This is a genomic window from Vibrio alfacsensis, from assembly GCF_019670485.1.
Lineage (GTDB): Bacteria > Pseudomonadota > Gammaproteobacteria > Enterobacterales > Vibrionaceae > Vibrio > Vibrio alfacsensis.
Genome location: NZ_AP024166.1, coordinates 288,358 through 403,700, shown reverse-complemented (window position 1 = coordinate 403,700; position 115,343 = coordinate 288,358). Strand labels below are relative to the sequence as shown.

At 43.8% G+C, this 115,343-nt stretch carries 88 protein-coding genes (2 of these 88 only partly in view); 37 read left to right on the top strand and 51 right to left on the bottom strand.

The genetic code is table 11. The features are described 5' to 3' along the window. From VA249_RS16430 to VA249_RS16415, 4 genes are all read right to left on the bottom strand, one after another. Nucleotides 1-346: the 5' portion of an NAD(P)H-hydrate dehydratase gene (locus VA249_RS16430; RefSeq protein WP_221071693.1), read on the bottom strand. It extends 1,178 nt beyond the left edge of the window; the window shows 346 of its 1,524 coding nt (coding positions 1-346); the start codon lies at nt 344-346; its stop codon lies off the left edge, out of view. A gap of 257 nt (nt 347-603) precedes the next feature. Then, entirely contained in the window at nt 604-1,047 is a 444-nt protein-coding gene (locus VA249_RS16425) for a PAS domain-containing protein (RefSeq protein ID WP_221071692.1), read from the bottom strand. After that, a complete protein-coding gene (locus VA249_RS16420; RefSeq protein WP_221071691.1) occupies nt 1,047-2,051 on the bottom strand; it encodes a response regulator in 1,005 nt (334 codons plus the stop codon). The genes VA249_RS16425 and VA249_RS16420 overlap by 1 nt, the downstream gene beginning before the upstream one ends. A gap of 278 nt (nt 2,052-2,329) precedes the next feature. Further along, nucleotides 2,330-3,238 (bottom strand): aldo/keto reductase, encoded by a 909-nt coding sequence (locus VA249_RS16415; RefSeq protein ID WP_221071684.1) that lies wholly within the window; start codon nt 3,236-3,238, stop codon nt 2,330-2,332. 95 nt (nt 3,239-3,333) lie between these two features. Between VA249_RS16415 and VA249_RS16410 the strand changes: the two genes are divergently transcribed. Then, complete coding sequence (locus tag VA249_RS16410; RefSeq protein ID WP_221071682.1) at nt 3,334-3,741, top strand: helix-turn-helix domain-containing protein; 408 nt, start codon at nt 3,334-3,336, stop codon at nt 3,739-3,741. On the opposite strand, the gene VA249_RS16405 is transcribed toward VA249_RS16410, so the two are convergent. Next, nucleotides 3,728-4,348 carry a hypothetical protein gene (locus VA249_RS16405; RefSeq protein WP_225927144.1) on the bottom strand — a complete coding sequence of 207 codons (621 nt, stop codon included), beginning with the start codon at nt 4,346-4,348 and terminating at the stop codon, nt 3,728-3,730. The two genes, VA249_RS16410 and VA249_RS16405, sit on opposite strands and share 14 nt — an antisense overlap. Before the next feature lie 589 nt (nt 4,349-4,937). On the opposite strand from VA249_RS16405, the gene clcA reads away from it, so the two are divergent. Both clcA and VA249_RS16395 read left to right on the top strand, forming a co-directional pair. After that, entirely contained in the window at nt 4,938-6,347 is a 1,410-nt protein-coding gene (clcA, locus tag VA249_RS16400; RefSeq protein ID WP_221071680.1) for a H(+)/Cl(-) exchange transporter ClcA, read from the top strand. A 219-nt stretch (nt 6,348-6,566) separates the two neighbouring features. After that, nucleotides 6,567-7,532: a TDT family transporter gene (locus tag VA249_RS16395; RefSeq protein ID WP_221071679.1), complete on the top strand. Its 966-nt coding sequence runs from the start codon at nt 6,567-6,569 to the stop codon at nt 7,530-7,532. A gap of 204 nt (nt 7,533-7,736) precedes the next feature. Here the strand turns inward: VA249_RS16395 and VA249_RS16390 are convergent, their stop codons facing one another. Beyond that, entirely contained in the window at nt 7,737-8,978 is a 1,242-nt protein-coding gene (locus tag VA249_RS16390; protein ID WP_221071676.1) for an NRAMP family divalent metal transporter, read from the bottom strand. Nucleotides 8,979-9,251: 273 nt separating this feature from the next. Then, entirely contained in the window at nt 9,252-9,905 is a 654-nt protein-coding gene (folE, locus tag VA249_RS16385; RefSeq protein ID WP_221071674.1) for a GTP cyclohydrolase I FolE, read from the bottom strand. Nucleotides 9,906-10,194: 289 nt separating this feature from the next. On the opposite strand from folE, the gene moeA reads away from it, so the two are divergent. The 6 genes from moeA to VA249_RS16355 all read left to right on the top strand — a co-directional run bounded on the left by moeA (nt 10,195) and on the right by VA249_RS16355 (nt 16,480). After that, nucleotides 10,195-11,430 carry a molybdopterin molybdotransferase MoeA gene (moeA, locus tag VA249_RS16380; RefSeq protein WP_221071672.1) on the top strand — a complete coding sequence of 412 codons (1,236 nt, stop codon included), beginning with the start codon at nt 10,195-10,197 and terminating at the stop codon, nt 11,428-11,430. A 9-nt stretch (nt 11,431-11,439) separates the two neighbouring features. Further along, a complete protein-coding gene (gene moeB / locus VA249_RS16375) occupies nt 11,440-12,192 on the top strand; it encodes a molybdopterin-synthase adenylyltransferase MoeB (protein ID WP_221071670.1) in 753 nt (250 codons plus the stop codon). A gap of 279 nt (nt 12,193-12,471) precedes the next feature. Beyond that, nucleotides 12,472-14,577, top strand: coding sequence for an LruC domain-containing protein (locus VA249_RS16370; RefSeq protein ID WP_221071666.1), 2,106 nt, complete (start codon nt 12,472-12,474; stop codon nt 14,575-14,577). Nucleotides 14,578-14,589: 12 nt separating this feature from the next. Next, complete coding sequence (locus VA249_RS16365) at nt 14,590-15,027, top strand: hypothetical protein (RefSeq protein ID WP_221071665.1); 438 nt, start codon at nt 14,590-14,592, stop codon at nt 15,025-15,027. 106 nt (nt 15,028-15,133) lie between these two features. Then, nucleotides 15,134-15,445 (top strand): hypothetical protein, encoded by a 312-nt coding sequence (locus tag VA249_RS16360; protein ID WP_221071664.1) that lies wholly within the window; start codon nt 15,134-15,136, stop codon nt 15,443-15,445. Nucleotides 15,446-15,649: 204 nt separating this feature from the next. Next, nucleotides 15,650-16,480, top strand: coding sequence for a sulfurtransferase (locus tag VA249_RS16355; RefSeq protein WP_221071662.1), 831 nt, complete (start codon nt 15,650-15,652; stop codon nt 16,478-16,480). 86 nt (nt 16,481-16,566) lie between these two features. Here VA249_RS16355 and VA249_RS16350 read toward each other — a convergent pair whose 3' ends face one another. Both VA249_RS16350 and VA249_RS16345 read right to left on the bottom strand, forming a co-directional pair. Further along, nucleotides 16,567-17,862, bottom strand: coding sequence for a glycoside hydrolase family 18 protein (locus tag VA249_RS16350; protein ID WP_221071660.1), 1,296 nt, complete (start codon nt 17,860-17,862; stop codon nt 16,567-16,569). Between the two features lie 129 nt (nt 17,863-17,991). Continuing rightward, the gene (locus VA249_RS16345) at nt 17,992-18,993 is read right to left on the bottom strand and encodes a sugar-binding transcriptional regulator (protein WP_221071657.1); all 1,002 of its coding nucleotides are present in this window, start codon (nt 18,991-18,993) and stop codon (nt 17,992-17,994) included. Between the two features lie 465 nt (nt 18,994-19,458). Between VA249_RS16345 and tal the strand changes: the two genes are divergently transcribed. Together tal and tkt are read left to right on the top strand one after the other, a co-directional pair. After that, complete coding sequence (tal, locus tag VA249_RS16340) at nt 19,459-20,409, top strand: transaldolase (protein WP_221071655.1); 951 nt, start codon at nt 19,459-19,461, stop codon at nt 20,407-20,409. A gap of 80 nt (nt 20,410-20,489) precedes the next feature. Beyond that, complete coding sequence (gene tkt / locus VA249_RS16335; RefSeq protein WP_221071653.1) at nt 20,490-22,481, top strand: transketolase; 1,992 nt, start codon at nt 20,490-20,492, stop codon at nt 22,479-22,481. A 118-nt stretch (nt 22,482-22,599) separates the two neighbouring features. Here tkt and VA249_RS16330 read toward each other — a convergent pair whose 3' ends face one another. Both VA249_RS16330 and aroG read right to left on the bottom strand, forming a co-directional pair. Continuing rightward, nucleotides 22,600-24,162 carry a methyl-accepting chemotaxis protein gene (locus VA249_RS16330; protein WP_221071652.1) on the bottom strand — a complete coding sequence of 521 codons (1,563 nt, stop codon included), beginning with the start codon at nt 24,160-24,162 and terminating at the stop codon, nt 22,600-22,602. A gap of 414 nt (nt 24,163-24,576) precedes the next feature. Then, nucleotides 24,577-25,629 carry a 3-deoxy-7-phosphoheptulonate synthase AroG gene (gene aroG / locus VA249_RS16325; RefSeq protein ID WP_221071649.1) on the bottom strand — a complete coding sequence of 351 codons (1,053 nt, stop codon included), beginning with the start codon at nt 25,627-25,629 and terminating at the stop codon, nt 24,577-24,579. Nucleotides 25,630-26,091: 462 nt separating this feature from the next. On the opposite strand from aroG, the gene VA249_RS16320 reads away from it, so the two are divergent. Next, nucleotides 26,092-27,069, top strand: a complete 978-nt coding sequence (locus VA249_RS16320; protein ID WP_221071648.1) for an OmpA family protein — start codon at nt 26,092-26,094, stop codon at nt 27,067-27,069. 474 nt (nt 27,070-27,543) lie between these two features. Here the strand turns inward: VA249_RS16320 and cyoE are convergent, their stop codons facing one another. From cyoE to VA249_RS16300, 4 genes are read right to left on the bottom strand one after another with little or no spacing between them, the layout of a single operon-like run. Further along, nucleotides 27,544-28,455, bottom strand: coding sequence for a heme o synthase (cyoE, locus tag VA249_RS16315; protein WP_221071646.1), 912 nt, complete (start codon nt 28,453-28,455; stop codon nt 27,544-27,546). After that, nucleotides 28,448-29,467, bottom strand: a complete 1,020-nt coding sequence (locus VA249_RS16310; protein ID WP_221071644.1) for a COX15/CtaA family protein — start codon at nt 29,465-29,467, stop codon at nt 28,448-28,450. The genes cyoE and VA249_RS16310 overlap by 8 nt, the downstream gene beginning before the upstream one ends. An 8-nt stretch (nt 29,468-29,475) precedes the next feature. Further along, a complete protein-coding gene (locus VA249_RS16305) occupies nt 29,476-30,012 on the bottom strand; it encodes a cytochrome oxidase biogenesis cluster protein (protein ID WP_221071641.1) in 537 nt (178 codons plus the stop codon). Then, nucleotides 30,009-30,776 carry an SURF1 family protein gene (locus VA249_RS16300; RefSeq protein WP_221072198.1) on the bottom strand — a complete coding sequence of 256 codons (768 nt, stop codon included), beginning with the start codon at nt 30,774-30,776 and terminating at the stop codon, nt 30,009-30,011. Before VA249_RS16300 ends, VA249_RS16305 begins: the two co-directional genes overlap by 4 nt. Between VA249_RS16300 and VA249_RS16295 the strand changes: the two genes are divergently transcribed. Continuing rightward, entirely contained in the window at nt 30,775-31,011 is a 237-nt protein-coding gene (locus VA249_RS16295) for a DUF2909 family protein (protein ID WP_221071640.1), read from the top strand. The two genes, VA249_RS16300 and VA249_RS16295, sit on opposite strands and share 2 nt — an antisense overlap. A 12-nt stretch (nt 31,012-31,023) precedes the next feature. Here the strand turns inward: VA249_RS16295 and VA249_RS16290 are convergent, their stop codons facing one another. Genes VA249_RS16290 through coxB form a run of 4 tightly spaced genes read right to left on the bottom strand, consistent with a single transcriptional unit; the run spans nt 31,024 to nt 35,362 of the window. Next, complete coding sequence (locus VA249_RS16290) at nt 31,024-31,908, bottom strand: cytochrome c oxidase subunit 3 (RefSeq protein ID WP_221071637.1); 885 nt, start codon at nt 31,906-31,908, stop codon at nt 31,024-31,026. Between the two features lie 11 nt (nt 31,909-31,919). Beyond that, on the bottom strand, nt 31,920-32,540 hold the full coding sequence (locus VA249_RS16285) for a cytochrome c oxidase assembly protein (protein ID WP_221071635.1): 621 nt from the start codon (nt 32,538-32,540) through the stop codon (nt 31,920-31,922). A gap of 21 nt (nt 32,541-32,561) precedes the next feature. Further along, nucleotides 32,562-34,202 (bottom strand): cytochrome c oxidase subunit I, encoded by a 1,641-nt coding sequence (gene ctaD, locus VA249_RS16280; protein WP_221071633.1) that lies wholly within the window; start codon nt 34,200-34,202, stop codon nt 32,562-32,564. Further along, the gene (coxB, locus tag VA249_RS16275; protein ID WP_221071631.1) at nt 34,199-35,362 is read right to left on the bottom strand and encodes a cytochrome c oxidase subunit II; all 1,164 of its coding nucleotides are present in this window, start codon (nt 35,360-35,362) and stop codon (nt 34,199-34,201) included. Before coxB ends, ctaD begins: the two co-directional genes overlap by 4 nt. Nucleotides 35,363-35,689: 327 nt before the next feature. On the opposite strand from coxB, the gene VA249_RS16270 reads away from it, so the two are divergent. After that, entirely contained in the window at nt 35,690-37,384 is a 1,695-nt protein-coding gene (locus VA249_RS16270; RefSeq protein ID WP_221071629.1) for a phospho-sugar mutase, read from the top strand. A gap of 79 nt (nt 37,385-37,463) precedes the next feature. Here the strand turns inward: VA249_RS16270 and VA249_RS16265 are convergent, their stop codons facing one another. Further along, entirely contained in the window at nt 37,464-38,096 is a 633-nt protein-coding gene (locus VA249_RS16265; protein WP_221071627.1) for a LysE family translocator, read from the bottom strand. Nucleotides 38,097-38,348: 252 nt separating this feature from the next. Here VA249_RS16265 and VA249_RS16260 point away from each other — a divergent pair, with 252 nt between their 5' ends. From VA249_RS16260 to VA249_RS16250, 3 genes are read left to right on the top strand one after another with little or no spacing between them, the layout of a single operon-like run. Next, nucleotides 38,349-38,870, top strand: coding sequence for a macro domain-containing protein (locus VA249_RS16260; RefSeq protein ID WP_221071625.1), 522 nt, complete (start codon nt 38,349-38,351; stop codon nt 38,868-38,870). Next, nucleotides 38,870-39,601, top strand: coding sequence for an AzlC family ABC transporter permease (locus VA249_RS16255; RefSeq protein WP_221071624.1), 732 nt, complete (start codon nt 38,870-38,872; stop codon nt 39,599-39,601). The genes VA249_RS16260 and VA249_RS16255 overlap by 1 nt, the downstream gene beginning before the upstream one ends. After that, nucleotides 39,598-39,909 carry an AzlD domain-containing protein gene (locus tag VA249_RS16250; protein ID WP_221071623.1) on the top strand — a complete coding sequence of 104 codons (312 nt, stop codon included), beginning with the start codon at nt 39,598-39,600 and terminating at the stop codon, nt 39,907-39,909. Before VA249_RS16255 ends, VA249_RS16250 begins: the two co-directional genes overlap by 4 nt. 20 nt (nt 39,910-39,929) lie before the next feature. Here VA249_RS16250 and VA249_RS16245 read toward each other — a convergent pair whose 3' ends face one another. Both VA249_RS16245 and VA249_RS16240 read right to left on the bottom strand, forming a co-directional pair. Continuing rightward, on the bottom strand, nt 39,930-40,544 hold the full coding sequence (locus VA249_RS16245) for a fumarylacetoacetate hydrolase family protein (protein WP_221071622.1): 615 nt from the start codon (nt 40,542-40,544) through the stop codon (nt 39,930-39,932). Between the two features lie 196 nt (nt 40,545-40,740). After that, complete coding sequence (locus VA249_RS16240) at nt 40,741-41,835, bottom strand: porin (protein ID WP_221071621.1); 1,095 nt, start codon at nt 41,833-41,835, stop codon at nt 40,741-40,743. 560 nt (nt 41,836-42,395) lie between these two features. Here VA249_RS16240 and VA249_RS16235 point away from each other — a divergent pair. The 3 genes from VA249_RS16235 to VA249_RS16225 all read left to right on the top strand — a co-directional run bounded on the left by VA249_RS16235 (nt 42,396) and on the right by VA249_RS16225 (nt 45,290). After that, entirely contained in the window at nt 42,396-43,361 is a 966-nt protein-coding gene (locus VA249_RS16235; RefSeq protein ID WP_221071620.1) for a porin, read from the top strand. Between the two features lie 412 nt (nt 43,362-43,773). Beyond that, complete coding sequence (locus VA249_RS16230) at nt 43,774-44,613, top strand: DMT family transporter (RefSeq protein ID WP_221072197.1); 840 nt, start codon at nt 43,774-43,776, stop codon at nt 44,611-44,613. Nucleotides 44,614-44,675: 62 nt separating this feature from the next. Further along, the gene (locus VA249_RS16225) at nt 44,676-45,290 is read left to right on the top strand and encodes a glutaredoxin domain-containing protein (protein ID WP_128812705.1); all 615 of its coding nucleotides are present in this window, start codon (nt 44,676-44,678) and stop codon (nt 45,288-45,290) included. An 80-nt stretch (nt 45,291-45,370) separates the two neighbouring features. On the opposite strand, the gene VA249_RS24225 is transcribed toward VA249_RS16225, so the two are convergent. The 4 genes from VA249_RS24225 to VA249_RS16210 form a co-directional block, all read right to left on the bottom strand. Beyond that, nucleotides 45,371-45,505 (bottom strand): hypothetical protein, encoded by a 135-nt coding sequence (locus VA249_RS24225; protein WP_256997338.1) that lies wholly within the window; start codon nt 45,503-45,505, stop codon nt 45,371-45,373. Nucleotides 45,506-45,639: 134 nt separating this feature from the next. Then, nucleotides 45,640-45,987 carry a hypothetical protein gene (locus VA249_RS16220; RefSeq protein WP_128812704.1) on the bottom strand — a complete coding sequence of 116 codons (348 nt, stop codon included), beginning with the start codon at nt 45,985-45,987 and terminating at the stop codon, nt 45,640-45,642. Between the two features lie 272 nt (nt 45,988-46,259). Beyond that, on the bottom strand, nt 46,260-47,516 hold the full coding sequence (locus tag VA249_RS16215) for a peptidoglycan DD-metalloendopeptidase family protein (protein WP_476756276.1): 1,257 nt from the start codon (nt 47,514-47,516) through the stop codon (nt 46,260-46,262). A 154-nt stretch (nt 47,517-47,670) separates the two neighbouring features. Further along, nucleotides 47,671-48,300 carry a hypothetical protein gene (locus VA249_RS16210; protein ID WP_221071611.1) on the bottom strand — a complete coding sequence of 210 codons (630 nt, stop codon included), beginning with the start codon at nt 48,298-48,300 and terminating at the stop codon, nt 47,671-47,673. A gap of 170 nt (nt 48,301-48,470) precedes the next feature. On the opposite strand from VA249_RS16210, the gene VA249_RS16205 reads away from it, so the two are divergent. From VA249_RS16205 to VA249_RS16190, 4 genes are all read left to right on the top strand, one after another. Beyond that, complete coding sequence (locus VA249_RS16205) at nt 48,471-48,872, top strand: GFA family protein (protein ID WP_221071609.1); 402 nt, start codon at nt 48,471-48,473, stop codon at nt 48,870-48,872. A 189-nt stretch (nt 48,873-49,061) separates the two neighbouring features. Beyond that, entirely contained in the window at nt 49,062-49,733 is a 672-nt protein-coding gene (locus VA249_RS16200) for a YoaK family protein (protein ID WP_221071607.1), read from the top strand. Between the two features lie 381 nt (nt 49,734-50,114). Then, nucleotides 50,115-51,479, top strand: coding sequence for a YjiH family protein (locus tag VA249_RS16195; protein WP_221071605.1), 1,365 nt, complete (start codon nt 50,115-50,117; stop codon nt 51,477-51,479). Nucleotides 51,480-51,882: 403 nt separating this feature from the next. Then, on the top strand, nt 51,883-53,754 hold the full coding sequence (locus VA249_RS16190) for a methyl-accepting chemotaxis protein (protein ID WP_221071603.1): 1,872 nt from the start codon (nt 51,883-51,885) through the stop codon (nt 53,752-53,754). A gap of 335 nt (nt 53,755-54,089) precedes the next feature. Here VA249_RS16190 and VA249_RS16185 read toward each other — a convergent pair whose 3' ends face one another. Beyond that, nucleotides 54,090-55,247 carry an amino acid permease gene (locus tag VA249_RS16185; RefSeq protein WP_221071600.1) on the bottom strand — a complete coding sequence of 386 codons (1,158 nt, stop codon included), beginning with the start codon at nt 55,245-55,247 and terminating at the stop codon, nt 54,090-54,092. Nucleotides 55,248-55,971: 724 nt separating this feature from the next. Continuing rightward, a complete protein-coding gene (locus tag VA249_RS16180; RefSeq protein ID WP_338062347.1) occupies nt 55,972-56,250 on the bottom strand; it encodes a hypothetical protein in 279 nt (92 codons plus the stop codon). A gap of 193 nt (nt 56,251-56,443) precedes the next feature. Between VA249_RS16180 and VA249_RS16175 the strand changes: the two genes are divergently transcribed. Next, nucleotides 56,444-56,761, top strand: coding sequence for a helix-turn-helix transcriptional regulator (locus tag VA249_RS16175; RefSeq protein WP_221071596.1), 318 nt, complete (start codon nt 56,444-56,446; stop codon nt 56,759-56,761). A gap of 47 nt (nt 56,762-56,808) precedes the next feature. On the opposite strand, the gene VA249_RS16170 is transcribed toward VA249_RS16175, so the two are convergent. After that, nucleotides 56,809-58,587, bottom strand: coding sequence for an SgrR family transcriptional regulator (locus tag VA249_RS16170; protein ID WP_221071594.1), 1,779 nt, complete (start codon nt 58,585-58,587; stop codon nt 56,809-56,811). Between the two features lie 559 nt (nt 58,588-59,146). Here VA249_RS16170 and VA249_RS16165 point away from each other — a divergent pair. The 3 genes from VA249_RS16165 (at nt 59,147) to arsB (ending at nt 61,733) form a co-directional block, all read left to right on the top strand. After that, on the top strand, nt 59,147-60,064 hold the full coding sequence (locus tag VA249_RS16165; RefSeq protein WP_221071591.1) for a cation efflux transmembrane domain-containing protein: 918 nt from the start codon (nt 59,147-59,149) through the stop codon (nt 60,062-60,064). Between the two features lie 186 nt (nt 60,065-60,250). Next, nucleotides 60,251-60,592, top strand: coding sequence for an ArsR/SmtB family transcription factor (locus tag VA249_RS16160; RefSeq protein ID WP_221071589.1), 342 nt, complete (start codon nt 60,251-60,253; stop codon nt 60,590-60,592). An 85-nt stretch (nt 60,593-60,677) separates the two neighbouring features. Beyond that, a complete protein-coding gene (arsB, locus tag VA249_RS16155) occupies nt 60,678-61,733 on the top strand; it encodes an ACR3 family arsenite efflux transporter (protein WP_221071587.1) in 1,056 nt (351 codons plus the stop codon). A gap of 70 nt (nt 61,734-61,803) precedes the next feature. Here arsB and VA249_RS16150 read toward each other — a convergent pair whose 3' ends face one another. The 3 genes from VA249_RS16150 to VA249_RS16140 all read right to left on the bottom strand — a co-directional run bounded on the left by VA249_RS16150 (nt 61,804) and on the right by VA249_RS16140 (nt 64,365). Next, nucleotides 61,804-62,586, bottom strand: a complete 783-nt coding sequence (locus VA249_RS16150; RefSeq protein ID WP_221072195.1) for a helix-turn-helix transcriptional regulator — start codon at nt 62,584-62,586, stop codon at nt 61,804-61,806. A gap of 26 nt (nt 62,587-62,612) precedes the next feature. Then, nucleotides 62,613-63,146, bottom strand: a complete 534-nt coding sequence (locus VA249_RS16145; protein ID WP_221071585.1) for a YbhB/YbcL family Raf kinase inhibitor-like protein — start codon at nt 63,144-63,146, stop codon at nt 62,613-62,615. Nucleotides 63,147-63,282: 136 nt separating this feature from the next. Further along, entirely contained in the window at nt 63,283-64,365 is a 1,083-nt protein-coding gene (locus VA249_RS16140; protein WP_221071583.1) for a lactonase family protein, read from the bottom strand. 293 nt (nt 64,366-64,658) lie between these two features. Here VA249_RS16140 and VA249_RS16135 point away from each other — a divergent pair, with 293 nt between their 5' ends. Then, a complete protein-coding gene (locus VA249_RS16135) occupies nt 64,659-65,306 on the top strand; it encodes an HAD family hydrolase (protein WP_221071581.1) in 648 nt (215 codons plus the stop codon). Between the two features lie 93 nt (nt 65,307-65,399). Here the strand turns inward: VA249_RS16135 and VA249_RS16130 are convergent, their stop codons facing one another. The 3 genes from VA249_RS16130 to VA249_RS16120 all read right to left on the bottom strand — a co-directional run bounded on the left by VA249_RS16130 (nt 65,400) and on the right by VA249_RS16120 (nt 71,935). Further along, nucleotides 65,400-66,707: a dicarboxylate/amino acid:cation symporter gene (locus tag VA249_RS16130; protein ID WP_221071579.1), complete on the bottom strand. Its 1,308-nt coding sequence runs from the start codon at nt 66,705-66,707 to the stop codon at nt 65,400-65,402. Nucleotides 66,708-66,799: 92 nt separating this feature from the next. Continuing rightward, entirely contained in the window at nt 66,800-68,029 is a 1,230-nt protein-coding gene (locus VA249_RS16125; protein ID WP_221071577.1) for an NAD(P)/FAD-dependent oxidoreductase, read from the bottom strand. 276 nt (nt 68,030-68,305) lie between these two features. Beyond that, complete coding sequence (locus VA249_RS16120; RefSeq protein ID WP_221071575.1) at nt 68,306-71,935, bottom strand: Ig-like domain-containing protein; 3,630 nt, start codon at nt 71,933-71,935, stop codon at nt 68,306-68,308. 617 nt (nt 71,936-72,552) lie between these two features. On the opposite strand from VA249_RS16120, the gene azu reads away from it, so the two are divergent. After that, nucleotides 72,553-73,005 carry an azurin gene (gene azu, locus VA249_RS16115; RefSeq protein ID WP_221071573.1) on the top strand — a complete coding sequence of 151 codons (453 nt, stop codon included), beginning with the start codon at nt 72,553-72,555 and terminating at the stop codon, nt 73,003-73,005. Nucleotides 73,006-73,156: 151 nt separating this feature from the next. Here azu and VA249_RS16110 read toward each other — a convergent pair whose 3' ends face one another. The 6 genes from VA249_RS16110 to VA249_RS16085 form a co-directional block, all read right to left on the bottom strand. Then, nucleotides 73,157-75,211 (bottom strand): EAL domain-containing protein, encoded by a 2,055-nt coding sequence (locus VA249_RS16110; protein WP_221071572.1) that lies wholly within the window; start codon nt 75,209-75,211, stop codon nt 73,157-73,159. A gap of 522 nt (nt 75,212-75,733) precedes the next feature. Continuing rightward, nucleotides 75,734-77,782 carry an EAL domain-containing protein gene (locus tag VA249_RS16105; RefSeq protein WP_221071570.1) on the bottom strand — a complete coding sequence of 683 codons (2,049 nt, stop codon included), beginning with the start codon at nt 77,780-77,782 and terminating at the stop codon, nt 75,734-75,736. 361 nt (nt 77,783-78,143) lie between these two features. Further along, nucleotides 78,144-78,992: a mechanosensitive ion channel family protein gene (locus VA249_RS16100; protein WP_221071568.1), complete on the bottom strand. Its 849-nt coding sequence runs from the start codon at nt 78,990-78,992 to the stop codon at nt 78,144-78,146. Between the two features lie 78 nt (nt 78,993-79,070). Next, the gene (locus VA249_RS16095) at nt 79,071-79,976 is read right to left on the bottom strand and encodes an OmpA family protein (protein ID WP_221071566.1); all 906 of its coding nucleotides are present in this window, start codon (nt 79,974-79,976) and stop codon (nt 79,071-79,073) included. 9 nt (nt 79,977-79,985) lie between these two features. Beyond that, on the bottom strand, nt 79,986-83,501 hold the full coding sequence (locus VA249_RS16090; RefSeq protein WP_221071564.1) for a hypothetical protein: 3,516 nt from the start codon (nt 83,499-83,501) through the stop codon (nt 79,986-79,988). A gap of 67 nt (nt 83,502-83,568) precedes the next feature. After that, the gene (locus tag VA249_RS16085) at nt 83,569-94,821 is read right to left on the bottom strand and encodes a DUF11 domain-containing protein (RefSeq protein WP_221072193.1); all 11,253 of its coding nucleotides are present in this window, start codon (nt 94,819-94,821) and stop codon (nt 83,569-83,571) included. A gap of 855 nt (nt 94,822-95,676) precedes the next feature. Here VA249_RS16085 and VA249_RS16080 point away from each other — a divergent pair. Beyond that, complete coding sequence (locus VA249_RS16080; protein WP_221071563.1) at nt 95,677-97,806, top strand: sensor domain-containing diguanylate cyclase; 2,130 nt, start codon at nt 95,677-95,679, stop codon at nt 97,804-97,806. Here the strand turns inward: VA249_RS16080 and VA249_RS16075 are convergent. The 5 genes from VA249_RS16075 to VA249_RS16055 form a co-directional block, all read right to left on the bottom strand. Continuing rightward, a complete protein-coding gene (locus tag VA249_RS16075; RefSeq protein ID WP_221071552.1) occupies nt 97,803-98,519 on the bottom strand; it encodes an SDR family NAD(P)-dependent oxidoreductase in 717 nt (238 codons plus the stop codon). The two genes, VA249_RS16080 and VA249_RS16075, sit on opposite strands and share 4 nt — an antisense overlap. 184 nt (nt 98,520-98,703) lie before the next feature. After that, nucleotides 98,704-99,261 carry a sugar O-acetyltransferase gene (locus tag VA249_RS16070; protein WP_128812682.1) on the bottom strand — a complete coding sequence of 186 codons (558 nt, stop codon included), beginning with the start codon at nt 99,259-99,261 and terminating at the stop codon, nt 98,704-98,706. 114 nt (nt 99,262-99,375) lie between these two features. Further along, nucleotides 99,376-100,047: a LuxR C-terminal-related transcriptional regulator gene (locus VA249_RS16065; RefSeq protein WP_221071550.1), complete on the bottom strand. Its 672-nt coding sequence runs from the start codon at nt 100,045-100,047 to the stop codon at nt 99,376-99,378. Between the two features lie 205 nt (nt 100,048-100,252). Then, nucleotides 100,253-100,453: a restriction endonuclease subunit S gene (locus VA249_RS16060; protein WP_128812681.1), complete on the bottom strand. Its 201-nt coding sequence runs from the start codon at nt 100,451-100,453 to the stop codon at nt 100,253-100,255. A gap of 57 nt (nt 100,454-100,510) precedes the next feature. Then, on the bottom strand, nt 100,511-102,427 hold the full coding sequence (locus VA249_RS16055) for a methyl-accepting chemotaxis protein (RefSeq protein ID WP_221071548.1): 1,917 nt from the start codon (nt 102,425-102,427) through the stop codon (nt 100,511-100,513). Between the two features lie 331 nt (nt 102,428-102,758). Between VA249_RS16055 and VA249_RS16050 the strand changes: the two genes are divergently transcribed. The 6 genes from VA249_RS16050 to VA249_RS16025 are packed head-to-tail and all read left to right on the top strand — an operon-like array spanning nt 102,759 to nt 109,714. Then, entirely contained in the window at nt 102,759-103,715 is a 957-nt protein-coding gene (locus VA249_RS16050) for an AAA family ATPase (RefSeq protein WP_221071546.1), read from the top strand. Between the two features lie 15 nt (nt 103,716-103,730). Then, complete coding sequence (locus VA249_RS16045; RefSeq protein WP_221071544.1) at nt 103,731-104,657, top strand: DUF58 domain-containing protein; 927 nt, start codon at nt 103,731-103,733, stop codon at nt 104,655-104,657. Between the two features lie 42 nt (nt 104,658-104,699). Beyond that, nucleotides 104,700-105,176, top strand: coding sequence for a DUF4381 domain-containing protein (locus VA249_RS16040; protein ID WP_221071542.1), 477 nt, complete (start codon nt 104,700-104,702; stop codon nt 105,174-105,176). Beyond that, on the top strand, nt 105,169-106,173 hold the full coding sequence (locus VA249_RS16035) for a vWA domain-containing protein (RefSeq protein WP_221071540.1): 1,005 nt from the start codon (nt 105,169-105,171) through the stop codon (nt 106,171-106,173). Before VA249_RS16040 ends, VA249_RS16035 begins: the two co-directional genes overlap by 8 nt. Beyond that, nucleotides 106,166-108,061: a vWA domain-containing protein gene (locus tag VA249_RS16030; protein ID WP_221071538.1), complete on the top strand. Its 1,896-nt coding sequence runs from the start codon at nt 106,166-106,168 to the stop codon at nt 108,059-108,061. The genes VA249_RS16035 and VA249_RS16030 overlap by 8 nt, the downstream gene beginning before the upstream one ends. A 3-nt stretch (nt 108,062-108,064) precedes the next feature. Continuing rightward, complete coding sequence (locus VA249_RS16025) at nt 108,065-109,714, top strand: BatD family protein (protein WP_221071536.1); 1,650 nt, start codon at nt 108,065-108,067, stop codon at nt 109,712-109,714. A 192-nt stretch (nt 109,715-109,906) separates the two neighbouring features. On the opposite strand, the gene VA249_RS16020 is transcribed toward VA249_RS16025, so the two are convergent. From VA249_RS16020 to VA249_RS16000, 5 genes are all read right to left on the bottom strand, one after another. Then, on the bottom strand, nt 109,907-112,030 hold the full coding sequence (locus VA249_RS16020; protein ID WP_221071530.1) for a sensor domain-containing diguanylate cyclase: 2,124 nt from the start codon (nt 112,028-112,030) through the stop codon (nt 109,907-109,909). Between the two features lie 252 nt (nt 112,031-112,282). Continuing rightward, nucleotides 112,283-113,032, bottom strand: coding sequence for a phosphate ABC transporter ATP-binding protein PstB (pstB, locus tag VA249_RS16015; protein ID WP_128812673.1), 750 nt, complete (start codon nt 113,030-113,032; stop codon nt 112,283-112,285). 60 nt (nt 113,033-113,092) lie between these two features. Continuing rightward, entirely contained in the window at nt 113,093-113,956 is an 864-nt protein-coding gene (gene pstA, locus VA249_RS16010; protein ID WP_221071528.1) for a phosphate ABC transporter permease PstA, read from the bottom strand. A 22-nt stretch (nt 113,957-113,978) separates the two neighbouring features. Next, a complete protein-coding gene (gene pstC, locus VA249_RS16005) occupies nt 113,979-114,911 on the bottom strand; it encodes a phosphate ABC transporter permease subunit PstC (protein WP_221071526.1) in 933 nt (310 codons plus the stop codon). Between the two features lie 98 nt (nt 114,912-115,009). Continuing rightward, nucleotides 115,010-115,343, bottom strand: partial view of a phosphate ABC transporter substrate-binding protein gene (locus tag VA249_RS16000; RefSeq protein ID WP_221071525.1) — the end only. 488 nt of this gene lie beyond the right edge of the window; the window shows 334 of its 822 coding nt (coding positions 489-822); its start codon lies off the right edge, out of view; the stop codon is at nt 115,010-115,012.

The window sequence follows — 115,343 nt, the reverse complement described above, 5'->3', positions numbered from 1 at the left end:
CATCCCAACTGCTGATTTGCCCATCAACTGTCTGCCAATCTTTGTATGCCGTTAAAGCATCACCAGTGAGCTTTGCTGCATCTCCCAATTGGAACAGTTTTACGTTCAACTGAGCTTGCTTCGCCAACGTGGCAAATACGTAACCATCACCGCCATTGTTGCCGGTACCACACACAACCAGAATGCTGCGAGCACGAGGATACAAGTTGAGAAAACGCTCATAAACGGCCATGCCCGCACGCTGCATTAGGCTGTACATAGAGACGCCCGCCATTTTTGCAGCAGCAGATTCCCCGTTTTTGACTTGTTCTGCAGTGTAAAGTTTGAGAGCGAGATTAAAATCCATTGAGGTGTTCTACATTTGAAAGACATAGAACAAGTATAGAAAATAGCCAAGGCGATGCTTGACTATTGTTTAAGAAAGGGATGATTCTCCCAAGCATTTCAAGTCACTTGGGAGGATTGATGCGATTGGTTTTGTCAAAATTAGCGCTTAAAACACCATCACCTAAACTAGGGCATAAGTCTAAGCTATGTCATTAACCTAAACTGTGGCATTAAACTAAGTTATGGTATTAACCCAAGCTGTGGTATTAACCTGAGCTAAAGCATGTTGGCTTGCGACATCAACGCTTCAGACGTTGCATCTTGAATAGACAAAAACAGTGAATTAATTTTTCCTGTCGGTGTTCGCATTGGGTTTAGCGTAATGTTTTGGTACATAAACTCGGCTTGTTGGGTCACCGGACGCACATTTCGGCAACGGAACAAATACGGTCTCTGACGCCAGGTGATGAAGCTGCGACACCCCAGATCGTAAACAGGCTTGGTTTTTAATTTAAACCACTCTTGCGGGATCTCTGGAAATATATCAAAGAGCGATCGGCCAATCGCTTCATGAGATTGCAGACCACTGTGGTGCGTCATAAAACCATTCCACACTTGGACGTTGTAATCTTTATCAATCACCACCAGCCCCATGTCAACATTTTGCACCATGTCGACCATCCAGTGAAATTGTTCAAATTCTGCTGGCAGATTCAACATTAGAAATCCTCCATAAGGTATGACAATTTGTTATCGAGTAACGGTAAAGACTCATCCACAAACATAAACAGCAAATCACAGCGAATGGACGTACCGTCAATGTTGTAACTCACTTCAAATGTCATAGTTCGGCTGAATGCACCGGTGGTAGAATCAATAATGGAATCTATCGAGATATGCTGACCAAGTAAGACGGGGGGACTCTGGAAGAAACGCACTTCAGCTTGTTCCCCTAACCCATTTAAGAATGAACCCACCAAGATATTCGAGATGTCCATCAACAGCTCTAATTCTTCTAACTGCTCACTGTCAGCGGGCACTTTCATCAGTTTTTTCAAGTCAGACACGCTAGAGTCACTCAAGATCACCAACGCTTCACCTGCTATGCCCTCACCACAGAAGCCTTGGCAAACACCCGATACGTTGTCATTCGATGCTAGGTCACGTAATGCCATATGAAGCTCACTCACTTCAAAAATATTGACGTTGGGTAGTGGCAAATGGACAAATACATCGAAGTGTCTAGCGAGTGCGTCAGCCGCTCGGCCAATGGCAATGTTTGCCACCTCCATATAAATATCGCGTCGACGTAATATCGGTAATTCAATGGTGGTTGGCGTGACCATTTGCGGCCGTTGCCCTGGCTCAATGAGCTCTCTTAACGCAGACTTAAGCTCATCTTGCGCGATAGGTTTTTGAATAAATGCTTTTGCTCCAAGCGCAAATACTCGTTCTTTGGCTTTTGGCTGAATATCCCCTGAAACAACCACAACTGGCGTTTTTAGCCCCATGCGTTGCATGTTTTCTAACGTCTCAAAACCATCCATTTCTGGCATAGTGAGATCAAGAAACATCAGCTTAAACTCTTTTTCCACTAACTGTTCAAGCGCATTTTTACCATGAACAGCAAATGTAACGTCAGCATTCAGCGTTGCGGGTAGTGATCTCGCCATCTGCTTACGAGCTAAGGCTGAATCATCACAAATAAGAACAGGAAAAGACATCCAACCACCTTTGTCTAACCATAAGAATTAGTGGCAGTTTAACAGAGTGTTACCGTATATAGCACCAATAAACTGCAGTATTTATTTTTGTTAGGTGCAGCATACGAGATTTAAATAAGTGAGTGAATGAGTTCAGAAGATGGGGGGCTCTATTTAGTCCGATTTAGTGACTCAGAACCATTGTGATTAAAAAGGCATCAAAAAACGAAGCGCCCGCGTTATTATATAGTAACTCAAAGGGCGCCTCAGTGATTTCGGTTATGCGTGTTCCCTGCTATCTATGGCACACCATGACCTTTTGATGCGACCCAAACGCGATACCATTGCTCGCGTGTCAGTTCAAAATCCAGTGCTCTAACAGCGGCGTGAACACGCTCTATTTTACCCGAACCAATAATTGGGATAGGCTTCGATGGCAAACGACGTACCCAAGCGTAAATGACTTGGTCAATGCTATCGGCACCAATTTCTTCACGAATCGCTTCTAACTCATTGCGAACACGAACCGCTTGTTCTGTCGCACCTGAGAAAATGGAGCCACCACCTAAACAAGACCATGCCATTGGGCGAGTTCGCAACATCTGCATTTGATCAAGCGTACCGTCATGGGCCACATCGAAGTTCAGCGGGTTGATTTCCACTTGATTGGTCACCAATGGTTTGCCCAATCGCGATTGCAACAACTCAAATTGACGCGGTGTAAAGTTGGATACACCAAAGTGCTTCACTTTACCGACTTTATGCAGCTCAGAAAATGCTTCAGCAACTTCATCAGCCTCCATCAACACGTCTGGACGGTGAATCAGAAGTACATCAATTTCGCTGACATTTAAACGTTCAAGCGAGTTGTTCACTGATTGGTAAATATGCGCAGCACTCGTATCGTAGTGGTTGATCTTACGCTCTGATGTCTTATCACCACACAAGTTAATGTCACACTTGGTGACAATCTGAATTTGCTCACGAACGCTTTTGTCTAATGCTAAAGCTTCGCCAAACAACGTTTCGCATTCATAGTTTCCGTAGATATCCGCGTGATCAACCGTCGTTATGCCTAACTCAATATGTTGCTTGAGGAACGACAAACGCTCTTGCGCGGTCATGCCCCAGTCAACTGCACGCCAATATCCTTGAACCAGCTCAGAAAATTCTGGGCCATTCGGTGCAGTTACGATTTTTGCAACCATGGGTCTTCTCCTTTTCTTAATCTGCTTTCATCCTAGTCTTGTTTTGAGGCGCTCTCAACGGGTAAACTTTCGCAATTCGAACTGGAGTACGAAATATGTCGTTTGCGGAACGTTTAGTCACGTTAATTGGACAAGAAAGCATCAGCGGATTTGCGCGTCGAGTCGACGTCTCTGAAGCGTTGATCCGAAAATACTTAAAAGGCAGTGAACCAAGCTTAACCAAAGCCAACCAAATCGCGATGCGTGCGAATTGCTCATTAGAATGGTTAGCCACAGGTTGTGGGTATCTGTATCGTCAAGCAGAAGTCGTGGATATGGAAGCGTATAAACTCGCTTTTCAACATGTAATGAATAGCTCGATTTCACGAGAAGAAGAGGTCAAACACCGTAAGCTTATTGCTGGTTACCAATACCTAAGAACTCACAAGAAACCAGATGGATTCTTAGATGAGTCCGCTATGGCTACGTTTCTTTCGTTTCACAACGCAACTAAAAACGAATAACGTCCAAATGTATCAGCTCGCCATCACTCCGAAGTACGACGTTAAGCCTAGGTTTGACTGAATCGAATTCGCTCGCGAGCACCCAGTTAATGGTTCGAGGCTCGTTTTGAGAATACCGATTGATGAACATGATCAGTGCTTTATCAACCATTTCTGGCGTTTTTTCTTTCAGCGATGAGATGACATCAAATCGTTCATCGGCGATCTTTACATGGCTGATCACAAATCCATCTTTTCTTAAATTAAGAATGGCATCACTTAAGTTTTGAGCTTGATACGCCATCATAAAAGAGAGTTGTACCTCGTGTTCGCGCATACTCATCTCTCCATACCATGTTTGGTGATAATAACTAAACGCATCTAAACAATAGGTATCACCATCTAGCTCCGCATCGCATTCATACCACGCACCATCCTGTTCGAACGTTTGTTTAACCTGTTCAATCGACGAATCAGATAGAACAGAAAGCCACCAGTTACCTTGGGAAGCCACTGTACTTTCGGAAACCACTGTACCTTGGGAAAAGATCGTACCTTGGGCAAAAATCTTATGGGGGAAAAACGACAGCAGAAAGCAAAGAATAAAAGAAAGGTGACGAAAACGCATGATGCAGTTGTTCTTATTGAATGAGATAACATCCTCCATTTACCAAAAGCAACACTCAAACAGAAGAGGAACTCAGGCAAATACAAAGGAGGTTATGATCTGGTTAATGGCGCTATTATCTTTATGGCTGGTCAAGAGAGAATCAAGTTTCCTAATCCAATTTGTGATAACGGACCATTTTTGCGAAGCATTAAAAAGGCGCACATTGCCGTGCGCCTCTGCCTCGTAACTCAATCGTGAGTATGCGAATTGGGGTGTCTATAGATGCATCCCAAACAAATAACGAGGAATTTCTGTAGGGTTTGAATCCATCCAAATTGTGTGTAAAACCTCACATCCCTCCTTTGAGCAGTCATGTTGCTTTACACTTAAAGCATGGTTCATTTTGCTCAGAAAACAAGTTCAACTAATAAATAAATTGGCAATATATGAGATCAATAGCACAATATTTATCAATAATTCGCAAGCCAAGGCCTGAACCGTTCAATAGTGGAAAGCTAAATTGCATCTTTATTGATTAGGTCTAGACTCTTCCAAGCGTATACTTTCTTTCGTCCCTTTCATTTTTTATTTACAGGAGAATCTGTTAATGACCAAACGCGAGAGAATTGTGAAATCTGTGTTAGCGCACGTCCCAAAAGATGCGATTAACCAGTTTGTCTCTCGAGGGTCGACGCCAACGTCATTTTCCGTCCTGATTATGGCGGCGATTGTTGGTACATTAGCAGGTCTCGTTGGTACCTATTTTGAGATTGCCGTCCATTTTGTCTCCGAAACTCGTACAGAGTGGCTTAAAAGTGAAATCGGTAACGTACTTCCGCTCTGGCTTGCCGCCATTCTCATCAGTGCTCTGTTAGCCTTTATTGGCTACTACTTAGTACACCGCTTTGCTCCAGAAGCCTCTGGTTCTGGTATCCCAGAAATTGAAGGGGCAATGGATAACATTCGTCCAGTTCGTTGGTGGCGCGTCATCCCTGTTAAATTCTTCGGCGGCATGGGGGCCCTAGGCTCAGGTATGGTGCTAGGTCGTGAAGGTCCCACCGTGCAGATGGGCGGTGCCGTCGGCCGTATGGTGACAGATATCTTCCGTATCAAAGATGATGACACTCGTCACTCACTTTTGGCATCAGGGGCGGCCGGTGGTTTGGCTGCGGCATTTAATGCTCCGTTAGCAGGAATTATGTTTGTGGTTGAGGAAATGCGCCCTCAATTTCGCTATTCATTGATCTCTATCCGTGCCGTTATCATCTCTGCGATCATGGCAAACATTGTCTTTCGGGCCATCAATGGTCAAGATGCGGTGATTACCATGCCGCAATACCAATCGCCTGAACTTCAATCTCTATGGTTGTTTTTATTGTTGGGTGCGCTTTTTGGCGTGTTTGGCGTGGTATTCAATAAGCTGATTACGGTGGCACAAGATAGCTTTGTTGCCCTGCACAAAAATGATCGAAAACGCTACTTGATGACAGGGGCAACTCTCGGTGGTGTGTTTGGTTTGCTATTGCTTTACGTTCCACAACTCACTGGCGGGGGTATCACTCTCATCCCTGATATCACAAACGGCAATTACTCTGTTTCTATTTTGGTACTGCTGTTTGTGGGCCGAGTGATTACTACCCTACTCTGTTTTGGTTCTGGTGCGCCTGGTGGTATTTTTGCCCCAATGCTCGCTTTGGGTACGCTTTTCGGATATGCCTTTGGCATCAGCGCGGATACATTATTGCCATCACTGTCTATCGAACCGGGTGTCTTTGCTATTGCTGGTATGGGCGCACTTTTCGCGGCTACGGTTCGTGCTCCTATTACGGGTATCTTGCTTGTCATTGAGATGACCAATAATTACTACTTAATCCTACCGCTAATCGTGACCAGCCTAGGTGCAGTAATCGTAGCCCAAATGCTCGGTGGACAGCCAATTTACAGTCAACTGCTGCACCGCACGCTTAAAAACGACAAACTACGCCAACAAGACCTGCCTGAGAATCAGGCTTCTTAACCGATTTATTGCAGTATGGATTCCAAATTGTCCGTCGCTAAGGGGGGCAATTTTGAGTTCGTACTGCTGCTTTGTTACATCTATCGACAAAAACACTTTACCAAAATCACAAAATTCCCATCCTCCGATATTTAGTTGTAATAATGAAAGGCCTCAAATAGCTAAACTTGCTAGTATTCGCGCCCTAAATTAGAGTATTTCGTCCAATCTGGAGTTGTTTTGAACTGGAGAAGATTAGTTCAGTTTCACAGTATCCCGCCCTCGCAAGCTGCATTGGCACTTGGCATTATAGGGCTTGGTCAAGCATGGGCTTTATATGTGCCAGCGATTGGCGAGCCAGTAAGGCCATTCCTTGCCGCATTTGGCGCACTGCTACTTGCTCCTGTACTGATCAAATACGCCACCAATCCACGCCTATTCATGGCCGATATTAAGCATCCTCTAAGCGGGAGTTTGATGGCGCCTATGAGCATGGCGTTACTCGTACTGTGTGATTACCTCGCAGCCGTGACGCCACTTATTGCGTACCCACTGTGGTTTATGGCGGTACTGCTTCACTTTTCCATGATGGTACTGTTTTTTGGCTTCCAGCTAATGAACTTCAAGATGTCAAACATAGTACCGAGTTGGTTCTTATATCCCGTTGGGCTTATCAGTTCCTCTCTGGCAGGCTCACAGTTTGGTCACAATGTATTCTCTGAAACCTTAGCGATGATGTGTATAGGGATTTACTTTTTCATGCTGCCGTTGGTGCTGTATCGATTAGTGTTCTTTGGGTCATTACCACGCCGAGCAAGACCGACGTTAGCCATTATGGCCGCACCAGTGAATCTTTCTCTTGCCGCTTACTTAGTTAACTTTAGCGAGCCAGATCCTATTCTAACCGGTGCGCTTGCGGGAATCGCGATCACGATGACCTTGCTTATCTACCTGTGCTATTTCCGCTTGATGCGATTGAAGTTTCAACCATCCATTGCAGCGGTGACGTTTCCATCCGTCATCAGTGCTATTGCCATGCATCGGCTGACTGCATTCTTCGCTGAGTCACACCAAAATTGGCATTGGTTACATGATTTTGGTTTTCTCGAATTGAGCATCGCAACCGTTTTGGTGATTTGGGTATCGATTGGTTACTTCAGAATGTACTGGCCTGAAGTAATAAGAGCCCCTTCAAAACAGAGTTAGTCAAATAAGCAAAACGATTAACACAAAACAAAAGAAAACGGCCTTGAACTGTTCACAATTCAAGGCCGTTGTTTCTATTTTCACTATATCTAGGTGGTTGCTAGATAAACCAAGCACCTTGAGATAGCGAGAGTGTCAGTTATTCGTTCTAAGTCTCAAGTCTCAAGTCTCAAGTCTCAGCCTCAAGCCTCAAGCCTCAAAATATTAACCAATAAACTTCGCCATAAAGTTACTGATGTTCGTCATGCTTGATGCTGCCATTACAATCACGATTGCTGCACCCGTTAGCGTGAGATACATTGGGTGTTTGTAATCACCAACAATGTCTTTTCGACGGGTCGCCACCAGCACCATACCTAATACGATTGGCAAGATAATACTGTTAACAAGGCCAGCGAGCATCAGAAGCAGAATCGGCATGTTCATGGTTACGGTACCAAGTGAGGTGATGATGATAAAACCCACACACCATGCTTTTTCGTTGCGCGCGACAACAGGGAACAAAGTTTTAATCAGAGAAATGGCCATATATGAGTTACCGACTACAGAAGTAATCGATGCCACGAACAGCACTAAGCCAAAGATAAAGTAACCTACATCACCTGCACCTTGACGGAATGCATCCGCAGCAGGGTTAGAAGAATCGAGCGTTGCGCCTGTTGCAATAACACCAAATACCGCCAAGAAAAGTAAGATTCGAATCACGACCGCGATTGAGATCCCAGCCCACGCTGCAGTTTTAATTGCTGGTACGTTTTCTTTACCTTGCAGGCCAATATCAACTAAGCGCTGTGCACCTGTGTAGTAACCCCCTACCGCACCACCGACAATGGTCAATGTTGGTAGCAACAAGCTGTCAATGTTTGTTGGCATCACGGCCGCGCTCATGGTTTCACCCATAGGAGGCAAACTCGTCATTGCAACATAAGCAATCAAGATGATCATGAACAAACCAAGGTAACGTGCCATTTGGTCCATGCGTTTAGACGCGTTATGCACCACAAACAACAAACAACCGATGACACCTGTGAACAATGCACCCCACGTAGTATCCACACCGGTTAGAACGTTAAGGCCTAATGCTGATCCACTGACGTTACCAAAGTTAAACGCCACCGCGCCAAGCGCAAGCAACGTGCCCACCACATAACCAAGCCCTGGTGCAACTTTGTTTGCGATATCTTGAATACGCATTCCTGATACACCAACAATGCGCCATAAATTCATCACAATACCGAAAGTGATGAACATGGAAGCAAATACTGGGAATGCCATGTCAATTTTATAGATGTTGGTAAAAACCGCAGTTTGGGTTAAAAAGCCCGGACCAACAGAGGTGGTCGCCATCAAGAATGCAACGCTAAGGATAGCTTTCTTTTGCCAGCTGGTTTCTGCTGCTTGGTTAGAAGCGGGAATAGACGTGTTGATGGTAGTTTGTGTGGTCATGCCAAGTCTCAATTTTGTTGTCTTTCTATTAATATAAAAAAGAAAGACAACTGACCGAGATCAGCTGAACTTGAGGAGTTACATTGTGCAAACAGAAAGGTTTAACACCTCGCAACCGTTTGCTGGGCGCGGATATTAAAGAGATATACTGTAACTGTCAACACAGAGTTCGATAAATTATTTTTGTCGTTTCAAATCCATCTTACCCATAACTTTCAGGTAGATACAAAAAAGGATGGCATTTGCCATCCTCTTAGAAACTTGCTCGATTACTTAGCGTAAACCGTGAAGAAACTCAGCGCGTGTTGCCGGGTTGGTTTTAAAAATGCCACCAAGTGCTGTAGTGGTAGTTTCGCTCGTCGCGTCCATCACGCCGCGAGATTTAACACAGTAGTGAGTAGCATCTATAGTGACTGCCACATCATCCGACTCAAGCAAGGCTTGCAGAGCAACTAGGATTTGCTGCGTCATGCGCTCTTGCACTTGTGGGCGCTGTGCAAAGAAACGAACAATACGATTAATCTTCGAAAGGCCAATAATTTTACCGCGTGGAATATAAGCGACCGCCGCTTTACCATCGATGGTAACAAGGTGATGCTCACACGTACTGGTCACCGTGATGTCTTTCACGCGAACCATTTCGCTCACATTCATCTTGTTCTCGATAACGGTGATTTTAGGGAAGTTCGCGTAATCAAGACCAGAGAAGATTTCATCAACGTACATTTTTGCAATACGATGGGGCGTTTCTTCTAAGCTATCGTCGGTCAGGTCCAGTTGAAGAAGTCCCAAAATTTCACGCATGTGGTATTCGATCTTTTCTTTCTTCTCTTCTCTGCTGACGTTATTTGGGCACATTGGTGTTTCCAAACCACGTTGCTCTAGCGCTTCTTTTACTAACTTTGCTGACTCGCTAAGATCCGACATTCCACTTCCTCTTTTATTACTTCTACTAAACGCTCTTAAATTCACTTCAAATTTCATTCTGCGATTAGCTTTACGCTGCTCAGTTTCGTGTCTAACAATTAAGGTGCATAACAGGAGGCTACTGAGCTGATTTTGTTGAGTTCCGCAGGTGATTTACCCCTTTCGGATGGCTGACAAGGATACTCGGATTCTTGAACAATTACACCCATATTTTATTGGTGGGAATTCTTACTCCCCCCCCTTTTTATGGTAAAGTTGCCACAAAACAAAAGAACACAGGATTTTCTCAATGGGCTGCTGCGACGCACCTGGCTTAATGCCAATTGAAGATGCGATGGACAAAATGCTATCGCGAATCAAACCTATCCAGACTACGCTGTCTCTTCCACTTGCTGATGCACTCGGGTTTGTACTGGCGGAAGACGTTCTGTCTCCAATTCATGTACCGCCATTCGACAACTCGGCAATGGATGGCTACGCCGTTCGCATTCAAGATCTTGAGTCGTCTTCTGTCCTACCTTTAGCGGGTAAATCTTTTGCGGGCCAACCGTTTGATGGTGACTGGCCACAAGGCACATGTGTTCGCATCATGACTGGCGCAAAAATCCCTGAGGGTTGTGATGCCGTCATCATGCAAGAAAACACGGAAGTGACCGATGCAGGCATTCAGTTCAATGAAACTAACGTAAAACCACAGAACAACATTCGCCCAACCGGTGATGACATCAAACAGGGTGACATTGTTCTCGCACAAGGCGCACGTTTAACCCCTCGTGATATTCCAATGATTGCCTCATTGGGTGTAAGTCACGTCATTGTAGTTCGCAAACCAAAAGTGGCGTTCTTCTCGACTGGCGATGAACTGAAACCGTTAGGTGACACATTAGAAGATGGCCAAATCTACGACAGCAACCGTTACGGCATTAAGCCACTGATTGAAAACTTCGGTTGTGAAGCCGTCGATCTAGGTATCATCCCAGATTGCCCAGAAACACTAAAAGCAACATTTGAAAAAGCACAAACACTGGCAGATGTTGTCGTGACGTCTGGTGGCGTTAGCGTAGGTGAAGCAGACTATACCAAAGACATTCTTGAAGAACTTGGTGAAATTGGCTTCTGGAAATTGGCGATCAAACCAGGTAAACCTTTTGCTTTCGGTAAACTGAGTACCGCTTGGTTCTGTGGTCTACCAGGTAACCCTGTTTCAGCCGTACTCACCATGTACGTACTGGTTCAGCCGATGCTGGCGAAACTTGCGGGTCATACCGAGTGGAAAGCGCCTGAATCCATTCCCGCGACGACGAAAACTGCGTTTAAAAAAGCGCCTGGTCGTACCGACTATCAACGCGGTATCTACACACTTGAAGACGGTAAGTTTGTTGTTGAGACAACAGGCAATCAGAGCTCCGGCGCATTCCGTTCAATGAGCTTGGCAAACTGCTTTGTTGTATTAGAACGTGAACGTGGCCGAGTTGAAGTTGGCGAAACCGTTCAAATTCAGCTGTTCAACTCTACCCTTTATTAGGAATTCATCGTGGATATTCTTTCCGATCAGGAAATGCTGCGTTACAACCGCCAAATTATCCTGCGTCAATTCGATTTTGAGGGACAAGAAGCCCTTAAGCAGGCTTCAGTGCTCATGTTAGGAGCAGGCGGTTTGGGTTGCGCCTCTAGTCAATATTTGGCAACCGCTGGTATTGGCACGATGACGCTGATTGACGATGATGTGGTGGAGCTATCTAACTTACAGCGCCAAGTACTGCATCACGATGCGGATATTGGCCGTAAGAAAGTCGAGTCTGCTGCCGAGGCGTTGCGCGAGCTTAACCCGCACATCACGGTAGAAACCGTTGCAAAACGTCTGGATGACACCGAGCTGCAAGACTTGATCGAGCAGCATACAATTGTGGTCGATGCCTCTGATAATGTCGACACTCGCAATCAGCTTAACCGTTTGTGCTTTGCGACGAAAACGCCGTTAATCTCCGGCGCAGCCATTCGTATGGAGGGCCAAGTGAGTGTGTTCACGTATGATGACCCAACCCAACCGTGTTACCAATGCTTGAGTGCCCTATTTGGCGACGGTGCACTAAGTTGTGTGGAAGCGGGCGTCATGGCTCCCGTCGTCGGTATTGTCGGAGCGGTACAAGCGATGGAAACCATCAAGGTAATTGCCAATTACGGTCAACCAAAGACAGGCAAAATTCTGATTTTGGATGCCTTGAGTATGTCTTGGCGAGAAATGAATCTGATGAAATTACCAAATTGTCCGGTGTGCAGTCAGTGATTTTTAGCACCGTACATTACATCGTCACGTAACATCGACGTTACTACGATTGGTTTAAAAAATCCCAACCAGCGGCATGAAGTGCCCCCCAATAATTGGCGTCCAACTATTGGGGGTCAGTTCGATGCAGGGATTTTTCAATCACCGAGCCTTTTCTCAATTTGACTTTCAAATTCAAAAAAACACTTTGACAATAAATTAACCGCTTAAAAATCAACAAATAAATAACTGGCACATTCCTTTCATTGCATATTGTTCAAACCAATAAGAGGGCGAACAATGAAAAGGACATCACTCACCTTTGGGCTTATGATCGCGAGCATGAATGTTAATGCAGCGCCATTCGATACATGTCCAAGCAAGGCATACCTATTTCAATCAACCCCAGTGCAAATTTATGGCGTCAACTTGGTAACGGGTTCAACGACCCTATTAGAAGACGATACTGGTTTGGCTTCGGGCATCAATGGCGTAGGTTTTGATTTTGAAGACCGCTATATCTACGGCTATGACACATCAAATAAGAAAATCGTGCGATTAGGGAAAGATTTTCAGGCAGAAACATTGAATGTGTCTGGCTTGCCAAGTGATCACACGTTCTATGTCGGTGACGTATACAATCACGTGTATTACCTTTATCGCAAAGGCAAAGGCCTGTTTTCTATTGACCTTTCTCCGCTAGACGCCAACCCAACTGCCGCACTGTCGATGACAAAAATCAGCAGCAGCGCAAATGTTAATCTGACCGATTTTGCTTTTCATCCCGGAGACGGGTCGCTCTATGGCATCGACAACAATTCCGGTGTTCTATATAGGTTCGACCCAGCAACCGGGAATGCCACCGCGATTGGAGATACAGGGGAAACAGGTACTTTTGGCGCAGGTTACTTTGATGTAAATGGTAACTACTACGTATCCCGTAACCAAGACGGTAAGATCTATCGAATAGATCTATCGGAGAACAACGCGGTGAATATTGCCGAGGGTATTGTTCCTGCGGTGGAGTTTGTTTCTAACGGTCCAAGTTCGAGCCAAAATGATGGTGCGCGTTGTGCAAATGCGCCTGTCATCGACGAAGATGATCCCATTGACTTTGGCGATGCGCCTGACAGCTACAGCACAACACTGAGTTCAAACGGCCCACGTCATGAGGTCGATGGTATCACGTGGCTAGGAACGGTCGCTCCCGATGGTGATTCTGACGGACAAGCAAATGACAACGCTATCGGGACCGCCGATGAAGATGGTATCGGTTTTGTCTCCGCACTGGACCCTGGCTTAAGCTCGATAATTAACGTCACGGCTTCAACCTCTGGCTATTTGTCAGCATGGTTCGACTGGAACCGAGATGGCGACTTTGATGATGACGGTGAGCAAGTGTTTACCGATGAGCCTCTTAATTCTGGAAGCAACCCACTCCCGTTTATTGTTTCTAGCGCCGCAACACAAGGGCCGAGCTGGAGTCGTTTTCGTTTTAGCCAACAAACTGGCTTGAATTATGACGGAGGGTCAACATCTGGTGAGGTAGAGGATCATCCAATAACGATCACAGGTAACGGTTATTCGGTCCAATACTTCCCGAGCGCTGAAGATTACGCCACCGTGGCTTACGAAGATAATTGGCCATACACCGCAGACTACGACATGAATGACGTAGTAGTAAAATTCCAGATCACAGAAACCCAACTCTCAGGCCATACCGAGAATATTCGAATCACCGGAGATCTCGCAGCTTATGGCGCAAGCTACAAAAACGGTTTTGCCATTCGCCTACCGGGAGTAGCCAGAAGCGCCATTGAGAACGGCCTGACCACCTTGTCTTTTAATGGAATTGAACAAGATTCCAACGGATTAGAAAGCATATCAGACGAAGCCATTTTTATTATCAGTGAAGACTTAAGTGCTCATGCGTCGAGCAGCTGCAGTTACTTTAGAACGGAGTCAGGCTGTGATGATAATGTCGCGTTGTCTTTTACATTGAATGTCTACTTCACAGAAGACTCTGATCGCTCCGCTATTCAGGCGATGCCCTACGACCCTTTCATCTTCGCAACACCCGGTACCTACCATGGCGATGGCATCACTTTTCAGCCGGGCCGAAAATGGGAGGTTCATCTCGCAGATCAAGCGCCTACCGAGCAATTTGATGGCCAGAATTTATACGGCGTTGGCGTCGATGCGAGTAATCCTGCTCAGGGCATCTATTTTAAAACAGCAACCAACCTCCCTTGGGCACTTCTCATCGTCGAAGCGTGGGATTGGCCTCTAGAGCGAGTCGACCTCATTGATGCCTACCCCGATTTCCGAATTTGGGCAGAATCAGCAGGTCAGCAAGGCACTGGTTGGCACACAAATCCGACCCCGAATAAATGCTACATTCCTTAAGGAGCTATCATTATGAAAAGACTATTCACAATCATCATGGGATTAGCGCTAACCGCTTGCGGAGGTGGGGACAGTGGTGGAGGTAGTAGCTCTGCGCCAACACCAACCGTTCAAAGTCCGGAACCAGAAAGAATGCAAGACTTAGTTGTGCCTGATGGTTTTAGCTACGACCCTATCGTACAAGGGACCTTAAACGTGAATATCAGCAGTTTCTCTTCACAACGAGCTCATTTGAGTGTGTATAAGGAATATAAGCAAAATAGCTCTGGTGGTTTTAACGCAAATTACACCAGTAGAATCGCTTCTGCCGCACTTAAAGATGGCAAAACTTACATCAATTACACACTCTCAGACAGTCAAGGCGACCTGCTTGTTGAAGTGTGGTTTTATGACGGGACAGAGCCATTGCAAGCCATCATTTCTCCTGAAGAAAAAGAGTGGATATTGTAGAGAGAAGCGGCTTCATCAAAGAAATGATCAAAAATCGCATCGTTTTTTTGAACATGCGATTTTTTACGTTACAACAAACATATTTGTGATTGATAGGAACGTTGAGATGGATAAACCAAAGATCTTTCTTTCTGTCTTTATTGCCGCCATTTTGGTGCTGTTTGTCTGTCTTTTACTCATACCAAAGAGTCATAATGATCATCAGATATCAGCACGCGTCATCAACAACACCCTAACCCAGTCTCTCGATGGTCAAAGACGTTACTTGACGGTCGATATACAAGAAGTAGGGATCATTCGTGTATTAGTCCCCACTTCGATAAACTGTCCTAAAGGCGCTAACGCAATTTTTACCCAACCCTCCCAAACATTAGTGGAACACCCTCTTACATTCGTGAGTTGCAATGAGCCCAAGTAGCATTTTTATAGTAAGTAGCCATTTTATAGATAGCTATATGTTTCCAAACAACCAGATGTTTCCAAAAACTCTATATGTTTACAAACGCTATCTTTCTAAATAGCTATCTTCCAAAATAACCATATACTCGCAAATAACTGTCTATATCTCAGTGGCCTTTGGTGTATATCTAAGTGACTCACGCTCTAATAAGGAAACGTCAGAATGCCTGCATTAATCGATGTAAATGAACTCAAAGAACTTATGGGACAACCTAACCTTAAGATCCTCGATGCGAGTATTACTTTTCAGATCCCATCTGAAAGTGAAAAAATAAAAGATAAATGGATCCCGGGCGCACTGCGATTTGATTATGACAACGATTTTTGTCTACACGACTCACCTCTCCCACACATGATGCCAAAAGAGACCTGTTTCAATGAGAGCGCTAAACAACTCGGGCTCAATAACGACGACCTCATTGTGGTGTACGACAACTCAGGAACATTGGCCGCACCCCGTGCTTGGTGGATGTTTAAAGCCATGGGCCATGAGAATGTAAGGATACTTAACGGTGGATTACCTGCATGGATAGACGCAGGTTTTGATGTGTGTGAACAAATCAGCACTCCGCGTACGTTAGGTGACTTCTCTGGTGTATTGTCTAAATCAGCATTTCTTAACGCGGCATCTGTACTGGACCACGTAAACAACCGAAGTGCGAACATTATTGATGCTCGTTCCAAAGCTCGTTTTCTTGGCCAAGTACCGGAACCGAGACAGGGGCTACGGAGTGGACATATTCCAACGTCACTTTGTTTGCCTTTTCAAGATCTGATTGAAAACAACCAAATCAAATCACCAGAAGCGTTAACGTCTATTGTCGCGTCACTTTCTCTTGATACTGAAAAGACCACCATTTTCAGTTGTGGTTCCGGTGTCACTGCTTGCATTGTATTACTGGCAGCTTATGAAAGTGGTTATCAAAACCTAAGCGTGTATGACGGCTCTTGGACCGAATGGGGTGCTGATACGTCTTTGCCAATTGAGTGTTAGTAATAAAAAATATAGCCGTCGCGCTTGACGACGGCTTTACTTGATACCCAAGTCACCTCAAAATGCTTGGGTATAAGAGTTGTATTCTACTTCTGCATCTCTTTATACATCACTTCCACTAGCTCCCCTTTCGGATCACCAGACAGCTCCCAAGTGAAAATCCCACCTAGGTTTGCTTGTTTTGCCCAATCCGCTTTCGCTTTGATAGAGCGTTGATCTTCAAACGAGATAAACACTTTCTTTTCAGGGTTCCACAAATACGGAGCTTGTGATTGCTCATCATAATTGTATTCATAGCCTTGCTTCGCACTGTAGTTCTTCATCAGATCCCAGAACATAAAGTAGCCGTTTTCACCCGTTCCGAATTGTGCGCCTTGCTCAGAAACCAAATCTTGTGTGGGTAAACCGCCAGCAAAGTCTTTAGTACCTTGCCACCCTCGACCATAAAACGCCGCACCGATCACTAACTTCTCACTTGGAATACCAAGTTCAATCATCTGATTAATGAAAACGTCCGCGCCCATTCCCCACCAACTGCGTTCTGTCGCGTGCAAATTCGTCGTGTGTCCTGTTTGCTGTCCCCACCCCCCCAAGAAGTCATACGTCATGGCAAACATATTCGTTAAGTAAGGTTGCGCGGCTTTCCAATCAATACCCGCCGCTTTTGGACCAACACCCACGGCTGTTGAGAGCTCATACTCACGTTTGGTCTTTTTCGCTAGCGCATCTAAATCACCGCGCATGGTTTTTACTAGATAAGTAAACGCATCACGCTCTAAGGCTTTTTGCTCGTCAGTTAGTTTTGTATCAGGGTTCCAAGGCGAAGTGGTTAAACCTCCACCACCTGGATACTCCCAATCTAAATCAATACCATCAAAGAAGTCGTACTTTGCAATCAACTCTACTGCTGTCTTTGAAAACTGCTCCATCGCTTGCTGATTCTTAGCCATTGCGTGGAAAGGTTCAGACATGGTCCAACCACCAAAAGAGGGTAAGATTTTTAAATCAGGATGCTGCTTTTTAAGTTCGGCAAGTTGAGCAAAGTGCCCTTTATATGGAACATCAACAGAAACAGCGCCAAAGTCTTTTTCAAGTGCCGCTTCCGTATCAACCAAAATCGCTGAATACGGTTCTTTGTCTTTACATTGTTCTGCAACCAACTTTTGTATGGTTTCAGATGCGCCAGTATGAGGCCCGCACATACTTAAAAATGCGTAAATGATATGCGTTAGATTATCCGCAGGGATATCTTTCACGGTGTATGGGTTATCAGCATTTGCGTATTGCCAATCAGCAAAATAGCCTGCTACCACTTTTTGCTCGGCTTGAGCAAAACCAGTTAGTCCCGTAAATAATGCAGTTGCCAGAAGTGCCTTTTTCATGATTCCCTCCAGAGTAGGTTATGAATTAAACCTACTCCTAGGGAATATTTTTAACTTGAAAACGAAATCAAGCTGCGAGTCATTTATAAAATATCATCGCCATGTTGCATTGGTTGCATATTATTTGTGCTAAACCTCTGATGTGCTATTACCATGCATTTGTTCATCTAGGTTGAGGACAGTCAACGCATTGCTGACACTGGTAGCGATTACATCGATGGCCCCCGTTCGTAATGCGCCTAGCAATGCCAATGGCTTGCTATTTTCTGCTGCAATGGCGATAACCTCGGCAATTGGACGAAATTCCTCAATACCTAAACCAATCACTCGATCGCTCATTACTGTGTTTGCCACGTTGCCGTGGATATCAAAGAAATCATAACCAGCAAAGTCTCCAACGACGCCCTGCATCAATCGAGACTGCACGACTTCATCAGGCGTAAACCATCCTAAATCCACCATATAGCTATTTTCACTCATATCACCAATACCAACGAGCGCAACGTCCGCTTTACGTGCCAAATCGAGCGTTTGTTTGACCGTGGCGTTTTGCATAAAAGCAACTTTTTGTTCACGGTTTTCTGCATAGGCCGGCGCATACAAGGTTTCGGACGTGCCGCCATATTTCTTAGCAAACTGTCGGCAAATGTGGTCCGCATTAAACATACCACCACGAGGGTGGATCCCCCCGATACCGCATACAAACTTACAATCACGAGGCGTAATAACGCCGATATGGTGAGCAACAGAGGAGACATTACGTCCTTGCCCAACGGTTACGACCATGCCGTTTTTTAGCGTACTGGTTAGATAATTAGAAACCAACCCAGAAACTTGAAGGCGTTGAGCTTCTTCATTGGGTTGATCTAGCGCCACCAGCGCACGTTTGACACCAAACCGCTCAATAAGGCGCTGTTCAATTTTTGCGCTAAAAACGGGATGGTATTTTACGGTAATTTCAACGATGCCCTCATCCCGAGCTTGCTTAAGCATTCGGCCAACTTTGGCCCGTGAAATTGAGAATTTTTTCGATATCTCTTCCTGTGTCGCTCCGTCTTGATAGTAAGCGACCGAAATCTCGGTCAATAAATCGGTGCTTTCAATGGAAATATCTTGATTAGAACTGCTCATGTGTTTTCTCGCCCTTTCAGAGGATTGGCATTATAAGCTTCGATGCACATCCGCTCATTGACTTAGCATATGTTACACATCAATTTAACCATTACATTTGTTCGATGCAATGACATTTTCTCATTCAGTATTTTACCTAGCTGGCGCTATGGTTAAGCCTTGAGCAATAAGGGCAAACGTTTATTTCGGTCAGTCATTAAACGGACAATAAAAAAACGTTGATGAAGTTCACTATAAGTAACTTTCAGCGATTGACTTTCAAGGTGGATAGGATAAATATGAACTCATCATTTACTCAGCTACCGATCAAATGTTCATAACAAATGTTCGGAGCCAGAATTTTCCGTAGTTGGCTGAGCAGATGTCTTGTTTATTGAAACGAGACGAATGGCCGACGCGCTTGCAAATGCACAAGTTGTGGTATTGAAAGCCACACTTAAGCCCATTTATATAGGATGATCGATTATGAGCAACAAGTTAGAGCAACTTCGTAAACTAACAACGGTAGTAGCAGACACTGGTGAAATTGACGCAATCAAAAAGTACCAACCTGAAGATGCGACAACGAACCCATCTCTTATCCTAAAAGCGGCTCAAATTGAAGAGTATGCACCTCTGATCGACGCTTCTATCGAATACGCAAAAGCGCAAAGCAACGACAAAGCACAACAAGTACAAGACACTTGTGACATGCTTGCAGTAAACATCGGTAAAGAAATCCTAAAAACTATCCCAGGTCGTATCTCTACAGAAGTAGACGCTCGTCTATCTTACGACATGGAAGGCAGCGTAGCGAAAGCACGTCAACTAGTGAAAATGTACAACGATGCAGGCATCACTAACGATCGCATCCTAATCAAACTGGCTTCAACTTGGGAAGGTATTCGCGCTGCTGAAATCCTTGAGAAAGAAGGCATCAACTGTAACCTAACGCTTCTATTCTCATTCGCTCAAGCTCGTGCTTGTGCTGAAGCTGGCGTATTCCTAATTTCTCCATTCGTCGGTCGCATCATGGACTGGTACAAAGCGAAAGAAGGTCGCGACTTCGAAGCTCAAGAAGATCCAGGTGTTATCTCTGTAACTGACATCTACAACTACTACAAAGAGCATGGCTACAACACAGTGGTTATGGGCGCGAGCTTCCGTAACATCGGCGAGATCCTAGAACTTGCTGGCTGTGACCGTCTAACTATCGCTCCAGCTCTTCTTGCTGAGCTAGAAGCAGCAGAAGGCGAAGTTGTAGAGAAGTTGGTTGATTCTAAAGGCTCTAAAGAGCGCCCTGCTCCAATGACTCACGCAGAGTTCCTATGGGAGCACAACCTGGACGCAATGGCTGTTGAGAAAGTTGCTGAAGGTATCCGTAACTTTGCTGTTGACCAAGGCAAACTAGAAGCAATGATCGAAGCTAAGCTTTAATTGCTCAGAATTAAAAAAGGGGGAACGTTTGCGTTCCCCTTTCAATTTCCAATTCCAATATTTAAAGACTGGTAGTTATTATGGACCGCAAAAATCTAGCTAATGCTATTCGTGCACTAAGCATGGACGGTGTACAACAAGCAAACTCTGGCCACCCAGGCGCACCTATGGGTATGGCTGATATCGCTGAAGTACTTTGGCGCTCTCACCTAAACCACAACCCAGCAAACCCTGAGTGGGCTGACCGCGACCGTTTCGTACTGTCTAACGGCCACGGCTCTATGCTGATCTACTCTTTACTACACCTGAGTGGTTACGAGCTGTCGATTGACGATCTTAAGAACTTCCGTCAGCTTCACTCTAAGACTCCTGGTCACCCAGAGTACGGTTACGCACCTGGTATCGAGACAACAACGGGTCCTCTGGGCCAAGGCATCACTAACGCCGTTGGTATGGCGATGGCTGAAAAAGCGCTAGCGGCTCAGTTCAACAAAGAAGGCCACGACATCGTTGACCACTTCACTTACGTGTTCATGGGTGACGGCTGTCTGATGGAAGGCATCTCGCATGAGGCATGTTCTCTTGCGGGTACGCTAGGCCTAGGCAAACTGATCGCATTCTGGGATGACAACGGCATCTCTATCGACGGTCACGTTGAAGGTTGGTTCTCTGACGACACGCCTAAGCGTTTTGAAGCATACGGCTGGCATGTAATTCCAGCGGTAGACGGTCACGATTCTGAAGCGATCAACGCAGCAATCATCGCTGCAAAAGCAGACCCTCGTCCTACGCTTATCTGTACTAAAACTATCATCGGTTTTGGTTCTCCAAATAAATCAGGCTCACACGACTGTCACGGTGCGCCACTAGGTGCTGAAGAAATTGCAGCGACACGTAAACAACTAGGTTGGGAGCACGGTCCTTTTGAAATTCCGCAGGAAATCTACGCAGAATGGTCAGCGATCGAGACAGGCGCAGCTAAGGAAGCTACGTGGGACGAGAAATTTGCAGCTTATGAAGCAGCGTACCCTGAGCTGGCAGCTGAATTCAAACGCCGCGTAAACGGTGACCTACCAGCGGAATGGGAAGCGAAAGCAAACCAAATCATTGCTGATCTTCAAGCAAACCCAGCGAACATCGCATCACGTAAAGCATCTCAAAACGCACTAGAAGCGTTTGGTCAAATGCTTCCAGAATTCATGGGCGGCTCTGCTGACCTAGCGCCTTCTAACCTAACTATGTGGTCTGGTTCTAAGTCTCTAGAAACAAGCGACTTCTCTGGTAACTACATCCACTACGGTGTACGTGAATTCGGTATGACAGCGATCATGAACGGTATCGCACTACACGGCGGTTTTGTTCCTTACGGCGCAACATTCCTAATGTTCATGGAATACGCACGTAACGCGATGCGTATGGCTGCTCTGATGAAAATTCAGAACATCCAAGTTTACACGCACGACTCTATCGGTCTTGGCGAAGATGGTCCAACTCACCAACCCGTTGAGCAAATCGCTTCTCTACGTTTGACTCCAAACATGAGCACATGGCGCCCATGTGACCAAGTTGAGTCTGCAGTTTCATGGAAGCTTGCGATTGAACGTAAAGATGGCCCATCGGCACTTATCTTCTCTCGTCAAAACCTAGCACAACAAGAGCGTACTGCAGCGCAAGTTGCAGACATCGCAAAAGGTGGCTACATCTTAAAAGACAGCGACGGCAAGCCTGAGCTAATTCTAATCGCAACGGGTTCTGAAGTTGAGCTAGCAGTGAAAGCGGCTGAGCAACTAACCGCTGAAGGTAAGAAAGTACGCGTTGTTTCAATGCCATCAACAGATGCATTTGACAAGCAAGACGCCGCTTACCGTGAATCAGTACTGCCATCAGACGTAACAGCACGTATCGCGGTAGAAGCTGGCATTGCAGACTTCTGGTACAAGTACGTTGGTTTCGACGGTCGTATCATCGGTATGACAACATTCGGTGAATCTGCACCAGCTGAGCAACTGTTCGAAATGTTTGGTTTCACTTTAGAAAACGTAGTGAACACAGCCAAAGAGCTGCTCGCTTAATCGCTTAGTATTATCAGTTTTCTCTATTGCGAATTAGAAAACTGAAAAGCCCCGCTCTCATCGGCGGGGCTTTGTTTTATCTGTCGTTTTTAACAGGGATTCCCAATACTAATCTGAATCACTTCTCTTCAAACTGATTCGCTAGTCGATGAAAGTTTCGCACTTGCTGCTTAAGTAATTCACTGCTTTGCTCGACAGAATGCGTTGCCGCAAGGTTCTCTTCGGCAGTAGAAGCAATTGAATGGATATATTGACTCACATCACCGGAGAGTTGGCGCTGCTTGCGGGCTGAATCAGCGACATTCACCATAAGATCACTCATAGCTTGCATCATATTCTCAACCTCAAACAAACGCTGCGCACTTTGTTCTGCAACTTGTGAACACGTGTCCGTTTGTTTTTTATTTGCGATGATGTCTTTCTGCCACATTTGTATGGCTGTTAGCATCGCATCAATAGAAGTCTGGATCTGTTCGGTAACGCTAGAAGTTCGGCCAGACAATGCCCGGACTTCATCAGCAACTACAGCAAACCCACGGCCTTGTTCACCCGCTCTCGCCGCTTCTATCGCTGCATTCAATGCTAATAAATTAGTTTGTGCCGCGATACCATCAATTTCTTCCATTAGCTGACCAACTTGCTGGGCTTGGTCACTCAATTGATAAGTGGTCACTTGCGCTTTTTCAGCTTGCTCACTCAATTGTGCGAGATTACTGTGCGTCTGATCCATCGTCTTTTTCGCTACCAGACAGGATTTCATTGTTTCGTCAATCAATTGATGAGCATCATCTGTACTTGCCGACACTTCATTCGCTGAAGATTCCATCGACTCTGCAGCGTCTCTAACCTGATGTATATCCTTATTCTGTTGAGTCAACGCTGAGGATACTTCAGCCGTAGTGCTGCTCAGCTCATCGGCACAAACTTGCAATGGTATGACAGAATCCGTCATTCGACCTAAAACCGTTCGAATTCGAGCAGACAGCATTTTTATATGAAAGTCTGCAATTGAAAAGCGCTTGCTTCCTGAGTAAATGACACGACTTACGCTATCATAATTTTGTTGTAGTTTTTGGAACTCTCGGGGGGTTGTTACCAGCTCTTGACGAAACAACAATGCTAATATACTGGCTGGCAGCACGCTTGCCACCCACGCCAGTGGCCCGCCTAGTGATAATGCTATGGAAATAACCGGAGACAGGACGGCGACCACAAGAGCAATATATCGCAGAGTATTGTTTGAGTTAAAAGACCATTTCTTCCCTGAATGCTCTTGTTTTTTCAAACTCTGATATGTAACCGTAGCAATATCCACCCATTCACGCTTTGGCTTCACTCTCACTGATTGATAGCCGATTATCTTACTATCATCATATATCGGAGTAACATAAGCATCGACCCAATAATACCCACCGGATTTAGTTCTGTTTTTAACCAACCCGCGCCACGCTTTACCTTGCTTTAACTTTGACCACATATCAACAAATGCCTCTTTTGGCATGTCACTATGACGCACGATATTATGGTTCTGTCCCATCAATTCTTGTGAGGAGTATTCTGCAATACGACAAAATGTTTCATTACAATAAGTAATGACCCCATTGAGATTTGTCGTTGTCACAAGCTGATCTTTTTCACCGACCAGCACTTCTTGAGCTAGATTTGAAATTTTCGCTGACATTGAAATGACTTCTATTTGTTATTAGTTATCATGACATTATATGCACAATTAGCTGCGCAATTACAAATCAACAAACAAATATGACAATTAATGTAACAATTTAAGCACTATTCATTTAATATTACTCAGCGCTAGTGCTAGATCTTTCCAACTTACCATAAACAATAAGCTCTACACGAAACTAAACCCTAAGTAAAAAACAGCTAAGCGTACTTAAAAAGTCAGCAATCTATCTTCTTTCTCTCTATAAGACTCAACGTGCACCGTAAGGTACAGACAATAAAAAAGCCAACAAAGTGTTGGCTTAGTGAAAAACTGTCAGCGCAATTAAGAACGAGACGCTTGAGTATCCAAGTTTCTTGAGTATCTATGTTTCTTGAGTATCTAAGCTTAATAGCCAACTTGCTTTAATAGCTATCTTGCGCGACGAGCTTTAATTGCTTCGGATAGTTGACGAAGAACCGTTTCAGTGTCATCCCAACCGATACAAGCATCGGTAATTGATTGACCGTAGTTTGCAACTTTACCATCCACTAAGTCTTGGCGCCCCTCCACAAGGTGAGATTCAATCATTACACCAAAAATCGCACTTTCGCCTGCAGCAATCTGTTCAGACACATCATCAGAAACTAGCATTTGACGCTTAAACTGTTTTGAACTGTTCGCATGACTAAAGTCAATCATCACCTTCTTCGGTAGACCTGCTGCATCCAACTCATCTTTGATTTGAGCAACGTGAGCAGCACTGTAGTTTGGTTCCTTACCGCCACGGAGAATGATATGACAATCTGGGTTACCCGCTGTTTCTACAATTGCTGAATGGCCATATTTCGTCACTGACAAGAAGTGGTGAGAGGCACTTGCCGAACGAATTGCATCACTCGCTATTTTAATGTTGCCATCGGTTCCGTTTTTAAATCCTACCGGACAAGAGAGACCTGAAGCGAGTTCACGGTGAACTTGAGACTCGGTCGTACGCGCGCCAATTGCACCCCAGCTAATCAAATCTGCGACGTATTGAGGCGTGATCATATCAAGGAATTCACTTGCCGTTGGTAAACCCAAATCCGTTAGATCAAGCAAGAGCTTTCTGCCAATCCTAAGACCATCATTTAACTTAAACGTGTCATTAAGATATGGGTCATTAATCAGCCCTTTCCACCCTACAGTTGTACGTGGCTTTTCAAAGTAGACGCGCATCACTATTTCTAGTTGATCCGATAATTCGTCACGCAGCACTTTCAGTTTCTTACCGTACTCAACCGCAGCTTCAGGATCATGAATCGAACACGGCCCGACGATCACAAGCAAACGGTCATCCTTGTCTTCTAAAATGTTGTGTATCGCATTTCTGCATTCAAAAGTGGTAGAAGAAGCAGTCTCTGTTGCAGGAAACTTTTCTAAAACGGCAACGGGCGGCAATAATTCTTTTACTTTATTAATTCTTACATCATCAGTTTGAAACATTACTTCTACTTCCTAGTTACTATCCTTGGTCCAGTATTTTTACCCAACCTGGCTTTGTGCAATAAATATCACATCAACATGCTTTAAAAAGGTCTCTGGACTTGTATTTTTGAGTCGATTTAAACAAGTTATCGAGTTACTCCAAGAGTTGCAATCACTTTTCATGAAAAAATGCAAACTTAAGCACAACGTTTAAAATAAAATACGTCGTAAAGCAAACTTTACGATAAAAAGTTCAAAATAATCATGTATTTTCTTATAAATCTTAAAATGTTGTCTACAATGTAAGAAATATCAGAAGTTTGTAGGGGAGAGTGTGACTAAAAGTGTAGCAAAATCTACGATATTGTTGCTTGATGTTAAATTAAATGACTATTAAACTAATTTCTTATAACTACTTAGTTTTACTCCATTTGTAAAATAAAAGTAGAAGTTAATATGCAATCAGTACAAGGAAACATTATGAAAAAAGTGGCAATTGCAATAGCAGCGGTGGTAGCTGGTGGTAGCGCATTTATGAACACTGCTTCGGCAGAATGGTACATCGGGGGCAAAGTTGGTATGACTACGCTAGATGACGCTTGTTATCTAAATAGCCCTTGTGATGATGATGCGTTTGGTGCTGGCCTACACGTCGGTTACGACTTCACCGATATTATTGGATTAGAATATGGTGTTGATTGGCTAGGTAGTTACGAAGGTAACTTTAAATCAGGTAACGCGGCTAAGACTATTGACGGCGACCTGACCGCTATTACTCTTGCACCTAAATTCAACTGGCACCTAAATGATACGTGGAATCTATTCGCGAAAATCGGTGGTGCATACATGATTTCTGGTGACGAGAAAGACATTGTACCTACTGGCTCTATCGGTGCGGAATACGAGATCGATCGTAACTGGAGCGTACGTGCAGAATACCAACGCTACCAAGATATGTCTGATGATATCTGGAAAGATATGGATGCTAACTTCTTCGGTATTGGCTTTAACTACAAGTTCGCGGCAGCACCTGTTGTAGCAGCAGTAGTAACAGAAGAAGTGGTTGAAGAACCAGTTATGATGACCAAAACTCATAAAGAAGAGTACGGTACAGGTACTTTCGAGTTCGACAGTGCTAAGTTGACTGAATCTGTTTCTGGTCGTCTAGATAACTTCGTTAACTTCTTGAATGAATATCCACAAGCTCAAGTTGAAGTGACGGGTTACACAGATAGCTCTGGTCCTGCAGCATACAACCAAAAACTGTCTGAGCGTCGTGCTCAATCTGTTGCTGATTACCTAATCGCAGCTGGTATCGATGCGAATCGCTTCACAGTTAAAGGCATGGGTGAAGAAAATCCAATTGCTGACAACAGCACACACGAAGGTCGCGAGAAGAACCGCCGTGTAGAAGTTGTTGTTCCTGAGTTCCAATACGAAGAACTAGTGCAGCCATAAGATATTGTTATCTTATAACCTCATATTAAAGGGATGCGATGGCATCCCTTTTTATTGTCCTTTCGACTTCTACTTGATAACAATCGTGGCAAAGAACTGCCCATACTCGCTTGTTATCATTCTCGACGACCTCGTTTTCAAATTTTGATTGGGTTTCTAAATTCTGATTGATAAGCACGGCTAAAGTTATCTTTTTTGCTTATCTGCAAGATCTCGGATAGCTATAGTTAAGCGGTGACTCTTAACCACCGTCACTCTTGCAATCATCCTACTCTTTCCGTGAGCGACAAATCATTAGGCAAATTGTTCCTGAAGCACACTTAGGCTTATTCTCTCCTCTGCTATATGTTCCATACCTGTATTCCATAGCTAAATAAAATACCGTCCACTGATCTGATATAGTTTTAACTATAAAAGATCAGCGGACGGCATTTTGAGTAAGCAAGAATAATCAGTTCGCTATTTGAATTACCCTTAATTCGTTAGAAAAACACCTACATGGTGGTCGACCAATAGCGCGACGAACAACACAAGCAATTGATAAATTGAGAACTTGAACGTTTCCATTGCGCTGTTCGGTTCGGGAGAAAATTTGAGCTTCCAAGCGTGATACATGAAACCGGCATTCAACAACAGAGAAGAAAACAAGTAAATGGAACCAACCATACCCACTAACACGGGTAACATACAGACGATCGTTAACAAAATCGTATAAAGAAGAATCGAAGTCTTTGTGTACTCAATACCATGAGTGACAGGCAACATGGGTATATCCACTTTTCTATAGTCATCCACTCGGTGAATAGCCAATGCCCAAAAATGGGGCGGAGTCCAAATGAAGATTATCATTACCAGCAGCCATGCGTTGGCATGCAATTCTCCCGTCACAGCGGTCCACCCTAAGAGAGGAGGCATCGCTCCTGCAATGCCAGCGATAACAATATTTTGTGGTGTCGCACGCTTAAGGTACATTGTGTAAACCACAGCGTAGCCGAGCAGACTAAAAAATGTTAACCAAGCCGTTATCGCATTGACCCACCAATAAAGAAGAACAAAGCCTATTGCTCCTAAAGCGGTAGCAAACCAAGCAACAGACTTTGGATTTGTGTCACCTGAAGGCAATGGGCGTTTATGAGTACGAGCCATTCGTGCGTCAATTCTTCTATCAATCAGGTGGTTAAACGCGGCAGCAGATCCAGCCATCAAACCAATCCCAACTAGACCGATTATGGCTTTCCCCCAAGGGAATGCGTCGACAGGTGCTAAGCTCATCCCGACGATCGCGGTAATCAGCATTAGCGCCACTACTTTAGGCTTAGTCAGTTTTAAATAAATGGCGCCAATTTTCTTTCGGTTTTCTAACGGTAGTGCAATTTCTTTATTCATAGCGAACTCCTTTCGCTTGATGACGCCAACGAGTTCTACCCTGCCACAGATAAAACTGACTTACGCAAATGAGGGTGAGCATAATAGCTGCGCCTAAGTTATGCGCCACAGCAACATAAATTGGCAAATGAAAAACAACGTTGCTAACTCCCAGAAAAATCTGACAAATCAACGCTAAGCCAATCCATATTCCGAGTCGTTGCGAATAATGTGAGTCTTGCTTGAGTAAAAGAACGCAGTAGACCAGAACAATGGTCGCCGTAATCATGGCACCAATGCGGTGAGTGACATGAATTGTCATTCGAGCCGGGTAATCCAACACGCCAAACTCATAATTATCGAAACCAGATTGCCAAAATGAAAAGGCCGCTTTCCAAGACAAGTAGCTTGTCCAATCCCCTTCACAGATGGGTAAAGCGGTACACATCAACGCTGCATAATTTGAAGATGTCCAGCCGCCAAGTAATACTTGTGCTAACACCACACAGAATGTGATTAAAGAAAACAGCCGAACTGACTTAGTAGAGGGTGAGAAATAAAGGCTATTTTGAGATTTCAATTGACAGTAAAAGACCGCCTGCAGAACCAACAGCGTAAAACCGCCGAGTAAATGCAACATAACGATGACCGGCATTAGCTTTAATGTCACTGTCCACATCCCAAGAGCCGCTTGCCCAATAACAAGTAAGCAAAGCAGAATAGGTATCGTCGCGTCTACTCGCTCAGATTTGGTAGCCGAAATCGCCATTATTAAGATAACAATGCCTAGTGAGCCCGCAAAATAACGGTGTATCATCTCTAGCCACGCTTTGTCTTGCTCAACGGCCCGCTCTGGGAACAAAGTATTCGCTTTAGATATCTCCGCTTCTGTTTGAGGTACGAGTAACTGACCATAACAGCCCGGCCAATCTGGACATCCTAATCCCGCATCTGCCAGTCGAGTGTAAGCACCCAACATTATTACGACTAGCGTAAGGCACAGACTAAATTGAACTAAACGAGTTAACGACATATTCCCCCCTAGCCCACGCGTGATAACTTAAGTAACTTACGTAAATCGGCTAACACATCTTTACTCAGCTTCACCAAATCCTCGTTAGCATCGGGGGTGTAAGACATAACCAACTGCCCTAACGGATCAACAATCAACAACTGTCCGGCTTTCACTTTTGTGGAGAGCGAACGATTCATTTGCATCACCGTCATCGGAGCTTCAATAGTGCCTGTCTCTTGTGATGTCCATATAACCGGAACAACGCGCTCTTGGTATTTACCCAATGCGACGTGACTTTGTTGCATAAGGTGAAGTTGCTGCTGACACTGTGTTTCACAAGCTGATGGCAGCACATACGCAAGTTGCCAACCTCGCTGATTCAGCGGAGATGGCTGACCAAGTTGCTTTAACGTGATGTAAGGCTCTATCAATTCGCCTCTATTTGTTACACCCGTTTCATACCAACCTTGGCTAAGAACAAGTTTTGCGACGATCGCAGGAAAGGCAAATAAACCGATCAATGCAATCAAAACTAACCGGCCTTTCGTTACTGAAGACGTCATAAATCACCTCCATGTGATTGTTCACTTCGTATCCATCGAACAAAAATTAAGAGTGTAATCAATAGAAAAACGCTCGCCATAGCAAACCATTGCACCGCATAGCCAAAGTGCTTTTCACTGGTCAAAGGCAGTGGATTCCAAGGAAATGAATATGGCCAAGCTTTCAAATTATCAGGCTGTAAAACGGTTGGCATCAGCTCTATATTTAATAGCTGACTCAATTGGTTCACATTAAGGTTTTGAATACGAATTGGATTACCCATCTCCGCCATGAGATCGGTACTTAGAGGGTTGGTCGATTTACGATACAAACGCCCGGTGATGGTTTGCGGTATTTTTAGCGTTTCAATAGTTGGAAGTTCTGAACGATTACTCTTCCCCTCAACAAACCCCAATTCAAGCAAGGTCAGTGTCGTCGGCTCTTGAAGCAAAGAAACCACTTGAAAAGCCAAGTAACCAACCTTTCCTTTATATGTTTGATTGTCTAGCAAAAGAACAGCAATGGGTTCAGGTACGACTTCCGTTTTGACCTTGACTCCATTCACACTTTCTTCTCGCCAATCATTTTGCTCTAACACGGCTGATATTGACTGATAAGGCGCATCCTCTCTTGCCAACATAGCCTGTTCCAATTTCTGTTTTTCATTGCCCCGCTCTAATTGCCACAGGCCCAGTTTGACCAAAAGAGAAAACACAGCCACAGTTAAACCGACGGCTAACCAAAGCCATTTCGAAAATAATAACGATGACATCGGAGGTACCATGTCCACCGTATTTCTATTCAAGTTGACACTTGTTCTTTTGCTGCTTTTCATCATATTCAACCTCGCAAAAGCACTTATCGAAATGGTCAAAGAAGATCCAGAACACTCGAAAAGAAAAGGAAAGCCAATGAGCCACTACTTGGGTCGCAGAGTGATGTTTTCTGCCCTAGTGGTTTTACTCCTACTCATCGCACTCGCTAGCGGTTGGATTGCCCCTAACCCTCGGCCTTATTAGTGTTTGCGGAAGTCACAGCACATAAACAAACACAAACAAGCACAACCACACCACGTCGACAAAATGCCAATACCAACTGCCCGCTTGAAATGCGAAATGATTCTTCGGAGAGAAATGGTCTTTGGCGATTCTAAACAGCAACACAATTAAAAAAATCGTTCCTAAGCACACATGCAAACCATGGAATCCAGTGAGCATAAAGAACGTATTTCCATAGATACCGGACTGCAATGTAAGTCCCATATCTTGATATGCATGGGAGTACTCTACCGCTTGGTAGTAAAGAAAGAAGCCAGCCAAGACGATGGTAATTTCTAACCAGACAATTAGTGCCGTTCGTTTATCTTGCTCTAAGCTAACATGCGCCATGTGTAACGTTATCGATGATAATAGCAACAAAATCGTATTTGTTAGTGGGATTCCTTGCCAAGGCATCGCTTGAGTTGTATCACCGCCAGGAGTAGTAGTAAGCGGCCAAATGGCTTCAAAACTTGGCCATAACACCTCATGCGTCATTAGGTTGTTATCCGCACCACCTAACCACGGCACTGATAACATTCTTGCGTAGAACAGCGCGCCAAAAAACGCGCCAAAAAACATCACTTCAGAAAAGATGAACCAACTCATCCCTTGTTTAAACGAACGAGTAATTTGAGCGCTGTATTTTCCCGTTAGCGACTCGGTAATCACATTGCTAAACCAACCAGCTAACATATAGAGTAGAAACAACATACCAACAGCTAAAATAATGCCCCCAACAGTCCCTACCTCGCTTTCACTTTGGGTTCCTTGTACCGTCATTCCAGCGCCAACGGCCACGAGAAATAACGCAAATGCGCCTACGATTGGCCAACTACTTTGGGCAGGAACATAATAAGTGTCAGGTTTGTTACTCATGAGTTCTCTCCTTATAGACGCGCTTTTTCCAGGCGTGCTTTGGCCTGCGGCTCTGTGTTCTGTGTCTCACTCCTTGAGAGGCTAACAACCGACGACTCGCCTGATTGAGGCGGAAATTTGTAGAGTGTGTAAGACAAGGTCAACGTATGAATGGAATCAGGTACATCTGGTTCAATATAGAAGATCAAGGGCATACTCGCTTGTTGCTTACCCTCTAATGGTTGTTGGTTAAAGCAAAAACACTCAATTTTGTTGAAGTACGCCGCCCCCGTACCCGGCGACACAGATGGTACAGCTTGCCCTATCAAGTCTTCACCACTTTGATTAAAAGCAAGATATTCAGTTTGAATCACTTCGCCAGGGTGAACATCCATAAAAACGACTTTTGGTTTGAATTCCCAAGGCATGTCTGGACTTACGTGTGCCATAAATTCCACACGAATCGTTCGTGATACATCAGCCTGCATTCCTGCAGGTTGGATCGCAGCCACATCACTGGTTTTACCGTTAATGCCCAGTGCATCGCACATGATGTCGTAAAGGGGCACAAGCGCAAAGCCAAAACCGAACATCAGTGCTGTCGCTAACAGCAACTTAAGCGTGAGTTTCTTATTGGATGATTTACTTTGCATATCACTCACCTCACCCTTTTCTTAATCGACTTTTGGCGGTGTCGTGAACGTATGATGTGGCGCAGGGCTTGGCACTGTCCACTCTAGCCCCTCAGCTCGCTCCCACGGCTTCGCCGGCGCTTTTTCACCGCCACGGATACACTTAATAACAAGCCACAAGAAGATCAGTTGAGACAAACCAAAAGCAAAACCACCGATCGATACGATTTGGTTGATATCAGCAAACTGAATCGCATAGTCAGGAATACGCCTTGGCATCCCTGCTAACCCTAAGAAATGCATCGGGAAGAACAGTACGTTAACCGAGATGATCGAACACCAAAAATGCCACAAACTCAGCTTGTGGTCATACATATTCCCCGTCCATTTTGGTAACCAATAATAAGCAGCCGCCATAATTGAGAATACCGCACCAGATACCAATACATAGTGGAAGTGCGCGACGACAAAGTAAGTATCGTGGTACTGGAAGTCTGCTGGCACAATCGCCAACATCAAGCCGGAGAAGCCACCTATCGTGAATAGGACAATAAAGGCGATAGCAAACAGCATTGGTGTCTCGAACGTCATAGCTCCACGCCACATGGTCGCCACCCAGTTAAACACTTTCACCCCAGTTGGCACCGCAATTAACATGGTGCAGTACATAAAGAAGAGTTCGGCGAATACCGGCATCCCCGTCGTAAACATATGGTGTGCCCACACTAAAAATGAAAGCAATGCGATACTACAGGTCGCGTAAACCATCGAATGGTAGCCGAACAGTTTCTTGCCACTGAAAGCCGGAATAATTGCCGAGACAATACCGAATGACGGGAGGATCATGATGTACACCTCTGGGTGACCGAAGAACCAGAAGATATGTTGAAACATCACTGGGTCACCGCCACCAGCAGCATCAAAGAAGCTGGTACCGAAATATTTGTCGGTCAACACCATGGTCACCGCTCCGGCTAATACGGGCATCACCGCGATCAGCAAGAACGCAGTGATTAACCAAGTCCAGACAAACATTGGCAACTTGAACCATGTCATGCCCGGTGCTCGCATATTCACAATGGTCACGATGACGTTGATTGCACCCATGATGGAACTGATACCCATGATATGAACTGAGAAAACAAACAACGCCGTACTATCAGGGCCGTAGGTTGTAGAAAGCGGCGCGTAGAAAGTCCACCCAAAATCAGGACCACCACCCGGTAAGAACAAAGAGCCGATCAAAATGAGAAAAGCAAAAGGTAAGATCCAGAAGCTCAAGTTGTTCATTCGTGGCAACGCCATGTCCGGTGCCCCAATCATCATTGGGATCATCCAGTTGGCTAGACCAGTAAAAGCAGGCATGACCGCACCAAATACCATTACAAGCCCATGCACGGTTGTCATTTGGTTAAAGAACTGAGGATCAACCAATTGCAAACCCGGTTGGAATAACTCAGCACGGATGATCATCGCCATCGCACCGCCAGTAAGGAACATGGCAAAGCTAAACCACAAATAAAGTGTACCGATGTCTTTATGGCTAGTGGAATACAGCCAACGTGCTAGCCCTTTCGGTGCGTGGTGATGGTCGTGATCATCTTCAATCGCAATGGTCGTATTTGCGGTAGTTTGCGCTTCTGCCGGACCAGACTTCACCGCTTTTTCAATTGGCTTACTCATATTTCCTCCTTGGCACTTTCTTGTGCCTTAAAGGCGTTAACATCGGATGCTTGAACGGTATCGCCAGTATCATTTCCCCAAGCATTACGTTGATAGGTAATGACAGCAGCAATCTCTTGGTCGCTAAGTTGGTTAGCAAAAGCTTGCATCGCTGTGCCTGCGCGACCATTCACCAATACGTCAATGTGCGCAACAACTGGACCTTTGGCGATCTCACTGCCTTTGATCGCCGGGAATGCGCCCGGAATGCCCTCACCATTCGCTTGATGACATACGGCACAACGCGCGGTGTAAATCGACTCGCCTTGTCCCATCAAATCTTCCATCGACAGGTCTAGCGTCAATGCTTCTTTCGCAGCCGCTTTTTGTAATGCAATTTCTTGTTTCTTGTCTGCCATCCACTGGTCGAAATCGTCTTCTGCCATCGCATGAACGACAACTGGCATAAACCCATGCGCTCGACCACAAAGCTCTGCACACTGGCCACGATAGACACCTGGTTCATCAATCTTGGTCCAAGCTTCGTTAATAAATCCCGGTATCGTATCTTTCTTAACAGCGAAATCAGGTACCCACCAAGAATGAATCACATCATCAGAGGTCATGAGAAAACGAACTTTACGATTAATTGGCAAAACGAGCGGGTTATCCACTTCGAGTAAGTAATGCGCCCCTTTTGTCTCAATACCATCAATTTCATTCTGGCTGGTCGCAAGTAGGCTAAAGAACTCAACGTCCTCACCAAAATAGCTGTAATGCCACTTCCATTGAGAACCCGTTATCTTAATAGTAAGGTCAGATTGGCTGGTGTCTTCCATCGCCACCAAAGTTTTGGTTGCTGGAATCGCCATTGCGATAAGAATGATGACGGGAATAATGGTCCAGATAATCTCTACTTTGGTACTTTCATGAAAGTTGGCGGCAACTGCGCCTTTCGATTTACGATGACGAAAGATGGAGTAAAACATGACACCAAACACGACAAAGGCAATCGCACAGCAAATATAGAAGATCAACATATGAAGTTCATACACTTGCTCACTGATCCCAGTCACACCTTTAGTCATGTTATAGTCATTCTGCTCAGCCCAAGTTCGCGATGAAAATGTGATAAACATCACATTCGCGATAGTAGCCAGAGTAGTTGCTAATCTTTTCAAAAGATCTCTCCTCTGCTCAGCCGCTGGACCTATGCCAGCTTCCTTGCTTTAAATTGCAAATATCGAACAAATTTACGAAAAATCACAAAAACTACTATTTCAATACACTTTGTTATATTTATGTTAAAAGGCTAGTTATAGTTCAATCGTTCTTCAAGAAATTAAATGCGATTAAATTTTGTACCGAGGTAATAATAAATTCGGTTTATCGATTGCCCTCTTTGAAATGTAATTGAGAACCATTTAGATTATTGGCATAAAATATTGAGATACTTTTGACGAAGAAGTGTCTAAACAAATGGGTGAAACCTACTAAGGAAAATGGATATGACAGCACAAATTACTCAATGGCTAGCACGAGACCCTGATCCTAAAACCCGTGAAGAGCTTCAGCACCTAATCGATACAAATAACAAACAAGAACTTTCTGATCGATTTAGTGCCCGCCTAGCTTTTGGTACAGCAGGTCTACGAGGCAAAGTCGGCACAGGTCCAAATCGTATGAACCGTTTGGTGATTCAAGAAACGGCAACGGGTCTCGGTCACTACCTCATTGAACAAGTGAAAGACGCATCGTCTCGCGGCGTTGTTATTGGTTACGATGGTCGCCCAGACTCTAAACAGTTCGCACACGATACAGCTTCTGTCCTGACTGCTTTGGGCATCAAGGTTTATCTCACCTATAAAGTAGCGGCAACACCCATTGTTGCTTTTGGTGTTCGTGAGTTAAATGCTGCAGCCGCTGTCGTTGTTACCGCAAGTCATAACCCACCGGAGTACAACGGCTTTAAAGTGTACTGGGAAAATGGCGCGCAGATTATTCCTCCGCACGATTCTGGTATTGCTGCGAAAATCGATGAAGCGACAACCAAGCCGCTTTCTCTTGTGTCACTAGACGATGCCAAACAAAAAGGGTTGTTAGTTTGGCTTGAAGACGAGTACTACCAAACGTACCGCAAGACAATGAACGACAATACCCTGCTAACGCCGGACGGCAACACAGATATCTCGATTGTTTACACGGCAATGCACGGTGTCGGTGCAGAGATGGCAGAAACGTTACTGGCTGATGCCGGATTCAAGAAAGTAGCAAGTGTTCCCGAGCAGCACGAACCAGACGGCATGTTCCCTACCGTAAACTTCCCGAACCCTGAAGAAGCAGGTGCAATGGACATGGTGATGGCACTAGGTAAATCAGTAAATGCCGACATCGCATGCGCGAACGATCCAGATGCAGACCGCTTTGCTGTAGCAGTCAAACGCCTAGATGGTGAATACCAAATGCTGACGGGCGACCAAGTGGGTTCATTGTTTGGTGATTACTTACTGCAAGCTCAACCAAACGCGCTTGTTGGTAATACCATTGTGTCTTCTCGCCTATTGAGCAGCATTGCTAAAGCACATGGCGCAGAATACTACCAAACATTAACTGGCTTTAAATGGCTAACCAACGTAGCAATGACACAAGAGACAGAAGCGAATCCGTTCTTGTTTGCTTACGAGGAAGCTCTTGGTTACACCGTAGGCAACAAGGTTTGGGATAAAGATGGCTTGTCAGCACTGGTCGCTTTCTCTCAATTGACAGGTAAGCTGAAAGCCCAAGGTAAAACACTCTGGGATAAACTAGAAGAGTTATACCGTCAGCATGGTTTCTACTTCAACGCACAACGTAGCATTGCGCTTGATCCTAAATCGCCACCTATTGGTGACAAGCTTCGCGCAAATCCACCGAAAACGATCGCCGGTAAACATATTGAAGTCATTGAGGATCTAAAGAGCTCACAGCGTTTGATGTCCGATGGCTCAACGGAAGTTATTAATCTGCCAGCCAGCGACGTTTTAATTTACCACCTAGAAGATAAGTCACGTGTGATTGTTCGTCCTTCTGGCACTGAGCCTAAGCTTAAATGTTACTACGAAGTGATTAGCGACTTCCCTGCAGAAATGAATTACGCGCAAGCTAACCAAGCAGCGGAAGCGAAAATGAATGCACTGATTGAAGCACATCAACAAAGCTTGTAATCTGGATTAGATTAAAATTATCGACTTTAAAACAACAAAAGCCAGCAAGTGCTGGCTTTTGTCAAAGAGTCTATGGTTGTTACATCACAAAACTACTGAGCATCCATACTGCAAGGATAACAAACACCAAGCCCATCAGTTTTCCTTGATACATGCGAAATTTATCATTCTCTAACAGGCCCTTACCTAGGGTTCCAGCAAGTCCGACCAGAAGCAAGTTAAACAATAAACCAAGCACATTCAACAATAGCCCCAGCGCTAGCATCTGCTCGCCCGACGAAGCAGTGATATTGCTCGATACAAATTGCGGCAGGAACATCACGAAGAATACCAACGCTTTTGGGTTCAGAAGATTGCTCATCAAAGCACGTTGGTAATACGTTGAAGCCATTTTGTTTTTCTGATCCAGCTCTGGGGCGGAAGAAACGTCTGCTCGTAGACAGTCCCAGCCCATTTTTAGTAAGTACGCGCCCCCCAACAGATGAAGCACTTTTAGCGCAATTGGACTCATCGCAATTAAAGTCGATACGCCCATTGCTGCCAATAACGTTAAGATCACGCCGGATGTTGCGTTGCCCAAACTCGCAAACAAACCGACTTTCTTGCCGTAACTCATACTAGAGCTAGCAATCAGCAACATGTCTGGTCCAGGTAATAAAAGAAGGGCAATAACAGCGGTCAAGTAAACAGGAAGTACAGCGAAATCGATCATAAAATGGTATGTAGTTTCTAAAACAGGCGGCGGATTTTATACCAATAAAGACATCACAACCAGACCAATCGTCTTAACTTACTCCGCTTTATATCGGAAATAGCAAGCGCTACAGTCTTAGCGCATTATTTCCCATACAATGCTGCTTTGATAAAAACAAAGAATCAATCGGTTATACAAAAAACTGATAAACTGATAACGATACAAAACTCATTCAATTTCGATATTAAACACGAAAGGAACATCAATCACATGAACAACATTCACCTCATTAAAGGTGACATTACCAAAGCCAAAGTCGACGCTATCGTCAATGCAGCAAACCCTAAGCTACTCGGTGGGGGCGGTGTGGACGGAGCAATCCATCGTGCTGCTGGCTCTGAATTACTTGCGGCCTGTTTTGCGATTGAACCAATAAATGGCAGACGCTGTGGATATGGTGATGCCAAAATCACCTGTGCAGGAAATCTCGAAGCTCGATTCGTGATTCATGCTGTAGGACCAATCTATTCGAAATTTGCAGAACCTGAAAAAGTGTTAGCGTCTGCGTATGAGCGCACTTTAGATCTCGCTATTGAGCATCAATGTAAAACCATCGCCCTACCTGCCATTTCCTGCGGCGTTTATGGTTATCCAGCAAGAGAAGCAGCAACAGTTGCATTATCGATGTGTTCTCAACCTGAATATAGTGAACTAGAGATGAGTTTCTATCTGTTCGATGAAGAGATGCTTCACATTTGGCAAGGAATTTTTGACAGCTTAGGGAATGAATAATGTCAGTTAGCCAAGAGTCAAAATCCTCGCTTTTTTTACAAGGCACCATCGCCATGATGCCATTGAGCATCGCTGTATTACCTTGGGGACTGCTTGCTGGCTCATTTGCTATCGATGCTGGCTTACACCCTTTGGAGGGCCAAGCACTTTCCGCCATTCTGTTTGCAGGCTCAGCACAGCTTGTTGCCATGGGTATGATTAAAGCAGGCGCAGGTTTGACAACCATGTTGCTAACGACCTTTTTCATCACCTCTCGACATTTTCTTTACAGTGTTTCGATGCGCAGTAAGATTTCGCCTTTACCATTAAAGTGGCGCCTTTCATTAGGTTTCTTACTCACCGATGAACTGTTTGCTATCGTCGGGCACCAATCTATTAAACAATTCGATCGATGGTATGCCCTTGGCGCCGGGTTGAGCTTTTATCTCTTTTGGAACTTCGCAACGCTTGCTGGCATCATTGCGGGCAGTTTGATACCAGAGTTGAATGAGCTTGGACTAGAGTTCGCCGTTGCTGCAACCTTTATTGCCATTGTGGTTCCAACAATTAAAAGCATACCTATTCTATCGAGTGTAGTTGTAGCGCTAATTAGCTCAGTAGTACTGAACTACTACCAAGTGGAAGGAAGCCTAATGTTCGCCAGTATCCTCGCCATGTTGACGGGCTATTTTGCGGAACTGTATACAACGAAAGCGGTAAACCTTGAGAATACACCAGAGGAGCGCCAATGATCTTTTTGTCTATCTTAGCCATGACAGCTTTGGTATTCACCAGCCGTTATCTATTCTTAGAACCGAAATTGCCGCTTAGGTTGGGGGTAAGAACTCAGAAAGTATTGAGCTACGCAAGCCCTGCGGTACTCACCGCCATTTGGGCTCCAATTGTGTTTATGCCAGAGGGTGAACTTAGCGTCACGTGGCAAAACCCATTTCTTTTAGCCGCCATATTAGCCGCTGCGATTGCTTATGTTAGTAAGAATGTCTTGCTGACTACAATTGTGAGTATGGTGGCATTTTTACTACTCAGAATTTGGTTGTAAAACCATCACTAAAATAATAACTAAGCCGCCAGCCATTCAATCTCTAATAAAGTGATGTCTCCGCACTTCAAACGCCCAAGGAAGACATCCCCTTGGTGCACTTCGCCTACGCCTTTTGGTGTCCCTGTCATCACAATATCGCCATCTTCTAACGTTGTATAACTCTTCAACTCATTGAGAATATTCATTGGTGGGTAAAGCATCTGTTTCACATGCCCTTTTTGAACATGAACACAATTAATCAAAAGCTCTAGGTGAAGATCATCAATATCGATGCCTTGAAGAGATTGGAAGCGACTGAATACCGCAGAGCCATCGAACGCCTTTGCACGCTCCCAAGGTAATCCTTTTTCTTTCAAGTTCGATTGCAAGCCACGTTTGGTTAGATCCAAACCGAGTCCAACCGCACTGTACTGACCGTTTTTGATAAGGAAACAAATTTCGGCTTCGTAATGCAAAGGCTCATGATGAAATGAGGTGAGCTTGGTTGAAACAGAAGTCGCCGGTTTATTGAACACCACCATCTGCTCTGGTATGGCATTATTAAGCTCTTGAATGTGCTCAACGTAGTTACGCCCGACACAAAGAACTTTACCGACTTTGATTTTCTTATCTTCAACCTGAATGACGCTCATTGCTCTTCCCTGCAAACAAAAGACGTCATTTTAATCTAAACCGTTGACGACACGACACTAGTTCATCCTCTCAGCAAGCAAAAATTAGATATCCACCCCGTTTTGAATGGGTGTTAAGAACTGAACAATCTCTGAGTGTAAATATGAAAAAAGCCAGCACGAGGCTGGCTTTGATAGTAACTAGGACAAATTACTATTATAGGTAGTAACGAGCACCAAGTGCCCATTTGCTGTCTGTGTCACGGTTATTCGAATCGTTTAGATCGAATTGGTAACCTGCGTAACCAACAAACTTAGAAGTGAAGTTGTATTCTGCTTGCAGAGCCATCTCTTCACGTGCAGTTTCAGTTGCGCTATTTGATGTAAGTTTGCCTTCTACTTTTTCGTAGTTAAGGCTTAGGTTTAGGCTGCTTGGCAGAGCGTAAGCAACTAGAGCTTCATATGTGTTACTTTCTGCTAGGCGTTTCTTATCATTGAAGTTCATGTATTCATTTGAACCATAAACTGCAGCAAGGTAAAGACCTTTACCGTAAGAACCGTAAGCCGCTGAAACTAGATGAGATTCAGCAGTCTCTTTCTTCGCGCCAACTTCTTTAAAATCACCTGTGTTGTATGTGTAACCAACTTTAGCGCCCATGATTGAGTAATTTAGAGCAAGTTGCATACGGTCATCATAAACGACACCTTTTTTTACAAGCTCTGCAGGGCCGTCTGCAATCCCGTCTTCGTTTTTATCTTCAAATACCCAAGATTCACTTGTTGTATCGTTAGTACCTTGCCAACCAAGACCAAAACCTAGCTTGCCTGCTTCACCAAGCTCGATAGCATTGCGGTAAGAAAGCATTTTTTCTGCACGACCTGTACCTAAGTTACCGTGGTCATCGTAGATGAAGTCGTTCGCAAACGCGATTGGCATATCAGCCACGCCAGCTACATCGTAGTATGGCGCCCACTGAGTACCACCGACTGCGCGGCCGTATACATCGTGAGTTAGGCCTAGGTAGCCAAGACGAGTAGTAAATGTATTCTCACCACCTTCTAGGTAGTTTAGTTGCCATTCACCACGAGCATCCGCTGTAAAGCCATTGCCAAGATCGTGAGTTGCGTTGATGTTGATACGTGGAGAGTTTGAACCCACATCTGTATCGCCTTGCTCAGAACCGTTTAGGTTGATAGATACGTGGCCACCAACAGAGAATGTTGTGCCTTCGTTATTGTATAGTTCTACTGCTACTGCTTGAGTACCAAAAGTAGCCGCTGCGATAGCCGCTGCTAGGAATTTCTTATTCATTATAAAGTCCATGTATTTATTCGTGTATACGTCAGTCTTATACAAAAGCGCCGCGGCACATATTTCGCGCCAATCTCAAGTCACTTCTGCTTAACAACTGCATGATACTTTATTTCAATAGTTCCCTACTGCGGAGTGAAAAAATCTAAATGAGATCAGCAACGCAAACGTTTTCACGCTAAATCCGTGCCACAAACCGGGACAAAAAACTAAAAACTGAAACATTTCATTACAACAAGCTCAGTAAATGAGCACCTTTTATTTAGAAATCAAATGTTAATCACATTAACATTGCCCAAAAATTACAATTCGTACATAAAAATATGTTCACAAACTTTTTTCACATAAATCCAATTTTCAGAGATGTAAAAAAATCTAAAATGAACGCAGATCGGCCTGCTAGTTCCTCTATAACAAACCCTAGCACCCAAAAAATGAAATAAAAGCGCAATAAAATCATAACTTAATAGAAATCTATCTTTCATTTTTCCCGTTTACCTTAAGCGTCATCAATACAGCGGGCAAGAAAGCCCATCGATAACAAATAGGGTAAATAAAAAATGAAAAAAGCAGCACTTTCTACTGCAATTCTTACAGCATTGGTATCAACGTCATCTTATGCGGCAACGGTTTATAAAGATGATGGAACAGAATTAAAGATTGGTGGTCGCGTCGAGTTTCGTGGCGACTTTATTGGCTCAGGTGGCGCAGAAATTGACGGCTCGATGGAAGATAAGTCTCGTGCACGTTTAAACCTTAAAGGTAAAACAGACATCGGAAACGGCCTATCTGCATTCGGTGTTTACGAAGCAGAACAAAGCACGGGTAAGAGCGAATTTAAAAACCGTTACATGTACGCGGGTGTTGGCTCTGAGGTCGGTGACTTCTCTGTTGGTCGTCAAGATATGGCTGCTGTGATCATTTCAGACATGACCGATATCACTGAGTTTTCTGGAGTTCAACAAGTCATTGATGCATCATCTGATAAACAAGACAGTGTTTTTGCTTACCGCGGTGAATTCGATGCATTGCAAGTTCAAGCCACTTACCAAGCAAATTCGGGCGATAGCCAAGACAAATATGGCATCTCTGGTCTTTATTCCCTGCCTATGGGATTGGATCTGGGCCTAGCTTATTCTGGTGGCGATGTTGATAAGAACAATTCTGAAGATCAAATCCTGGGTGGTGTTGCGTACTCATTTGATAGCCTTTACTTAGCTGGTACGTATTCGCAAGGTGCAATCAATGATTCCGTCGATTTCACTGCATACGAACTCGTTGCCAGCTACAAAGTAAATAAATTTACTATCGCAGGCCTCTACACTTATCAGGAAAACGACCCTAATGGTGCTGCAAAATTTGACGCTGTAGATGGCTTCGAACTCGTGGGTTACTACAAACTAAACAGTAACTTCCGAACCTATTTGTCTTACTACATGAACCAACTTGACGAAGATAAAAACGACGAGGGCATGATTATAGAAGGGGAAGATACTCTTCGTCTTGGTGTCCGCTACGATTTCTAAATCCATTGACAATCAATCCATGGCCAATACGTAGCGTATTGGCCTTTTTGTTTGGCGTAACATCCCGATGTCACCATGGGGATTCGTCACGCACAAAATTAACCCATCGCTCCCAACAATAGTGCAATTTAGTAGTCACCGTTTACCTTATTACTTGGCAACTTTATAAAAATCAATAGCTTATAAATTGGCATGTAAACTGCTATATGTTAGTAGCAAATGCATGGCAGCGTTTGTGCTTCTCGTTCTGTGTCCCACCTGGTAGACACATCCTTTTTAATTGGTATTGTCGCCTCCTGTCTGGGAGGCATTTTTTTATTGGCTACCTATAAAGAAGAACGTATGATTCCGGCCAATGTAAAATTACGGACATGTCCAATTGAATCATCATCCTATTCAAGGTGCATCTTGGATGCTTACCGCGGGACTCGCATTCGCCATAGTGAATAACTTTGCCCAAATCGCGAGCATCCATTTTGGCATCCCATCAACGACGTTTGCGTTATTCCAATATGCGATCGCATTGTTTGCCATCTTACCGTATCTCAGAACGTTAGGGATTCGAAAGTCATTAAAAACGCAGCACTTTGGTTGGCACCTATTCCGGATTTTCCTGTCGGTTATCGGTATTCAACTTTGGCTATGGGCTTTGGCGTACCCAGTGCCAATTTGGCAAGGCATTGCTTTGCTCATGACCTCCCCACTTTTTGCAACCATCGGTTCAGGCTTACTATTAAAAGAAAACGTGGGCAAAGCACGCTGGGTTGCGACTCTAACTGGCTTTGTTGGTGCCATGATCATCTTAGAGCCATGGTCAGACACTTTTACTTGGGCGACATTATTACCAGTTGGTGCTGCTTTTTTCTGGGCCGCCTATTCGCTGATGGTAAAAAAAATGTCGGTGAACGATCCTCCCTCAACGATGGTCGTGTATCTGCTGCTGCTTATCACCCCGTTTAATATTGTACTGGCACTGCCAACTTTCTCTATGCCAAGCGATTGGAACGTGTGGGCGATTCTCCTTTTAGCCGGCGCACTGACAGCGCTCGCACAATGGGCGATCGTAAAAGCCTATGCGGTGGCTGATGCATCATTTGTCCAACCATTTGATCATGCCAAACTACCATTAAATGTCTTTGCTGGTTGGTTAGTCTTTGGGTGGGTTCCACCAGGCCGACTCTGGTTGGGTGCGGCAATCATTATTGCTTCGATTGCATTTATTACGCACTGGGAAGCAAAAAAGAAAAAATAACTTGAAAGAAATCTATTCGTTTTAAGTTCTATATTTTCAAGGAAGAAGATGAGGATCACCTTATGGCGCAGCCAATCAAAATTACACTATATCGCTGGGCAGGCAGTTGGGGGCCGTTCAAAGTCAACATCCCGTGTGGCGAATGTACGCTCACAAAAGATATTTTAACGGATACCTTTGAGAATGAATTGGCCGATGTGCCTGTCGAATTGGAAGTAAAAGATTGGCTATCACATTGGTGGGAGCCTCTTAAGCTTGGTGCTTGGCACGCTCCTATTCTTGTGGTCGAGGGGAAAGTCATCAGCCAAGGGGAAGCGCTAAACCGAGGTTTATTGGTACAATCTGTGATTGCTCAATGGGCGAATAGAGATCAACTCAAGGGTAATATCGTGTATGGCAAAGCCACCTGCCCCTATTGTGTGAAAGCGAAAAGCTTGTTGGATAAAACCGGAATAGAGTACCAATATCATGATGTCGTTAAAGAGAGTGCAGCGCTTTATCGAATGATACCAGAAGTAAAAGCAATTATTGGAGAAAAGACGCCAGTAACCGTGCCTCAGATTTGGTTGGAAGGTAAATACATTGGCGGTGCTGACAACTTAGAAAAGTGGTTAGAAGAACAAGGGCTCGACAAAGTCCCTGATAATGTCCTAACGATCCCAAACCAATCGGCGTAGTTGATAGACAACTGATTTAAGTACCCGAATTGAGATTAAATAGCAAAAAGCCCTGATTTTTAATGTCAGGGCTTTTCGTATTAATTCGCTAATTTTTTCACAATTCGCGCAAACAAAGAAGGTTTCTTTTTCTTAGTTTTACCGTAAAGCGCTTTGTGCATGGCTTCTTTACCGATCATTTGACCGATGTAAATACCACCTAGTTCGTAACCCATGATCTTCTCCTAAGAAGTCGTTAACTGGTAATGTAGTAATTTTACACCACAACAGACCAATAACAAGACACAGATCACAAATTTAATGTAATTTAATTACAAAAATATTTTATCTTGGCGAATAATGTTGATGATTAACGTTTAGGCTGTTGGTATGTCTTACCTGCAGCTTGGTAGGTGTCTTTCTGTTTGATTTCAAAGAATGTCTCGAAGAACCAAGCCGCAAATTTGATCAAATGATCGCCTTCGTTCATCACATGCTCAACGAACTCTTGCTCTTCGCCTGATTCATCTTGATGCACAGTGATGTGGTAAATACGCTTTTCACCATCAACTTCAGCGAGACCAAATTGACCTGTAAGCGATTCCGCAGCTTGTGCTACCTCTTCTTCTTCTGATGCTTTTAGAAGTTCAAGAGCCTTTGGTAGATTTTCTTGCTGGCCAATTTCTTTAAGTAGTGCTTCAAATTCGTTTTGTTGCATGATTTCACCTAACGATTAACGGATGTTACCTATTTCATACTTCACATGTACGTAAATAAGTGTCCATGTCAGTATAAGAGATAGCGTAATTGGGTGCGCATTTTAGAAAGGAGAGCCCCTCCTTTGCAAGCAGATTCAACCCCTACCATATATTTATTCTGATTGCGCTGCTCTCATAACAGAATGGTAGCTCACGGCAAGTTAAGAACAAAAAAAGACCAAACATAGTTTGGTCTTAATACTTTTATTGCTGGAGGTATTTCACCTCGTTTTTATAGCACTGCTTTTTCTTGTTCTTTAAGTAAATGGTCCATTTCATCACGCTTAGCAACAAAGCTGGACATTTCTTTCTTAGGAACTGAGCTCGCCATTGGAATATTCGCACGCATAGCATTCACCGGACGGCCATATTCGATCAACTCATAATGAAGGTGAGGGCCGGTCACTCGACCAGTTTTCCCTGACAAACCAATACGCTGTCCACGGGAAACTTTCTGACCTTTCTTCACTAAAATCTTACTCAGATGAAGGTAACGTGTTTTGTATTTATTACCGTGCTCGATAACAACGTAGTTCCCTGCGTATGGGTGTTTACGCGTCATGATCACCGTACCATCCCCCGTTGCTTCAACTGGTGTACCGACCGGAACAGCCCAGTCAGTGCCATTATGCGGTGCTACTCGGCCCGTCACTGGATGAAGACGTTTTGGGTTGAAGTTAGAACTTATACGCCAACCTTTGCTTACAGGATAACGCTGGAACGCACGTTGAAGACTTTCCCCTTTAGCGTTGTAAAACTGCCCATCGCTATGAAGATAAGCGGTAATTTCACGACCTCGGTTATAAATCTTAATCGCTTCAATTTCGTTCTTACCGGTTTCCACCCCATCAATTGATTGAGCACGACGAACGACTTCAAATCGATCGCCCGCACGTAGATCTTTGGCAAAGTTAACCTGCTCTTTCAATAAATTGACCACTTGACTGATTTCCGCACTCGTCAAACCTAAGCGGTAGGCTGACGATGAAAAGCTGCCATGCACAACGCCAACTAACGGCTCTTGATGCCAAACACCAGGAATTGAGATATCAGAGTAATCATAGCTACCATCACTATTGCGTTGGTACACGACTTTATCGGCAATGGAAAACTGCAGTTCCATTTTATCCAGCTCACCGGTTGATTCGTCACGCCAAAAGCGCAAGGTGTTGCCTGGTTTTAATGTATCTAAAGCGAGAAAGTTCAAATCCGTTTCCATCACCTTCATCAATGAGCTGTAACCAAAGCCCAATTGACTGAAAATGGTACTCAAGTTATCACCGGCTTGGATTTGATATTCAAAATTTGGGGGCGAAACGACATCGGTCATTTTCGCATCGAGGATTTTTTCAACAACCTGCGACTCAGGCAGGTTAAGAGCGATCGTTTTCGTTAATGAAGACTCTTGAAGAGAGTGAGAAATACCAATCGCTACTAAAACGGGCAAGGAGTACAACAGCAGTGCTTTACGACTCGTCAGGTTCGGCAACCGTTTTGCTGTAATTTCATTTGTAGACACGGGAATTACTATCTCCTTTTTTGTAAGGTTGATAGCTTATTCATTCCAAAATAAGAAATCACTAGAAAATTGTGCGATCTAGCGCAGAAAATACCGATTTTTTACATAAGCCGAAAAAATTCAATTACTGTTGCATAAGAAGATCGTTATCTATGCGCTTTATCTCTACTGTCATCAATTGATTTGGTTGTTCTGCCATCGCTTGATTTTCACCATGTTGAAGATATGAAAGTGAAATTTTCGTATCATTCTCCCACTCTAATGAAGCCATCTTAATTCGATCTCCAAGGAAAACACTATTAAGAAGAACAACGCGACTTGGCACTGAGTCAAATTTAAACAAACCTAAGTAATAAAACGCACCCGAGCCTTGCGTGGTAACAATCAAAGGTGCCACAACCCAAGGCGTATCACCTATTTTTCGCTGCGCAATAAATGCTGTAGGAACGAGAACCTCTCCTCTTGTCGCCCCTGAATCGTATTGTCCTTTAAGGAACCCATGTTCCTTATCCCACTCATCAAGAAAAGTCACCGCGCTTTGTTCCGGAACTTGAACTGTCCATGGATTTCGCGACTGAATCCCCAAGACTTGGGATACAATTGCATTGGATTGAGCTTGAGGTTGCGGAAACTTAGCCATGATTTCATCATCAGATAGGCTAAAGCGGTAGATTCCCGCGATAATTACCACCGCTAACAATACGATTGGAATAAGAAGAATAAGTGGAATGGGTAGAATTTTCTTACGAGCCATGAAGACTTCCTTGCGTTCCTGTTCTCTTAATTAGGGCCGAGTATATACTAACTTACGCACAAAGACCGCAACCCGATGAGCGGCACGTTAATTCAAGTGTTTCAAAATTAAACTAAACTGTATTTATATGCGATATGCCAGAACGTGAGTAACCAAAATAGGTAATAACAATGACAAAAATCACCCACACATGCGATTGTGTCTGTGGCTTGGTTCAAATACGTTGTACAGCAGAACCCATTAACACTTCGATCTGCCATTGTTTTGATTGCCAAAAACGTACCGGAAGCGTATTTGGTGTTCAAGCACGGTTTCACAAAGAGCGGGTTATCTTAGATGGCGACGTCATTCGCTATTCTCGTATCAGTAATACTGGTAATCAAGTTCAATACGAGTTCTGCCCTGCGTGCGGCACGACCATGCGACTAGTGCTTTATGATTTCCCTGAAGACGTTGTGATTCCAATGGGTTTGTTTCATGGTCAGGAATTCCCTGAGCCGACTATCTCAATCTATGAATCCAAAAAACATGGTTGGATGAGTTTCGACTGCACAATGAAACACATCAGATAAAACAGCAACAAATCACCAAAACAATGACTAAGGTGTTCTGATAAAACGACGTCCTAACTTAATTTATTTGAATACGCTCAACAAAAGTTGGGGTTTTATTGAGAATGATCAACCGAGTATCATGCGAAACCCTTTCGTTATGCGTAGTAAGCGCTATAATCTGCTCCTAACATTTGGTGAGGTTTTATTGTGATTTCCAGACTTCCTCGTTGGGTGGAATATGGCGCGTTTATGCTTGCTCTATTGGCAGGTTGCGTCAATGCCGTGGGGCTCCTCGGCTTTCAACATCAAGCGATAACGCATCTTTCCGGAACCGTGACTCAGCTAGGGAACAGCTTACTAAGCGGTGTGGATTCAACCATCCACCTGCTCTTTATTGTATTCAGCTTTTTGATAGGCTCCGCATTCAGTGGTTTCTTTATTGAAAGTAGTGCTTTAAAGCTTGGACGTCGATACGGTGTCGCGCTCTGTATTGAGGGCAGCTTATTACTATTAAGCCTTGGCTTTTTAGTACAAGGTAATGTTTACGGACAATACCTCGCGTCCGCGGCTTGTGGACTGCAAAATGCCATGATCACCACATTTAGTGGGGCGGTTGTTCGTACCACTCATATGACTGGTATTATCACTGACTTAGGAATCATGATTGGTGAAAGTTTACGTGGCCGACAATTCGACCGTCGTAAAGCCAAACTCTTTGTATTTATCTTCCTAGGATTCTTACTCGGCGGTACCGCTGGAGCAGCACTCTTTAACGTTTACGAACTCTATGCTTTAGCTTTTCCAGCGATTTTGGCATTCATTATTGCCTTTGCCTACTGGGGCTACCTCTTCTTGCTGAGCCGAATCCATTCTGCTTAACCACAAATTTATGGCTTAGGTGTGCTCGCTTAAGCCATTTTTGTTTCAAATGATATGAATCATATCGTCAATATCCTGAGATAAACATCACATTTATTTAGCTTTTTATTACCCTAATCACACGGTTCCTTCCCGTACTCTGCATAGCGCGCTCAAGGTGCTACAATTTCCTAACACGAACAACATATTCATATACAAGACTCTGCATTTGATTTATTTACCCAAAAAATCGGCTGAATAACTAGATGTATTTAATGAATAGTATTGCAATAGATGCAGTTTGAGGGTAACCTCCGCTCACTGTGATTAAATACGGATGTTTAGTGAATATTTATGTCGTGGGATATGACAAATATTGACTAGTAGTAACACGAGACAATTATGCAAAACAACACCAATACTGCTGAGGCACCTAAGGGCAATTTTTGGATGTTCTTCATCCCATCCCTTATTGGTCTTCTACTTTTCATGGCACCTATCTCTTATGATGGTGACTTAACGATTCCGGTTGCTGTAATGGCAAAGGTTATTCCTGCGCTTCTTGGCGACGCGTTGATAACTGTCGTTACCGCTATTGTCGCTTTCATGGCCGGCGCCTCTCTTCTTTGTAAAATTTTCAAGCCAGCAGCGATTTTACGTAATGGATTCTTAAACAGTCTCTTCAATCCATCACCACTGTGGTTGGCTGTACGTCTTTTTGGTGGCGCGGCCGTTTTGATGACGTTCTTCCAAGTCGGCCCACAGGCGATTTGGGAAGAGAACACCGGAGGTCTTGTTTTAACAGGCCTACTGCCAACTCTATTTGCAGTATTCATTTTTGCAGGTTTGTTACTGCCACTGTTACTTAACTTCGGTTTGCTAGAGCTATTTGGTGCTCTACTAAGTAAAGTAATGCGCCCTGTGTTTAATCTACCTGGCCGTAGTGCTATTGATTGTATGGCATCTTGGTTGGGTGATGGCAGTGTTGGTATCTTGCTAACCAGCAAGCAATACGAAAACAATTTTTACACCCAACGCGAAGCAGCCGTTGTCGGTACGACATTCTCTGCGGTATCTATTACGTTTAGCCTTGTTATTATTGCTCAAGTTCAACTCGAACACTTATTTTTGCCTTTTTACGGCGCGATTTGTTTAGCCGGCCTTGTTGCTGCAATCATCATTCCTCGCCTACCACCATTGAGTCTTAAGAAAGATCAATACATGGATGGCAGCAAGCCTAAGAAAGATGCCGATGCAGTACCGGCTGGCCACACCACATTCTCATGGGGTATGGATCTTGCGTTAAAGCGTGCAGGTCAAGTGAAGTCTGTTCAGTCTGTATTTAAAGAAGGCATACACAACGCGATCGACATGGTATTCGGTGTTTTACCTGTTGTTATGGGCCTAGGTACGATGGCATTAATGATTGCGGAGTACACGTCAGTATTTGAAATCCTAGGTAAACCATTTATCCCTTACCTAGAGCTTCTTAATATTCCAGAAGCTGCTGCGGCTTCTCAAACGATCGTTGTCGGTTTTGCAGATATGTTCATTCCTGCTATTTTGGCAGCGTCTATCGATAATGAAATGACGCGCTTCGTGATTGCAGCAATGTCTGTAACCCAGCTGATTTACATGTCTGAAGTTGGCGCTCTTCTGTTAGGCAGTAAGATCCCCGTAAACATCGTAGAACTGTTTGTGATCTTCATTTTACGAACACTAATTACGCTTCCAGTCATTGCGGGTGTCGCTCACCTCATTTTTTAAATGATTGGTTACTTGAGAAAGGCTCCGCTATGTCGGAGCCTTTTTTATGCATTCAAGATAGAAATCCCCGGCAAGCTCTATAATATTAAATAAACTTTATAAAACACTGTCGATTTTGATAAATAAATCGCATTTTATCGACATAAGATACCTCTATAGAACAAGCTATAATAATTCCAAACTAGCCTTTTTACCCAATTAACTGGCATGACCACCAATTATGACCAAAATCACAATTCTAATAACTTATCGCTAATTTATACGATTTTCATATAAAAACCGACTAAAGCAGCTTTAAGTTTTACTAAAAGAGGTCGATAACAGAATAATATATATCACTGCGCAAATACCTACCAAAAAGAGTGACGGTAGTGATAAATCATTAGGAAGTTAAGAGAAAAATATGAAATTTAGACATAAGGTTGTTGCTGCCTCTTCAACTTTGCTGCTTGCGACAGTATCACTTCTTTCCGTACAGCAAGTCATGACAATCCGAACTCAGATTCAAGATCACATTGATACAAGTGTGAACGAAATATTGTTCAGCGTTGGCAATACTGTTGATTCTGACATGGATGCAAAAAGAGACTTAGCTCAATCTATAACAGAAGTCATTGAGATTGATTCAAACAATAAAAATTTCGTGCAAGACATCATTGAGAAGCCAACACTAAAATCTAGCTTTATCACCATTGCCTTTGGTTACGAAAATAATGGTGGAATCATAGAGAACGACGACGCTTGGGTCGCGGATTCAAGCTTCGATCCTCGCCAACGCCCTTGGTATATCAACGCGAAAGAAGAGAGTGACTTAGTCATTACTAAACCGTATGTCGATATCTCAACAAAGAAAGTCATCATCTCTATTGGGGTTCCTGTCCAAGACAACGGAAAGTTTATTGGCGCAATGTCTTACGACATGGATCTCACCGAGCTTTCGAAATCAGTTAACCAAGTCAACCTTTTTGATGCTGGCTATCTATTCTTAGTCACAGCAGATGGGACGACCATCGCCCACCCGAATAGTAAATTTAATGGTGAAAAGTTCTCTCGTTACCTGCCTAACGTTAATCTTCAAGACGGTATGCAGAACATCGAAATGAACGGCGACAAATATATGGTTAGCCTTACCCATATTCCAAGCGAAAACTGGTATTTGGGCGCTGTTGTTGATGAAACTACTGCATACTCTGCGGTAACAACACTTCGCAATAACGCAATTATCTATTCGCTCATCGCGGTATTTGCGTCACTGATTGCTCTGACTATTCTAATTCGCCATCTACTTCGTCCACTCGATGAACTCAACAATGCGATTCAAGGCGTTGCTACAGGGAGTGGCGATCTTACACAGCGTTTGAACACCAATACCGATCAAGAGTTTTCAGATCTGGCGAAAGGTTTTAATACCTTTATGGAAAATCTACAAAACCAGATGATTGAATCGAAACGAATCTCACATCAAATTCTGGCTGGTACACAAGTCACCGCAGAGGGCGCAAAAGACTCGGCTATTGCTATTCAAAACCAGCTTCAAGAGCTTGAACAACTTGCGACCGCGATGCATGAGATGTCCGTAACCGCGACGGATGTTGCAAACAATGCTCAAGGAGCAGCAAGTGCAGCAAAAGAAGCCGATGATGCAACGATTCAAGGCTCTTCTATCGTGGGCGAATCGACTGACACGATTAATTTGCTCGCGAACAGCATCGACCAAGCGGTAGAAGAAGTACAAGGGTTAGAATCAGCAACAGCGAACATTGAAAGCATATTAAAAGTCATCAATGATATTGCAGACCAGACCAACTTACTTGCGTTAAATGCTGCTATCGAAGCGGCTCGTGCTGGTGAATCTGGCCGTGGCTTTGCCGTGGTAGCGGATGAAGTACGCACGCTTGCTCAGAGAACTCAACAATCGACCACAGAGATCCGCAGTATGATTGAGCAACTTCAATCCGGCGCATCCTCTGTGGCAAATGCAATGGTACAAAGCAAAGGAAATGCTGTGCACGCTGTGGAGAAAGCTGAACTTGCAAATAACGCTCTATTACGTATTCGTGATGCTATTCAGCACATTTCAGATATGAACCTACAGATTGCTTCTGCGGCGGAAGAGCAGAGCTTGGTTGCAGAAGAGATCAACAACAATACAGTTAACATCAAAGACCTATCAACTCGAGTTGCAGACTCCGCAAATCTCACTAACGAAGCGATGCAATCTCAATACAACGATGTTAGTCAGCAAGAAGAGATTCTGAACCGATTTAAAGTTTAAACTGTTACATTAAATCCACCAGATACAACGCAGCGAGCCTTAATGCTCGCTGTGTTTGTTTTCAGGCTTCTAAGCTATGTCTGGCATGCATACCATCAATCGCTGCGCAGCAATCCCAGCTGCACTTGACTAAATCACCTCAACTCGGGATAACCTAAGCCATTCAGCAATATAGGCTTTCTTATCCTGAGTTAAAGTTAAATAAAAAGCCGCTGATCCATACCGATCAGCGGCTTACTCATAAATGAATCAGATATCTGGTCCAAGTCTTAGTAAATAAATGACCCACTATTTAACAAACAAGGTTGATCACATATTTATTGGAATTGCTTTAATTACATGGCTTGAGCGAACAGTAAGAAACAACCGAAAAGGAAGATCACGCTCATTCCTATCATACCGCCACCCGCTTCATATACTTCATCATTTTCAGCAGGAGCGCGACGTACTTTCATTGTCATCGATAGTGGAACAAACACCGCGAGGAACACTAAAATGATGCCCGCATAACTCAGGATTGCGAGGAAATGCTCTGGTGCAAAAACGGCACCAAGTAAAGGCAAAATGAAGGTCGTTACGAATACTACTGGCTTGCTGGCTTTCAGCAAGTCCGCATTTTGGTCGTAAAGTGCCATGGCCACTCCTAAGAAAGAAGTTAGCAGGGCTAAACCGGTAAACATTGAAAGAATAAATTCTAAGCCGCTGTACTGCTGACCAAGAACCGAAATAAGCTCAGATACATTTGAATATTGAACAAGCTCATGAGGTGGCAAGTTACCCACAACCGCAAACAACCATAGCAAGTAACAGATCAGTGGGATAGTTGAGCCTACAATGATCATATTACGTAATTGCGTTTTGCTCGCGTCTTTGTTGTACGTTACCAAAGATGGGATAACAACCATAAAACCGAAACTGGTAAACAATACTGAACTCGTGCTGATCAACGCCATCTTATCGGCGTTCACCACTTCACTTAACCCTGAAAATGAAACATTAGGAGCAAGCGAGATCAACGTCAATACAAGCGCTAGGATCATACCAATAAACAAAACGCGGTTAAGTTTATCTACAACACCCGTGCCGGCGGAAACAATCAGACCAACAAGCACAGTAAAACCAACTTGGCTAGAAATCGTTGATAGAGGGATGCCCATCGAAGCCGTGACTTTTTGAACAAGATCACCAGCACCAATGATATACGCCATGAGAAGGCAGACGAGTAGCGCATAAAGCAAACCATTGGTGACAAATTGACCACCTTTGCCCAGTGTTTCACGAGCAATAGCATTCATGCTCACTCCACCACCCACTTTACAGCTTGCTTCCAATAAAATGAGCGCGGCATAGGTGGTACCAGCCCAAATGAAAAGCATAAGAAGCGTGCCCCAAAGGAGGCCAAATTGTGCAAGCACCATCGGTATTGCAAGCATACCTGCGCCAAGTGCCGTCCCCGCAACAATGAGAGAACTGCCGATAAGTTTTGTATTCACGGTTAATACCTCTAAATTTAATCCGTTTGGTTAAGACGAACCACGCACTTTGGTTCTCAGTACGTTCCATAGCAATCACCCCCTCATGCACACCCAAATTTAGGGTGCAAAAAGCCAAGCCTAATATTGATGGTTAGTCAATTTCGGCGAAGAAACTTAATAGGGAATCATTTCCGCGTAGAGTGTCGGTAAACTGAATTCTTTATTTTGGGTTCGAAGCAAAATCAGTGTATTCGCAAGTGGCCTACCAGCAATCTGCCGTATGGATTTGGTTCGTGGATGATTGTAAGGCATAAGCAGGACAATTGAAAAGCAAAAGCGTTATCAATATTCGGACATACTCGCTTATGACTGTAAAAGTTAGATGGAACAGCACAATTTTGAAAGTTGACCAAACAGCGTGAAGCTCATTTCATTCTAGAATGGGCGTTGCATTTCCTATGGCATATCGATGCAAGGCAAGGAAAAATCTAGGGTGTACATTATAATTTACAGTCTATCGTAAAGCATTAAAAACCCTCATCATGGCCTAGCTGACTCAATATCGTTATTATTCCACCCGTAATCGACAAGTTTCGGTTCAATACCTCTACACACTGATTTACGGTTCGAAAACATAGGTAAATGAGTGTTCCAGATGCTGGGATTGGTTCCCCAGCATTTGTATCTTACGTGTGACTCCCCAAGTTCTATTTCTGAAACATCAAATCTGGTATTCCAACATCTATTTAGCGCTATTAAACCCTGATATCTCTCTATCTAACTGGTCAATAATGTACGTCAATTCAGCCATGCCCATATCTGCAATGTGTTTTTCTGTTTCACTCATTGCTTTGTAAGCTCGGTTTAATTCATATCCATCAAGTTCACTTTGATGCAAATAAATCTCTTTGTACTCCATAAGACGCTTTTGAGACTCTCGAATCAACCCGCTAGTTTGTGCTCCTGTTTCGCTTGCACTGCAACTTATCTCATTGAGCAGTTGACCTAAAATGGTTTGCATTTTGCGAATGCTAATGACATCCCGAATTGACTTATAGAACTGGTATTTTTCCATCTTGAGAAACTAACTGATATTTCGCCACTTTTTTTGGAATCACATTCTCATCCCAATCCAATTTTTGGTAAATACAGGGTGGCTAAACTGGTCCGTATATTGCTCTCTTTAGGACAAAACTGTCCAAACTGGGGGTAAGATGAGAATTGATCCAGTCATTGAAGTGCTAATCACAAGACGAAAAATGAAAGGTATTTCACGCGAACAAATGGCCAAAATTGCAGGCATGAGTGAAAAGACTTACCAGAGAATTGAGCGAGGGGAATCGGACCTCAAGCTGTCTCAATATCGTTCAATACTGCGAGCACTTAATCTCACGGATATTGATGTTGCGCTGGATACCAGAGGTATCAGTAAAACGACGGCAGAAGATGTTACGTCTGCTGCACGTCTACTATCACCCGAAGCACAAGCTATGTTGGCCCAACTGATACTCCTAGTTTGCGACAAAAGATAAAAACAACAAAAGCCCCGAAACTTAGATTTAACTCCGTCTGACTATCATTAATCTGCGGACCAAACAGCTCGAATATCTGGCCATCCCCAATTGGTTAGAGCGACATCTTCTAATACGCCTTGAAAGCGTAATGTCTGAGTATGATGAAACATAGGCGCTATCCAATACTCACTCACAAGTGTCGCGGAAACTGGATCTAATGCATCGAGGTAGTCCTTTAACGGCGTATCTCCGCGTAACGCTTCTAAGCGGCTATTCAGCCAAGCGGCATTCTCTGCCCCTAATGTATGATGTAATACACTGTTGCTATAAAAATTGTAAAAGGCGGATGCATGGCGGTTATCATCAAGATTGATATTAGTGACGACCATTGTTTCTTCTAACGTCCCATTTCGCGCTTTATCATTCAGTTCTCGATAAGAGTACATCACGATTTCGACCTTACAGCCTACTCTTTCTAGGCAATGAGCGATAGCTCGAGCACAACGCAGTAAAGCCGTATAGTTATAACCTGCAATGGTAACGATTTTGGGTAGCTTTATTTCTTTACCAAAAGGACGAAGTACTGGTTGCCATGTGGGTAATAAATTGTAGGCAGGTATACTACCAAAAACAATTTTTTGCTCATGCATAACCTCGATGAGGCACTTTGGTTGAATTAACTCTGCGATATAACGGCGCTGAGCATCTGATAGAGAATGCTTGGCGTGATGATTGAATAAAGCAAATAAACACCCATCTTCGATGCGAGTATGCTGAGTTTGCGGTTCTACACTCCCTTGCTCATCCTCTGCAGACATAAAATGTCCACACATACTGCGGGAGAGCTCATCATTAGTTCGTTCAAGCTGCTTCTGATGTGGTTTGGCTGCAAGAGATGGATTTTCCATTTTTTCATCATCTACAATCCAAATTGTCACAAAATCCGTTAAGACTCGACACGAATAATAACCGTCAAACGCTTGCAGCTTTAATCGGTGTTCGCTATGTTCCAGCACGGTAAATGGACCACTGCCAACAACCAAATTATGATGAGAACCATTCACTTGACTCACGGGTTGAATACCGTATTTCACCCCAGAAATAAGACCAGCAAAACCTAAATCCGGCTGATTCAGGGTAAATACGACTTTCAGAGGTGTTGGCGCACTTATGTTTGCAACGTGAGACAATTCTTTCTGGTAATAATCCAGTGAGCTCAATTTTGCAAACAAACTAACAACAGTATCCGCGTCAATGGCCATGCCATTATGGAATGTAAGCCCTGGTCGAAGATAGAATGTCCACTCATAGTTTTCAGCATTGTAACGCCAATGGTGAGCCAACTCTGGCTTGATTACGCCATGGCTATCACTCGATACTAAACAACAATAGATTTGGCGAAGCAAAAAGCGTTCACTACTGCGTTGCAATTGATGTGGAACAATACGCTCGAACACACGTTTATAAGTAAGCTGTATGTTAAGGCGCCCCTCTTGAACAGATGCTCCCGATGTACTTTTCAGTAGTCGTCCGAAAGCCAATTCATCTTCATCGAGAATGGTCAGTGCTTTCTCATACTTACCCGATTTAATCCGCTCTAAAGCAAGGCTTTCTTTCAAAGCGGTACTATCAACATTCAGTAATAATAGTGACCGTTGATTTCTTCCTGCCTTGGGTTGCCAACTTAGCCAACCTTGATCTTGAATCTGCGATAAAAGGCTTCGTGCATGACGAGGGGAAGTAAACAGTAAGTCTGAGACTTCCTGTAACGTGGTTTTTATTTCACTACCAATACCCAATGGTGCGAGTCGTTGATAATAACGGAATAAATTGAGATCAGACATCAAGCCCCCACAGACAGCTGTTATCTGTTTATTCTACGCAACTTAAGGCGAAGAAAATAAGAAAACTTACCGTCAATTTGTTCCTCTTTTTGCTTTAGCACACCAAAAATCAGCGATTTTGCCTACTTTTAGAGCCTTATCAGGAATAGAGTGCAAAAATCTGCTCTCTTTTTTATCTCCTCTTTTCTTCACATACTGACCCTATTAACGACAACCGAAGTCACGATTTGGTTAACGACGAGTGACGTTTTAACTTTAAACGAACCTTAAGCAGAACTTAGCTCCTGATACCACACCCCCACTTCGTTGTATCTTTAAGTTCTGCTTTCCTCTTGTCACTGCTGCTTTTTTGCCATTCATTATCTAGGTTACCGAAAGTATGCTGACGGTCATTGCCGCGCTTTGATATTTCTACTCAAATATGCCACGACATTTATCAATAAAAATCATACTTAATCTTCAATTGATAAATGACTGAATCGAATTTTTTATGGTCTCAAATGGCCCTATCCTTTATTGTAATAAGCCAAATAAAGGATTTATGCTGAACGAGGGCATCATGAAAGAAATAATCAGCACAGTTGAACGAAAAGCATTATTGCTCGGTATTGCTGCAAATCTCATCATGGCGTTCTCAGGATGGGCGGTTTACTACTTATCCGGATCGGAGGCGTTATTACTTGATGGTAATATGTCATTCATTCTTTTCATTTCAAGTCTAGTCGCTTTGAAAATCGCGAAAATTAAATCAACTCGAAGTGACGATTTCCCTTTTGGCCTATATGTCACTGAAGCACTCTATTCTTTTATGAAAGGATTACTATTACTAGGTGTTGTTATCTCCGCAATCGTTAGTAATAGTTCAAAAATTTTGAGTTATCTTAGCGGCGACACAATAGAAGCGATAAAAACAGGTACCATTATTTATTATGCCGTTGCTATGGTTTCAATTTGTTGGGGGTTATCGCTTTATTATTATCGGAGCAATAAGAAGATCAATCATGCAAGCTCAATGTTAAGCGTTGATCAAAAGTCTTCTTTTATTGATGGTATATTGTCTGCGTCAACTGGCGCCGCGTTAGTACTTATTGGCTATGTAGACCCGAATTCTTCTTGGAAGTTTTTGCTTTATATTGGCGATGCTATATTAGTATTTGTTCTAGCTCTGTGCATGATCAGCCAGCCTATTTCCATTATAAAAAATGCATTTATCGAACTCGCTGGAGGGAAACTCCAAGATAAAGAGCGTTACGCTGAGATAAAGAAACTTGTATACCAACACCTAGACTCATCATTAGCACCAGTTTCATCACTTAACATCAGTAAAACAGGATCAAGTTACCTCGTTGTCGTTGGGGTTGAGCTTAAGACGTTGACAACGGTGAATGCAGACTCATGGAATCAAAGTAAGGCACGTTTAAAAGAACAATTAAAGAGCCAGTTTACTTTCGTCGATTTAGAAGTCATTGTGCAATAAATAAAGCGCGACAAAATTACTGACCAAACACCTTTAAGCAAAGGTAAAATTAAGATATTGATCTTAGAACAATTTGCAGCCAACACAAAAACTATCTCACCTATCCTTTAAATTGAGTTCTTGCTTCTTCCACAGAGCAGGCGTACACTTTATCGCAATTCGACGATTAACTATTAAGGCCAGCGAATGAGTGATAAATGTAGCGGCTCCTGCGAAGTTGTTTTTGAGACAACACAACAACAACTAGAGAAAGAGCAAACTCTGGCAGCACAGGCGAAAGCGTTGTCGCATCCAGCGCGTTTACGTATTCTTCATATCTTACACACTTTGGATAGGATGGGTGGATGCCTAAATAGCGATCTTGTTTCTGAATTAGGGCTTGCACAATCTACCGTTTCTGAGCACTTACGTATTCTGAAGCAAGCAGGTTTTATCAGCGCAGAACCAAACCCACCTAAGGTGTGTTACCGCATTCAACGTGACGCATTTGATAAGTTCAATCTAGGATTTTCTAACCTTTTTAATTAATTATCTTTGCACCCTGGCAAGGTGTGCAAAGATAAACTATACCTTTAACTATCGTATTTCGACGATAAACGAATAAGAGACCACTATGACTACTCAAGTTCTAAATAGTGCCAGCAACAAAATGAGCTTCCTCGATCGTTACCTAACGGTTTGGATCTTTGTCGCTATGGCGATTGGTGTTGGTATTGGTGCTGCATTCCCACAAGTTGCACAGTGGAATGAATCCATGTCCGTAGGCAGCACAAACGTACCTCTAGCGATTGGTTTAATTTTGATGATGTACCCACCGCTAGCAAAAGTGAACTACAACCTACTAGGCACGGTAACTAAAGATAAAAAAGCAATCACGCTGTCTTTAGTTATGAACTGGATTGTCGGCCCTATTTTGATGTTCGTCCTTGCATTGACTTTCCTAGGTGACCATCCGGGCTACATGGTTGGAATTATCCTTATCGGCCTTGCTCGTTGTATCGCAATGGTGTTGGTATGGAACGACATCGGTGGCGGTAATAAAGAATACGGCGCAGCGTTGGTTGCACTAAACAGTGCTTTCCAAATCGTGACTTACAGCGTCATGGCATGGCTTTTCATTACCGTATTGCCACCAATCTTTGGTTACGAAGGTTTCGTGGTGGATATCTCAATGATTGACATCGCAGAAAGCGTTCTCATTTACCTTGGCATCCCTTTCTTAGCGGGCTTCCTAAGCCGTAAATGGTTAGTCGCAGCAAAAGGCGAGCAATGGTACAACGACGTGTTCATTCCACGTATTTCACCAATCACTTTGATTGCACTTCTCGCAACCATCGTGCTGATGTTCAGCCTAAAAGGTGAAATGATTCTTGAGCTACCAATGGATGTATTCCGTGTTGCCATTCCATTGGGAATCTACTTCGTATTGATGTTCTTTATCAGCTTCTTCGTGGGCAAGAAAATGGGCATCGATTACGACAAGAACGCATCGATCGCTTTCACAGCAACAGGTAATAACTTCGAGTTAGCGATTGCAGTTTCTATTGCAGTATTCGGTCTGAGCTCAGACCAAGCGTTTGCAGGCGTGATTGGTCCTTTGATTGAAGTACCAGTGTTAATTGCATTGGTAAACGTTGCGCTTAAGCTGAAGCAGAAATACTACAAATAGCCAAGCCCCCTTGATCAACACCTTGGCAAACACGCCTTTCACGTATGCGAGAGGCGTGTTATTTACATTCCTAGTTCACAGACACGGTTTTCATGTAGTCACTTGGAGTAAGACCGAACTTGCCTTTAAAACGCTGACTAAAACGCCCCTCAGACTGGTAACCGCACAATTGCGCTAGCATGGTGACGTTGTAATGGCCATTTTGCATTAAATACAGCGCATGATTTAGCCTTACCTCTGCTAACACTTCTCTATACTGTGTTCCCTCTTGTTTGAGCTTTCGAATCATTGTTGCTCGGCTCATCGAAAAATGCTCTGCGGCCATTTCCAACGTATGCTCCTCACCGGGAGTATGTGCAAGATATCGACTAAGTTTTTGACTAAACGTACTATTTGCACTAGCAAAGAGAATATGCAAAACCCCTCGCTCTGCCAATTGTTGATACAACCCCATTATCCAAAACGTCTGAGTTTCTTTGCTCATGCTTTGCTGATCAAAAGAAAACAGTGCATTCAGTGTATCTTGTATCGCTTTATCGGCATCTAGTGTGGGGAATAGACTGTCTTTTCCAACATCAAGGCTAAGCTCTAGCATCGCATCACTTGGCAGACAGTGGAAACTAAACATTCGAGAAAGAAATCGCCCTTTTTGAGGCAAATTTTCAAAACTCAGCGATTCGCAGGCTTCACAAAGTAACAAGCTGGAATGAGAAAGATCCAATGTCGACTCTTTCCAATACAGTCGCTTACTTCCCGTAATAATCTGAATAATACTTGGGGAATGAATCTTCACATTACGCAGTTTTTGTAACTGCTCGGCACGAAATATCGTGACTTGATATGGGTAACCCATCATTCCCCCTTTATGGTGTCAATCAGTTAGCGTGTGTAGGTTGCGGTTAGTTTTGCTTTGCCTAGCGCCATGCTGTTTAACGTAAAACCAACCACAGCCGCTGTTGTATTCTCATCAAGGTTCAACTTATCCGTCGGCAATGCCCAAACTGTAAATTGATAGCGGTGCATACCATCACCTTTTGGTGGACAAACTCCGCCAAAACCAACCGTACCATAATCAATACGAGACTCTTTACCACCTAACTTTTGAATGTCGACATTACGTGGTAACTCATTTACTGACGCTGGAATGTTGAACGCTGTCCAGTGCCAAAAGCCACTTCCCGTAGGCGCATCTGGATCATATGCCGTGATTGCAAAGCTCTTGGTACCAGCTGGGGCATCTTTCCACATCAATTGTGGTGATTGATTTCCCCCATCACATCCCCAAGCATTGTATTCAAATGTTTTTGCCATTGGATGACCTTCTTGAATATCGTTGCTTGTCAATTCGAATGCTTGTGCAGAGCCTACTGCCAACAAACTTAATACTAATACAGTTTTAGAGATTGCTTTCATGATGCTGTTCCTATTCGTGTTCTTGAGTTCGAAGCAAGTATACGCCCTCAAAAAAACACTTTCGGACCATTAAGTATCAATATCTAGCACATTAGTCGCTATAGTGACACTTTTGGTTAAATGACAATTCTCTTGATCAAAAACTATCTGAACGTAACGATGATGACTTAGATTCATCATGGCGCTTTTCTATCAAGCAAACAGGGGAGCCAACCTCACAACTGAATCCACTTGGCGATATCGCACCTGTCTCTCTATCACATCGAAAACTAACAATAGAATTAGAATGTTGGTTTGCAGCCAAAAGCCATTGACCATCGAGTGAAAGAACAAAATCCCGGGGGAATGCACCGCCACTGTCATATGTGCCTAGCCTAACTACATTTTCCCTACGTTGTTCAAAAACACTAATTTTGTTTTGAGCGCGACAAGAAACATACACAAACCGTTGATCGGGGCTAAGTCTGATCGCTGCCGCCGCCTCCTGAGTGGTTTCATTCTCCAGTAGTTTAAGCTCTTGGCTTGGTCTCCACTCTCTATCACTCTTGGTCAAAACCACTAGCGTTTCAGACAGTTCACAAACGACGTAAGCAAGGGTTTCATCGTGATTAAACACCAAATGTCGAGGGCCCGCACCCGCTGGCATCTCAATATTTTGCGTTAAACTAAACGTATAGAGATCTTTATCGTAATCGTACAGATAAACCCGATCACTACCTAAATCTACAACAGCAAGTTGATTGGTGTGTTTAAGAAAGGTCACTTGATGAGCATGGGGTGATGTTTGACGATCCAGATTTGGTCCCTGCCCCTCAACATACAATTCCGTCATCAAGTCGAGTGGGTTTCCCATTTCATCCAATTGGTAAATACTCACGTTTCCGGAACCATAATTAGCGACGGCGAGGAGTCGATTGTGCACATCAAGATGACAAGGATAATCACCACTAATAGGTAACGCATTACTGCCGTTGGTATTAACAAATGTCAGTTCAGGCTTATTGCTTCTTTCGACTTCGTTGATTGTATACAAACCGTGCTTTGTTGATGTGATATATGAGGGGTTACGATGTGCTAATAGACTTTGAGGAACGAAGCGTTGATCTCGATGGATCTCCCCTGTTGCGGGATCCAGCATTATACACTCAACACCCTCGCTTATACTCGGCGAGTCCGTATAAGTACCAACAATAAACTGCACAAAATCCGTCACTAGCATATATCCTTACTGCATCTCAAGTGTTGGTTTACCTTGCAGTCTAGGCGCATAAACAGCAACCTTTTTTAAAACCAATATCGAACCTTTGATATTGATATCACTTTTCGTATTACTTTGCGTCGCCAATATTTCATATGGTTTCACCAAATCATCCCAAGACTATTGATTAACGCAAAAGAAATGGTTTGGTTGAGAGAGAAAATGAAGCCATACATAGATCACATTCGATTTATCGAGAAATGCAACTGGCGTTGTGCCAAAATGCAGCATCTCAATCGATAAGTATTAAACCTATGAATTTTCAAGCTGCTATTTTCGATATGGATGGATTGCTACTCGATACAGAACGAGTATGTATGCGTATTTTTAAAGAAGCATGCGCCGTACAAAACCTACCATTCTACGAAGATGTTTATCTAACCATCATTGGTCGCAACGCAGCAGGCGTTGAAACTATTTTTCGCAAAGCTTACGGCGATGACTTAGATCGTCTGCATAATGAATGGCGAACTCGTTACAATGCCATCGTTAAAAATCAAGCTATCCCCGTAAAAGGAGGCGTAATTGAACTGCTTGAATGGCTCAAAGAGAAAGGCGTACCTATCGCCGTTGCTACCTCCACAGCGAAAGAAGTAGCAATAAAGAAACTCGAACTTGCCAATTTAAGCCAATATATCGACAACCTAACCACGGGTTGTGAGGTGACTCACGGCAAACCCGATCCAGAGATTTATTTGCTGGCGGCCAATCGACTTAATATCGAACCCGTGAAGTGTTTAGCATTTGAAGATTCAAACAATGGCGTTCGTTCTGCCGTCGCAGCAAACATGATCACATACCAAGTGCCCGACCTTGTTGAGCCTTGCGATGAAGTACGCCAGTTTGGACATACCATCCTGCCGTCACTCCACGACGTATTGCTTCATCTAAAGAAAATTTGACTTTGCACTCTCCACCCAAATAAACGCGCCAAAATTTAGCGCGTTTTATCGTTACAATTGATGCCTACTTCTATTCAAGCTATCAAGACTCTTTTAGCTCACCAACAACTCTGCACTTTGTTCCGTTTGAGGCATTGCCAATTGCTTTTTCTGCCAACGATCAATCACTAAAGTAGCAATTAAGTCACCCTCAACGTTAACTGCAGTACGGAATGTATCTAGCGGTCGTTCGATCACTAACAAAATTGCAATCGCTTCGAGCGGTATGCCTGCCGCGAGTAGCACCAATTGCATTCCAGACATCGATCCCGATGGCATGCCTGGTGCCCCAACAGATGAAACCATCGCCATAATGAAAATCATCACAAGTCCTGTCGTTGTCAAATCAACCCCAAACAATTGGGCGAGAAAGATGGCAGCGACACCCTCGAAAAGCGCGGTTCCATCCATGTTCATCACCGAGCCAAGAGGCAAAACCATGCTACTGACTTCTGGTGAAACATCGAGATTTTCCTCCGCACTCTGTTTAGCGAGCGGAAGCGCTGCCGCACTAGAAGATGTCGCAAAAGCCATCGCTAGCGGTGCTGATATCGCTTTAAACAGTGTCTTAGGTGAAATGCCCGTCATCACTTTTGCAATAGCGGGTAACACAATCAGACCATGTACCATCGTCAAAGCGAAGACCAACAACGCGAACAAAGCAAGTTGCAGTATCAAACTTCCGTTTGAAGTAAACGAGATATCAAAAACGATAGCAAAAATCGCAATTGGCGATAGCTTAACAATGCCTCGAATCATGGTATTGATGCTTTTATTCAATCCTGAAATCACTGCTAACAAAGGATGACCCGATGGCACAGAAAGCAGTATGGCTATTCCTGCCATAAATGAGAAAACAACAATCGCGAGCAAATTTCCATCCGCGATAGCAGCAAATGGATTAACCAAAGCCATTTTGACAAGGTTTGCTAGGATAGCAGCCCCACCTGACGCCTGCTCATCAATCAACTTAACATCATGGCCAATTGGAATATTCTGACTCAATGGCTCCCATGCCGGCAGTGCTAATGACGCGCCCAACCCTAAGCTGATTGCGATCAACGTCGTAAAGCTATAAAAAAGCAGCGTACGCCCACCCAGTGCTTTCAAGCGTAACGTTGAACCAATATTGGTGATTCCCTCAACGAGGGAAAACAGCACCATTAAGCCTACGACCATCTTAAGTAATCCCAAATAGATCGTTTTACCTAACATAAGGGTTTGGTAATAACCACTCGAGAGTAGATTCACCTTATTCGCGACATCGTCACCAATGAGGAACAGAGTAAGCTGAGCACCACCCCACGCTAGAAGCGCTGAAATAAGTAATTGAACAGGGAGAGATAATTGCAATTTGCGCATAAAAAGAGCCTAGCGCCTCAAACCAAAGGGGCTTGGGCGCTTATTAGAATATGGAGGGTTAAGTCACATGCCAAAGCAAGTGATGAAACGAATTAGGACCAAGATCCTTTGTAGTATGGGTTCAAAAGACTTTTTACACGTTTTAGAACCACTAATGCCGATACACGAAACCAACCAAATATGACCTGCTGGTGTAATCTAAAAATGGTGTCATACAGTCGACGAACATATCGTCCTCTCAATACGACTTTGTCATTCATTAGTGCACCGACCGCGTAATCATGCCCTAGTGCGACAACCATGCCACCATCTTTGAATACAAACGGTTTTAGCGCTTTGCCTTTAACCAAGCGACCGAACTGCTTCGCTAAATGACCAGCCGCTTGATTCGCAGCTTGAGCCCGAGGCGGTACAAATGTTCCATCATCTTGTGGACACTCGGCGCTATCACCAATGACAAACACATTTTCATCCAACGTGGTTTGCAATGTGGGCAGCACTTTAAGTTGGTTAATTCGATTAGTTTCTAAACCATCAAGATTCGCCAGCCAATCTGGACACCGGATTCCCGCCGCCCAAATTTGTAAATCAGCCGGGATCACTTCATTTTCGGTGATAATTCGATCCGCTTCTGCACGCTGAACTCGCGTGTTTAAACGAACGTTAACACCTTGTTTTTGGAGTTTTTTCATTACCTTTTCAGACATGCACTGTGCACTTGCAGGTAGCACTCGATCAGCAGCTTCTATCAATGTAATAGAAAGCGCGGTGCCTTTTTGGTAACGGTTTAATTGCTGACTGACTTTTGCCCATTCTGCCGCCAATTCAACGCCTGTAGCACCTGCGCCAACGATAGACACACGATGTGAACCACCGTTCGCAAGAAGTTGCTTCATTTGTTCCCACGCTTTCTCTGCCTGAGAAGCTGAATCTAAAAACAAGCAATGTTCACTAACACCAGGGGTCTTAAAATCGTTGCTGATCGCGCCAACTGCCATCACGAGATAGTCGTAATGCAGCGTTTGTTCTGCCGCAGATTCCGAAGTCACTGTTATCGATTTTTGTGCTCGATTTAAGCCTGACATTTTGCCTTGCACATATTGATAACCGTGACACGCAGAGTGAAGACGAAAAGCAACCGCATCAAGTTCAGTGTCAAAAGTTCCTGCGGCTATTTCGTGTAAACGAGGTTTCCAAAGGTGATGAGACGAGGGTTCAACTAAGGTGACATTATGGTTTGCTTTGCCCGCGAATTTGCTCGCTAAACGAGTCACCATTTCTAGGCCCGCAGCACCACCACCTACAACAACAAAATTCGACATACTGCTCTCCAGTCACCATCAATCTATATATGAAATCGAAACGCATTCGATGCGTTGGAATGGCAGGCATTATATTGGGTATAAAATAAATGATAATCAGCTAAAAACGAAAATAACTATTACGGTAGAGTAACAATATAGCACGGACAAACGCATTAAAAGCAGAGGAAGCAGAAAGCAGAAAGCAGAAAGCAGAAAGCAAAATAGAGATAGAAACAGAAAAGCCATCACCTTTCAGCGATGGCTTTGTTTATAGATTACTTAGTCTTTACCAACTTACTTTGGATCAAGACCCAGTTTTTGTAGAACAAGTTTAAAGTTCTCACGACGCTCTTTCACGTTGTGAACATCACCTGTCGAACAAGTTAGATCTGGACAGCCACGGTTAACGATACCAGAAACGTCATCGATAAATTGAGAACCACTCATACCATTATCAACGTACTTCTTGATTTCGCTGTAGTAGTTCCAATCTGCGTATTGACCGCCTTCATCGTTGTAAGCCTGTACAGATGTTACCCAGTAGAATAGACCTGCAATCCACTTGATCTCTTTGTTCTCTTCAGAACTACAGATCAAACCAGGGTTTGAACAGAAATCAAGCTCAGCGTATAGCGGGTTCGCCGGTGGCGCTTCAACGGTTACACCATCAATTGTTTTACCAATTGTCTCTGGATCAACGTGTGAACGACCTAAGTAGTGGTTAAGCGTACCAAAGTTTTGACGACCAGTAGTTTGAATTACACCACGGCCCCACCAACCACAACCTTCAACACTTTCTTGACTGCTGCCGTCCCAAATAAACTTACCTGCTTTTTGACCAACGTAAGTCTTACACTCATCACGTTCCCAAACTTGCTTAGAGGTATCTACGCTTTCTGGAACATCATTACAGTGACCGTTGTTTGTCCAACGACCAGCCGCACCATTTACAAGCAGACCACGCTCTTCAAGCACTGCATCAGGCGCTGCAAATACTGGCGCTGGCGCACCGTACCATTTAGCGTGCGTAAGTGCGCTCACTTCCATCTTGCTATCACGTGGACAAGAGTAAGCGTGATCTAAACCAGAAACTGGGTTTACACCATAATCAGCGTATTTCTGACCTAGCTGACCACAACTTGCTGTCATTGGGTAATCTGCTGGCGCACCGTATTTTGTTTCAGACCAGTTGTTCTCATCACACGCGTTGTAACGAATCGTTTCCTGCATACTTTGCGCTAGGAATGCTGCAATCGCGACTTTTGCGTATTTGATGTTGGTTGCATCGTCAACGTTCTCATCCATCAACCAGAACTTGTTGCCTGCAACACCGATGTTGTGCATTGCATTCAAACCATCTAGGAAATCATTCCATTTGTAAACGCTTGATGGAATCCACTGTGATTGCGGAGTTTCGTATAGGAACGCTTCGTTATCCATCGCATTTTCAGCGTCAGCTAGCTGTTGGTTCAACGCTTCAATGCTAGTTAGTGAACCTTTTTCTAGCTCTTCACCTACGTAATACAGTGGTACTTTCGCATCTTGGTAACGCTCAATCTTAGCCGTTAGCTCTTGGCTATCTTGATCAAACGTTAGCGCAAATACGTTGCTAAATGCCGCTTTACGTAATTGTGGTTTACCCGCAGTGTCACCCATGAAGTAACCTGCAGCTTGATTTGTTGGCATATTAGCCAGCATCGCTGGTGTCTTCACGTAGTCAGATACTTGCTTCACGTATTCTAGCGCGTTGTGCCATTGTTCGCTTGTCAGTGCCTCTGTTGCACTTGATTTCGTGAATACAACGAAGTCTGCTTTGTTTGCCGCATCCGCTTTGTATAGCTCTAGCGTTGCAAGTAGATCAGCACTAAATACAGATGCTTCATCCCATACAGACTGACGACCAGAGTGAGTATCGTATGCGAAATCGCCAATGCTTAGTGACCAACCAAATGTTGCTTCAGGAGCAAGCGTCGTGATGATTAGGTTATGCGCTTGCGCCCAGCCTTTCACATCATCCGTCAGCGCATTAATCGCCTCGATGTCAATTTGGCTACCAGTGATATCCATCGCGTTCGTCAAAGCTTGTTTAACCGCAACTGTACCAATCGATGCACCTTTGTCTTGAGTCGCTAGATCAAGTACATCACTGCTGATGATGAGCGATGAAGTACCCGCTAGCTCTGCTTGTTCGATGATAGAAACAAATGCACGAGTAAGTTGATCCACATTTGCTAATACGTCGCTGTTCGCAGCTTCAATCGTTACTGTTGCTGGCGCGTCTGTGGATGGGCTAGCAACAACAAATGTATTTGGCCAACCAGCAACCTCTAGACGAACTGGGTCCATTGGGTTTTGTAGCGATAGCAATGGCGCTGTGCCTGGCTCAGTACCGTCACAGTTTAGGTGCAATGACCATGAAGCATCGCTGCCTGGTACCGATTGAGTCCAGTAAATCGCAGAGTAAGCGATGTTTTTGTGAACCATGATGTCGCCGCCAGTTGCGTGATCACCACGAGTCCAATCCGGGTAAACATTGAAATCCGCACATAGACCGCCTGGCGGTGTTACTGGTGGTGGTGTAACCGTTTCTTCTTCAACTGTAATACGCACTTGCGCCGTTGAAGATAGGTTTTGTGCGTCTGTCGCAATCGCTTTAAGCGTTACATTGCCCGCTTGCTTAGCTTTCCAGTTACATTCAAATGCATTTGTTGTTTTAGCATCAAATGAACAGATTTCTTGGTTATTCGCTTTAACCACAACTTGAGATAGATCTTGGTCAGTATCGGTTGCACGAACAGAGATTGATACCGTTGCATCTTTATCAATTGTCGAACCGTTAGTTGGCGTTACGAATTTCACTTCCGGCGCAACGAATATCTCTTCTGACTCTACAGCAACCGTTAGAATGTTTTGCTTAACAATCTGGTTCGCTTGGTCAAGAACCACAATTTTAAGGTTTGCATTACCGATTTCGCTTGGTGTCCACTTTTGCGAGTAAAGTGCTTGGTCAGCATTGATAACACGCTGACCTAGCTTGCGATCATTAGCCCAAAACTCAAGTTTTGTGATCAACTCACCATCGACGCGAGCTTTAATAACCGTCTCTTCACCAACAGTGAAAACTTGACCTTGAGTTGGAGCAACAAACGTTAACTCATGAACTTCAGGTTCTACTGGTGGATCAATCTCTTTCGCTTTAACCGTAATACTTACGGATTGTTCTTGCGTCAGACCTGAAGCGTCTTCAACAAGCGCTTTGATAGTGTGAGCTCCCTCACCTACCGCTGTCCAACTTGCTTGATAAGGGGCTTTAGACACGCTAGAAACTTGTGTGCCATCGACAAAAAATGTCACCGCTTTCACGCTTGTATTGCTTGCTTTTACATTCGCTAGCATTGAAACGCTCTGGCCTTCTACAAACTCAGCGCCATTCACTGGTGATGCCAGTTGAATTGAGATTTCTGGCTCACCAACCTCACCTTCATCATCTGCAATCAGACGAATGGTATCTTGAAGAAGAGCAAGATCTAATACACCGCTCACACCAAGTGTTAGCTCAATTTTGTCACCAGCTTGAAGTTGAGACTTAATCCAGCTGCCGTTGTCAAAAGACAAAGCAAGCGTATTGCTAAACACACTACCTTGCGCATTGCTGCTGAACTTCATGCCAGGGTAACTGATACCTTGCGCAGACCAAGATGGCGTTGACATTGACATGTTTGTATCAAACACAATCTTTGCATCACGCAGTTCAACTGGCTTAGAACCGTCGTTAGTTAGCGTAACTTTGTACGTGTTCCACCATTGGCTCTCAGAACCAACGATGGATGCGTCTGTATTAACTGCGGCCTGAGCTGCTGGCAATGCCATGCCGATCGCAAGTGCCAAAACACTTGGTATGAATGCGAGCGTATTCTTTCTCATAATTAGGAACTTATATAAACAACAATAAAATGAATACGCATTATAGGCAGGAACTTTTTTCGCGTCGCAGCGAACGGATGTAACAAAATGTAACCTGGCTTACATATGTAAAAACGCCAAAATTAGAACGTATTTTTGCGCCAAAATGATGACAAATTGAACATGAACAATAAGCACACAAAAAAGTGGGACTCTAATTCAAATTTATGGAAATGTGCTCCAGGTTAAACAAAACTACATTATCATCATAAATAAATATTAGATTTGCAAATCAATGTTTTAAGTGTATTTGAAATCTAAAAAGTTACAATATGAAAATGGTAGACACATTTACTTACATGTTGTTGTGTGAATAACCTTACAAAAAATTTAGTGCGTTTATAAAACAAACAGATTATCCAATAAATTTTGAAGACGATCACAGTTATCACTTTTCAAACTGAACTCTATTAGACAGCTGACGGAATAATAGTTCTGAAGAATGCTTTGCTACAAATTTGAAACAAAACGTCATTTTACGCATTGAAGCACATTTTATTTTCACCGTTTTAAAGATAATGAGAGTAATGGATCAGTTTGAATCCTAGTCAGCTTAAAGAAATCAAGGAGAGTTTTATATGTCATTACGTTTATTAGCAGCTACATTCGCCATGGTAGGGTTGAGCTTTGGCGCTCAGGCAAGTGCCGAATGTGAGGTTTCTGTCGATGCTAACGACATGATGCAATTTTCGACCAAAACACTGAGTGTCCCTGCGACATGTAAAGAAGTGAAATTAACCCTTAATCATACGGGAAAAATGCCAGCTCAATCTATGGGTCATAATGTCGTTATCGCAGACACAGCAAACTTACAAGCGGTAGGAACTGAGGGGATGTCGGCAGGGCTTGAGAACAACTACGTAAAACCAAACGATGATCGCGTATATGCATTTACCAAAGTCATTGGTGGTGGAGAAAGTACCTCAATTACTTTCAGTACTGAAAACATGACACCAGGCGGCGATTACTCATTCTTCTGTTCGTTTCCGGGCCACTGGGCAATCATGCAAGGCAAGTTCGAATTTAAGTAATACAAAATCAACGTCATAAATGAATATCCGTTTAAACTAAAAAGGGAAGCCTATTGGCTTCCCTTTATTGTATGTCTTTCGTGAGGTATTCATACCAATGACAACAGACACTTATCACTTATCACTTATCACTTATCACTTAAGATGATAGTCATCCATTAATAACGGTTTGTTGCGCGTAATTCGAATACAATTTTACTACATCATAAAATGGCATTGGTTTATAAAAATAGTAACCTTGGATCAGGTTAATGTCTTGTTCTGCCATAAATGCGAGCTCAATTTCAGTTTCAATGCCCTCTGCCACCGTTTCTGCTCCGGTGATTTTTATAAGCTCGGTAGTCAACCGAAACAGCTCTCGCCCATTTTTATTGTTGAGATTGAGCACCAACGAACGATCAATTTTCACTTTATCAAAGTCAAATTTGGATAAATAACCAATAGATGAGTAGCCGGATCCAAAGTCGTCCAACGCAATCTTTACACCCGCTTCTCTCAATGAACACAACACTTGGTGCGTACGGTGCTCGTCTTGTATCAACATATCTTCTGTTATTTCAAACTCAACTTGAGAATACGATAACGCACTTTTGTTAATCATATTCAGTACTTTCTCAGTAAAATCTGGCACCAGACACGTTTCTGGAGAGAGGTTTATTGAAACCTTAAATTGAGGGTGATGAGCCAATTGCGCCACTTCTTTCAATGTTGTTTCGACCACCCATAAATCCAGTTCGCTCATCAAACCAAGTTTGGAAAAATCGCTCAAAAACGTCGGTGGTGTAATTTCTCCCGATACTGAGCGGTGGCGGATCAGCACTTCGACTGAACGAATGACACCACTTAGCGCATCAACCTGTGGTTGGTAATAGAGAACGAACTCCCCTGTTTTTCTCAAATCACTGATGCGTTTCTGGGCTGCAAACTTGCTGGTGATCTCTGGGAAAAAATCCCCAATTTCTCTGCCACTCTCAACGTTTTCATAATTGAAAAAATCATCTGTTATTGATTTAGCAAACAACACATTGGTATTGCTAATTTGGTCCATCTGTTTAAAAAATGGATAGTAGATAAGCACACCAACTAAAATAATGACCAATTGCAGCGCCGCGCCTGTCCACATATTGCCTGTAGCAATATACCCGCTAACCAAAGGCGGAGTCATCCAACTCATAATCTCTGATATTGGGGCCACCATACCTGTTGACGTCGCAATATAGGCGATAATAAGTCCGATAACTGGAGCGAGCAGAAATGGCACGATCAATACAGGGTTAAAAATAATGGGTAAACCGTAGAGAACTGGTTCATTGATATTAAATACACTCAACACCAATACTGCTGCACCCAACATCTTATAGCTACGGTTCTTGGTTAAAAACAACATGCATAGCACCAAAGAAATGGTGTTACCCGCCCCCCCTAATCCCGCATAAAAGTCAAAAAAATTGGTGGTTAGAATTGGGATTGGCGTATTGAACAGCTCATGATTCTGCAGCGCCATTTGGGTCATCTCAAAGAGTTCAGCTTTATATGAGGCAAAAATGACATGGCCATTAATACCGATAGCCCAAAACAAGTTACGTACTAATTCATAGATGATGCCATCAAACAAAGAATTGGGTTCTATGTTAGGCAATAAAAAAGCCCTGATCTCAGCGACATCAAACATCAGCCCGAATAAATAGCCAAGAGCGGCATAAAACACGACCAATACCGTTGTTGCCATCAACAAGTTGTATGATTGATCAACAACATTAGGAAGATCTGAGACAAAGAACCATTTACGATCTTGCATAAAGCGTACAGACCACGCCACTGCGATAGGAACTAATATTCCTAACGGGTAGTTGCTCGGTACGACCGTCCCCTCCTGCAGTAATCCCCATTCATTGCACACAATGAAATAGATCATCAAGGACGGTGTAATAACATTTACGCGTGATACTTTGTGTAAAGAAGATAAAAACTGAGAGAAATACACCAGCAGCAATATAGGAAATAGCTTCCAAACAATCACACTGCCTGTAGCAATCGTTTCACCCATCTTTTCGTAACCGGCCATCATCAAAAGATTACCAATTAATGCACTAAAAGCAGAGATCAAAGAAACTGGCAGCAACATTACAAGGACATTGCACAGTCCGTTGACATATAAATTGGAAGAAATTGCAGTAAAAAGTCGATTAAAATATCGATTGTTCATTGGGCACATTTTATCCGTCGATGTCCGATCATTAGAGTCGCACAGGAAGTTCGCCGCAATTAAAGTCCGTTTATTTTGTTGCTCAATGAGGGAATGTCTGACTTAAGCCTATATTGATAAATGAATCATTATTGCAGAGTAATATCACTGATAACAAGCGTACGTCGTTTTCCGTTCGTTGTTTTACGACGGAGTATAGCGACGCAATCAGCAATGAACACCTGTACAATCTCAAATATATAAAGAAATTGGCGTTAGCGTCGAAGACGGTATCATTCGAGTAACAAAGCGTTGTTCGTTCAACGTTGCGAGTAGTCACTCAACAAACCGATTGAGCTCAGTTTGTTGTTTGTTCCCTAATTCAAAGGGTGCCAGTTACCTGTACACCTCTTTAAGCCTTTGGAAATACTGATGCTTCTTGCCAAAATATATTATGACGTGCTAAGCAAAAGGGCGCACATTATAGCGACTAAGTTTTTATTTCCAATCATTTTTTGTGGAAATATAGAAAGGTATGACCTGTTACTGTTCTAGCAAGACTTGTATAAGCGGACATGGTTTCGCAAGATAGTACCCTTGAACCTTATCCACACCGCATGCTTCTACAAACTCATACTCAGCTAGGGTTTCTACCCCTTCTGCCACTACTTCACAGTGTGTTACATGGCCAAGTTGTGCAACTAGGCCATACAAATCTTTACCTTTTTGATCCGTTGCGTCTAATAATAAAGAGCGATCAAGTTTGATCTTATCAAATGGATATTTAAGTAAATGTGGAAACGAGGCGTATCCAGCACCAAAGTCATCCATCGCGATGCGGATTCCCTTGGCTTGTAGTGCCTCCATAGTTTTAAGCAAAAAGAACTTATTACTCAAAATGGCTTCTTCTGTTATCTCAATTTCAAGCCATTCTGGAGAAATACCGTAGTGTGCCAACCTCGCAAATAAGTGAGGTACAAATTCTTCTTGCTCTATCGTCGCCACTGAAATATTGATTGCTACTCGTTTATCTCCTGATAATGTCATCTGTTGCATATCAGCGAACACTTTTTCAATAACCAATTTATCGAGCAAAGGCATTGAATTCAGCATCTGAAAATCTGCAATAAAAGTTGGAGGGCATAACTTCCCATCCTTATCGATATAGCGAAGTAAAGCCTCGTAAGAGAATACATTCACATCTTTTGTCGATTGCAGCTTTTGATAGAACATCACCAACTCACCCTCACGTAAAATGCTGGTTAAACGTTTCTGCGCCGATGACTTACTGATACTTGTATTGTTCGAGTCTCGAACATTATTCAGTAGCGTTTTAAAAAGTGATGTTTCTATACCTGTGTAGGCACTATTGGCTCGAAACTGCGCTGAAAACTTTCCTGCATACGCTAAGTAAAATGGTCGGTAAATCATTACACCCAAGATGATGATAACCAATTGAAGCAAAGAACCCTCAATTTGGTTCCCCATCGCAACATAGCCACTGAATAAAGGCGGTGTCATCCAATTCACAATGTTTTCAACCGGAGGGACTAAACCCGATGAGATACAGCCGTAGGTAACAAGAAAACTAACAAGCGGCACCAAGACAAATGGCACGATCAGTAGAGGATTGAAGATAATTGGCAAACCAAATAGCAATACTTCATTGATATTAAAAATTACCAAAGGCGTAGCGGCAAGTGCCAACATCAAATGATTGCGTTCTCTTGCAAACAGCAAAACACACAGTAATAGGCTAATGCTATTTCCTGATCCCCCCATCGACATAAAGGCATCATAAAAACCTTGGCTGATAACATTAAGCGTGGCATCACCTGCTTGCCACGCTGTCATATTCGCTTGAGTCGCAGCATAGATTTGTTGCTTAATGCCAAACAGCAAGTTGTGGCCATTAATACCAATAGAGCCGAGTAACCCCAACACGGTTTGGTAGATAAGCCCACCTTGTAACGTTAAAGGATCGGCAGCTAATCCATCAATGAGTCCACCGAATCCTGTCATAGCCACAGAGATAAATTGAGATAAAGCAAGGGCTGCCAACACAAATAAGAAAAAGTGCGCAACGTGTTTTAGCAATCGCGAAGAAAAATCCAACGCTTGTGGCTCTAATAGTCGTATCTTAAAGATCGTGCAATAGACGTACGTCAGCGTGGCACTTAACAACGCAATCAATGGATTGTTCGGCAGCATATACGTTGCTGATAAGCTACCGTTTTCTATCGACACTAAATAGAACAATACCAACGAATAGATGATAAATACGGCACTAGATACGTTGGTTTTATGCGACAGGTAGTAGCCTGCAACGACACAAAATGCACTCGGATAAAGGTTTATTAAAATATCCGAAACATGGAACAACAATTGTGATAGCTCTGCTAACCCCGAGACTCGACATACGTGACCGAGAAAAATAGCCAATGCATTAGATAAAGTGAGCGGAAGTAGCAACAGAGCGATCGAAGCTAGGTCTGTTAGGTAAGATTTGGAGCTATCACGCCAAGAACTTGCAATCTCAGAAAAGTGTTGTATTGGAGAACGGTTAAATGTTGAGCCTGATTGCGTTTGCATGAGCCATCTTATTGCTAAGTGTTAAATTCGTCCGCGGTTAAAACCGCTGTTTATACAACCACTGCAATAACGATATATTCACATCGATGTAAGCCAGTTTCCCTAGTATTTCAGCTCAAAAGAAGTCCAAGTGTTTCACTTCATTAGTCAACACTTTGTATGAATTTATAGTTGAAAACTTTGGATAACAAGCAACCGGTATTGCTCATTCTTTACTGAAAGGTTGTAAGGATAATTTAACGCTTATATGCGCCCCGTTCCATTTGAATTCGTTGTCGTTACAATAAATATCAATAACAACACACGTCAATTTAAAAGTAAGGACGTTGCGCTGGGTTTAGGGGGCATTTGTTTATATAAATCAGTGCTCTACATTAATAGGAAATCTTTGCTCATACAGCTCCATGAAATCTTTACGAATCAAATGTTCAAGATGATTGGCTTTATCTGTTGGACAAAAGATCATGACATGCACGATCTGCTCACCATTGATATTGCTTGAAATATGGATATGCGGCTCAGCCCCCGGAAGATCCACACCTGCATGCTTTTCTATCATCGCATTGTAGCGGTGCGCGACATCTGCGAAGTAGCTGCAGTGTTCTTCAATTTTATTGGTAAGAAGCGGCAGGAGTGGATACAAATTAACAAAATCTCGCACCACGATCGAAAAATCATGGTAAACATAGCGTTTCATAAAGTTGAGGTTTTTCACTGGATAGGTAAAAAACATACTATTTGGTAACGTTGCCGTTTTACCGGTGTAGTGATATTGACCATGATAGAGATCGATTTCTTGAATCACCGTCGCCATCATATTGTGCTCAATCACTTCCCCACACAACTTTCCAACTTCAATCCAGTCACCTATGCGAAATGAGCGTGAACTCGCCCGCTGAATGGACCCAGTAAAGCAAAGAATAATTTCTTTTGAAGCCACCACTACGGCTACCGCAATCGCAGTAAGGCTCAGGGCAAACTCGCTGATTTCAGACTGCCATAATATAAAGAGAACAATCAATGTGATCGCAAACGTGCCATTTTTGGTTCTTGACATCCAGTTGCGCTGTTCTTCGGTGATAAAGGCATCGTCGCCACGGATTCTAGACAGAATAAAGCGGCGAAGAAGCATAACAAACACTAAAATCAGTGCGGAAAAAACGACTTTGTGAGTGAGAAGAAAATCGACGACTAACTGCACTTTCTCCATTACCCGACTCCCTGTTTAGTTTGGATATTTAGCGGCTTAACACTTGAGACTCGCTCATGAGACGACAACCTTACCAAATTATTCAGTCGGTTGTCCCAATTCGCTTTCTTTAAATACGATAAACGCACGGCGGTTTAAAGCGTTCGCTTCTGGAGATTCTTCGTTGATCACAGGTTGAAGCTCACCAAAGGCTTTTACTTCCCACACAAACTGCGATGGATCGAATTTCGTCTTGAGATACGCCACCACGGTTTGCGCTCTTCGCTCCGCCAATTGTTCATTATAAGAGAGCGAGCCCACTTGGTCGGTATGACCAGCCACCATAATGCTACCCTCTAAACCTTGCAGTTTGGCGATGAAATCATCTAATTGTGAAAGCTCTTCCGGTTTTAATTCCGATTTATCGAAATCAAAGTGTGGTGTCATCGCCATGTAGACCTTACGTTCTGGTTTTGGCGGCTCACAGAAAGGCATCTCTTCGTACTTCTTCGCTTCTTCAAACATCACGTAAGCACGACGGTTTTCGGCGCGAGCTTGATCCGATGTCCCCAACGCTAGCGGCTGCGACTCACCAAAGTGTTTCACTTCCCAATCGTATTGATCTGGGTCGAGTTGTTGCTGTAGATACGTTTCTACCGATTTCGCACGGCGCATAGACAGCTTCTCATTATATTCGTCAGAGCCTTTAAAATCGGTGTGACCAACAATCGTAATGCGTCCACTCAAACCTTGAATATCACGGATGAACGCATCTAGGCTTGCCGCATCAGCTTCACGAATGATGGATTTATCGAAATCGAAATGCTCGGCAATCGCAATATGGATTTCGCGTTGCGGTGCTAAACATTCACTGATCAAAAACTTGGAGACATTGACATCGGCAAACTTTTCTCGGTTCTCTTGGCTTACATACGCATCTGCCGAACAACCTGCCAATATTACCCCTGCAATCATGCCGCTTAACAAACGAATCGTCGTTTTCATATCGCCCTCTTATAACTTACCAACTAGGTTAATGAACACGCCTGATGCGTCGTAATCGTCATCATTCGCTAGGTTGCCATCAAAGCCTGAGAAGTTGTAACCCACGCCGACTTTGAAGTTGTCGCTCAAATGTTTGTTAACCGAAACCAATGCGCCCTGCTCTAATTCGTCGTAGGTGCTGTCCGTCTTCCAGTGGTATTCACCGGTCACGTCCCAGTCTTTCATAACACGGTAAGAGGCACTCAAACCGTAGAGAGAAATTTTACTGTCGACTGGAATGTCTTCGCCTGACTGACGAGTGAAAATTTCATGCTTGTTCTTAAACGCGTATTTCGCGCCTAAATCCCAGTTTGCATCCAACGAGTAGATACCTTCGATTTCGATGATGTGGCTTTCTTCATCTTTGTAATCCACATCGCGGTTAAGTTGGTCGAAGTCCACCAAATACGTGTAGCGAGAGAGGACGTTCAAACGGTCGTTGTAGATTGGGCGATATGCCAAACCTGCGGTCGATTCAATAAAACGAGCCAACACTTTATCGCTCGATTTGCTCTCTGAGCGTGAGTAGTTGAACTTGCCAAACAAGGTATACTCTTCCGTTAGATGATGCGTGTAACGGTTAGTCGTCACCCACTGGTCGACACGTTTTTTATCTGGGTCGGCGGAATCATCGGTCTTGTCGACACGGTATTCGACTTTGTTCTTGAATAATACGTCATCTACATCGATGGAAGTGCTTACACTCACGGCTTGGCGCTCTGTGGTGATCTTCTGGTCGTCTTCAATTTCGCCTTTTTGATAGCCGATACCCATGTCGATGTCGTCGTTCATGTCGTAACCAAAACCAAACGAGTCAATACGACCTTTGCCGTTGTTCTCATCTACAAATTGGTTTTCTTGGTAGAAATCGACCGTTGAAGTCAGGTCTGCTCGTTGACCAACAATCACGTTGTTTTTACCTTCGTAAGTGTCGTCTACGTAGGTTAAGTAGGTGCTGTAATCTTCGGTTACGTCATACGTCACGCTCGCTTCTGCAGCATCACCGCGATCACCAGTGGTGTATTCCGCACCAACGACAAAGTCTTCTAGAATGCGCGTTTCGCCACCTAGCGTGACGCTATCATTCTCATCGTATTCGTCGGTTTGGCCTACGGTTTTCTGGCCTTTGATGTACACGTTGTTGTCGCTGTCCCAGATATAGTCAGCTCGCAGACCCGCTAAGGTGCCTTTGCCTTTTTCATCCTCATTGTTCAGCTCTTCAACTTGTTTACCCGCTGCCGAAATCTTGATGTGTTTAGTGACTTTAACTTGCGTTTCCAATTCCGCTTGCTGGGTATCGGTTCTCAAGTCACCATCTAACTCGCGCTCTTCAATAGAGGTAAAACGCGTCTTCACAGCAACTCGGTCAGTGGCTTGGAAACGAATTTCAGTACCGTAAGACTCTTGTTCTAGGTCGTCATCTTGGCTGGCAAAGCTGTAACCTGCGTCTTTAGATTTGTACCAAGCTTTTACATCGTTACCCACCGCAGAAAAGACGTTTGGTGCTAAATCATAAAGGTTCATTACCCCTTTGACTTGGTAGATATCACCTTCACGATCTTCCGCGTTACTGCCAATTGGAGTGAAGGTTAAACCGCCATCGAAAGAAACGTAGTTGGAATCGGTTTGACGACCTTTACTGTGCCCGAACTCGGCTTTCAAATACGTACCCTCGGTTGCACGCAAGGTTAAGTCCGTGCCGTACGCTTCGTAATCTTGGTTGTCTTTTTCTTCGGTTTGGTAATTAGCGCCCACACCGATGTAGTCGTTCACCCAACCTTTCACGCGTCCACCAGCGGTCATTGCGTCTAACGCATCACTGCCTTGAGGGACGTATTCATAGTCCACCGAAAGATAGTTATCATAACCAGACGATGGTTGATCGTTGATGACAGTGCCAAAGTTATCCGAAATGATGTTGTTCAGCGGTCTGGTCAGAATGATGCGACCTTGGTACGGGTCGATTTCATAGTCACGTCCCGATTGCAGCGGCATTTCTTGCACAGTGATGCTGCTGTCTGGGTCGACAACTTTCACCATCACTTTGTCACTGCCCGGTACTACTTCACCATGACGCAAGAAGTATAACGAACCACCAGTACCTAGGAATTCATCGTGAGCGAAGAGTGAATCAGATTCAGCCACAAAACCAACGATGTTTAGACGATCTTCGCCGAACTTTGTGGTCGAACGTGTGCGGTAATCCCCTTTAAAACCGTACAAACTTCGGTTGTAATCGTTATTGTCCGTACCGGTAATACCTGTGTTGTAATTACCCCACAATATATTGGATTTATCATATTCGACATTGAGGTACACCTTACCTTTGGTGTTCACCACTTTGTAGATGTTCGAGCTGTCACCATAGTTGCCGTAGTACATTTCATCATCGTCTTCTAGAATATCGAATACGCTGGAGGAATCTGAGGCAAACGGGTGCTTAAACATGTCTCGCACATCGCTTTCTTTGGTATCAAAATGAGTAGTGACTCTTAACTTATCACCGAACTTACCTTGGCCAAAATACGCTAAGCGGCCTTGATTGTAGATGTCATCTTGGTATTGCTCGTCGACGGCTAATGCGGCGGAGTTGCCCGTCACTTTGTTTTTACCGATGTAAAAATCCGCAAGACCCGCTTGTACCCAATACTCATCAGGAATACGTACGTACAGTTGGTAGCGGCGCTCTTCACCACTGTCGAATACCACACGAGTTGGGAACAGGTACGCATCTGCTGGCAAGTATTGTTCTGCGTATAACTCGCCCTCTTCCACATCAAACTCGTCTTCGCCAATCACGACTTTATCAACGCCTTTTAGTCCCGTACCCATGAATCTAGCTAGACCCGCAGAGGTAGGAATATTGTGACGCATCAACTGAGCTTTACCGAGCTTGCGGCTTTGCTCTTCTTCGCCGTCGTTCTTATCGATATCGACCTCAGAATCTGGCTCGACAAGGTCAATCACACCAACCGTCGTCACGTCCATATTGCCGTCTTTATCGAAAGCTTTTAAACGGAACAACAGCTGCGTGTTAGATTCAAATTGATACTCTTGGTCGGTAGTGCCATCCCAAACAATATTGAAATCGTTCGCAAATTGCTGGCCTTCTACCACTGCTAAAGGGTCAACCAAGCCACGGTCACCACCACGGAAGACCTCCAGTTGGTAATGGTCAACGTAGTAGCTGAAATTGGTTGTGATAGCGAAGCTCATCTCTTGCAATGGCTTGCCATCTTTCACTTCAACATCACTGCTAATGCTCAGGTCGAGAACTGGGTCAAATCGCATGATGTCGCGGCTTACCCAAATCGCACCTTGGTCTAGGTAGATACGTGAGTTATCCGTTTGTTCGTGAGCTTTTACTTCAATACCCAGTGAGTCACTGTCAATTTTCTCCAATTGGCTGGTGTCTTTCGCGTACGAAAGTATTGGCAACGCAGCCACGATACACATTGTCAGTTTTGATTGTTTAAATCTAATCATAATAATCCTGCTTAACCGCTTGAGTGCTTGGCTGCGTGATACACAGCCTACGTCTTACTGCGAACGGTTAATCATCCCCACTGCTTTTGATGCTGAAGTTGAATTTCGTCAGTTTATTTGGTGTGATTCGGCGTACTTTCGGGTTCTCACTGATCACTTTCATGCCTGTTGGTAAGGAGTCTGTGTCCACCTTAACTAGAAACTGCTTGCCTTTTTTATTCAACACCCACTGATCTGGTACATGGTATCGACCATATTGGTCTGTCTCGATGATGATGCCTTCGACGGTAAGCAAGCGAACACCCGGAATACCATCCTCGTAAATCCCCTTGTTCTCCACTATGATCTCCCAAAGGTAATGGTCACCATCTCGGTAGAGGTTTCTCACCACGTCGATGTTCTCTGCCGACAAGCCTTTTTTCTTATCTCCTTTGTGCTTGGTAATCGCGTTACCTTGCTTATCAAACTCAATGTGCGTGCCGTTATCCGTCATCACCTTGAACGGGAAACCTTGGCGAGTTCGTGTATTAAACTGGAACACCACTTTGTTGCTGTGTTCGAGGGTACGGTTACGAGACAGGCCGTACAGCTCATCGACTTCATAACCTTTGTCCACACTCGACATCACGACATCTTGGTCTTGCTGTGTCACATTCACGTCTTTAAGTTGAGTTTCAACGCCATCCTGTATAATGAATGTCGAACCAGCAATGTACTCACCCACGGCTAAGTCAATATCGATGTAGATATCATCCGCGGTCGCATCGGCTTGGAAACCGTCGCCATTGTGGTCTTCAAATACCTTGCCGATAATAGAAGCGGTATCGAATACCTTGTCTGGCATCACCTCTACCGTCGCACTAGCAAGGTTCGATTTCACCACATAAGAGGTCGTCGCGCGTTGTGCTGAGAAGCTCTCTGCAGGTGGCGCTTCCGCCCAAGCCGTGTTGGTATAAACACCAAACGTTGCCCCGACACTCACGCGCATTAGGTAACGAATACGAACGGCATCGGCGGTTTTTGAGTCGCCTTTGCCATAGATGTTCATATCACCTACATCAAAAAACAATTGATTGGTTTTCGTTGGCTCTACGGTGATTTGGATGTCATCCGAAGTATCAAATACGCCATCAGGACCGCTGTTGACCATCTCTGTCGAGTCTAGGATGTAAGCGAAGCCACCTGGGTAGCGATCAACCAAACGCACACCCGTGAATGGATTATCATTTTCGTTGGTAATGACGACTTCATACTCAACGACTTCGCCCACACTTGCTTCTGATTTGCTCGCTACCTTGGTCACTTTTAGCATGCCTTCGTTGTAGGCTTGCTTCTTAACCTTGATCGTGACATTCGCAGATGCTGTTTCTCCAGTGGATGCCGTCGCCGTGAAGACATTAGTAAAGTCATCATCAATGCCTTGATTGATTTCTCCCGTTACTACTATCTCGTACTCATTGCCTTGGTAAGCTTTCATCGTGTGGTTCGAGTCGACGTTGCTATCTGAATCGACAGAAACCACAACACCAGACTTGAGCTCGGTGATGGTCGCTTTCCATGTGGTGAACAATGGATTGCCATTTTTACCAATAAGCTTGTCGATTTCGTCCAACAGATTGACGCTTTCTGCATCCGCAGAACCTCGGTTGGTCGCCGTCATTGTGAAAGTAATTTCATCGTCGTCGTTGGTGTATTCTGCTTTATCCGCCACTTTCGTTACCGACAAGATGATAGGCTGTGGCTTGATAGTGACAAAATCGTCTGCCAATACATCGCTTTCTGACTTATCGTAGGCATAAGCGTGGTTGGTAATTTCTCCCATCGCGTCGGCGTTCACCACACCTGTGATTTCAATTTCTAGCGTGTCATTTGGCGCTAGAATCACGCGACTATTCACATCCAAGTTGTCACCCTGGATCTGTGGCAAGACAATGGTACGGTCATCGCTGTATGAACTGGTTATACTCCAAGAAGTAAAGGCACTTTCTTCGGTATCATGAATCGTATTTACTTTAAGTTCAGAAAGCAGATCTTTAAGGACAATCTCTTCAGTAAACGAGCCGGATTCATTACTTAACACCACGTGATAAGTCACGCTTTCACCTGGACGGTAATATTCGTCATCCACGGTTTTCTCAAGCTTGACGGACTCTGGCATGGCAAACAGTGTTGCAGTTGCGTCCTGAGTTTCACCTCTGAATGTCGCGCTCGCTGTATTTTCAATCTCACCTGTCGCGTATTGATTAACAAGACCGGTGATAACGAACTCCACTTCGTCGTTTGCTGCGATAGTTAGCGTTGATTCAATATCCGAATTCACACTTGGTATGTTGGTGATTTCTGTTTCAGGATCGTTTTTATTCACGTCAATTCGCCAAGAATCAAACGCTTTAACTCTAGTACCATCAAGTCGAAGGACCTCTAGGCTGCTGATCGAATCTTGAACATCAACATCGGTTGCTGGCACCGTCCCCTCATTCTTGATCTTAACGCGGAATGTCGCTTCAGTTCCCGGCACGTAGTATTCCGTATCTGCCGTTTTCTCGATTGAGATTCCTTGTGACTGAGGCTGAATGGTTGCGCTAGATTGTTGGGTTGTACCATTCAAATCTGCCGTCGCGATATTGGTAATTTCACTCGCGGCTAATGGGTTGGTTTTTGCCGTAATCGTAAATTCAACAATGTCATGCGGCGCAATATCAATCACAGAACGAATATCTTGATCATCCATTGGCATCGGTGTAACCGTTGTACGATTGTCATTCGTAGTGGTTTCAATCGTCCAACTCTCAAATGCACGCTCATTGACACCGTGAATATTGATGGCTTTTATGCCTGACAAAATATCTTCAAGCTTAATGTCATTATCGAAACCGTCCGTTCCGTTATAAACACGAACGTGGAATACAGCATTCTCACCCGGAATATATGTCGGTGATTCGACAGTTTTCTCTATCCACACCTCTTCTGGGAGAGTTTCTAGCGTTGCTGTCGCATCCAATATTGCACCGCCGAATTCAGCACTTGCCGTATTCACGATATTTGCCACCGCACTATTATTCACCGTACCTGTTATAGCAAATTCAACTGTATCGCTAGGCGCAATATCTAAACGTGTATCAATATTTTGGTTCGGCCCCGTTACTTTTTCGATATTCGTGCGAGGATCACCTTTGGTCGTCACAATGGTCCAATCAAGTAACGCGGATTCTATTGCCCCGCCGGAGGTCTCCACTTTTAGTTCGGAAATAAGATCTTCTAACTGCACATTTGCGGCAAAACCCGAACCATTATTCGTCACTTTAACTCGGAATGTTGAGAGCTCTCCTGGTTGGTAGTAACGTTCATCCGTTGTTTTTTCGATGACAATATCGCCCGGACGAGGTTGTAACGTCGCCGTTGCCGTGGTGTCTTTACCATTATGATTAAGCGTTGCTTGGTTAATGATATCGCCAGTCGCTTCACCATTAACGAGTCCAACAATATACAAAGTTATGGTGTCTCTAGGCGCAAGGTCGATGTTGTAATCAATATTTTGATTCACCACTAACTCGTTCTTATCAACCGTGGTTAATGAACTGCCTGTGACATACTGAACCGCCCATTGTAAGAACGCTTGATTCGTTGAACCGTCAATCGTCGCAACCGATAATGCACCAATCTCATCTTTGAGGTTGATGTCGTTTGCGTAGCTGTTCCCCTCATTAACGATTTTTAAAATGTACCCAGCAGATTGATTCGGGCTATAAAACTCTACCATCGGCTCTTTAGTAAACGTCAGATCTGGAATCTTAGCGGTACTGGTCGCTTCTGCGGTTTTCTTTATACCGTTATAAGTCACGTCAACAGTGTTCGTCACATCACCGACGACTTCCGGATCAAGTTGCCCCTCAACGGTAATCGTGACTTCATCTGCCGGACCTATGTCCAAACTACCATCTAAAAATTCACCAGTGGCCGCCGGAAATTTAGTTTCGCCTGTTTTTGATGAGGCATTAAAGAAAATCGAACCCGACTCAAACGCGATGACCGTCGCCCCTGTCACATTGGTCGAAGTAATGTCATTAACGAGGTCTTTCACTTCAACATCATTTGCCCAGTTGTTCGTGGTATTTTCAATCTTAATGGTATAAGTCAGTGAATCTCCTGATTCATATTGGGCTTTATCCACCACTTTTGAGACGGTTAACTCCGCAGTTGCCGCAACATAGGTGGCATCCGCAGTTTGAGTTCCACTGGAATCCGTGACCTCAACGACGTTAGTAATGTCGCCAACAAGATCGTCCTTAACGACACCCTCAATATGAAGCTTGACGGTGTGGTTGGGATGAATGTTGTAACGGACTTGATAGCCATCATCTCCAGTCACTTCAGAACCTGCAATAGGTTGAGTCAGCTTTGGATCTGTACCATCAACACTCACTGATGTTGCTGACCAAGAGTCAAAAGCACGCACGGGTAACGTCGAGCCCGCTTTTTCTGTTCTAATGTTTTTCCAAAGGTCGGCGATCAGTGCATCCGTTACATAACCGCCCCCTGTATTTTGAACTTCTACATCAAACCCAATCGTTTCTCCTGGATGATAAATAGCAGCGGGATCGGTTGTTACCTTTGAAACTTCCAAATTGCCTGGTTCTGGGTAAATAAACTGTTCGCGCAAGTTATACGTTTTAGTATCGATACTGACGTTATTGGTGAACTTACCAACGGCGTCATCTCGAACCTTACCCTCAATTTGAATTCGAACGAGGGAATACACATCACCTGCAGCACTTTTTGCACCCAGTTCGATCTTATTGTTGATATCGGGACTCGGTACACTTTCTAACGCTTTCAGCTCATCAATCTTGGTTTGCCCATTACCATCACTTAAAATTTCCGCCTTTATATTCCAAGCGGTTAGCGCTTGTTGTTGGGATCCATCTGCCGTTTCTACCGTGAAGCTGCCAATGTAGTCCTCAACATTCACTTCCTGGTTACTATCCGTTTCGTTACGAATCAAAATTTCATATTTGATCGTAGAGCCTGGTGTATACGTTGGGGTGCTCGTAGATTTTTGCGCAATAATCCTAGAATCACCCTGTGCGAGAGTGACATTATTACTGTCTACCCCATTAACGGTTGCAACGTTAACAATGTCATCAAGCGCATCAACAGCCACCGTGCCGTCCAGAGCAAATACCACTTCATCGCCCGGCATCAGATCGAACACGGCATCTAGTGGAACATTACCTTGATACTGGCCTGTAATTGAAAATCGGTCAGGTGATGGCGCAGAAACAATGGATGTACTGTAACCAGAAAACGCCAATGTAGGTGTCGCGGCTTGGGTATAAATTTCATTGAGTTTATCAACGATAGCTACATCATTTGCGATGCCCTCACCATCGTTTCTTACGGTGATTTGGTACTGAACTTGACCACTCGGATTGTAGTGACAACCAACGCCATCATCGGATGGGAAAGTACACGTGTTACTATCCGATGTCGTGCCTATTACTTGCTTTTTAAATGTCAGTAAAGGTGCGACTGGCGGAATGATTTCCGTGGTATCCGTATGATTCCCTGCTTTACCGGTATTGCCATCGATGTCACCGAGTGCATCCGGACGAATTTTCCCTTTAACGGTGAATTCCATCACTTCTTCAGGGGCAATATCCACCAGCAGATCTAAGTCATCAGAACGGTCATAAGATCCAACGTAGGTATCTTGGTTGCCACTTGTACCTGTTGAAGTAAACGTATGAGTGATATCGGTATCAGAAAATGCCGACTTAGTCGTACCGCCAATTACCTCAACTCGCACATTCGATATGATGTCCTGAATCACCGTTTGATCGCGCCAAACAGGTTCTGTATTGGCAACAGTAAACTTGTAGATCACCTCATCTTCTGGTTTGTAAGTATCATTCGTAGCATATGGCTTACCCGCTATCGAGACGATCGCTTTCTCTACCGTCAAATTGGCACTATCTGGAATAATTTTCGCCGCACTAAAGTTCGAACCATTGTACTTCGGTTTCGCGACTATCTGATCAAGGGCATCAAAACGGACCTGTGACTCCATCACAAAATCAATCCATCCCCCAGGGGCAATAGACAATATCGGGATATCAATGTCAGAGTTTGTTCCACCGGTATAACCACCAATGTCTGTCGTTGCTTCTCCTGACGTTGTAACGGTGACATCCCAACCATATTGTTCAAAAGCTGGTAAGGTTTGGTTATCCGCCTCGCCTGCTGCATTTTGGGCAATACGAACTTTGACTTTAGAAAACAGTTCTTGCAAAGACTTGTTGTATTCCAATCCTTTACCGTTATTTTCTATTCTCAAGTGATAAACCACTTTTTTACCATCGCTGGTGTGGTTATACGTTGTTTTATGAGTAGACAATGAGTTGTCAGTAAACGCTTTATGCAACTTCGTAATTTTAGCCGGAAGCATATTAACGGGTTCTGAAACTAAATTTTGCTTATTATCTACCACCGCAATATTCAGTATTTGACCTACTGCTTTTTCACTGATTTTCGCTTTGATGGTATACACGACAAAAGTGTCACCCGAAGCAAAACTGTTCGCCGCCAAGTTAAACTGGGTATCAATATCACTACTGTTTGTTACACTCCCAGCATCACTGATACCACTTGCATCGACTGCCGTTGTAATCGTCCAAGAATCAAATGCTCTTCCAACCGTACCATCAAGATACTGTGTTTGAATTTTACTGATCTCATCTTTAATCGGCATATCATTGATGTGGACGTTATTAAGATTCTTTAACGTAATTTCATACTCAATGTAGCCACCAGGTGTATACCCACCATTCAACTCGGTCGTACCATTACTATCAAAAATACGCGTTACGTGTTTCGTAAAATTGAACTTTTCTGCCGAAGCTTTCGTTTCAGCACTGACGGTATCACCATCAACGGTTAACAAGTTCAATATCTCGCCAATCGCTTTCTCATTGACCGTTGCGGTGACTTTGTATTCAACTTTGGTCCCCGCGGGGATCGACGCGTGCGTACGAATGTCTTTGTTATTTGCAATCGAACCATCTAAATCCATGATTGCTTTGCTGCTGCCACTGACTATGCGTTGATCAATCGTCCAACCTAAATCGAAAGCCTTACCCCGTGTGCCGTCGATCAAATCGGTTTCAATAGACGACAAATTATCAACCACAGGGATATTGTAGGCATTGCCTTTACCGTCATTTTCTATCGTCAAGCGGTATACCAGTGGCTGATTCGGCTCGTAGCTTACTTGGTCAACTGTTTTGGTAAATGACAGATGATAGCTATTAGGAACGACGGTAATACCGCCAATCGTTATGGTTCCAACCGCGTCTTCTCGTACTACGCCCTCAACTTCGAATGTGACGGAATCGCCACCAGCCACATCGATTGTTGTATCAATATTCTGATTATCTGCAACTGTGCCATCTAATGTGCCATCGGTTGTCCCTTGACCACCATTCGAATCTTTTTTAGACACATCAACGGTAAAGCCCGTCTCAAATGGGGTTGCTAGTGTTCCATCAAGCAGTTGGGTCTTAACACTTTCAATATCCTCTGAAACGCCGTGGTTATTTACGTAACCAGTCTGAGAAGATACGGTCACTTGATACGTTAACGTATCGCCCGGAGAATAAAATTGAGTCTCAACACCGTTAACAAGCAGTTTGCGGACCACATCCCCACCATTATCAGCACGCTCCATTTCATGATGAGAAACGTGCGACTCTTCTGTTACCTGACCAATATCACGATAGATGTACGCATCGTTTTCAATCTTATTATTTAAGCTACCTCCAGCATCTTGAGAACCAATCACGTTATCCTTAACACGCGCTTTAATTCTAAACGTACGCAACTCCCCTGCATCGAGAGTCATCGTATTTGAGGCGTTGCCCGGAGGATAAACAAAATCTTCGTTAGTTTTAGCCTGAAAACCTGACCCAAAATCAAACTGCCAATACTCAAATGGTTTTTGATCATAGAGATCGGCATAGTGATCATCTTTGTCATTAGCAAGCACCGCACGGATCTCATTTAAAAGATCGACCACTTTCAAGCCTGTCTCTGGGTTAGAGCCATTATTCAGAACGCGAATTTCATAGGTCACGTCATCACCAGGTGAGAAACGCACTTTGTCTGCCGTTTTAAGAATGGACACATTCAGCTTTTCACCTGATGTCCCCCCAATTTCTGCAGAAGATGATTGGTTTAGGTTTGTAGCAGGATCGTAAATTTCAGCGGTATTCGAGATTTCATCTTGTGAATAATCCGCTTTGACTTTGCCTCTGATGTCATAGACCACATACCCCTCAGTGCCATTTATTCTAGGGTCAATGTCGATGCGAGTATTGATGTTGCCATTGTCTGGATAATCGCGCTTCGAGCCCGCGTTACTGCCCGTTTTAAATGGTGAGTTGTTGGAATCTGTATAAGAGGTGATGGTCCATTCAGAGAAAGCCCCAAGCCCAATAATATCATCGGTAACACGCACTTCATTCGCATACCCAGGTCCCGTGTTTACAATGGTCACCTTAAAGTTAACCCACTGCCCAGGAATGAATTCATCATTCGGCGTGGTTTTTGCCACAATTACTTTTGGATCATGTGGATAAACAACTGCAGTATCAGTCGCAGAAGATTGAACGGTCGAGTCTGGTGTTTTGATCTCTGCTGTATTGTTAAACCGTGTGAAAATGATTTCATCTTCATTAGTACGATCGATCTGCGCTACAATCGTATAAATCACCTCGACATTCGGTGGGATCTGTGCGGTGGTATCCAGATCAATGTTGTCTGAAAATGCCCCAACATCGGTGTATGTCGCATTCCCATCCAATCTTGGATCGTCGGACTTAATCTCTGCACTAATTTGCCACGATTTAAACACAGGTTTAGTCACACCATCCGGTTCCAATATACCTGCCGTAATCGTAGATAGCGTGTCTTTCACTTTGACATTAGTAGCGTAACCATTTTCTTTCGCATTTTTTAACCGAATTTCATACGTCACTTCCGTATCTAATTTTGAATACGCCGTTTGTTCTGCATGAAAACCCGTATCGGTGTTCGTTTTTACTCGCTTGTCTAATTCGATCGCGAAGTCTCTAGGATCTGATCCTCGGTCTGCATAAACAGACCCATCGACAGTCACTTGGTTTTGAATATGCCCATTCGCCACAGGATCGGTCTGTGCCACGATGGTGTACTCAATATAAGAGTGAGGCTGAAGTGTTGCGATAACATTGAGATTATTTGGGTATTTGATTTCACCCGTGATCCCCGTATCTGAGGCAGTCGCATCACTGCCATCCTCTTTATATGCATGGGCGGTGATCGTCCAATCAGAATATGCAGGGATCGTATTTCCTTTAATGTCTTGAGTTTCAACCGCTGATAAATCATCCAATACTTGAACTTGGTCAGCAAAACCATCGCCATCGTTCGAGACAGTAATGGTGTAAGTCAGGGCTTGTCCGGAGGAATAGAAACGACTATCGACATCTTTGCCCGCGCGCAGGTTATCATCAGGGGTTTGAACACCCGACCCCTCCTCCGTGACATTGTCACTAGAACAACTTGGATCATTATCCAAAATCAAGCCCATGCTGCTGTCATTCGTTTTCGCCGTCAGCTTGTATTTTATGGTTTGTCCCGGCGCAATATCCGGAGTAAGAGAGATAGGATTAGAACTCCACGCTCCATAATTGTAACTACCTGGATCAGAGCCATTCGAATCTTGTCCAGAGAGAACGTCAACTTTCCACTTTTCAAAAGCTTGCCCATCACCCGAACCACCCGCTTGCTCCGTAATCACACAAGTTAAGTTGTCTTGTACCAGCAGGTTGTTAGCAAAATACTTTGATGAGCCGTTGGTCACCGTAATTTCATATTCAATCTCGCCACCAGGCACGTATTCACTTGCGCTCGTCGTTTTAGATATTGAGATATCAGAATCAGAGACACTGAGTACTTTTTCTGCATCCACCGTGTCGGAGACCGTAGCGGTTTGAACAATCGTGCCAGCTTCATCCACAACAGAAGCTGTAAAGCCTTGAAGTGTTCCGATCGTAATCGATGTTAAAGTCGCTTTGATGTTGTAAGTGATCGACTCTCCAGGATAGATAGATACCGTATCATCAAAATCTACATCCGTTTGAGGGCCGCTTTGATAAGAAGATTGGGATTGGCCACCGATATTAGTGACAGTGACATCCCATGTTGAAAATGGGTTACCATCAACATCAGTATGATCAAAATTGTTAGACAGATCATTCGCTAAGCCATTGCTTGACACAATATCCTGAATGTTTTGTTTTACATGGTATTCATGCGCGATACCACCACTGGTGTTTGTGGCTTTTACTTCGATATTTACCACACCATTGATCAAATATGGCGTGGTCGATAGTAAACGATGTGACAGTTCAATATCTGGTCTCGCAGGGGGCGTGTTGAGCTCATTACTATCTAACGTTCCAGAGCGAGTAGTCGAGGTTGCGTTAGTAATAATATTCGAAACGAGGTCATCTGCGACCGTTGCAGTAATGGTATAAGTAACGTATCCACCGACTGAAATCATCGCATCTTGAACCGATAAGTTATCTGATGTCGAATAAGTACCCGGATCACTCCCAGAAGACGCTACAGCAGTAATAGAAACATCACTAAATGGTGAGGTCGAACTGCCTGATTGCGTTTCACCTGTCAAAGATTTAAACGCTTGTTCGATATCTAATCCTCGAACGGTAAATATCCCCGTATTGGTCGCCGTTAAGGTATAGCGCAATGCCTTTCCTACCTCGTACTCAGACGGCGTTACAATGGCATCGAGGGTGTATTTATACTCGGCAGGTGTAAATGTGATTTCTTTTTTATTTTCATAGGTTTGTTCAACACCTGCAATCTGAGCTTTTACAACCGTTCCGCCTAGCACAATATCACCAGCGGCATCATCTGCCACCGTCGCTTCGATCTGGTAGGTGATTCGACCAAATGGGAGAAGGCTTGCTCCAACAACGTCTAAATTTGCGTTATTGTCTTTATAGGTCCCCGAATTAGAACCAAGGGTATGTGAATCACTTATCGCAATGTTGCTAAATGCAGCGCTAGAGCCCGACATGACATCCCAAATAGCGTTCGTGACCGAAACACCTCTAACGATACTCGCTGTTGTATTGCTTACTTCAATCGAATATGAGATGACTTGCCCATTTTCATAATAGGTTCCTGACGTAGGGCTAAAAGAAATGTCGATTTCATTAGCTGCTATCGCATGGGCTGAGGCGAAAAAAGTCAGCATGAATATGGCTAGATAACGTTGAACGATGGTCACAGAACTTTCCCACTTTTTATGATCATACCCAACTAATCTCGACCGACATGCTCACCGAGAATGACTTGGGAGTACTATTATTCATTGATTTAATTCGAAGCTAAGAATAACGTCAAAAATCAAGCGCCATATTTTTGACAATATAGACAACCGATATGTCACGTTTCTGTCAGTTTCCATTCAGGTTCAAACAAAGCGTTGAATTCTGCATCTTCACAAACATCCTGAATTTTTAGCTAAGAGCAGACAAATCATAAGCATCATCGTCTCCGTTTCCGTATTCAATGCCAGGGAAATAGTAATATTCAACCAGATGGCATACTTTGCCTGCTTTACATTTCAATGTAGCTGAAATGAAAGGAATTTTAATAAAAAACACATATAACGCACAAAATACTCAACTAATATCACAATCTTGATATTAACTGGAAACAAATTCAAAACTCACACTGGGTAATGCACCGTGAGCAATCTAGCAACTCAGCGCTTGTTTAGCGCAAACAAGAAGATAACGGTCGCCATTAACCGAACGCTGTATTAATATTGAGAAAAATATTAAAAGTCGCGCTTCATACCAGAGCAAATCACCTGCGTCTAACGCTAAGTTTATTGTGTGCAAAGCGTTTATTCCGAGCAAGGTACGTATTGTGAGCAAAGCGTTTATTCCAAGCAAAGTACGTATTGTGAGCAAAGCTATACCTGGAGCAACTCGAGGTTCTCTTTTAAAACCCGATACGCGCTGCCAACAATGAATCATTGCAGGGTATTCAAAGAATAATTTCGATTGGTGCATGAATGCGCTCGACAATTAAGGAGCTAGGAATGGACTCGCCTGCATATATGCAGATCATTGCTTTGTTGACCCGAGTACAAAATTACCCTGGGTTAGATGGGCTAAGTTTTATTGAACGTCGAATAGAACAGATTTGTCAGCACACTGATTTTACTATGCCTGAAGCATTTACATGCTTTGTTGATGGATTGAAGCATGACCGCAATGATGAACTTGATCCCGCAATCGTGCAGTATCAAGCTTGTTTAGCCGCCTGCTCATCCATCGATATTGCCCTGCGTTTTCAAACCCACGTTTTGCTAGCATCGATTTACGCCGATAGAGAACAGTACCAACAAGCGTACGACTTATACCAAGAAGTATTGAGCCATTCTCATCTGCTCGATACCAACTTCGTCTCCTTGGCATATACAAACATCAGTGACTTGTACCTTTCATTAGAGAAGTATTCTCAAGCTGTTGAACTGGCACAACTCGGAGCAAAAGCATCTCAAGAAGTCTGCAACCCCGTGAATGAAGCAATTTGTCTGCTCAATGTTGGGATGGGCTTAGGTCAACTTGGTGACCCACTTTCTGCGCTTGAGCACTTCCACCAATCACTCTCCATCGCAAAAGCCATACCCGATCAACGTATTGAAGCGATCGCTCATGGCTATATCGCTCAAATTTTGATGCAGCAAAGGGAAACGAATACTCAAAAAATTCAATTTCATTTTGAAGCGGCCGACCAACTATACAAAAAAGTCAAAGATCAGCATAACAGCCAAGAAAATCTCACTTTCTTTGCCGAGTTTTTAACAAGAGAACATCAATTCCATGATGCTCAACACATATGTGATCGCTTGGCTAAATTAGTAGACGCTGAGAACAATTTCGGATTTTATGCTCGCTACTGTGAAGCGCAAATCGTTATTTACGAACAACAAAAGCAGTGGGAAACCCTAACACGCTTCCAAAAGGACTACTTAGCACAAACTCAACACCGCTTACAAAGAGCGCAAAATGAGGAAGCAGAGCATCTTCAACAGGAGATCGCCCAACTTACTCAGCAACAAGAACACCAGTTACTAAAACAAGTCCAAGAACAAGTTGGGGCGATCACAGACGTAGGACAAAGCATTGCGACCGTACAAAGCCTTGAACAAAGCTTACCCTTTATCTATGAAAAAGTGTCTTCGATTTTTCCAACCGATGAATTCGGTATCGCCCTTTTTGAGGAAGAGAGTCAGTTATTAGATTACCGTTACTTTTACGATTGTGATGGACATGTGTCTCCTTTGACCATCAATTGCAAAACCGACCGTAATATAGGCAGTTATGTGGTGGCTACGGGCAAAACTGTCCACATAAACAATGTCACCGAAGAGTCCATTAGCGCTTATGTTCCTTTATCCGAACGTAGGGAGCACGATCTTGTTATTTTCGACAACAGTAAAGTTGCAAGATCGGTTATATTGACGCCGATTCGACTTGGTCAACGAACACTAGGTGTGTTATCGCTCCAACATCATTTGCCGGATCAGTATCAACGCCACCATGTTTACTTATTTGAACAACTGGCAGGATTCATTGCGATCTCATTAGAGAACCTTGTTCAACGACAGCACTTACAGCATGCAAATGCGCAACTTGATAAGTTATCAAAAACGGATCCACTGACGGGGTTATATAACCGATATCAGTTAGATAAAATCGCGCCAACCCTCATCAAACGAGCCAAGTCAAAACATCAGAACTTGGCCATTGCGATCATCGACATCGATTATTACAAAGGCTTTAATGATTGCTTTGGTCATCAGCAAGGCGATCTCGCGCTTAAAGCGGTAGCAAAAGTGCTCACAGATGTCTTTAACAATAAAGGGGAATACCTGTTCCGCTATGGTGGCGATGAATTTCTCCTCATTGCGATGAACCAGTCATGTGGCCAACTTAAGGTTCGACTCACGCAACTTGAAGAGCAAATTGCATCACTCGAGATGAAAAACCCCTCCTCTCTTTGTTCAGATCTCTTAACGCTATCAATAGGTGCGACCAACTTTACTCAATTACCATCAGTAAGAACGAGTTTTGAAAGCCTATTCAACATCGCAGATGAGGAGCTATACAAAGTCAAAGAGCAGGGACGAAACCACTTTCGTTTGGTCGAACAAGAACTTTAGCTATCCAGATAAATCATTTTTTTACTCATCCCACCATCAACAACCAAATTGTGGCCATTCACAAAGTCGTTCTCGGGATGAGTAAGAAACAAGCAAGCATTAACAATGTCCCTTGCTTTTCCGACTCGGCCAGAGGGATGTTGTTGATGATCCAACGCCTCTAGATCATCATAGCCCTCGACTTGGATCCAACCTGGACTCACTGCATTCACAGTGATTGGGGTATCGGAAAGAGAAATAGCCATCGAATGTGTCATTGACACCACACCACCTTTAGATGCGCCATAAGCATCCCAACCTGCTTCGTTTTGATACCACCGCGTGGAGCCTATATTGATGACTCGTCCGTAAGAACATCCTTTATGCAACGCGATAAAACGACGAGTACATGCAAATGCGCCCTTGAGATTAACATCTATCACTCTCGAAAATTCATCAAATGTCAGAGTACTTAGTGGCTTATTAAAGTTAGCGATCGCACCATTGTTGAGAAGAACATCAACCTGACCATATCGATTTTCAAGTTGATCAAAAGCGGCTTCAATTTGATCTATACACCCAAGATCCACCGGGTAAAAATCAACCTCAGAATTCGTCGATGAGACAACATCAAATACGACGACTTTCGCACCAAGATCGAGGTACGCCTGTGCGAGATGCTTACCGATCCCTTGGCTTCCACCAGTCACTAACACCACTTTATTGTCGTACATAACCAAGCCTCAATTTTACTTAACAGGCGTCTATTTTAGGGCGCTAATGAGAAGAAAGATATCCTCAATCTAGGCCGAATCACTCAGGTAAATACCAAAAATTATTAATCTACAAATAAAAATAAAGCCGAATTGATATCGGCTCTAGTGGATAATATCGGATATGTCAGTCCTATCGGATGTGTTACTGTTCAATTTCTCGGATAACTCGACATGGGTTTCCGGCAGCAACCACATTAGGTGGTATATCTTTAGTCACAACACTACCAGCACCTATAACTGAATTATCTCCAATCGTTACCCCTGGACAAACAATCACACCACCACCTAACCAAACATTGTCGCCAATATAAATCGGCGTTCCAAATTCCACGCCCTCTTCTACCCGTCCTTTTACATCCAATGGGTGACCTGCGGTGTAAATTTGTACATTTGGCGCAAATAGAACATTGTCTCCAATATGAACCTCAGCCACATCTAATACGACACAGTTAAAATTGGCGTAAAAGTTTTTACCAAGCTTAATATTAGAGCCATAGTCACAACGAAACGGTGGTTCCAAATAGGCCCCTTGAGCATCAGGAATCAAGGTGTCGATAGCATGTCGCCACTCTTTCGTGTCTGGAATACTGTTGTTTAGGATTTGTAGCGTTTTACGGCATGCAATTCGAGCTTGATAAAGCTCATCATCCCAAGCGTTGTATGGCTCACCCGAGAGCATTTTTTGTTTTTCAGTTTTCATGATTAACGACGATTACTTCTAAAAGAAAACCGCATGAAAACACAATCTACGCCCGCAAAATGTGAGAAAACGCAATATTACATGCAAATGGGAACATTTTTACCATTCTAAATCTTATACCGCTTCGGGTAGGTCAGAAAGGTTATCTTTCACCCAAATCAAAGCTTGTACTCGATTCTTGACCTCTATTTTCTTAAAAATATTATGCAAATGCGTTTTTACCGTGTTTTCACTCACAAAAAGTTGCTTGGCGATTTGCTGATTGGACGCCCCCATAGAAAGAAAAGTCATAATTTGCTGTTCTCTTTTCGTTAACACTGCCGATGTCGACTTGTTAACTGGGCGACTGTGCCTACGTAGATGCGTAATATACTCTTGAGAGAACTTTCGACTGAACCACATATCACCCTGTAGAATTTTCCCGATACCTGTATGCAGGGTATCAATGTCATCTGACGTGTAAAAAATCCCGGCTAATGTTGGCCACACTAATGTTTCTTGGGTTGAAATAGACTTGTCGCAATTAAATAAGACTTCGATCGTATCTTTATTATTTTCCGCTTTTACAAGCATGTAGTTATCGAATGCTTCTTCATTGAGCGCACTTTTATCAAGCAATATCGCGGAGGTTGAATCTGGGAGGGAGTGTGAAGAGGGGGAGAGTTTATCTGGCGCAATCAAAGTAACGTTAATCGTGAGTTTACTTTCCAAAACGTCCTTTAATAAAGATGACTGTAAACTGTCTTCCGTGATTAAAACGACATTCCTTTTGTTATCATTTTCCATATTTCTCCCATCCCTACCTATCTGACGTGAATATTTAGAGTCGATTACATAGGCATTAAAGTCAAGTATGAAAATAGTAGTACTTATGTATAACTGACTCCCTCATCAAGTATTGATAGTAGTATAAAACCGGCAATAAAAAAGGGAGTATGAATACTCCCTTTTTATTAGTTGAATCAGCACACATTGGTGCACTGGAACTGAATTAGTGCACTGGAACTGAATTTTTTTGATTGAACTTACCAAAATACTGTTCTAGAACTTCCGGAGTCAGTTTTCCTTCCGCTTCAAGCTTTTTCAGTTGTTCTACAATCTCTTTCTGCTCTTCTAGCGATGGCAGTTTTACTTCTGGCTCTTGAGCGGCTTCTTGAGAAATTTGCTCAAGTTCTTTTTCGAAGTCATTCATAGTATTTACCTAATCTATAGTCATGAAACTTGTCAATTATCGCTATTCTATCCAACTCTACAGCTTGAAGCTACCAACCATCTTATCTAAGCGGGAGGATAACGCCTGAAGGTCACGGCTCGCATCCGCTAACTCCTCTGCGGTTGCCGTGGTCATCTCGTTGATAGCGTTAATCTCTTCAATATTTTGGTTGATCGTATAAACCACCGTCGACTGTTCTTCTGTGGCCGTCGCGACTTGAGTATTGCGATCAGAAATATCCATGATTCGTTCCGAAATACTTTTTAGCACTTCAACCGCTTCATCTGTTGATGTCACACCCTCAAAGGTAATCGCTTTACCCGCTTCCATCGCGGTAACCGCATCTTGAGCATCGCTTTGCAGCTGATTAATCATCTTCTGAATTTCTTCTGTAGAAGATGCGGTACGAGAGGCAAGGTTTCTGACTTCATCAGCAACCACAGCAAAGCCTCGTCCTTGTTCCCCTGCGCGAGCAGCTTCGATAGCTGCATTAAGTGCAAGCAAGTTCGTCTGATCAGAAATGTCACGGATAACGTCCAAGATCGAGCCGATGTCTTTGGTCGTTGTGGCAAGCTGAACCACTACCATACTTGTCGATTCAACATCATTCGCAAGACGACTGATCACATCTTTTGCTTGGGTAACCACTTGGCGACCTGTTTCCGTATTATTTGAAGCTTGACTCGCCGTATCCGCAGCGATTGCTGCATTGGACGCGATCTCGCTTATCGTTGCACCCATTTGGTTAATCGCTGTCACAACCTGAATCGTTTGATCGCGTTGCTCTTGACTATTATCGTGTGTCGATGTCGCTTTACTCGAAACACTCTCCGCAGCTTGACTTAACGCACCACTGGTTAACGATACTTCTTTCATCGTGGCATGGATTTTTTCAATGAAACCATTAAAGCCTTTTGAAAGCTGTGCGATTTCATCATTGCCTTTAATTTCAATACGCTGAGACAGATCGCCTTCACCCTCGCCAAGATCTGTGAAGCGGTTCGCAATCTGTTTAATCGGGTTTGTGATGCTATTTGCAAGCAAGACGCCCATTGCAATGAACACCAACGCAACAATCACGGTTGTCATTAGCATTTTTTCACCGGTAGCGTTGAGGTCAGCAAAAACTTCATTGACTGGCACTACGCCAATCACAAACCAATCCATTGATGGTACGTATTGGCTAGAGACAAACATCTCTTGCCCCTCAAACTCCATCGTTACCAAATTAAAACGCTCTTTGTTCAATAAGTGAGACGCTTGATTACCAAATAGCTGATGAATAGAGGCTTTATTTTTGCCTGGCTGACGGTGAATTTGAATATCACCTTGACTATTGGTTAAGAACACATAACCCGTATCTTGGATTTTGAATCCATTCAGCAGCTTTACCATGTCATCCATTGACTTAGACAGGCCTGCCATCGAAATACCTGCAAGGTCTTGGTAGTTCGCAAACATCTTAACTTCACCAGTGGTCTCTTGGAACACACTGACAGACATGCCTTGTCCTGATGACGTAAAACCAAAAAACCAAGCGTCTTGAGAGCGATTTAACTGACGTAAAAACCCGTTTTGGTTCCAGTAATACGCCGTCTGACGGTTTGCAACAGAAGCATCATTCAGCTGGTACTGTGATTTCACATTATTCAGTTGTTTTACAAGCTGTGCTTCTTCTACTGGGTTACGATCGGTTTTCGATAACGCTTCAACCACGAATTCATTGGTTGCCAGTTGCTTAGCCGCTTGCTGCATCTGAACAACTTCACGATCAATTTCTGTATTGATTTGTTGCAGCATGGCTGGCAATTCAATATCAATAAGACGGTGGCTAAGCACCGCACGAGCATGATGTTGCGCCATAACACCAACAATAATAGTGGATGCAAGAACAGCAAAAGTAATGCCGAGTACCACTTTTTGTTTAATACTCAGAGAATTAGGTTTGAACATATCTGGACCTTAAAAGAATCACTCGTTATTTTCTGTATGACGATAATTTCTGCGCAAAGGCATGAAATTTTGCGCATATCTTTTTCTTATGCGCGGCATGCAATCTATATCGACCAGGACAGGTAGAACTAGAGAAATTTCTCACATTATTTTGCAATCGTGATGTAACGAGCTGTTTGGCAAGTAAATTCAAACTTTTTAACGCCTTGCAATCAATTTCTTAGCCCCAATATTGCAAAGATAAATTACGCAGACGTAGTGGAACTTTTAACTCCTAGAAAGTGACCAATACTCAAAACCAAAATCAAATGGATACCCAGAGAGTTCAACAATGCACAAAACGAACTTCAAAGCGCTGCAAAGCTATTTAGAGTCTCAGATCATTGGCCAACATGATCTCGTCAAACAACTGCTTATCGCTCTACTGGCCGATGGGCATATTTTGGTTGAAGGTCCTCCAGGACTTGCAAAAACTCGTGCCGTAAAATCGCTTGCCGATTGCATTGAGGGTGATTTCCACCGCATTCAGTTTACGCCAGACCTTCTGCCTGCTGATTTAACGGGTACTGATATCTTCCGACCAGAAACTGGCGAGTTCACTTTCCAATCTGGTCCGATTTTTAACTCATTGATTCTTGCCGATGAAATCAACCGTGCCCCTGCAAAAGTTCAAGCTGCAATGCTAGAAGCCATGGCAGAAAAACAAGTCACCGCTGGTCGTCATACTTACGCCCTACCAGAATTATTCTTGGTTATGGCCACTCAAAACCCGATTGAACAAGAGGGAACTTACCCACTACCAGAAGCGCAACTAGACCGCTTCTTATTACATCTGGATGTCGATTACCCAGATGCGGAGCACGAACTTGCGATTCTACGAATCAACCGCGGAGAAGCAAAAGGCGAAGCGGTGGCTGAGCGACCAAATTTAAGTCAGCAAGATATTTTTACTGCACGTAAAGAAGTCCTTAATATTCATATGGCAGATGCCATTGAGCAATACATTGTGCGTCTTGTTATGGCGACTCGTCAGCCAAGTGATTACGATCAAGAGCTTGCAAAATGGCTATCGATGGGTGTGAGTCCACGTGCCACTATTGCATTAGACCGCTGTGCTCGTGCTCATGCTTGGTTAGTAGGCCGTGACTTCGTGTCTCCCGAAGACGTACAGGCGATGGCTTACCCGGTATTGCGTCACCGCTTATTGTTGAGTTACCACGCCCAAGCAGAGGGCATCACAGCAAATCGAGTGATCGATAAGCTACTCAGTTTAGTCGGTAGCGCATAGGTAAAAGGTGGCAATATGTCTGCACTCAAGCTATTGCCACCCCATGCAAATGGGGTGACATTAACCCTCGAAGAATTACTTCAATACCGTACTCAATCTGTTCGTTGGTTACCTCCTGCCCAAAGTATTTGGTCACAAATGAGTGGCAACCATACAAGCCGACAAAAAGGGCGCGGGATGGATTTCATGGAAGTGAGACAGTATCAAGCTGGTGATGATATTCGCAGCATCGACTGGCGAGTTACCGCACGAACGGGTAAAGCACACACCAAATTGTTTGCTGAAGACAAAGAACAAGCGGTGATCTTGTACATCGATTTGAGTCCAAGTATGCACTTTGGATCGCAATACGTTTTGAAGTCGGTTCAATTGGCACACTTTGCAAGCGTGCTGATTTGGCTGACATTAGCCAAGAAAGATCGCATTGGGGCCGTGATTGATGATGGTCAAAAATGCATTGAGTTCCGTCCATCATCATTACAGAAGCAAGGGCTAAGAATTCTTGATGCAATAGTGAATACTCACAATCAATTGATTACCAATCAACAAATGGAAAGTGTACGTCACCTCCCATACGAGAGCGCAATTGAAACTCTGCACAATCTAGCACCTAAAGGTAGCGAGTTGATTCTATTGAGTGATTTTGTGCGGATGGAAGAAAAAGAGTTCATGCAACTGCGTCGATTAAAGCAACACAACAGTGTTCGTGCAGTACAATTTTACGATCCACTTGAGCGAGGTGAAACGGATTACCGAGGTCAAGCTAAAGCCTCCGACGGACAACGTAGCCAATGGTTCAACTTTGGTTCAAAAGGGCAACGTAAAGAACTGGAATCCCATTTTTTGAAACACCAACAGACCGTCAAACAGCAATGTCATTCGATGGCCATTCCATTTAACAGCCTGTCGAGTGGCTCACCGCTGATCCCGCAGTTAAGCTAGACAAAATAAATCATATAATTCATTCAAGCAGTAGTAACAATAATGACAACAACTAACCAAAGCCTAAACCTTGAACCGTTAATTCTACCTAATGCACCCGATTGGTTCCCACTAGCATGGGGATGGTGGGCTGTGCTTGGTGGTCTCGTACTCATCATAAGCATATTTTGTATCTATGCGAGATGGCGTTCCAAGCGTCTTTTAGCTAAAAAGACCGCTTTGAAACTATTGATCAATCCAATCACACCACATTCACCATCTTCTGCATTAGAAGTGTTACGCCAAGCGGCTTTGAGTTATTTCCCTCGTGCAGAGATTGCCCCATTGACAGGCTCTGCTTGGTACGAGTTTCTGGACAGTTATACCAAAGAAACTCGATTCGTAGACAAACAACAACAATGGCAAGCCGCGCTTTATCAAAAGTCTAGCCAAGAGCACCACCAAGACCTCATTGATGATTGTGCTTTCTGGGTAGCAACCGCATTGCCACCAAAGAAAAAGGCAAAAACTCGTGACTGAGACAACTCTCGTTTCGAGCCTTTCTCAGTGGTCGAACATTGAATTTGTCTGGTGGTGGGCACTACTTTTACTGCCTCTACCTTGGCTGGTTTATAAGTTCTTCCCTGAAGAGACTCAGCAAGCTGAAATCAAACTGGCATATCTTCCAGATAACAAACACAGCAATAAACCAAAACAGTGGGTACAAAAAGCCCTATCTATTGGTGTATGGATATTGTTAGTTATCGCCTGCGCTCGCCCCGTTTGGTATGGCGACCCGGTTGAATTTCAACCTAAATATCGTGACATGATGTTAGTCGTTGACCTATCTGGCTCAATGCAAAAAGAAGACATGAACGATAATGGCGAATATATCGACCGTCTCACCGCGGTAAAAAGAGTTCTATCTGACTTTGTTAAGAAGCGCGATGGTGACCGTCTTGGCGTTGTGCTGTTTGGCGATCATGCTTACTTACAAACACCACTCACTGCCGATCGTAAGACCGTCATGCAACAAATCAACCAAACGGTTATAGGTTTAGTCGGCCAACGCACTGCGATAGGTGATGGTATTGGCTTAGGTACAAAAACCTTTGTCGATAGCGACGCCCCTCAACGCGTAATGATTCTCCTCAGTGACGGTAGCAATACGGCGGGTGTGTTAGATCCTATCGAAGCGGCAGAAATCGCGAAAAAGTATAACGCGACAATTTATACCGTTGGTGTAGGCGCTGGTGAGATGATGGTGAAAGACTTCTTTATGACTCGCAAGGTAAACACCGCATCTGATCTTGATGAGAAAACACTCACCCAGATTGCACAGATAACCGGAGGCCAATACTTCCGAGCTCGTAATGCCCAAGAATTAGAAAAGATCTATGACACCATCAATCAATTAGAACCCGTATCTAGTGACACTCAAACTTGGCGACCTCAGTCGGAGTGGTTCCCTTACCCACTGAGCGCAGCATTGGCTCTTTCCGCGTTTCTGTTTGTATTAAGGAGAAGACATGGCTGAGTTTACTTTCCTAACCCCATATTGGTTGCTAGGCTTGCTCGTTATCCCTGTCGTGCTTGCTCTCAACAGCCAGTACAAAGGTAAAAAATCATCATTAATTGCTCCACACTTGGCTAGAATGCTTGGACACTCAGTAAAAGCAAAGCATTTCTATTCCGTCTGGGGACTTGCTTGGGCTATCGCTTGTATCGCTTTAGCTGGCCCAAGTTGGCAATCCAATACCCGTCCAAGTTTTGAGCTAAGCCAAAACCGCGTGATGGTGTTGGATATGTCACGTTCTATGTACGCAACCGATGTGAAACCAAATCGACTTACGCAAACTCGCTACAAAGCGCTTGACCTCCTGCCTAAATGGAAAGAAGGCTCAACCGGTTTAGTTGCCTATGCTGGCGATGCTTATACATTAAGCCCTTTGACAACGGATTCCAGTACGCTTGCAGGCATCATCGAGCATCTCTCTCCAGAGCTTATGCCCTATCAAGGTTCAAATTTACCTTCAGCTATTGAAACAGCGCTTGGTCAGTTTACCCAGGCGGGTGTAAATCAAGGCGACATTGTGGTTTTAGCGGATGATTTGGATGACAGTGAGCTAACGCGCTCACTGAGCCTGTTAAATGGCAAAGACATTCGTGTGTCTGTTCTCGCTATCGGTACAGCTGATGGCGCACCAATTGCTCTTCCTGATGGGTCGCTAATGAAAAATCAGCAAGGTAATACGATTGTCGCTAAAACCAATCTGAAGAACTTACAAACACTCGCAAAAAAAACGGGTGGTCTATTTGTGCCCGTTCAACACAATAACCGGGATGTTAATAGCATTGCGACATTTACTAATGGCGCTGGAAGTCATCTTGCAGCGAAGCAAAGCGAAGACGTAAAAATGGACTCTCGCTTAAACGGCGGTTTTTGGCTACTGCCTTTACTGCTTATTCCGGCAACCCTGCTCTTTCGTCGAGGCATGATTTGGGTACTGCTCGCCTCCGTACTGCCAATGACTTGGACGCCAAAAGCGGAAGCAAATGCGTTCTTAAACCAAAACCAACAAGGCGAACAACTCTACCAACAAGGTGAATACGAAAAAGCGCAAAGTGCCTTTACCGATCTAAATTGGAAAGGTGCCGCAAGCTATCAAGCGGGAGATTATGAAAGTGCAATTCAAGCCTTTTCAAACAATAAGACGCTTGATGGACGTTACAACTTGGCAAACGCACTGGCTCAAAATGGCCAGCTCGAAGATGCCGCCGATTTGTACAAGCAGTTGGTAGATGAAAAACCTGATTTTGAGGCGGCTAAAAAGAATCTGTCGGTTGTGGAGGAGAAACTGAAGCAACAGCAGCAACAGCAGCAACAGCAGCAACAGCAGCAACAGCAGCAACAGCAGCAACAGCAGCAACAGCAGCAACAGCAGCAACAGCAGCAACAGCAGCAACAGCAGCAACAGCAGCAACAGCAGCAACAGCAGCAACAGCAGCAACAGCAGCAACAGCAGCAACAGCAGCAACAGCAGCAACAGCAGCAACAGCAGCAACAGCAGCAACAGCAGCAACAGCAGCAACAGCAACAGCAGCAACAGCAGCAACAAAAGTCTCAAAATGACACTGAACAAGAGCAAGGACAGCAGTCACAAAACCCACAAAAATCTGAAAATAAAAAAGAAAAGCACAAAACTGAGCAACAAAAAGTGAAACAAGAAGAGACACAAGGCGAGCAAAAAGGTGAACCAATACAAGCACAAGCTCAACCAGACAAAACCCATCAGGATGATCCTGAGTTTCGCCGACTTGAAGCCGTAGAAAGTGCACGAGATCCAAGTTTTTTACTTCGTGCACAAATGCAGTTACAAGCTCAGCAAAAACAACGTCCACAACAATCAAATAAGGAGTGGTAAGTCATGATGAAAAAAGGCGCAAAACTGGTCTTTGTTCTGATGGCCGGCCTACTAACTAGTATTTCGGTTTTTGCTCAAAGCCTTCAAGCTAGTGTGAATAAAACACAAGTAGCTCAAAACGAAGTGATCAACTTAAGGGTAGTAGCAGATACTGAGCTAGGATCCGATGCGATTAATTTCAATGTATTGAAAAAAGACTTCTTTCTCGGACAGCCTCGTTATGGCCGTTCGAGCAACAACATTAATGGTCACAAATCCGTTCGAACTGAATGGAGCATCTCAATTGCACCAATGAAAAATGGCATCGTGACAATTCCGAGCTTTACCGCTGATGGAATGAAAACCGAGCCGATTCAACTGCGAGTGACGAAAGATCAAGCCGAACCAAATTTGGATGATTTATTCCACTTCGATATGAGTGTCGACAACCACACTTTATATCCACAGCAGTCGGCTACGCTTCGAATGCAACTGATGATCAAAGTTGATCCTCATCGTTTGGATAACCCTCAAATCATACCGCCTAGTATTGACGGAATGAAGCTAGAAGCAACCGGCGAAATGAAGCAAGGTCAACGTGTCATTGATGGCCTTGAAGTTACCATTGTTGAACAAGCATTCCGCATAACCGCTGAGCAACCAGGAACTTACACACTTTATGGTCCAAAACTGACTGGCTCATACGTCTACGGTGATAGTTTAACCGGCTCAACTAAGGTCATGCCAATTAACACGACGGCGCAACAGATGCCAATTACCGTAAAACCAATTCCTAGTGATATCAAAGGAAACTGGTTACCAGCTTCGGCGTTAGAAATCACTCAAAGTTGGCAAGATGATCAAGGTAACTCTCTGTCTGCGAATACCGTAAACACAGTAAAACAGGGCTCATCCATCACTCGCACCATACGCATTAAAGCACGAGGTACACAAGAGGAATATTTGCCACGTATTAACATTGCCTACCCTAACTCGTTGCGCGTATATCCTGAACAGCCGCAATTTAATACTGGCAGAGATGGCATTGTAACCATGACGATCAAACAAGTCATTATTCCTACAGAAGTTGGCGAAGTCTCATTGCCAAGCTATAGCGTAAATTGGTGGGACAGTAATCTCGACCAAGCGAAACAGGCAAGTATTGGCGAGCTTAAGCTTGTCGTAGAAAAAAGTGACAGCGGATTGATCTCATTGGCAGATAACGTCCAAGCTACCCAGCCAACAACGCAACCATCTACAACGGTCACACACACGGGTGTCGATTCTCTATGGCGGACGCTCACCTTTATATTTGGCTCGTTATGGATTATCTCTTCCACCATTGCCGTCATTCTATGGAAAAAGCGCGGTACTAAGAATGAAAAAAGAACCGAGAACGCAAGTTCTCAACCTTCTCCCCAACAATTAGCAGACACTATTAAGCAAGGTGATTGTGCCAAAATTGAACGTGCGGTTAATGATTACCTTCAAGCACACCATTGTGATCACTCTTCAGAAGCGGTGCTCGCGGTTAAAGAAGAGTTAAGCGTAATGAATCAGGCGCGCTTTGGTACAAATCAACACCCATGGAAAGCAGATAATCTGCTGAGTAAAATCAAACAACTGGCCAAGACGAAGCAACGTCGACCTAGCCACCAGCTAGAGAAACTTTAAAGTCACAACAAAACTGCCGCGATAGCAACACAAAAGCAAAAACAAAGCGGTAAATACAAATGGCAGCTCACCATGAGCTGCCATTTTAGTTGATATCTTCAACGCCGATTGATCGACCACTTGTTTATTATCAGGGTCGTACAATGGCGATCAAGTCTTAATTAGTACAGATCAAGGTAATCCAATATTCGACTATTCGGTAAGCTCTCGGTCATCGGAACTACACATAAAAACACAATTTCGACCATTATGTTTAGCCAAATACAACGCTTTATCAGAGAGTTGATACAAGTAGTCAAAGTTAAACTCATTTCCTAACGTTTGATAACAAGCACACCCAACCGATACCGTCAGCAGCTGTCCCTCTGGATTATGGCAATGTTTGATTGCTTCATTTTCAATACTGCCGCGAATACGCTCAGCTCGCTGCTTAACGTCACCACAGTTCGCACCAATCATCAGTAACGCGAACTCCTCACCTCCAATTCGACAAAACACCTCGTCTTCATCTTTGGTGTGATTTTCAAGAATATTGCCAATCCTCATCAAGGCAATATCTCCCTCCAAATGGCCATAGTGATTATTGAACAAACCAAAATGGTCGATATCAATTAAAATCAGCCCAAATGAAATCACCTCATTATGGTCGAACATGCAATACTTTTGCATGACATGCTCCAACATACGGCGATTTCCCAAACGCGTTAGGGGATCTAATTTCGACAATACTTCGAGTTGATGGTTGGCCTCTTCCAGCTCTTTCGTACGTTTATTCACTTCTTGCTCTAGGTTTTCATTCAACGCTCTAATGGCTTCCTGCGCCTGAGTTCGTTGAAGAACCTCCACTAGACTCGAAGCAAACATGCGAATCACCTCACGTAACTGAGAAGTCAATGGTGCACGTGTCAAAAGGTTATCTACAGCGATAAACGCAATCGGAACACCTCGATTGGACGTTAACACCGTCATTGCTGCCCAGCCAAAACCAACAATATTGCAATTGTGATAAATCGGCACCGATTCTTCGAAAGCGACATCATTGGGCATAGAGCGTGCTAAATTAATTAGCGAAAAATCTTGCGTCTGTTCATAAAAATACGACTCATCAACGACCTTGCCTTGAATGTTGGTTCCCCACGTTCCTTTCATGTATGAGCAATCTTCATCGGTCAAAAACACCGCCATACGGTCGATGCCCAAATTGTTGATCGCAAAAGTGACCGCTGACTTACATACGTCGCTGACCGTTGTACAGCGAGAAAGCTCTACCATGCTAGAATGCAGCATACGAACATTCTGCTCTTGTCTCTTGCGGATAAATATTTGAGAAAAAAGTGAACCGAACGATTCCAACATTTGCTTTTGATAATCAGTGATGGGTTTACGGTGAATGAAATTATCAAGAGCAAACCAACCAAATGGTTTCTCATTGTCTCTCAAAATAAGCATGGCATTCCAGCCAAGGCCAACCACTTTTCCAGCCGTATAAATTGGGGTATTTTCAATCACGACTAAGTTGCATTCTACGTTTGATAACGCTTCGATGTATTCTTCACTCAACTGGTGAAGATCATACTGTGTATGAAATTCATCAATGGTGTCTCCGGCTTCATTCGTACCATATGTTCCGCTAAAGCTACGCTTTTTCATATCAAGTAGCATCAGCGTTGAGCGATCGAAGCCCAAGCGTTCACGCAGCGCATCGACCGCTTTAAGATAAAGTTCTTTAAGAGAATCTGGGTTAGAGATGTCTAATGCTACTTGCTGAACAAGTTTCATATTATCAATAAAACGCTCACGTTGACTTATTTCATCAACGTATTTTGCTTCTCGAGCATCTCGCTGTTTTATTTCCTGTGACGCGTTTTTTTCCGCGCGAATACATTGCCAACGAGAAGCTGCAAGCTGCATCGCATCATAGCTTTGCTCATAAATATTGTGGGCAGTATGCTCATGAACGTTTTGAATGAGTAAATAGGTGCGTTTAATCGGCGTGTTATCGAGCATCATGATATAGCTTTCACCACCAAGATCATCGGTGTGGTTCCAGTTACAAGTATTAATGGCTAAAGGGATAATGCTCTCTGAAGTATCAAACTGACTGGCCCAGTTCCAAAAGGACTCTGGATACTTGCGGATAGAATAAAACTCTCCTTGAACAAATCGAAGTGAGTCTAATGGGTTGGTTAGTGGGTCATCAAATATCGCGATTGCGCTAGGCCCAAAGTGCTGTTCTAAATACTGGAATATCGCTTCGGCTAACAACCGGTGATCTCTTGTAGAAGAGACGGTTCTTGTAAAACGTTTTAAACTCATCCAGCCAACCCTACCGACGCATTATCTTTGAATGAAAGCTACTTACGTACGCATATGCAATCAATGGCAATTAAATTGGGCTGTTAAGTCTTTCGCAAAAAATGTCCTCTTAATTTCACAATCGAGAACCTTTCAACATTTTTAGACCAGTGTTTCATTGGAATTACATACTGCAAATAAAAAAGGCCCCTCATTGAGAGGGGCAAGATTTCCATCGCTTATAGTTATTTTTTGTACCAGTAAATACTGAAATCAACCGAAGTCGCCATTTACGTAACCCTGAGTACGGTCGTCTTTCGGCTCACTAAAGATAATTTGTGTATCATCATGCTCAACCAACTCTCCCATCAAAAAGAACGCAGTACGATCTGAGATACGACGCGCTTGTTGCATTGAGTGTGTCACGATGACGATGGTGTAGTTCTTCTTCAGCTCTTCCATCAATTCTTCAATTTTGTGTGTTGCAATAGGATCAAGCGCCGATGTCGGTTCATCCATTAGAATCACATCCGGTTCCATTGCAATCGTACGCGCAATACACAAACGCTGCTGCTGACCACCAGACAAACCAAATGCGTGTGATTTAAGACGGTCTTTAACTTCATCCCATAGCGCTGCACTTCTTAAAGATTGCTCAACAACTTCGTCAATGTGCTTCTTATCTTTGATGCCTTGTGCGCGGAGGCCGTACGCCACGTTCTCGTAGATACTCATCGGGAATGGGTTTGGTTTTTGGAACACCATACCTACTTTGATACGAAGATCCGCTACGTCGATGTTGCCATAGATATCTTCACCGTCCATGGCCAGTTTACCAGTGATCTTCACCCCTTCGATGAGATCGTTCATGCGGTTCAAACAGCGTAAAAGCGTTGATTTACCACAACCAGATGGGCCAATTAACGCAGTGACTTGGCGAACAGGAATTGGTAGGTTGATTGATTTCAGTGCTTGGTTGTCGCCGTAAAACAGGTCTAGGTTTTCAATATCAAACTTGTTCATTGTCTTAATCTCTTAAATCTTGAATTCGTGTCTTTTTACTTACGTTCTAAATTGATTTTGTTAGTAAGTTGCTGTGTTAAAACGTCGTGCAATCAGTTTTGTGAACATGTTGATCAAAAGAACAACGACAATCAGCACTGTTGCGGTACCGTAAGCCTGGTTCCATTCCTCAATGGTAAACAGTTCGGTAGTCAGTTTGTATAGGTGAACAGTCAGCGTACGACCTGAATCCAATAAAGAATCCGGAATACGAGCAACCATACCTGCTGTCAGGAATACTGGAGCAGACTCACCAATGACACGACCAATACTTAGAATGACCGAAGTTAAGATACCTGGCATTGCGCTCGGAAGAATCAAACGCCAGATAGTGTAAATCTTAGATGCACCTAGGCCGTATGAGCCCTCACGGTACGTTTGTGGTACTGCCATCAACGCTTCTTCCGTCGTACGGATGATAACTGGCAGGATTAGGATACTTAGCGTCAATGCACCCGATAGAATCGAGAATCCAAGGCCAAGAATCGCCACGAAAAACGTCATACCGAACAGACCGAAGATGATCGACGGGATACCCGCCAACGATTCTGTACAGAAACGGATGACTTTCACCAAACGGCTGCCTACTTTCGCATATTCAGTTAAGTAAATAGCCGTCATGATACCGAGTGGCGCTGCCACTGCGATTGACGCGATAACCATGTAAATCGTCGACACAATCATTGGGAAGATGCCATGCTCTTCACCTGTGCGCGTATAGTCATCAGTAATAAAATTCCAATCTACGTGTTGTAGACCATTCGATAGGATGTACCAGATAATCCAGAACAAGAAACCTACCGTAAGAGCTGCCGAAGTCCAAACTAATGCATTAAAAATATTGTCTTTGAACTGACGTGCTTGTTTAAGTTTTACGCGATCCATATTAGTCACCTTTAACGAGCGATTATTTCGCTTTTTCTCGGTTTAGGTACAGCAGTACTGCATTCAAAGACATGATGAAGACCAGAAGTACAACACCTGTCGCGTAGAGCGCATTCGCATGAATACCACTTGCGTAAGACATCTCAATCGCGATGTTTGCGGTTAGCGTACGCGCTGAATCGAGTATGCCCTCTGGCATTGCAGGTGCATTACCCATCACCATGATGATCGCCATGGTTTCACCTAATGCACGGCCAATACCCAAGATCACACCCGTCATGATGCCTGAACGAGCCGCAGGAACGAGTAGTTTAAAGATGGTGTAGACTTTTGAAGCGCCTAGTGCCAACGACCCCTCTTTGTATGTACGAGGTACCGCTCGGATAGACGTTTCAGATACGGTGATAACGGTTGGAAGAATCATCACACCTAAAACAATAATACCCGCCAAGATGGTGTTACCTGCTGGCACATTGAATACGTTTTGAATCAATGGAACGATGATAACGAGGCCAAAGAAGCCGTAAACCACCGACGGAATACCCGCTAGCAGCTCAACTGCAGGACGAATAACATCAGCCAAACGTTTTGGTGCAATTTCTGCGATAAAGATAGCGGTCAAAACACCAATTGGTACACCCACAATCACCGCGCCCGCCGTAGAAACGATGGATGCCACAATCATAGTTGCAACACCGTACAGTGCCGGTGGTAGCCAGTTTTGGCCTAGAACGATGCCCGAGACGCCCGCTTCTTGGAATGCTGGGATACTCTCTCGAACGATGAAGTATGCGATAACTGCTAATGATACGATGCCGATTACAGCACTCGTTAGGAACAAGCCGTGGAAGATGCGCTCTTTCCAGTCGACGCGGCGTTTTTCGCGTAGGCCTGGCTTGCTGATCGCTTTTGCGTCAGTAGTCATAAGCTTTTCACTATTGGTTGCGATGGTCATAAAAATCTCACGGTTCTTGGCAATGGCGTCGAACACAATGGATAGAAAAGGCTCAGCCCGAAACGTTGGGCTGAGCAAACTTTAGAGTCCCGATAGGATTAGTTAACTGAGATGTAACCTTTTTGGTCAACTAGCGCTTGCGCTTCGTCAGTTAGCATCCAGTCTAGGAATTTTTGAGTTTCAGCTGATGGCTTGCCATCTTTGTAAAGAACAAGGAATGGACGAGCCACTTTGTATGAGCCGTTCTTCACGTTGTCTACTGATGCTTCAACACCGTCGATTGGCAATGCATTTACAGAGCTATCTACCGTGCCTAGCGAGATGTAGCCAATTGCGTATGGGTTAGAAGCAACCATTGTTTTCAATGCACCGTTGCCATTTGCAACTTGAGCGCGTTGAGAGATTGCAGATACTTTCATACCAGAAACTTTC

Coding starts and splice junctions, on each gene's coding strand:
- ctaD (WP_221071633.1), bottom strand. CDS start 34,202: ATGAGTAAGCCAATTGAAAAAGCGGTGAAGTCTGGTCCGGCAGAAGCG.
- VA249_RS16370 (WP_221071666.1), top strand. CDS start 12,472: ATGAAAAGGACATCACTCACCTTTGGGCTTATGATCGCGAGCATGAAT.
- VA249_RS16425 (WP_221071692.1), bottom strand. CDS start 1,047: ATGTTGAATCTGCCAGCAGAATTTGAACAATTTCACTGGATGGTCGAC.
- VA249_RS16355 (WP_221071662.1), top strand. CDS start 15,650: ATGCCTGCATTAATCGATGTAAATGAACTCAAAGAACTTATGGGACAA.
- VA249_RS16100 (WP_221071568.1), bottom strand. CDS start 78,992: ATGGAGAAAGTGCAGTTAGTCGTCGATTTTCTTCTCACTCACAAAGTC.
- moeA (WP_221071672.1), top strand. CDS start 10,195: ATGGGCTGCTGCGACGCACCTGGCTTAATGCCAATTGAAGATGCGATG.
- VA249_RS16235 (WP_221071620.1), top strand. CDS start 42,396: ATGAAAAAAGCAGCACTTTCTACTGCAATTCTTACAGCATTGGTATCA.
- VA249_RS16350 (WP_221071660.1), bottom strand. CDS start 17,862: ATGAAAAAGGCACTTCTGGCAACTGCATTATTTACGGGACTAACTGGT.
- clcA (WP_221071680.1), top strand. CDS start 4,938: ATGACCAAACGCGAGAGAATTGTGAAATCTGTGTTAGCGCACGTCCCA.
- VA249_RS16245 (WP_221071622.1), bottom strand. CDS start 40,544: ATGAGCGTCATTCAGGTTGAAGATAAGAAAATCAAAGTCGGTAAAGTT.
- VA249_RS16260 (WP_221071625.1), top strand. CDS start 38,349: ATGAACAACATTCACCTCATTAAAGGTGACATTACCAAAGCCAAAGTC.
- VA249_RS16195 (WP_221071605.1), top strand. CDS start 50,115: ATGCAAAACAACACCAATACTGCTGAGGCACCTAAGGGCAATTTTTGG.
- VA249_RS16175 (WP_221071596.1), top strand. CDS start 56,444: ATGAGAATTGATCCAGTCATTGAAGTGCTAATCACAAGACGAAAAATG.
- VA249_RS16210 (WP_221071611.1), bottom strand. CDS start 48,300: ATGGCTCGTAAGAAAATTCTACCCATTCCACTTATTCTTCTTATTCCA.
- VA249_RS16040 (WP_221071542.1), top strand. CDS start 104,700: ATGACAACAACTAACCAAAGCCTAAACCTTGAACCGTTAATTCTACCT.
- VA249_RS16320 (WP_221071648.1), top strand. CDS start 26,092: ATGAAAAAAGTGGCAATTGCAATAGCAGCGGTGGTAGCTGGTGGTAGC.
- VA249_RS16190 (WP_221071603.1), top strand. CDS start 51,883: ATGAAATTTAGACATAAGGTTGTTGCTGCCTCTTCAACTTTGCTGCTT.
- VA249_RS16025 (WP_221071536.1), top strand. CDS start 108,065: ATGATGAAAAAAGGCGCAAAACTGGTCTTTGTTCTGATGGCCGGCCTA.
- VA249_RS16020 (WP_221071530.1), bottom strand. CDS start 112,030: ATGAGTTTAAAACGTTTTACAAGAACCGTCTCTTCTACAAGAGATCAC.
- VA249_RS16120 (WP_221071575.1), bottom strand. CDS start 71,935: ATGAGAAAGAATACGCTCGCATTCATACCAAGTGTTTTGGCACTTGCG.
- VA249_RS16070 (WP_128812682.1), bottom strand. CDS start 99,261: ATGAAAACTGAAAAACAAAAAATGCTCTCGGGTGAGCCATACAACGCT.
- VA249_RS16230 (WP_221072197.1), top strand. CDS start 43,774: ATGCTTACCGCGGGACTCGCATTCGCCATAGTGAATAACTTTGCCCAA.
- arsB (WP_221071587.1), top strand. CDS start 60,678: ATGACTACTCAAGTTCTAAATAGTGCCAGCAACAAAATGAGCTTCCTC.
- VA249_RS16135 (WP_221071581.1), top strand. CDS start 64,659: ATGAATTTTCAAGCTGCTATTTTCGATATGGATGGATTGCTACTCGAT.
- VA249_RS16285 (WP_221071635.1), bottom strand. CDS start 32,540: ATGCAAAGTAAATCATCCAATAAGAAACTCACGCTTAAGTTGCTGTTA.
- VA249_RS16160 (WP_221071589.1), top strand. CDS start 60,251: ATGAGTGATAAATGTAGCGGCTCCTGCGAAGTTGTTTTTGAGACAACA.
- VA249_RS16110 (WP_221071572.1), bottom strand. CDS start 75,211: ATGAACAATCGATATTTTAATCGACTTTTTACTGCAATTTCTTCCAAT.
- folE (WP_221071674.1), bottom strand. CDS start 9,905: ATGTCGGATCTTAGCGAGTCAGCAAAGTTAGTAAAAGAAGCGCTAGAG.
- VA249_RS16030 (WP_221071538.1), top strand. CDS start 106,166: ATGGCTGAGTTTACTTTCCTAACCCCATATTGGTTGCTAGGCTTGCTC.
- VA249_RS16270 (WP_221071629.1), top strand. CDS start 35,690: ATGACAGCACAAATTACTCAATGGCTAGCACGAGACCCTGATCCTAAA.
- VA249_RS16150 (WP_221072195.1), bottom strand. CDS start 62,586: ATGGGTTACCCATATCAAGTCACGATATTTCGTGCCGAGCAGTTACAA.
- VA249_RS16225 (WP_128812705.1), top strand. CDS start 44,676: ATGGCGCAGCCAATCAAAATTACACTATATCGCTGGGCAGGCAGTTGG.
- VA249_RS16205 (WP_221071609.1), top strand. CDS start 48,471: ATGACAAAAATCACCCACACATGCGATTGTGTCTGTGGCTTGGTTCAA.
- VA249_RS16255 (WP_221071624.1), top strand. CDS start 38,870: ATGTCAGTTAGCCAAGAGTCAAAATCCTCGCTTTTTTTACAAGGCACC.
- VA249_RS16250 (WP_221071623.1), top strand. CDS start 39,598: ATGATCTTTTTGTCTATCTTAGCCATGACAGCTTTGGTATTCACCAGC.
- VA249_RS16165 (WP_221071591.1), top strand. CDS start 59,147: ATGAAAGAAATAATCAGCACAGTTGAACGAAAAGCATTATTGCTCGGT.
- VA249_RS16330 (WP_221071652.1), bottom strand. CDS start 24,162: ATGTCAGCGAAAATTTCAAATCTAGCTCAAGAAGTGCTGGTCGGTGAA.
- VA249_RS16345 (WP_221071657.1), bottom strand. CDS start 18,993: ATGAGCAGTTCTAATCAAGATATTTCCATTGAAAGCACCGATTTATTG.
- pstC (WP_221071526.1), bottom strand. CDS start 114,911: ATGACCATCGCAACCAATAGTGAAAAGCTTATGACTACTGACGCAAAA.
- azu (WP_221071573.1), top strand. CDS start 72,553: ATGTCATTACGTTTATTAGCAGCTACATTCGCCATGGTAGGGTTGAGC.
- VA249_RS24225 (WP_256997338.1), bottom strand. CDS start 45,505: ATGGGTTACGAACTAGGTGGTATTTACATCGGTCAAATGATCGGTAAA.
- VA249_RS16410 (WP_221071682.1), top strand. CDS start 3,334: ATGTCGTTTGCGGAACGTTTAGTCACGTTAATTGGACAAGAAAGCATC.
- VA249_RS16220 (WP_128812704.1), bottom strand. CDS start 45,987: ATGCAACAAAACGAATTTGAAGCACTACTTAAAGAAATTGGCCAGCAA.
- VA249_RS16405 (WP_225927144.1), bottom strand. CDS start 4,348: ATGCGTTTTCGTCACCTTTCTTTTATTCTTTGCTTTCTGCTGTCGTTT.
- VA249_RS16300 (WP_221072198.1), bottom strand. CDS start 30,776: ATGGTACCTCCGATGTCATCGTTATTATTTTCGAAATGGCTTTGGTTA.
- VA249_RS16090 (WP_221071564.1), bottom strand. CDS start 83,501: ATGATTAGATTTAAACAATCAAAACTGACAATGTGTATCGTGGCTGCG.
- VA249_RS16080 (WP_221071563.1), top strand. CDS start 95,677: ATGGACTCGCCTGCATATATGCAGATCATTGCTTTGTTGACCCGAGTA.
- VA249_RS16180 (WP_338062347.1), bottom strand. CDS start 56,250: ATGCAAACCATTTTAGGTCAACTGCTCAATGAGATAAGTTGCAGTGCA.
- VA249_RS16055 (WP_221071548.1), bottom strand. CDS start 102,427: ATGTTCAAACCTAATTCTCTGAGTATTAAACAAAAAGTGGTACTCGGC.
- VA249_RS16240 (WP_221071621.1), bottom strand. CDS start 41,835: ATGAATAAGAAATTCCTAGCAGCGGCTATCGCAGCGGCTACTTTTGGT.
- cyoE (WP_221071646.1), bottom strand. CDS start 28,455: ATGAATAAAGAAATTGCACTACCGTTAGAAAACCGAAAGAAAATTGGC.
- VA249_RS16365 (WP_221071665.1), top strand. CDS start 14,590: ATGAAAAGACTATTCACAATCATCATGGGATTAGCGCTAACCGCTTGC.
- VA249_RS16125 (WP_221071577.1), bottom strand. CDS start 68,029: ATGTCGAATTTTGTTGTTGTAGGTGGTGGTGCTGCGGGCCTAGAAATG.
- VA249_RS16290 (WP_221071637.1), bottom strand. CDS start 31,908: ATGAGTAACAAACCTGACACTTATTATGTTCCTGCCCAAAGTAGTTGG.
- tal (WP_221071655.1), top strand. CDS start 19,459: ATGAGCAACAAGTTAGAGCAACTTCGTAAACTAACAACGGTAGTAGCA.
- VA249_RS16140 (WP_221071583.1), bottom strand. CDS start 64,365: ATGCTAGTGACGGATTTTGTGCAGTTTATTGTTGGTACTTATACGGAC.
- VA249_RS16045 (WP_221071544.1), top strand. CDS start 103,731: ATGTCTGCACTCAAGCTATTGCCACCCCATGCAAATGGGGTGACATTA.
- VA249_RS16420 (WP_221071691.1), bottom strand. CDS start 2,051: ATGTCTTTTCCTGTTCTTATTTGTGATGATTCAGCCTTAGCTCGTAAG.
- VA249_RS16085 (WP_221072193.1), bottom strand. CDS start 94,821: ATGCTGACTTTTTTCGCCTCAGCCCATGCGATAGCAGCTAATGAAATC.
- VA249_RS16145 (WP_221071585.1), bottom strand. CDS start 63,146: ATGAAAGCAATCTCTAAAACTGTATTAGTATTAAGTTTGTTGGCAGTA.
- VA249_RS16130 (WP_221071579.1), bottom strand. CDS start 66,707: ATGCGCAAATTGCAATTATCTCTCCCTGTTCAATTACTTATTTCAGCG.
- VA249_RS16415 (WP_221071684.1), bottom strand. CDS start 3,238: ATGGTTGCAAAAATCGTAACTGCACCGAATGGCCCAGAATTTTCTGAG.
- VA249_RS16065 (WP_221071550.1), bottom strand. CDS start 100,047: ATGGAAAATGATAACAAAAGGAATGTCGTTTTAATCACGGAAGACAGT.
- VA249_RS16305 (WP_221071641.1), bottom strand. CDS start 30,012: ATGACGTCTTCAGTAACGAAAGGCCGGTTAGTTTTGATTGCATTGATC.
- VA249_RS16075 (WP_221071552.1), bottom strand. CDS start 98,519: ATGTACGACAATAAAGTGGTGTTAGTGACTGGTGGAAGCCAAGGGATC.
- VA249_RS16170 (WP_221071594.1), bottom strand. CDS start 58,587: ATGTCTGATCTCAATTTATTCCGTTATTATCAACGACTCGCACCATTG.
- VA249_RS16360 (WP_221071664.1), top strand. CDS start 15,134: ATGGATAAACCAAAGATCTTTCTTTCTGTCTTTATTGCCGCCATTTTG.
- VA249_RS16265 (WP_221071627.1), bottom strand. CDS start 38,096: ATGATCGATTTCGCTGTACTTCCTGTTTACTTGACCGCTGTTATTGCC.
- tkt (WP_221071653.1), top strand. CDS start 20,490: ATGGACCGCAAAAATCTAGCTAATGCTATTCGTGCACTAAGCATGGAC.
- VA249_RS16060 (WP_128812681.1), bottom strand. CDS start 100,453: ATGAATGACTTCGAAAAAGAACTTGAGCAAATTTCTCAAGAAGCCGCT.
- VA249_RS16050 (WP_221071546.1), top strand. CDS start 102,759: ATGCACAAAACGAACTTCAAAGCGCTGCAAAGCTATTTAGAGTCTCAG.
- VA249_RS16095 (WP_221071566.1), bottom strand. CDS start 79,976: ATGAAAACGACGATTCGTTTGTTAAGCGGCATGATTGCAGGGGTAATA.
- VA249_RS16295 (WP_221071640.1), top strand. CDS start 30,775: ATGTCCACCGTATTTCTATTCAAGTTGACACTTGTTCTTTTGCTGCTT.
- VA249_RS16310 (WP_221071644.1), bottom strand. CDS start 29,467: ATGTCGTTAACTCGTTTAGTTCAATTTAGTCTGTGCCTTACGCTAGTC.
- VA249_RS16390 (WP_221071676.1), bottom strand. CDS start 8,978: ATGACCACACAAACTACCATCAACACGTCTATTCCCGCTTCTAACCAA.
- pstB (WP_128812673.1), bottom strand. CDS start 113,032: ATGAACAAGTTTGATATTGAAAACCTAGACCTGTTTTACGGCGACAAC.
- pstA (WP_221071528.1), bottom strand. CDS start 113,956: ATGGATCGCGTAAAACTTAAACAAGCACGTCAGTTCAAAGACAATATT.
- VA249_RS16105 (WP_221071570.1), bottom strand. CDS start 77,782: ATGCAAACGCAATCAGGCTCAACATTTAACCGTTCTCCAATACAACAC.
- aroG (WP_221071649.1), bottom strand. CDS start 25,629: ATGTTTCAAACTGATGATGTAAGAATTAATAAAGTAAAAGAATTATTG.